The organism is Bacillus sp. 5RYD7K (assembly GCF_059831465.1).
This window is the reverse complement of record NZ_CP191200.1, coordinates 346,380-460,131: the sequence shown is the minus strand read 5'-3', so window position 1 is coordinate 460,131 and position 113,752 is coordinate 346,380. Positions and strand designations below refer to the sequence as shown.

Genomic DNA, 113,752 nt, shown 5'->3' with positions numbered 1-113,752 from the left:
CAAAAGCCGCGCGGTATAAACGACGACAATCCAAATGAGAGAAGTCGAGTCCGTCAGATTCATAAACGGCAGGGACGTGAGCAGGATGATAAAGAATCCGGTCATCGCAAGGCCCTTTCCGCCGATTTTGTCAAAAATCCGGCCGATAAACGGAGACATCATCCCCATCACAACCGCGCCCGGCAAAAGCATTAATCCGGTATCAAACGCGGATACGCCCCGGACCTTCTGCGTGTAGAGCGGGAGAATGGTTTCCGTTCCGATCAGCAGCGCGAAAACAAGCGTGCCGAGCAGGGTGGTCAGGCTGAAAATCCCGAAGGAAAACACGCGGAATTCCAGCATCGGTTTTTTGAGCTTCATCTGTCTTGCGATAAAGAAAATCAGCGCGACCGCTCCGACAAGCAGCGAGGTCAGCACTTCAGTACTGGTCCACCCTGATGAACCGGCGCTTGAGAAGCCGTAAAGCAGGCCGCCGAATCCGAGGGTCGATAAGATCACGGATAAAATATCAATCTGTGTTTCTCGTAATGTCGTGACATTTTTCATCAGAATAATCGCTAAAAGCAAATCGATGACCGCGATCGGAAAGATGATATAAAACAAAGAGCGCCAAGAGAATGCTTCGACCGCCCATCCGGAAAGCGTCGGGCCGATTGCCGGCGCGAACGAGATCACCAAGCCGACCATACCCATTGCGCGGCCGCGCTTTTCAATCGGGAAAATCGTGAGAAATACCGTCTGCATGAGCGGCAGCATAATTCCGGCGCCGGCCGCCTGGATAATCCGGGCCGTTAACAATACCGGAAAGTTCGGAGCGAATGCACCGACAATGGTTCCGGCCGTGAAAATACTCATGGCGGTAATCAAGAGGGTGCGGCTCGTAAATTTTTCTATTAAAAACGCGGTAATCGGGATTAAAATCCCGTTCGTCAGCATAAACGATGTTGTCAGCCATTGCGCTTTGTTGGCGTCTATATTGAAGTCATTCATAATGTGCGGCAGCGCCGTAATAAGCAGCGTCTGGTTCAAAATGGCGACGAACGCTCCCGCCAAAAGAATCCCGACAATGACAGAGCGGTTGTACGGTGCAGTTTTAATACTCTTATTCAAGCTGATTCCTTCTTTCTTTATAGTTTGAGCAATGTTTTAACGGCTGCAAGCGGCTGGTGCAGCGGTCCGGCCTGTTCCAAATAACCGATGAGCGCTTTTATGAGAAAATCCCGCGGCTGTTTGTCCGCAGATTCTTTCTCCAGCATGGCCGCCGCGGAAACGAGACCCGCGGCATCATATTTCTCCTCAGGAAGGACTGAGACGGCTTCTTTCAGCTCCTTCAGGCTTTCAGCCAGCAATACGGTTTTGTCTTTCGGCTCAAATGAGGAAGCCGAGGCGATATAAAGGTCAATCATCTCCTGCGGCAAAGCGGTTTCGGTTTTCCTGTTTTCGACGATGAGATTGAGATGGCGGATGATAAACTCCGTGAGAGGTTCCAGGTCGAGCGGTTCTTTTTCCAGCTTAATCAGCGTGATGCATTCTCTCAGGAGCCCCTGCAGGACAATCACCAGCTCCCATACATAAGGAATGATGTCTTCGCCGTACGTCTGAATCAGTGAATCGCGATGCCAGCAGATAAAAGTGGAACGGGCCCTGTGAATATGCCGTTTTACCCGGTCATTAATAGAGGAAGGGCTTCCGTACATCAGCATATTAAAAAACTGCTGATTGCGCCTGAAGCCTTCAAGCTCAGCCATCAGTTTTTTGGCAAACCGTTCCTCAGGGGACAGGCTTGTTTCTTCATTTAATAGTGAAGCGGCCGCTACCATCTGTTTCTGGTTAAAATCGAGCAGCTCCAGAAGCAGGTCTTCTTTCGATTCAAACAGCTTATATAAAGATGCTTTGGAGACTTTGCACTCCTCAGCAATCGCCTGCATCGATACCGACGAAAAGCTTCTCCTCGAAAAAAGCTTTCTTGCCGCCAGCAGAATATCCGTTTTCTTATCGTTCATAAGCCCAGATTCCTTCTTTCGTCACAATAGAAAACCCATCGGTTCACAGAAAACCAATGAGTATATGATGAAAATATTAACAAAAATTTTTGCGCAGTGTCAACGCTTTTGTTTGAGAAAAAGAAAAAACCTGCCGGAGCGTTTCCGGCAGGCTGATGCGCTTATTTATCCGTTTTAAACCCTTGTTTTTCAAGCATTTCACGAATGTGCGGATAATAAAGCTGCTTATAGTAGGAGGTGATGCCTTGTGACCAGTTTCTTGTTTCTTGTCCGCCTGTGCGGTTTTTCATGTATTCGGACATCTGCTTGTCATAGGCTTCGATATGTGTTCTTAAATCTTCCTCTTGATACGTTTCATGATGCAGAACGGCTGCTTGCGGCAGACGCGGTTTTTTCGCGGAGCGGTCTGCCGGATGGCCGATGACGAGACCGGAAACCGGGAAAACGTATTTCGGGAGTTTCAGCATTTCAATGAGTTCATCCGGCTTGCCGCGCACGGCTCCGATCGGCACAGTGCCGAGTCCCATTGATTCAGCCGCGGCAGTTGCCGTACCGAGCGCAATCCCGACGTCTACGGCGCCGACAAGAACGGACTCTAAACCGTTCGTGATCTCAAGCGGCGTATCATTGTATTCTTCAAGCGCAATTTTGGCGCGGTTAAAATCAGCGCAGAATAAAAGGAAAACCGGCGCTTGTTCAATCCACGGCTGGCCGCCCGCCAATTCGGATATTTTTTTCTTCCGTTCCTTATCTTTCACGGCAATAACGGTAAATTGCTGGCCGTTAATGGAAGTCGGCGCTGCCTGAGCGGCTTGAATGATAAGGTCCAGCTGTTCATCTGATACGGGCTCATCTGTGTAGCTGCGGATGGAACGGTGGTCTGTTAATAATTGAAGGACTTCGTTCATGTTATTCATCCTTTCGTTACTCTGACAGCTCTGTGCGGACAACGTCAAGCGGCGCACTCAGCACTTCTTTTGCTTTTGCCACGAATCCTTGGAAATGGTCAGTGGCGTTGTGGAATTTCATCGCTTCTTCATCTTTCCATTGTTCAAGCATGACGAACGTATTTTCTTCACCGATTTTTTCGAAAAGATCGTATTGCACATTTCCTTCTTCCGCACGTGAATGCTGAAGAAGTGATTGCGCTTCTCCTAAAAATTCCTCGCGTTTATCCGCTTTTACTTTCATGTAAGCCTGTAAGACGATCATTGTAATTCCTCCTGATTGGGTTTATTTGTTATAGTTCGAATATTATCGAACTAACTGTAACATGTTTCGCAGTGAATGGTAAAGAAAAAACCCTCACCGCCTAAATTGTCACCCGCCGATGATCTGTGTTACATTTGACTCATGAACATTCCAAATCATCCTGAAACCGACCGCTTACAGCTGACAAAGGTTCTTCATGCTCTGAGTGATCCGCTCCGCTTAGAGCTGGTCAAACAATTGGCGGAAACAACTGAAAAAACGTGCGGCACATGTGCGGATGTCCGGGTCGCCAAATCAACGCTGTCCCATCACTTTAAAGTGCTCCGGGAAGCGGGGATCGCCCAAGTGCGCATAGACGGGAAGCACCGTTATTATTCCCTGCGCAAAGATGATTTACAAGCGGCGTTTCCCGGCCTGCTGGAGGCGATTTTGCAGACAGAGCCGGACCGCTGGTAAATAGTCCCCGAATTCCGGGGGTTTTTTTATGCGCCGAAAACCGTCCGGTAAAGCCTTGTGACGCCTTCCTGAATATCGCTCTCCTTCAGGCGGGCGAAGCCGAGAATGAGCTGCGGCTTATTTGGATCGCCTCCCGTTTTCAGGCGGAACCGGCTCATCGCAAACAGATCGAGCTGTTCTGCATCTGCCCGCGCCAATATTTCTTTTTCTGAACGGGCGCAGTCAAACTCCGTGACAAAATGAAGCCCGGCATTGGCGCCCTTTACATGGATTCTTTCCCCGAAGGTTTCTTCCAAAGCCGAAATGAGGCGCTCCCGCATGTTCTTATAATGCTGCTTCATCTTTTTTATATGTTTCTGATATTCACCTGAATCGATAAATTCTTTAAGCGCCAGCTGGGCAAGCGTGCTGCACGTATTAAGGTCATACGTTCTCTCTTTAAACGTCCGCAAAAGCCCGGGCGGCAGAACCATGTAGCTGATGCGCAGGCCGGGGAAAAGGGACTTTGAAAAGGTCCCCATGTAGATGACATTTTGAAACCGGTCAAGGCTTTGAAGCGCTGGGATCGTGTCGGCGTCATATTTAAATTCACTGTCATAGTCATCCTCAATAATGAAGCGGCCGTTCTGTTCGGCGGCCCAGTTTAAAAGCTGAATCCGCCGGGAAGCGGGCATGATTACCCCTGAGGGAAATTGATGGGACGGCGTGGTGATCAATACACTGGGCCGGCGCTTTTCGATTTCGGCCATGGACATGCCTTTTTCATCGAGGCTGATCGTGGCCGTTTTTTTCCCGAGGTTTTGCAGCAGCCGGTACATCCTCATATATCCCGGGTTCTCCATCGCGTACAGCGCGTCTTTTGGCAGCAGTTCCGTCAGCAGCTGCATCAGCATTTGCGTGCCCGCCCCGAGCACGATTTGTTCCGGGCGGCATGTAACGCCCCTTGTCAGGGAAATAAGCCTCGAAATCGTTTCGCGGACTTCATATAAGCCTTGCGGATGGACGAGTTCTCCGAGTGTATGAAATGAACGGGCGGCTGCTTTATGCTCACAGCGGAACCAGCTTTTCAGGGGGAAATGCGCCGTATCCACGCTCATATGTGAAAATGAAATCCAGCCGCTTTTATCCGTCTCCCGCTCTTTTAAATCTTCAGGCAATAAGAGCGAAGGCGTTTCTTCATGATAAACCGTATCAATTTCCTCAACGAAAAAACCTTTTCTTTCGACTGCATATAAATAACCTTCCGAAAGCAGCTGCTGATAAGCCGAATTCACTGAATTCACGCTGACCTTCAGTGTCTCGGCAAGCTCCCGTTTAGACGGCACCTTTGTGTGGGGCAGCAGGCTGCGCTTCAAAACGGCCGCTTTTATGTGCTGGTAGATCTGCTGGTATATATAATCCGCCGTTTCCGAATGATCAATGGAAATTGTCAGCATAAAGACCATGACCCCCTTCCTGGTACCATAGATAAATTGATTTTGGTACTTTTCATCATACCAAAAAGAAGTCAGAATGATAAGAAAATAACGCAAGGGGATGAAATCTATGAGTCAAACAGCATCAACGGAAGTGACAACTGCCCAGTGGCAGCAAAAACGGGATCAATTCGTTTCCAAAGGGGTCGGCAACGGAAACCGCAGCATGGCGGTAAAAGGGGAAGGGGCGCTTTTATACGATTTGGACGGCAGACGATTCATTGATTTTGCCGGAGCGATCGGAACGCTGAATGTCGGCCATTCCCATCCGAAAGTGGTGGAGGCGGTGAAGAAACAGGCGGAGGATCTGATTCACCCGGGATTTAACGTCATGATGTATCCGTCTTATATTGAGCTTGCCGAAAAACTTTGCGCCCTTGCGCCGGGAGATCATGCGAAAAAAGCGATTTTTCTCAACTCCGGAGCGGAAGCGGTGGAAAATGCCGTGAAAATCGCCAGAAAATATACGAAGCGCCAGGCTGTCGTGTCATTTACAAGAGGGTTCCACGGCCGCACGAACATGACGATGAGCATGACGAGCAAGGTGAAACCTTATAAATACGGATTCGGCCCGTTTGCCCCGGAAGTGTATCAGGCGCCGTTTCCTTACTATTATCAAAAGCCGGCCGGCATGACTGACGAGCAGTATGACGACTTGATCATCAGCGCTTTTGATGATTTCTTTATCGCTGCAGTTGCGCCGGAAACGGTCGCCTGTGTCGTTATGGAACCGGTTCAGGGAGAAGGCGGTTTCATCATTCCTTCAAAACGTTTCGTGCAGCATGTCGCCGCTTTTTGTAAAAAACACGGCATCGTTTTCGTGGCGGATGAAATTCAGACCGGATTTGCGAGAACGGGAACGTATTTTGCAATCGAGCATTTCGAAGCCGTCCCTGATTTGATCACCGTGTCCAAATCACTTGCGGCCGGATTGCCTCTGAGCGGCGTCATCGGCCGGGCGGAAATGCTTGATGCCGCTGCGCCGGGGGAACTTGGAGGCACATATGCGGGAAGCCCTCTCGGCTGTGCGGCTGCGCTTGCCGTCCTGGATATTATTGAAGAAGAAGGACTTAATCAGCGTTCTGAAGAGATCGGCCGCATCATTGAGCATCAAGCGCTTGAATGGAAAAAAGAGCATGCGTGTATCGGAGAAGTGCGCAGACTCGGCGCGATGGCGGCCATCGAAATTGTCAAAGACCAGGACACGCGTGAACCGGACAAAGCAAAAGCCGCGGAGATCGCTAAAACGGCGAACGAGAACGGACTGCTGCTGCTGACGGCGGGGATTAACGGCAACATTATCCGATTTCTGACACCGCTTGTCGTGACGGATGAACAGCTCAAAGAAGGCCTTTCCATTATCGAAGCAGCTCTGTGAGTTCAATTATTGGTATGCCGGCGGATGTGTCTGCTATCATGAAAGTGTGAGATATATCAACAAGCATTCAATGGCTTTACTATAGGAAAGAAAGGAATGTTCAATATGCCAGAACAATTAACAGTGTACAACCCGGCAACGGGAGAGGCGATCGAAAGCATCCCCCAGCAGACGGCCGAAGAAGTTGAAAAAGCGATTGAACGTTCACATCAAGCGTTTCAATCATGGTCCAAAACGTCAGCGGGAGAACGTGCCTCACTTTTGAGAAAATGGTATGAGCTGATTGTTGAAAATAAAGAAGAACTTGCGGAATTAATTACGAAGGAAAACGGTAAACCGTACGAAGAAGCGGTCGGAGAAGTGTTATACGGCGCCGGCTATATTGAATGGTTTGCCGAGGAAGCAAAACGGATTTACGGCAGAACCGTCCCTGCGCCGACAACGGGCAAACGGATCGTCGTCACCCGCCAGGCGGTCGGCCCGGTAGCCGCGATCACGCCGTGGAATTTCCCGAATGCGATGATTACAAGAAAAGCCGCGCCCGCTTTGGCCGCAGGCTGTACGTTCATCATCAAACCCGCGGAGGATACGCCGCTTTCCGCTTACGCCCTTGCGCGTCTCGCGTATGAAGCGGGAATTCCGAAGGACGTGCTGCAAGTGGTGATCGGTGACGGAGCCGAAATCGGAAACGTCTTTACCAGCAGTCCGAAAATCCGCAAAATTACCTTTACCGGCTCAACGCCTGTCGGCAAAATCCTGATGAAAAACAGCGCCGACACCGTAAAACATATGTCAATGGAGCTTGGCGGACATGCGCCGCTGATCGTAGATGAAGACGCTGATCTTGATCTGGCGGTAGCCCAAACGATGGCCTCTAAATTCAGAAATGCCGGCCAAACCTGCGTCTGTGCGAACCGTCTGATCGTACACGAATCCGTGAAAGACGAGTTTGCGAAAAAACTGAGTGAAGAAGCTGCGAAACTCAAAGTCGGAAACGGTCTTGAAAAAGGCGTAAACGTCGGTCCTGTCATCAACAAAAAAGGGTTCGATAAAATCGTCGCTCAAATTAATGATGCCGTGGAAAAAGGCGCAGAAGTGCTGACAGGCGGAACATATGACCAAAACGATGAAAAAGGATGCTATTTCGTGACTCCGACCGTGCTGTCAAACGTAGATACATCCATGAACATCATGCATGAAGAAACATTCGGCCCGGTTGCGCCTATCGTTACGTTCTCAGATATCGATGAAGCGATCAAGCTTGCGAACGATACGCCGTTCGGGCTTGCGGCTTATTTCTTTACAGAAAACTACCGCCGCGGCATCTATATTTCTGAACAGCTTGAATACGGCATCATCGGCTGGAATGACGGCGGCCCGTCAGCGGTTCAAGCGCCGTTCGGCGGAATGAAAGAAAGCGGCATCGGCCGTGAAGGCGGTACGGAAGGCATTGAGCCGTATCTGGAAACCAAATACATGTCAATCGGACTTTAATAGCCAAAAAAAGAGCCCCTGCTTCTGGGGACTGACCCCCGTTTTTGAGACAGGGATCAAAACACCTTTAAGCAGCCAGCTGTCGGTATGTGACCGGCGGCTGGTTGTTTAGTTTCGTTTGAATACGAATGTTGTTATAATAGTGTATATAGGTTTCGACAGTTTGTTCTACGATGGTCGTCGTAGTGCTTTCCAACCTGTCGAGGTAGAACGTTTCAGACTTTAGTGAGGAATGAAACGATTCGATGGAGGCATTATCAGCGGGCGTCCCTTTGCGGGACATGCTCATGGTAATGCCTTTTGTTTTAACAGCTTTCTGATACTCATAAGATGTATAAACAGAACCTTGGTCACTATGTAACACGCAGTTCTCTGGCAGTGCGGGCAGCTGATCAAGTGTGTGTAAGACAAAGTCTGTGTCCTGTCTATCGCCAATCGTAAAAGCAATCACTTCTCCATTGTATAAATCCAATATACTGGAAAGATACAATTGTTTCTGCCCATAAGGCAAATATGTGATATCCGTTACTAGCTTTTCCAGAGGGCGATCAGACTGAAAGTTTCGATCCAATATATTCTCGGCCACGGCATATGGCTGCCCATTCTTCTTGCGCTTTTTCACCTTAACCCGGCATTGCCACTGATTCTTCTGCATAATGCGCTGAACCGTTTTATGATTCATACGCATTTCCTTTTTTAATATGGCTGTGATTTTCCGATAGCCATACCGATACTTGTGTTCTCGGCACAACGTGCCGATTTGTTTTTCTAAATGGTATTTAGGGTTATCTTTCATCAGATTCTTCTTCCAACGATAATAAGATGCTCGTGAGATACCTAAATGAATACAGATATCCTTTATGGTCATTGTGCCGCGCAATGCTTCTACAAGCTCGACTGGCGTTTCGCTATCAGCTTCCTTTCCAATTCGTTGTACTTTTTTAACACTTCATTCTGTTGTCTCAGATAACGATTTTCTGCCTGCAGTTTCTCTAATTCGGAAGAATACTCTGGACCTTTCCCATAAGAATATTGCTTTCCGACAGGTTGTTGGAATCGATGTGTATCCCCAGCTTTATACCACCTGACCCATGTCTGAATCTGCGTCTTATTCTTTATATTCAATTCCTGCATGATCTCCTTCACAGGCACGCCCGCCAATCTCATTTCTACAGCCTTCTGTTTGACTTCAACCGGATAACTCACTCTTGTCCTCATAGAAAAACACCTCCAAGTCTAATTTCGGATAACAACGATCCGTTTTCAAACTTGAAGGTGTTTTTTGTTTGTCTCATATTATGGGGTCAGTCCCTCTGAGCGGGGCTTTTTTTAATGGGCAGCCTGCCGGTAAAATCGCCGGCAGGCTTTTTTGTTCTGATTTGAGAATAATCGGATGAATTCCAGACAAAATAACAGCAAATACGATTGAAAGAAGGTCGCCATCATGGATATATTACTGGCTCTTCTCCCGGCTTTGTTTTGGGGGAGCATCGTGTTATTTAACGTCAAATTAGGCGGCGGGCCTTACAGCCAGACGCTTGGTACGACAATCGGGGCGCTCATCGTTTCGTTTGTACTGTATCTGTTTGTCCATCCGGTGCTGTCTGGGCGCATTTTTATTGTTGGCATCATATCGGGGCTGTTTTGGTCGCTCGGCCAAAGCAATCAGCTAAAAAGCATCCAGCTGATGGGCGTTTCAAAAACGATGCCGATATCAACGGGAATGCAGCTCGTCTCGACTTCTTTGTTCGGGGTGATTGTATTCAAAGAATGGTCAACCCCCATCGCGATTACGCTGGGTATTCTCGCCCTTATTTTAATCATCGTCGGTATAGTGCTCACATCTTTAGAAGATAAAAAAGGGCGGGCTGACGGAGAACCGGGAAACTTAAAAAAAGGCATTGTCATCCTGCTGATCTCTACGCTCGGTTATTTGGTCTATGTCGTCGTGGCCCGGCTGTTCGGCGTATCCGGCTGGTCAGCGCTTCTGCCGCAGGCGATCGGGATGGTTATCGGCGGGCTGCTCCTGACATACAAGCATAAACCGTTTAATAAGTACGCCCTCAAGAACATTCTGCCGGGAATCATCTGGGCGCTCGGGAATATGTTTCTGTTCATCTCACAGCCGCGCGTCGGTGTTGCGACAAGTTTTTCCCTGTCTCAAATGGGGATCGTCATCAGCACGCTCGGCGGAATCTTCATCCTCCGTGAGAGCAAAACGAAGCGCCAGCTGGTCGCCATTGCCATCGGGATTATCCTGATCATCGTGGCCGCAATATTCTTAGGCATTGCAAAATCAAATTCATAACAACATGCAGGAGGTTTGAACATGTACACGGATTTAAAAGGAAAAGTCGTAGCCATTACGGGAGCATCATCAGGATTAGGAAAAGCGATGGCGCTCCGCTTCGGACAGGAGCAGGCGAAAGTCGTCATTAACTACTACAGTAATGAAAAAGAGGCACAAACCGTAAAAGAAGAGGTTCAAAAAGCGGGCGGTGAAGCAGTCATCATTCAAGGTGACGTCACAAAAGAAGAAGATGTGAAAAACATCGTCCAGACCGCGGTGAAAGAATTCGGCACATTGGATATCATGATCAATAACGCCGGCATGGAAAACCCGGTTCAGTCGCATGAAATGCCGTTAAAAGACTGGAACAAAGTCATCAATACCAATCTGACCGGCGCTTTTCTGGGAAGCCGCGAAGCCATTAAATATTACGTAGAAAATGATATTCAAGGAAACGTCATTAACATGTCGAGCGTGCATGAAATGATTCCGTGGCCGCTGTTTGTCCACTACGCGGCAAGTAAAGGCGGCATTAAATTGATGACGGAAACGCTGGCGCTTGAGTACGCGCCGAAGCGCATCCGTGTTAACAATATCGGACCGGGCGCGATCAATACGCCGATCAATGCGGAAAAATTCGCGGATCCCGTCCAGAAAAAAGATGTGGAAAGCATGATTCCGATGGGATATATCGGTGAGCCGGAAGAAATCGCGGCCGTCGCCGTCTGGCTCGCTTCAAAGGAATCAAGCTACGTGACCGGCATTACACTGTTTGCTGACGGCGGAATGACCAAATATCCGTCATTCCAGGCAGGCCGGGGATAAGAAAAAAAGCGATCTCAGGCTCTTTAGAGCCGGATCGCTTTTTGCTTACGCGCGTTTTTTCTTTACAAGCGCTGCGATCGAAAGGATAATCGCCGCAGCTGACAGAACGATGGCCGCAATATCAAGCGCAGATACGCCGGATTTGCTTTCTTCATTTGACTGTTCAGCTCCGTGCGCATCCGTCACGTTCGCCGCTTTTGTGATTTTCGTAATTGAGTGAGGCGTGTCGGCGTTCTCATCACCCGTCCATTCTACAATGCTGCCGTCTTTGTAATATTGGTAGGCGTCCCAAGCGGCATCCGCGGTCTTTTCAGGGTTTTTCGCAACGAATGTGAACTGCTGGAATTGGCCGGGCTGAATGCCGCCGTCCTTTGCTTCCCAAGTGACGGAGACCGCCTTGTCATCATGCTTTGCTACGGACGTTTTCCAGCCCGGAATCGGCTGATACTGCTGGAACTCAACGCCCGCGGGCATTTTCAGCACGACTTTCGTTGTCGGCTCATTTTTTTCCACAGGCACTTTCATTGTGTACGTTTCCCAAGAACCCGCCGCGGATTCCGCGGGTTTGACGGAGACGTGGGCGCTTGCTGCAGCCGTAAAACCGGTGAGTGACAGGGTCACGGCAAATATGAATACGAAAGCCTTTTTTTTCAACATGAGATACACTCCTTAGTTTGTCGTTGAGAATACTTGGTTGATTTCATTGAAATCGCTTGTCAGTCCGTGGACTTTGATCTTCCAGTTTCCCTTTTCGGTGATGGACAGGTTGGCGGCTTCGAATGTGCCTTCCTTCGTCTTTTTCAAATCAAAGGTGCTTTCATGCTGTTTGCCGCTGAAGCCCGTCTGATAAACAGTCACCGTAAATTGCTGAATGTCTTTCACCAAGCCGCCGTTATGATCGGTGACAATGACTTGAAATTCATTTTTACCCGGCTGGTTCGGCGTAATATGCAGGGACAGGGTTTCCCCGTTTCCGATCATTTCTGAGCCGTTAAAAGGCAATGGCGCGGGCGGCGGCGGGCTGGGCAGGCTTGTGAAGACAGCGGTTGTAAATAACACCGCAATGCCGATTGCCCATTCGGCCTTTATCGTTGCGCTGATGCTCCTTTTTCTGCGGAACTTCGTCATCCATACGTGAATGGCGCCGAGCGCAAGCATGATGACAAACAGCCCGATTTTCAAAAGGAGCGTCTTGCCGTAAGCGGTGTGAAAGAGTGAATCAAACGAACGGATAATGAAAAATCCGTTCAGCACACCTGAAAATAAAAGCACGCCGACAGAGGCGAACGCCCAAGGAGAAAAGCGTCTGACCGTTTCCCAGGCGGCGGTTTTATCTGTTTTTCTCCACTCTGATGAAAGAAGGAGCACAAGCACGGCTATACCGCCGGTCCATACAGACGCGGCTGATAAATGGAGAAAATCCATCGCGATGCCGACCGCTTTTTCGTCAATAACCGCTGCATGTCCGGCGAATGCTTTTGCCAAAAGCGAAGCGAAAAAGAACAGCAGCGGCGCCGTCCAGTACGCAAATGACCGGAAAGCTTTCTTCTTCAGCAGCGGGATCATGGACAGGGCAAGCAGGATAAATAGGCTGATCTGGATCATCCAGACGCACCCGCCTGCCGTTTTCAGAAGCGTTTCTTTTACATAGTCCGGCTGAAACGCGGCGCTCCAAGCGCCGCCCGCGTTTTCTTTCGTCTGGATCGGGAGCTGGCAGACAAGCGCAAGCCCCGTTAAACATAAGGAAATCACGAGCAGCTTTACAGTTCGTTTTGCTTTTGATGAATCATTTTTTCTGTACCAAAACAGATGAAAAAACGCCGTGCCGATAAACAGGGAGAGAGCGGTATACAAAATACCGCGGTCGATGGCCGCTTCGGGATGAAGCGCCGCTTGTGATGATGTTTGCTCCTGAAGTTCACCGCCGGCTTTCCCGATACTGAAAGGAATGACGCCGGATACCGGGTGACCGTCGGCCGACACCGCGTTCCATTCCGCTCTGTAAATATCATGCGGCAGATTTTTTTTCAATGCCGCGGTCATGATGCGGGCATCACTTTTTTGAATCACCGTTTTGCCGGCATCGACCCGTTCGCCGGATGAATTATAGACCTTAATGGAGTGAAAGCCTTCTTCAATCTGTTCATTAAACTCAATTTCAATCTGCTTCGGCGCTTGTTTTAATTCGCTGTTCTCACCCGGGTTTGAGTTTGTGATGTAGGCGTGGGCGAAACTTGTTTTCGGAATCAAAACAAGGAACAGCAAAAAGATGAGCCAGCGTTTGTTCTGTCTCATGGCTTGTGACACCGCCTTCCGGTTGGTTGTTGTTATGTCTTGCTGCAGGTGCATCCCTTCTGCCTGTCGTGTAAGATGATGTCCGCCGCCTCGTCAAAGGTGCAAATGACCCCGCCGAATCCTTTTTGAAACCGTTCTGCGTAATCACGCGTTGAGAAGGGAATCGCCTGAGGCCGGCAGCAATGAAGGTCAATATCGGCATGGACTAAAAAGTAAGCAGAAGCGGCCGTCAGCGTTGTCTGGAGAAGAAAATCCTTACAAATGACATGAGACACTTCTTCCTTTTTATCCTCATACCGCAAAATCGCGCAATGAATGCAGCACATCTGCTCAACGGCTTGTGAAACAGTAATGAGCTGGACAGAATATGAATGCTGAATCGGCCGCAGGCAATAGCCGCATTGATTGGCGCTTTTTTCTGAAGCGGGCGGGAGCGTAATGCCGCCGGGTGTCCGGATAATCCGGTTTGCATCCGCCAGCTGATTGACGTCTCTGTACACGGTCATCTCGGAGACGCCGAATCTCTCGCTTATGTCAGAGATTTTCAGCGCGCCCTCCTCTTTCAGCCATTCAAGCAAGGTTTGCTGTCTGTTAATCGGAAGCAATTCTGCATCCTCCTTTTTATGCGAATGAGTGATGAACCTCCCTTTAAGAGTAGATGTTTTCACAAATGTGCACAAGAGCCTGATGATAAAATGTGTGAAAATATGTTGAACAATCACAAATGTAAAACGCGGAGACAGACTCTGTTATAATAGAAGAGTTGAATGGAGGAATAAACATGAAAGAAACGACCTGCCCGAACTGCGGCAAGCCGATTACAGGCGACATGGTCAGATCATCCATGATCCCGTGCCAGTTTCAGTGCGGACATTGCCATGTGAAATTGCGTGAATATAAAGTATCAGCTCCGATTATGGCTGTGGCCATTGCGATAACCGTGCTTTTGATTTATCTTGTGCAGATGGCCAGAACCGCCGTCATGCCGATGATTCCGGCCGCGCGGTATGTGCCGGCCGCCATTTTTGCGCTCGTATGTGCGTATCCGGTGTTTATTGTCAGTGAGCGGATCATTGCCAAACTCGTCGTTACAAAAGGACACATTATATACAGGAAGCGGTAAGACACCTTTGATGAGGTGTCTTTTTTTAGTTAAGGATTTGTCACAGTCTCTGTGCCAAACTCCTCTTTACTTTTCATTGAATGAGGATTGTAAGCGTTTTATGATGAAGGCACAGGGGCGAAAGAAAACCCCGTGTCTTATTTATTTTCATCTTAAGGCAGGCAAACAGGGAGGGAAATGATATGCAGCAAGAACAGCAAGCTGGCATGAAAGTAAAGATACAGCGGTTCGGCAGTTATTTAAGCGGTATGATCATGCCGAATATCGGCGCATTTATTGCATGGGGAATTATCACCGCGCTGTTTATTCCTGCGGGATGGTTTCCGAATCCGCAGCTGAATACATTGGTAAGCCCGATGATTACGTATCTTCTGCCGCTTTTAATCGCATATACGGGCGGAAAAATGATTTACGATCACCGCGGGGGAGTCGTCGGAGCGACAGCGGCCATCGGAGTCATTGTCGGAGCGGACATTCCGATGTTCTTAGGGGCAATGATTATGGGGCCTTTGGGCGGCTATCTCATTAAACAATTAGACCGTGTGTTTAAAGATAAAGTCAGACAGGGTTTTGAAATGCTGATCAACAACTTCACGGCGGGAATTATCGGCGCGGTGCTGACGATTATCGCGTTTTATGCGATCGGCCCGGTCGTCCTGTCTCTTAACAAATTGCTGGCGGCGGGTGTGGAAGTCATTGTCCACGCGAACTTGCTGCCGATTGCAAGCGTTTTCGTGGAACCGGCGAAAGTCCTGTTCCTGAATAACGCGATCAACCACGGCATTTTAAGTCCGATCGGAATTGAGCAGGCAGCCAAAGCGGGTAAATCCATTCTGTTCTTAGTGGAAGCGAACCCCGGGCCTGGACTCGGTATTTTACTGGCATACATGTTCTTTGGGAAAGGTTCTTCAAGATCGACGGCTCCGGGAGCGGCGATCATTCATTTCTTCGGGGGGATTCATGAAATCTATTTCCCTTACATTTTAATGAAACCGATGCTGATCCTCGCGGCGATCGCCGGGGGAGCGAGCGGACTGCTCACATTCTCGATTTTTAACGCGGGTCTTGTCGCCGCATCATCTCCGGGCAGCATCATCGCCATTTTGGCACTGACACCGAAAGGAAGCTATCTCGGCGTGCTGGCGGGCGTCATCGTTGCCGCGGCCGTATCGTTTATCATCTCGGCGCTTATTCTGAAATCGTCCAAAGCGGGAGAAGAAGATCTGACAGCCGCTGCGGAAAAAATGCAGGAAATGAAAGGCAGGAAAAGCGAAGCGGCGGCCGCATTGGCGGACAAAGAGGAAGAGCCGGAAAACAGCGCCGCTGATATGTCCGCTGACCAAGTCAGCCGCATTATCTTCGCATGCGACGCGGGTATGGGATCGAGCGCAATGGGCGCCTCCATTTTAAGAAACAAAGTGAAAAAAGCAGAGCTTGACATTGATGTGACAAATACATCAATCAATAATCTTCCGAATGACGCGGATATCGTCATTACGCATAAGGACCTGACTGACCGTGCGAAAGCGAAGCTGCCGCAGGCGGTGCACATTTCGGTTGATAATTTCTTGAACAGCCCGAAATACGATGAACTGATTGAAAAGCTTCAAAACTAATCAAACAGAAAGAGGGATTTTCATCATGGAAGTATTGGCTAAAGCGAACATCAAACTGAACCAGACAGTGAATTCAAAAGAGGATGCCATCCGCCTGGCGGGCCAGACGTTGATTGATAACGGTTACGTGAAAAACGGCTATGTGGAAAAAATGTTCGAACGTGAAGAAACATCATCCACTTTCATGGGGAATTTCATTGCGATCCCGCACGGCACGGAAGATGCGAAGGATGAGGTGCTTCATTCAGGCATTTCCGTCATCCAGATTCCGGACGGGGTGGAATACGGTGAAGGCAATACGGCAAAGGTCGTTTTCGGTATTGCCGGAAAAAACAATGAACACTTAGACATTCTGTCAAACATCGCCATCATCTGCTCAGAGGAAGAAAACATCGAGCGGCTGATCAGTGCAAAGACGGAAGAAGAACTGGCCGCGATTTTCAGCGAGGTGAACTGACATGATTGCCCTTCATTTCGGAGCGGGAAACATCGGGCGGGGCTTTATCGGCGCTTTGCTCCATCATTCCGGCTATGACGTAGTTTTCGCTGATGTGAATGAAACGATGGTCGGTCTTCTCAATGATAAGAAGGAATATACCGTGGAGCTTGCCGACGGCGGCCGGCAGACAGAAATTATCGGCCCCGTTTCAGCCATCAACAGCGCGGTGCAAGAACAAGAGCTGTACAGGCTGATCAATGACGCGGCGATCATTACGACGGCGGTGGGCCCAAACGTTCTCAGGCTCATCGCCCCGTCCATCGCGGAAGGGCTGAAGCGCAGAACGTCCTCTGAGCCTCTCAATATCATTGCCTGTGAAAATATGATCGGCGGCAGCCGTTTTCTGAAAAAAGAAGTTTTCGGACATTTGACGGAAGCGGAGCGGGAACTCGTGAACCGGACGGTCGGCTTCCCTGATTCTGCGGTGGACCGGATCGTGCCGATTCAGCACCATGAAGACCCGCTGAAAGTATCCGTAGAGCCGTTTTTTGAATGGGTCATAGACAGAACCTGCTTTGCCGGCGGTCAGCCGGCACTTAAAGGTGCGATATTTACGGATGATCTTACACCTTTCATCGAGAGAAAGCTGTTTACCGTCAATACCGGGCATGCCGTGACGGCGTACGTCGGCTATCAGCGCGGATTAAAAACCGTCAAAGAGGCCATCGACCATCCTGAAATCCGGCGTGTCGTGTACGATGCACTTTCAGAAACGGGCGAGTACTTGGTGAAAGCGTACGGCTTTAAGCAAGCTGAACACGAGCAGTACATGAAGAAAATCATCGGCCGTTTTGAAAATGAATACATCACGGATGATGTGACAAGAGTCGCCAGATCACCGCTCAGAAAACTCGGAGCGAATGATAGATTAGTAGGACCGGCCAAAAAAATAAAAGAACCGAACGCGCTGGCGGAAGGCATCGCCGCCGCCCTGCGCTTTGACTATCAGGATGATCCGGAAGCGGTTGAGCTGCAGAAGCTTATCGCGGAAAAAGGAACAAGCGGTGTTCTGCAAGACATTTGCGGTATTCAGCCGCATGAGCCGCTGCACGGCATCGTGCTCAAAAAACTGAATCAATAAGATGAACCCGCGTCGGAGGACGCGGCTTTTTTTTCTTCTGTTATAATGTGGGAGAAGGGAGGCTGTATGATGACTCAAAAGCTCTTACCCCACCGTTTTCCGTTTCTTTTGATTGACGGCACGACAAACAGCGAAGCCGGTAAATGGGCGGCTGCTTACAAAAACATCAGTGAAAATGACTGGTTTATAACCGAATCACAAAGAGAGATGCCGTTTTCACTCGTCATTGAAGCGATGGCCCAAACGGCGGCTTGCGCGGGAATTACCGGCGGTGACAGCCTCGGTCTTTTATCCGCGGTGAAGAAAGCGGAAAGATTAGGCGCCGCTTTGCCGGGAGACCGTCTGGATCTGCTGTTTGAAGTCACGCGAACAAGGCGCGGGTTTGTGTTCGGCCGGGCGAAAGCGTCCGTTGCCGGGAATCCGGTAGCGGAAGCTGAGATCAGCATATTTATCGCACCATCGTAAAAAAAGCCGCCTCCAGCGGCGGCTTTCGGACAAGCCTGTTATTTTGTATCATAATCTCTTTCACTCTGTGAATTGTCTCTTTGGTCGTGTTTGTGTTTTTCATCATTGGCGTTTTCCTTCAGCTCTTCCAGCGGAATCGGATCGGTTAAATCATGATGTTCAGGATTTTCATTCGGTTTGTTTTTCTGTTTTCTTTCTTTCATCCTCCATCACCTCAATATTTCTTTTCCTCAACGTGCTCCCCGCGAAACGTCAGGAGCGGTTTTTTGTTCCTGTGGGTCATATGTATTAAAATAGAGACGACTACAATATAAAAAGTGAGGTACATATATGCCGATACAAAGAGAAGACGCAGATATTAAACTGATCGCGATTGATATGGACGGAACCCTGCTCAATGACGAGCAGCTCATCCCGGAGGAAAACCGGCGGGCGATCAAGGAAGCGGAGGCGAAAGGAATTCACGTCGTCATCAGCACCGGACGCACGCTGATGACATGCCGCGAACTGGCTGAGTCTCTCGAGCTGTCATCCTTTTTAATTACGGCAAACGGCAGCGAAATCTGGGATTCCGACTTTGAGCTGGTTGAGCGCAAGCTTCTTCATACCGATCATATTCAAAAATTATGGGATCTGAGAAATAAGCACAATACGAATTTCTGGGCCTCTACCGTCGATAAAGTGTGGAGAGGGGAATTCCCGGAAACCATTACGGATCATCAGTGGCTCAAGTTCGGATTTGAAATCGAGGATGACGATGTGCGGAATGAGGTGCTGAAAGAGCTGAAAGAAAACAAGGAGCTCGAAGTCACAAACTCAAGCCCGATCAATATCGAAGTCAATGCCCTCGGCATCAATAAAGCAGCGGCGCTGGCGAAGGTATCGGAAAAACTCAGCTTTACGATGGAAAATGTGATGGCTATGGGTGACAGTCTGAATGACATTGCGATGATTGAAAAAGCGGGTGTCGGCGTCGCCATGGGAAATGCGCAGGATATCGTAAAAGAAACCGCTGACTGGGTGACTGATGTCAACACAGAAAACGGAGTCGCCAAAGCGATCCGCCACTGGGTATTATAATAGAAAAAAGAGAGCCTCTGGATGAGGCTCTCTTTTTTGTTTTGTCATATTTGTGACTAGGTCCATGGTAGGTTTTCTGACAAAGGGATGTTCAAACGTGTCAGAATTGATATAATTGAGTGAAATCCAACAATTCGGAATAGTCATTCCGAATAGCGGAATGATATTAAAATAAAACGTTTACAATACAGGAGGGAGCTTATGTTTCAGATTGACATCAATTGTGATTTAGGAGAAAGCTTCGGTGCATATAAGATCGGGATGGATGAAGAGATTTTGGATTACGTAACATCTGCAAACATCGCCTGCGGCTTTCATGCGGGTGATCCCAGCGTGATGCGCAAAACGGTTGCGCTTGCGGCGGAAAAGGGCGTGAAAATCGGCGCTCATCCCGGGCTGTTCGATCTTCAGGGATTCGGGCGGCGGCAGATCGCGATTACGCCCGCGGAAGCGTATGATCTGACACTGTACCAAATCGGCGCGCTGTCAGGTTTTTTAAAAGCAGAAGGTGTCACGATGAAGCATGTGAAGCCGCACGGCGCTTTATATAATATGGCCGCCGTCAACTGCGGCCTGTCAGAGGCCATCGCTCAGGCGGTCTTTCATTTTGATCCCGGACTCATTCTTTTCGGGCTAGCCGGAAGCGAGCTGATTAAAGCGGGAGATCGAATCGGACTGCAGACGGCAAGCGAAGTGTTTGCAGACCGCACCTATCAGGAAGACGGCACGCTGACGCCGCGTTCACAGCCGGATGCGCTGATTCAGGATGACAAAAAAGCGGTCGGGCAAGTGATTCAAATGGTGAAAGACAACACGGTGACATCACGTAAGGGACAAGCTGTAAGCCTGAAAGCGGACACCGTCTGCATTCACGGAGACGGCGCCCACGCGCTGACATTCGCAAAAACGATCAGAAACGAATTAAAAGCGGCTGACATTCAAATCAGTGCGCTTTCAAAAGACTGAGCAGCAGAGGGAGGAAGACAGCATGGAGCAAAAGAAAAAAACAGCCGGAAAGGCTTCCGGCAAATGGTCGCTGCTTTTAGGCGCGACATTTCTGATGGCGACATCATCAATCGGGCCCGGCTTTCTGACGCAAACGGCCACGTTTACCAATACATTGGCGGCAAGCTTCGGCTTTATCATTTTAATTTCTATTATTTTGGACATTTTCGCGCAAACCAATGTATGGCGGATTATCGCAGTTTCCGGAAAGCGCGGCCAAGAGATTGCAAATATGGTGCTTCCGGGCGCCGGTTATGCCATTGCTTTTCTGGTGGTGCTCGGCGGACTTGCATTTAATATCGGAAACATCGGCGGCGCGGGTCTCGGCCTGCAAGTATTATTCGGAATCAAACCGGAGATCGGCGCTTTAATCAGCGCTGCAATTGCGGTTCTGATTTTCGTCATAAAGGAAGCCGGAAAAGTCATGGACCGTTTTATGCAGATCGCCGGAATTGTCATGATCGTATTGACGGTGTATGTTGCCGTAACGACGGCTCCGCCGGTCGGACACGCCGTTGTGAAAACTTTTATGCCTGATCATATCAGTGTGCTGGCGATCGTGACGCTTGTCGGCGGCACGGTCGGCGGATACATTACATTTGCCGGCGGCCACCGTTTGCTTGATTCAGGCATTCAAGGGAAGGAAGTCATTCCTCAGGTCACGAAAAGCTCCGTCACAGGCGTATTGATTACATCTGTTATGCGGATTGCTCTGTTTCTCGCCGTGCTCGGCGTCGTCTCAAAGGGCCTGCGCATTGATCCTGATAATCCCGCGGCTTCTGTGTTCAAGCTTGCGGCGGGAAATGTCGGCTATAAAATTTTCGGTGTCATCATGTGGTCTGCGGCTATTACGTCTGTCATCGGCGCCGCATATACGTCAGTGTCTTTCTTCAAATCGTTCTCGGCAAGAATCGAAAAGCATTCGAACGGCGTCATTATCGCTTTTATCATCGTATCCACTCTCATTTTTGTCACGATCGGCCAGCCTGCCAAAATTCTGGTCGCGGTCGGTTCGCTTAACGGTTTAATTCTGCCGCTTGCATTAGCGATGATTTTGTTGGGCGCTTATAAGAAAAAAGTCGTCGGCGACTACAAGCATCCGATCTGGCTGACGATCGCGGGGGCAATCGTAGTCGTTGTCATGGCGGTTATGGGCATCTATACATTATTTTCGCAAATGCCGCAGCTATGGGGCTGATGGCATGAAAAAACATATGAGTGACATGAGCCCCGAAGAAGTCAGGCAGCTTATCAGAAAAGGGCGGATGACCGGACCGACAGCGGGGTTGGCCGCTTCTTACGCACAAGCCAATCTCGTCGTTTTGCAAAAGGATCTAGCCTTTGATTTTCTCTTATTCTGCCAGCGCAATCAAAAGCCTTGTCCGGTACTTGACGTGACGGATGCGGGTTCACCCGTTCCGGCAATAGCGGCGCCGGGAGCTGATATCCGGACGGACTTTCCGAAATACAGAATCTATCGGCATGGCGTGCTTACTGAAGAGGTAACGGATCTCACGCCATATTGGAAGGATGATTTTGTCGGCTTTTTGATCGGCTGCAGTTTTTCATTCGAGCAAGCCCTTATCAATCAGCACATTCCAATCAGGCATATTGATGAAGGCGTGAACGTTCCCATGTATAAAACAAATATTGACTGTGTTCCGGCGGGCCCGTTTTCAGGAAAGATGGTCGTCAGCATGAGGCCGATTCCGGAAAGACTGGCAGTCCGCGCGGCACAGGTCACGTCACGTTTTCCCGCTGTTCACGGCGCCCCCGTCCGCATCGGGAATCCGAAAAGCATCGGCATCAGCGATCTGAATCAGCCGGACTTCGGAGATGCCGTAACGGTGAAAGAAGGCGAAGTTCCCGTATTCTGGGCGTGCGGCGTTACACCGCAGGCGGTGATCATGGAAACAAAGCCCGATATCGTGATAACCCATTCACCGGGGCACATGCTGATCACTGATATACGGAACGAATCGCTTGCTGTTCTGTAAGTGAGAAAGAAAACAACGAGGTGATGACAATGAAGCAGTATAGCGGCAATACAGCGCTTGATATACAGCCGCACGGTGATTCCGCCGTTATCATCCGCTTTGGCGGGCACATCAGCGAAGAAGTCAACAGCCGGGTTCATGCGGCGGCCGCCTGTATTGAAGAACGGCCGTTTCCGGGCTTCGTTGAATGTATTCCGGCATTCACAAGTTTGACGATCTTTTATGATGTGTATGCCGTCTCACAAATAAAAAAAGGTGTCTCTCCTTTTGCTTTGGTCAAGAAAGAAGTGACAGAACGCCTCAGCCATATAAAGGCCGGCCGGCAGGAAGAGCGCCGGGTGATGGAAATCCCCGTTTGCTACGGCGGTGATTTCGGTCCTGATTTAGAAGACGTCGCTGAGATGAACGATCTGACGCCGGAAGACGTCATCCGCATTCATACCGAAGGCGAGTATCTCGTTTATATGCTCGGGTTTGCGCCGGGATTTCCGTTTTTAGGAGGAATGTCTGAGCGGATCAGAGCGCCGAGAAAGGCATCGCCAAGGCCGTCGATTCCGGCTGGTTCAGTAGGAATCGCAGGGATGCAGACCGGTGTGTATCCGATATCCACCCCCGGCGGCTGGCAGCTGATCGGCAGCACTCCGCTTCGGCTTTTCAGGCCTGGAGAACAACCGCCAAGCCTGTTGAGAGCGGGCGATACTGTGAAATTCGTCCGGATTTCAGCGGAAGAATACAGCCGCATCAAGGAGGGAGCCGAATGAGCATGAAAGTGGTGAAGCCCGGTCTTCTGACGACGATTCAGGATACGGGCCGAACAGGGTATCAGAAATACGGCGTACTGGGCAGCGGCGCAATGGATACAATTTCTCTGCGCATCGCCAATCTTCTTGCCGGAAATAAAGAAACAGAGGCGGGACTGGAAATTACGCTCATGGGGCCCGGGCCTTCCTTTGAGTTATCAGAACCGGCGGTCATTGCCGTCACGGGGGCCGATTTCGCTTTTCATATTAATGGAGAACCGGCTCCTCTGTGGAAACCGATTTTGATAAAGGAAACAAGCGTCGTCTCATTTGGGCCGTGCAAAATGGGGAGCCGCGCTTATCTCGCCGTCGCGGGGGGATTTGACGTGCCCGCCGTCATGGAAAGCAAAAGCACATATGTCAGAGCGGGGATCGGCGGCTTTTGCGGAAGAGCGCTGCAAAAAGATGATGAACTGCCGCTCGGCGGTATGACGCAGTGCTCGGAACTGATCGCTGCCCGTCTGAGCGAATCTCCCGGGCAGCATGGTTTCTCAGCGCCTGATTGGTCAGTCAGCAGCAGAGGATTTTTGCCGCTGAAAAGAAATCCGGTCATTCGCGTGCTTGAAGGCGCTCAATTTCATGCGTTTACAGAAGAAGCAAAACGGCGTTTTTACCAAGAATCGTATACGGTTACGCCGCAATCAGACCGAATGGGCTACCGCCTGAAGGGCGCCCCGCTTGAATTGCGGGAGCCGCTTGAAATGGTATCTGAGGCTGTGACATTCGGGACGGTGCAGGTGCCGCCGGACGGCAATCCGATTATACTGCTGGCTGACAGACAGACGACGGGGGGCTACCCGCGAATGGCGCATATCATATCCGCCGATCTTCCTCTTGCCGCCCAAACGATGCCGGGGGAACATATCACGTTCGCTGCTGTTTCGCTGGAGGAGGCGGAAATGCTGCTGTTGGAGAAGGAACAGCAGCTGAAGGAGCTGAAAGCAAGACTCAAAATGGAATGGCTGATCTGACAAAGGGGATGAAAGGTCATGGAGAACAAAAACAAAACCGTCATCAAATCAATGGAGCTGCTTCATTTATTCCTGACCGAACCGAGCCTGAGCTTAAATGAGCTGGTTTCTCTATCGGAAATGCCGAAGACCTCAGTTCACCGGATGGCAAGTTCACTGGAGGAAATGGGATTTCTCACCCGGACAGCGGACGGCCGTTATCAGCTTGGTCTGATCTTTTTACAATTCGGCCAGCTCGTCTCTGACCGTCTGGACATCAGGAAAATAGCCAAGCCGGTGATGGAAAAGCTGTGCGGTGAAGTGGATGAGGCCGTTCAGCTGATTATGAGGGACGGCGATGAAGCCATTTACGTCGATAAAATTGAGGGAACGCAAACCGTACGGCTGTATACTGCAATCGGCCGCCGGTCGCCGCTGTATGCGGGAGCGTGCGCCAGAAGCATTTTATCGTTTCTGCCGCGAGAGGAGATTGACACATACATTCAGAAAACAAAGCTTGCCGCAATCGCTTCAGGCACGATGACGAATCCGGCTGAACTGCTTCAATCCATTGAAACGTCATTACAATCAGGATATACGATCAGCTATTCGGAATTAGAGGATTACACGGCGGCGATCGGGGCGCCGATTTTCAATCACGAAGGTAAGGTGGTTGCGGGAATCAGCATCGCCGGCTTTGAAGCCAGGTTTTCAGAGGACAGACTGCCGTACTTAACCGAAAAAGTCAAAAACGCCGCTCAGCATATTTCTGAGAAATTGGGTTATTGACCGAGCCAATTTTTCTTCACTCGCGTACATTACAATATCGATAGTAACGAGTGGAGGAAAGAAAATGGGACTTGTTTATACGGCGCTTGGGGATTCTTTGACGACGGGAAGGGGATCCGGCCCGTTTTCCGCCGGTTTTGTTCAGCGGTTCGGACGTATGATGGCAGAAGATTTACAGACAAGAACCGACGTTTCCATCTTTGCCAAATCAGGCCTTGAGACGGGAGAAATTCTCGGGCTTATGTCTTGGCCGTACATTCAGAGGCGGATTCAGGCTGCTGATATGATTACCATTACAGGCTGCGGCAACGATTTGATCGATTCGGTTCGGGAATATCAGCAAACATCGGACGCTTCGGTGTTCACCAGTGTGTCCAGTCACTGTCACGAGAACTTTGAAAAGATGATAGCCAAGATCACAGCCTTAAAAGGGCTGCACCCGTCTCCTTATGAGATCCGCGTCTTCAATTTATACAACCCTTTCCCGGGTATTTCCATTGCAGAGAAATGGATATCTTCTTATAATGCGCACCTCAGCACACTCGCATCGGCGCCGCACGTCAAAATTGCCGATGTCCACAGCGCTTTCAAAGGAAAGCTGAACGAATATCTCTCTCATGACCGCGTACACCCCAACGGCAGAGGATATGAAGTCATGGCATGCGTTCTCAGGGGGCTCGGATACGGAAGCCTCGCCCGCTCATAAACCGCGCGCTCCTTTTCATCGGGAGCGCGCTTTTCGTTCTCCTTAAAACAAACTTAAAATTGTCCGACTTTCGTTCTATCCGCGCAAAAAGTACGCTAGAATAATGGGGGATAAAGACAGAAATAGAATTGTGTTCAAAAAATGATAACAGAAAGGATGGATTTTTTTGCTGCGCGTTTTAAAACTGTCACTCGCGATGCTGATTATTATACTTGCTGCTGCCGCATTTACGTATGCAGAACATACATCTGTCATACAGCCGATTATGCTCGTGTTTCTCGGTGCGGTCATGTTCATTCAGGGGCTGGAAGAAAAACGGAAAGAAAACGACGGCTCCGGGAAATTCAATATATATACCGCCGTTTTTGTATGGTCGATCTCTTTAATCGGTTTTACGCTTCACGTAATCTGAGTTTGATAGATCCTGAAAATGCTCCACAACGGGAAAAGGTGAATAAAAACGGTGCAGTAAGGCTTTCCATTCCTGATATTTCGGCGATCCGCGAAAGCCTATTGTATGATCCTCTAATGTTTCCCATTCCACCAGCAGCAAATATTTATGCGTTTCCTCCATACATTTGGACAAGGAATGGGACAGATAACCTTTCATACCCGCTATAATCGGCTCCGCCCGGCGAAATGCCGCTTCGAATTCTCCTTCAAGACCTTCTTTTACATGCAGCATGGCTGCTTCTCTGATCATTCGGAATCCCCCTTTTTATTAATAGATACATTGTATAAAAATATGGACAAAAATAGCTGAAAAAAATAAAAATTTAAAACACTATAAGTAAAAAATCCTTGCAAGCCTCATTTGGTTTAGGAGAAAATAACAATTGGAAGGCAGGGGAATAGACAGTGAAAAAAGGATTATACCTATTACTTTTACTCGCAGGAATCATAGGTTTAATCGGCTGCTCGAAATCGGAGTCAGCTGAAGACAGAATGAAAGATTTCGTAAAAGACTGGAATGGCGGTCATTACGATAAAATGTACCAAAGCCTCACCCAGGATGAAAAGAAAAAACTATCCAAAAAGGATTTTGTAAAACGATATGAAACCATTTATGAACAAGCAGGGGTCAAAAATCTGAAAGTCACTGCCGAAAAACAGGACGAAGACGATAAGAAAAAAGATGACCTTCAGCACATCGATTATAAAGTCAGCATGGATACAAAAGCAGGAAAGGTCGCCTTTGACAACACGGCCGTCCTGAAAAAAGAAAAAACAGACGATGGAGAATCATGGAACATCGACTGGAATCCTTCTTTTATTTTCAAACAGCTTTCCGATGACAAAACCGTGCAGATCGCAAATGAAGAACCGAAGCGCGGGCAAATCTACGACAAAGACGGCAAAGGCCTCGCCGTGAATACGGAGGTGCCGGAAATCGGCATTATCCCTGGAAAACTTGGCAAGGATAAAGACAGCGTGCTCAAAAAACTGTCTGAAAAACTGGACCTTTCTGAAGACGATATCAAAAGCAAACTGAATCAGGGCTGGGTAAAAGACGACTCCTATGTTCCGATTCAAAAAATCAGGCCGGATGATGAAAGCAAGGTCAAAAGCCTGCTCGCATTAGACGGCGTGACGAAAACGAAAGTCAGCTCCCGCTACTATCCGTACGGGGAAAAAGCGGCCCATCTGACCGGATATATTAAAACAATCACTGCGGAGCAGCTGAAAAAAGCGAAAGAAGGCCAATACAGCGACACCTCCAAAATCGGAACCGCCGGCCTTGAAAATGTATACGAAGACAAGCTTCGCGGCACGACCGGCTGGAAAATTTACGTCCCGCAAACGGGAGAGGTCATTGCTGAAAAGAAAGCCGAAAACGGGCAGGATATTCATGTGACGATTGATATGAAAACGCAGACGAAGCTGTATGATTCCATGAAAGATGACAGCGGAGCGGCAGTCGCCCTTGAACCGCAAACGGGAGAGACCCTCGCGCTTGTCAGCGCACCGTCTTATGATCCAAACGGCTTTATTTTCGGCTGGAGCGGCAAAGAATGGAAAAAGCTGAATGAAAATAAAGACAATCCGTTTTCAGCGAAATTCAACAAGCTGTATGCACCGGGATCAACGATTAAACCGATTGCCGCGGCAGTCGGCCTGACAAACGGCACATTGAAAGCGTCAGAAAAGAAAAAAATCACCGGAAAAGAGTGGCAGAAAGATTCAAGCTGGGGCGGATACCATGTCACACGCGTATCAGAGCGTCTGAATGAAGTAGATCTCGAAAACGCGCTGATTACATCGGACAACATCTACTTTGCGCAAAATGCCATAGACGCCGGAGCGGACGCGTTTACAAAAGGATTAAAAACATTTGGCTTTGACGAAGACATTCCGTATCAATTCCCGATTGAAAAGTCGTCAATCGCAAACGGCAAGCTTGATTCCGAAATTCTTCTCGGAGATACGGGCTACGGCCAAGGGCAGATGCTGATGTCTCCGCTGCACTTAGCGGCTGATTATACCGCATTTGTAACAGACGGAAATCTCGTCAAACCGACATTAATCAAAGACGGAGAAAAAACACCGCAAATCTGGCATAAGCAAGTGGTATCCAAAGCCAATGCCGAAGAAATCACAAAAGGGCTGAGAGGCGTCGTTGAAGATCCGCGCGGCTCTGCATATCAGCCGGCCGTAAGCGGCATTACCGTAGCCGGAAAAACCGGCACAGCCGAGCTGAAAACGTCAAAAGAAGATAAAGACGGCAAAGAAAACGGCTGGTTTGTCGGCTACGATTATAAAAAGAAAGACCTCTTGATCGCGATGATGATTCAAGACGTCAAAAAACGCGGCGGAAGCCATTACGTCGTTGAAAAAGCGAAAAAGCAGTTTCAGAATCATTAAATGACGATTTTTGCGGGCTGAAAGGAAAATCAGCCGCCGAAGCAGAATGAAACAGCATGGGCAATTCCTGAAAACAGAGATACAAGGGCTCACTAAGAAAAAGGGGGATTTCACATGCAGCGTATTCAATTGGCTGAAGACCTGGAATTTTCAAGAGTGATACACGGGCTTTGGCGTCTGAACGAATGGAATTATTCGGACACAGAGCTGCTGGATCTGATTGAATGGTGTATCAGCCAAGGCATTACCACCTTCGACCATGCCGATATATACGGCAGTTATACATGTGAAAAGCTGTTCGGCGGTGCTTTGTCCCTTTCACCTTCAATAAGGGAGCAAATCGAAATCGTCACAAAATGCGGGATCGTCATTGAGTCACCGGAACGGCCCGGCAACAAGATGCACCATTATAATACGTCGAAATCTCACATCTTAGCGTCGGCTGAGCAGTCGCTCTTGAATCTGAATACGGATTATCTCGATGTGCTGCTCATTCACAGACCGGACCCGCTTATGGACCCGGAAGCTGTGGCTGAAGCGTTTCATGCGCTGAAAAGCTCGGGCAAGGTCAGATATTTTGGAGTGTCAAACTTTAAAGCGCACCAGTACAGAATGCTCGAATCCTATTTGGATGATCCGCTCATCACGAACCAAATTGAAATTTCTGCTTACGAGCTGGAAAATATTCATGACGGCACGCTGGATTTCTGTCAGGAAAAACGCATCCCGCCGATGGCGTGGTCACCGCTTGCGGGCGGAAGCGTTTTTACAGGCCAATCAGATAAGGACGCCCGGATCCGCGCCGCGCTTCGTTCCGTACAGGAAGAAATCGGCGCCGCGTCCATTGACGAAGTCATGTATGCATGGCTGTTCACCCATCCGGCGGATATCATGCCGATTGTCGGCAGCGGAAAACAGAGCCGCATTTCCGCCGCGGTGCGTGCATTAGCTTACACACTCAGCCATGATCAATGGTTTCGGGTTTATACAAGTGTCCAAGGTTATGATATTCCATAAACAAAACAAACGCCCGGGAAGGTATCTTCCCGGGCGTTTGTTTATGTGGTGTGCAATGTCTAAAAACAAGTAAGGTCACTTTGAAGTATAGCTGTTCAGATGAAAGGAACCAAGCATCATGGCATATTATCTGACACATTTTTCTTATTCAATACTGTCACACGGACCAGTGCCAAATTGCCATTAGAAAATGGTTGAATAATCATTGAAAGCGTTTTATATTTTTAATTACAACACTTTCCCCGGAAGCACCCCCCATGTGCCGCATCCCTCACAACTAGAAAATCTGGAGGCGCGTTTCATGTATATGACAGCGAGAGAACAAAAATTAATGAAACATCTTTTACTGCAAAACCGGTACGAAACAGTGCATGAACTGGCGGAAGCTTTACAAGTCAGCACAAGAACCGTTCACCGCGAGTTAAAAACAATCAAACCGCTGATGGAATCATTCGGTCTGGCACTTGATAAACAGCCCGGCAAAGGACTGAAAGCGGTGGGAAACCCGGAGGATAAACAGAAGCTCCTGTCAGACCTGTCCTTTGAACAGCATGAATACAGCGCTGAGGAGCGGAAACTTTTAATCCTATGTTCACTATTAGAGTCTCAAGATCCGATCAAGCTCTACAGTCTGGCGAACGAACTCCAAGTGACAAACGCGACGATCAGTTATGATCTTGATGAGCTGGAGACTTGGATTGCGCCCTTCGGCTTGACGCTGATCCGAAAAAGAGGCTTCGGCATTCAGCTGACGGGACCGGAAAATGCGAAACGGAAAATCGTCGGCAACCTCATGGTCAACCGCCTTGATATTCAAAGCTTTTTGGAAGCGGTTGAATTGAATATTAAAGGAAAACCTGACGCTGCTGATAAAATGTTCGGTGTCGTAAATAAAGCGGAACTCTTGAAAATGGACCGGCTCTTGATTCAGCTCAAGGAAAAAATTTCGATCGCCTTATCTGACAGCTCCTATATGGCGCTGGCGGTTCATTTAACCTTTGCGATGGAGCGAATCAGACTCGGAGAAACCATCACGATGGAGGCTTCTGAACTAAAAGCGCTGCAGCAGACGAAGGAATACGGCTCCGCGCTCGAAATGGCAAAAGAGCTTGAAAAAGCCTTCGGTGTGTCGATACCGGAGGCTGAGATCGGCTATATCACCATCCATTTACGGAGCGCCAACCGCCAATACAAAACCGAATTCAAGCCCGAGAACATTGAAGTTGAAACGGCTTTGCAAACAAAGCAGCTGATCGGCTTCATTTCAGAAAAAATCAAAATGGATCTGACGGAAAACGGCTCTTTATACGACGGTTTAATCGCCCATCTCGAGCCTGCGATCAACCGGGTAAAAGAGAGTATCGACATGTACAACCCGATGACTCAGCAAATTAAACGCGACTACTTCCTGCTGTATATGGCAGTAGAAGAAGGAATGGAAAAATTCTTTCCGGGGCTTCATTTTCCTGATGATGAGATCGCTTTCATCGTTCTGCACTTCGGCTCCGCCCTGGAAATCAAACGGGAAGAAGCAAAAATCAAAGCGCTGATCGTCTGTTCAAGCGGCATCGGGTCGTCCAAAATGCTCGCATCCAGACTGAAAAAAGAGCTCCCGGAAATCCGTTCCTTTGATATGTCCTCGCTTATTGAACTGAAGGACCGTGATACCGCCGCGTACGACATGATCGTATCCACCGTGCCGATCCCGTATGAAAACATTGATTATGTCATGGTCAGTCCGCTTTTAAATGAAGAAGACGCCGATCAGGTCAAGCAGTACATCAAAAGAAAGATTCCGCTGATTCTTGACAAGAAAAGAAACGGCAGAAGAGAGGAGAACCAGCCGGAGACGCCTGATATGCTGGAAGCGGCCGGGCGTCTGGCGCATTATGCGGCGGTTATCCAAAGCGTGCTGGGGAACTTTTCGATCAAATCCATTGATTCAAACACGGCGTATGAGCTGTTTTTGAACCGTATGTTTGCCATGCTGGAGGAAGAAGGATTGGTTCATAATGCCCAAAAAACCGCACAGCGCCTTGCAGAGCGTGAAGAACAGGGCGGGCTCGGCATTCCGGGAACGGCAATGGCGTTGTACCATCTCAAAAATGAAGAAATTGTCACGCCTTTTTTCAAAATTTATGATTTGACAGTTCCATGCAGTGTCAAAGGCATGGACGGAAATTCCCTGACCGTCGGCCGCGCTTTAGTGATGATGGCGCCGGCTGATATGCCCGCTGAAGGATCGGAAATATTAAGTGCGGTCAGCTCGGCCATCATTGAATCCGAAGCCAGTATAAAAGCCTTCCAGACTGAGGATCAGGCCGATTTATACAAACGTTTAAACAGGCTGTTTTATCATTTTATTCAGGAGAAAGGACAGCGCTGAACAGATGGTGCACCCCTCATATGGGGTGTGTTTTTTTCTGCATGTATGAGGGTAATGGGAAGGGAAGAAACTAAAACATGGGACTATTGTATCATTCACGAATGGAATAGTTCTAAAACAAAATAGTTTTACAAGTTATATTTTTTGGTTTAAAATGGGTTGCGTGAGGAAGAAAATCTGACAGAGTTTTTTGTGATTTATGATTATGGGAGATGAAAATATGGAGACATTACAGCATCTGATTCTGCACGACATTTCAAATAGCGAAGAGATCGAAGCTGTAAAAAGCGGTGCGCATACCCTGACTTACGCGGAATATCGAAAACGAATCAACCAGCTTGCGCAATCGCTTCTTGATAAAGGAATAAAAAAAGACGACAGAGTGGCGATGCTTTGTAAAAACGGCCACGCGTCATCTATCGTCATGTTTGCGGCACTTGAAATCGGAGCGGTGGTTGTGCCGGTCAGCTGGCAATTAACACCGTATGAAATGACAGGCATTTTAGCGGCTTGTGAACCGAAAGCTGTTTTTTACGGCACTGAATTTAAAGAGATTATGGAAGAAGTGCTTCCTGCGCTTGCATCTTCTCTTAAACTGAAGGTCGTGACCGGAACAGCTGCGGAGACAACACCTGAGTTTGACGCTTTATTGACAGGCTCCGGCGATACACCGGACGTTGAAACGGTGTCCGAAAACGATACGGCATTGCTGATGTTTACCTCGGGTACTACTGGCAATCCGAAACGCTGCATGATCACTCACGGCGGCATATACAACTACGTAAAAGCGACATTGGCATACACGGGGAGAATGCAGAATGTCCGCTTCTTAGCATGCCATCCGAATTACCATACGAGCGCGATTATCTGCCAGATGGTCGGCACGATGAGCGGAACGACATTCATTATGACAGACAATCAGGACCCTGTAGAAAACTTGAAGCTCATCGAAAAAGAGAAAATTCAAACCATCATGGCGCTTCCTGTCTATTACACATACTTGCTGAAAGCCTGGGAAAAGCACCAGACTGACATGTCTTCTATCGTTTATTTGATGACTGGAGGAACAAAGGTGCCAAGCAGCCTGATCCAGCAGTATCGCGACATCGGCATTCCGCTCATGCACGGATACGGAAGCACTGAAGCGTGGGGCATCAGCTCTTGGAATCCGCAAATGGGAATGGATAAAGCCGCTTCTGCGGGTAAACCGATGGAAGAAGTGGACGTCCGCATTGAAGATCCGGAAACAGGCGAAGTCCTTCCGCAAGGCTCAATCGGAGAAGTCGTTGTGACAAATCCGTTTTTATTCAAAGGGTACGAAGGTAACGAAGAAGCGACACGAAAAGTGCTGAAAGACGGCTGGTTCCATACGGGCGATTCCGGATATGTGGATGAAGACGGATTTATCTTTATCACCGGACGTTATAAAGATGTCATCATCTACGGAGGCGACAATATTTATCCTGACCAGATTGAAGAGGTCATTCAGCAAGTGCCGGGAATTCTCGAAACGGCGGTTGTCGGTATCCCTGATCCGCTTTACGGTGAAAAACCGAAAGCGTTCATCGTGACAAACGGCAGAGAAGACCTGACAGAAGAAGAAGTGACCCGATTCCTTCAAGAACGTCTTGCTGCCTTTAAAATTCCGGAGATTGAGTTCGTCAGCGAACTTCCGAAAAACAACCTTGGAAAAGTGAGAAAAGACGTTCTCCGCAAACAAGCGGTACGTTCATAATTGAAATCAAAAACCCGGCTGCCAGCCGGGTTTTTTTCTTGCGTTTCATGTGAAACATTTTTCTCCGAAAACGTTTTGAACTGTCTCATTCATGTTTATCCAAAAGACAGCAGAGGTAGACAAGAAATATGACAACGAACAATAAGGAGGAACTTGACATGGAAAACTATCCGAAGGAATTCCCTGCAAAATCACAAAACCGCCAGCCGGGCATTGAAAACGAAATGAATCCGGAGCCTGTTTACGAATACAAAGAATATAAAGGCGCTGATAAACTAAAAGGGAAAACCGCGCTTATCACAGGGGGCGACAGCGGTATCGGACGCGCCGTAGCGGTCGCTTACGCAAAGGAAGGCGCAAATGTCGCGATCGTCTATTTTGATGAAAGCGGAGATGCGGAGGATACAAAAAAACGAGTGGAAGAAGAAGGCGTAAAATGTCTGTTAATCTCCGGCGATGTCGGTGAGGAAGACTTTTGCAATGAAGCCGTTGAAAAAACGGTTGAAGAATTCGGACGTCTTGATATTCTCGTGAATAACGCCGGGGAACAGCATCCGAAAGAAAGCATTAAAGACATTACAAGCGAGCAGCTTCACAGAACCTTTAAGACAAACTTTTACTCACAATTTTATTTGACTAAAAAAGCAATTGATTACATGAAGCCGGGCAGCGCGATCATCAATACGACATCCATTAATCCTTACACAGGCAATCCGCAGCTGATCGACTACACGGCTACGAAAGGCGCGATTAACGGTTTTACGAGATCCATGGCGCAAGCGCTCGTCAACGACGGTATCCGTGTCAACGCCGTGGCGCCGGGACCGATCTGGACACCGCTTATTCCGGCGACATTCTCAGAAGAAACCGTCGCTTCCTTCGGTCAGGATACGCCGATGGGCCGGGCAGGCCAGCCTGTTGAGCATGTCGGCTGCTATGTGCTTTTGGCCTCAGATGAATCATCTTATATGACCGGACAGACGCTGCATGTCAACGGCGGCAGATTTGTGACCACATAAGGAGGCTGAAGCATGACGAGATCGAAGCAAGACGTAAATGCATACTATCAAAAAGCGGGAATCGTTCTGACTGATGATGAAGTCGAAGATATTCAAATCATGGATTACGGCTTAGGCAAGCTTGAGGAAACCGGGCTTCAGCTGTTTATTTACGTGAATACCGACCGCTACTGTTCAAAAGAATTGGTGCTCTTCCCGCGCCAGACGTGTCCGGAACACCGTCATCCGCCGGTCGGCGGCGAAAAGGGAAAACAAGAGACATTCCGCTGCCGCTGGGGGAAGGTGTATCTCTACGTAGAAGGCGAAAAGGCAGAGAACCCAAGCGTCCTCCCGCCGGAAGAAGATAAGGAATACTACACCGTCTGGAATGAAATTGTGCTGGAACCGGGCGAACAATACACCATTCCGCCAGATACGAAACATTGGTTCCAAGCGGGAGAAGAAGGGGCGGTCGTTACGGAAATGTCATCGCCAAGCACGGATGATCACGACGTTTTTACCGACCCGCGTATTTAAAGATGAGGCTGCACGCCTCATCTTTTTTTGTATGGAAAAAAATGAATTTACCTGTATAATGGCTAATAAAGGAAAGAAGGTGTGATCGTGTTTTCCTGTCAAATCCGGGAACATCTGACGATCAGATTGCTTGCCAAAGAAGATACGGACGAATTGTATTCTGTTATGAAGCGAAATCAAAACCATCTCAGCGAATGGCTCAGCTGGGCGGAAGAACTGGCTGATATCGATACGTACCGCGATGTGATCATTCCGGAATGGCGCTATAAATACGCGGAAGAGAATGGTTTCGACGCCGGAATTTTTGTAAAGGGCCGGTTTTGCGGCATGATCAGCATCCATAATGTCGATACAGTCAATCAAAAAGCAGAGATCGGCTACTGGCTGGATCGGGAGCATGAAGGATTCGGCATCATCACCGCAAGCTGCCGGGCGGTTATCACCCATGCATTTCAGGACCTCGGGCTGAACCGTATCATGATCAGCGCCGCTGAAAAAAACACAAAAAGCAGGGCGGTGGCGGAACGGCTCGGATTTCAGAAAGAGGGACTGACGAGAGAAGGCATTTTCGTACAGGGCGCCTGCCATGACACGGTGAACTACAGCGTGCTGAAGCGGGAATGGAGCGAAGAACGGCAGAAGAGCACATTTCTTGGTTTAAATGTCTCCCCAATGTGGAAAAGTAACAGCGGAGACGTTAAAAAGGAGTGATTCTGCATGAATCAAAATGAAATCAAAGAAAAAGTGCTTGAAGTACTGGATCATCATAAAGTCGGTTCGCTTGCGACGGTAGAGCAAGGCAAGCCGCATTCACGCTACATGACATTTTTCCATGACGGCTTAACAATTTACACGCCGACGAGCAAAGACACTCATAAAGCGGAAGAAGTTGAAAACAATCCGAATGTTCATATCTTGTTAGGGTATGACGGTGACGGATTCGGTGACGCTTATGTGGAAGTGGCCGGAACCGCCAAATTGAACAACTCAGCAGATTTAAAAGAAAAGCTGTGGGATTCGAAACTGGAACGCTGGTTCGACGGAAAAGACGATCCGAACCTGGTGATTCTTGAAATTGAACCGAAGCAGATCAAGCTCATGAACGCGGGTGAAAAAACGCCGGCCGAGCTGGAACTTTAATAAATCATTTGATCATTCGGGGGCAATCTGTTATAATTAACTGCTAAGTGACAACATGCAAATAAAAAAGAAAGTAAACTTCTTTTTTCTGTTTTGATATAGAAGCTTCAGGCTTCAACAGACAGCTTGAAAAAAAGCTGAGCTTATTCTTTTCCTTCTGATATTCGCCCCTAACGAAGAGATGGAAAAAAGACTTTTTGTTTTACAATTCACACCGGCGCGGCTTCGGAGCCGCAGTGACGATTGAGAGGTAGGGCTTTCGTTGTCTTGTGTTCAAGAACTTCCATGGTGTTTACTTTCGAAGAATGATTCTCGGAACTGTAATTACGAATCACCCGCGGGCTAAGGCGGGAAACCATATATTATTTATTTGCGTAAGAAAAGAATAAGACAAAACCGCACCGGACATCGGGACTGACCCCCGTTTTTGAGACAGGGATCAAAACACCTTTAAGCAGCCAGCTGTCGGTATGTGACCGGCGGCTGGTTGTTTAGTTTCGTTTGAATACGAATGTTGTTATAATAGTGTATATAGGTTTCGACAGTTTGTTCTACGATGGTCGTCGTAGTGCTTTCCAACCTGTCGAGGTAGAACGTTTCAGACTTTAGTGAGGAATGAAACGATTCGATGGAGGCATTATCAGCGGGCGTCCCTTTGCGGGACATGCTCATGGTAATGCCTTTTGTTTTAACAGCTTTCTGATACTCATAAGATGTATAAACAGAACCTTGGTCACTATGTAACACGCAGTTCTCTGGCAGTGCGGGCAGCTGATCAAGTGTGTGTAAGACAAAGTCTGTGTCCTGTCTATCGCCAATCGTAAAAGCAATCACTTCTCCATTGTATAAATCCAATATACTGGAAAGATACAATTGTTTCTGCCCATAAGGCAAATATGTGATATCCGTTACTAGCTTTTCCAGAGGGCGATCAGACTGAAAGTTTCGATCCAATATATTCTCGGCCACGGCATATGGCTGCCCATTCTTCTTGCGCTTTTTCACCTTAACCCGGCATTGCCACTGATTCTTCTGCATAATGCGCTGAACTGTTTTATGATTCATACGCATTTCCTTTTTTAATATGGCTGTGATTTTCCGATAGCCATATCGATACTTGTGTTCTCGGCACAACGTGCCGATTTGTTTTTCTAAATGGTATTTAGGGTTATCTTTCATCAGATTCTTCTTCCAACGATAATAAGATGCTCGTGAGATACCTAAATGAATACAGATATCCTTTATGGTCATTGTGCCGCGCAATGCTTCTACAAGCTCGACTGGCGTTTCGCTATCAGCTTCCTTTCCAATTCGTTGTACTTTTTTAACACTTCATTCTGTTGTCTCAGATAACAATTTTCTGCCTGCAGTTTCTCTAATTCGGAAGAATACTCTGGACCTTTCCCATAAGAATATTGCTTTCCGACAGGTTGTTCGAATCGATGTGTATCCCCAGCTTTATACCACCTGACCCATGTCTGCACCTGCGTCTTATTCTTTATATTCAATTCCTGCATGATCTCCTTCACAGGCACGCCCGCCAATCTCATTTCTACAGCTTTCTGTTTGACTTCAACCGGATAACTCACTCTTGTCCTCATAGAAAAACACCTCCAAGTCTAATTTCGGATAACAACGATCCGTTTTCAAACTTGAAGGTGTTTTTTGTTTGTCTCATATTATGGGGTCAGTCCCCATCCGGGCGGTTTTTTTATTTGATCGGCCGAAACCTCGCCGCTTTCTGCAGAGTCTAATCAGTATGAAAAGATTTGGAGGAATCATACATTGCACGTTATTACTTCACAAGTACTGTTTATCTTCTGTTTTCTGCTGCTGATACATTCGGTTGAAACGCTTGCTTATGCAACACGGCTTTCCGGCGCGAGAGTCGGATTTATCGCGTCCGCGCTGTCATTATTTAATGTCATGGTCATCGTGTCGCGCATGTCAAACATGGTCCAGCAGCCGTTTACCGGACATCTGATTGATGCCGCCGGATCAAACGCCCTATCTGTTGTGGGCGCTCAGTTTCGGTTTTTAATATTCGGCTCCACGGTCGGAACGATACTCGGCATCTGTCTTTTGCCGACATTCGTCGCGTTATTCACCAGGGCGATTATACACTTGGCGGACGGAGGAGGCTCCGTCATGCAGGTATTTAAAAAAGGGTTTTCACTGAACGGTCTGAAGCATGCGCGTTCTTATATCAGACTGCCGTCCGTCTCCTATTTAAAAGGGCTTCAATTCCGAATGATCCCGAAACGCTTGTTTGTCATTAATATGGTCATCACGTCCATTTACACGATCGGCGTCCTGTCCGCACTGTACGCCGGCCTTCTGGCGCCTGAGCACAGCACGACGGCGGTGATGGCATCAGGTTTAATCAACGGGGTTGCGACCATGCTGTTGGCCGTGTTTGTTGATCCGAAAGTATCCGTACTGGCAGACGATGTGGCGAAGGGCAAGCGCAGCTATGTCTCCTTAAAATGGACATCGTTGACGATGGTGACCTCAAGGGTCGCGGGCACGCTTCTCGCCCAGCTCGTATTCCTCCCCGGCGCTTATTATATCGCCTGGGTGACGAAATGGATGTAACGCATAAAAAAAGCTCCTCTGCGAAAAAGAGGAGCTTTTCATTTATAATTTCTCAGGCCGCGATCATAAATAAAATTGCCGAATGGGATAAAGGCCGCGATAAAACCGGCGGCTGACCATTTCACGTGCCATTTGACGGTAAACGCCGCATACGCCAGCACTGCCAAATAAATGATAAACAAACCGCCGTGAATGGAGCCGGCAATGGTGACGGCGAGCGGATGATGAGCCCAATACTTCAGCGGCATCGCGATAAACAGCAGCACCAAAAGCGACATGCCTTCAATAAAACCCATCGTGCGAAGCCTGCCGATCGGCGTGTGTAACATACAATTCCCTCCTGTCAGACATCTTTTTTCCTCTATACTATAAGCAATGGGCAGTCCTAATATGACCATTTCGCGTCTGTTCCTGAAAAAACCTTCCTCATTTCAGATTGTTATTCTTGTCATTTTTCGGATTTCTCTTGATAATATAGCCAAAAAGGTAAGGAAGGACTACAGTCATGAAACTAGATAATGTTGATCTGAGCATCATAAAAGAGCTGCAGCGGGACAGCCGCCTGTCCATGCGGGAGCTGGGCAGAAAAATCAAATTGTCAGCCCCGTCGGTCACAGAGCGTGTCAGGCAGCTTGAATCCTTCGGCGTCATTAAGGGCTATACGTTGAACATTGATCAAAAAAAGATCGGGCTTCCCGTTTCCTGTATTGTCGAAGCGACAGTGAAAAACGGAAAATACGATCAATTTAAAACCTACATTCAATCCATTCCCAACATTGAATTTTGTTTTCGGATTGCCGGCGCGGCGTGTTATATGCTGAAGATGAACGCGGACAGCCTGGAAACGATCGAACACTTCATCGACCGCACCTCTCCGTATGCCCAAACCGTGACCCACGTCATTTTCTCAGAAATTGACACAAAAAACGTCCTCGATTAGAGAGAGCGTGAGGAAGTCTGTTATAATAACAGGATGAGTGTGAAAGAAAGAGAAGTGAAAAAGTATGTCAAAAACAGTTGTATTAGCTGAAAAACCTTCAGTCGGCCGGGACTTGGCCCGCGTTCTGAAGTGTCATAAAAAAGGAAACGGATATCTTGAAGGCGACCGCTACATCGTCACATGGGCGCTCGGGCATTTGGTAACGCTCGCTGATCCTGAAGGGTACGGCAAAGAATATCAATCATGGCGGCTTGAGGATCTGCCGATTATTCCGGAGCCTTTGAAGCTCGTCGTCATCAAAAAAACAGGAAAGCAGTTCAATGCGGTCAAAGCCCAGCTTGTCCGGAAAGACGTCAGCCAGATCGTAATCGCAACAGACGCAGGGCGGGAAGGGGAGCTTGTGGCCCGCTGGATTATCGAAAAGGCAAACGTCCGCAAACCGATTCAGCGGCTGTGGATTTCCTCTGTGACAGACAAGGCGATTAAAGAAGGATTCCAAAAGCTTCGCAGCGGCAAAGAGTACGAAAATCTGTATCATTCCGCCGTCGCCAGAGCGGAAGCAGATTGGATCGTCGGCATCAACGCGACCCGCGCCCTGACGACAAAATTTAACGCGCAGCTGTCATGCGGACGCGTCCAGACTCCGACACTGGCGATGATCGCCAAGCGTGAAGCGGACATTCAGGCGTTCACACCTGTCCCATATTATGGTCTCCGCGCGGCTGCTGATCAGTTGACGCTGACATGGCAGGATAAAAAAACAAAGCAGACAAGAACGTTCGACCAGACGGTGACCGGCCGTTTGGCAAAAGATCTCCAAGGAAAGGCGGCAGTCATTTCAGAATTGAAAAAAACGGCGAAGAAAAGCTTCGCTCCCGGTCTTTACGACTTGACGGAATTGCAGCGGGACGCTCATAAGCGCTTCGGTTTTTCCGCAAAAGAGACGCTGTCCGTGCTTCAAAAGCTGTATGAACAGCACAAGCTTGTCACTTACCCGCGGACGGATTCCAGATTCCTTTCCGCCGACATCGTGCCGACTTTAAAAGACCGTTTAAACGGCATGGAAGTCAAGCCGTACGCACAATACGTCAATCAAATACTGAAGCGCGGCGTCAAAGCGCATAAAGGATTCGTCAATGATGCGAAAGTATCGGATCACCATGCCATCATTCCGACAGAGGAGCCGCTGATTCTTTCAAGCCTCAGCGACAAAGAACGCAAGCTTTACGATCTGATCGCTAAACGTTTTCTCGCTGTGTTAATGCCGGCGTTCGAATACGAAGAAACAAAGGTCACAGCCGATATCGGCGGCGAAACATTTACCGCAAAAGGGAAAACCGTTCAATCGCCGGGCTGGAAAGCCGTGTACGATATGTACGAGGATGACGACGATCATGAGGAAGACAAAGATCAGACGCTCCCGGCCCTTCAGCAGGGTCAGCGCCTGTCCGTCTCGTCGCTGAAAGAAACGAGCGGACAGACGAAACCGCCGGCGCGTTTTAATGAAGGCACGCTGTTATCCGCGATGGAGAACCCAAGCGCCTTTATGCAGGGAGAAGAGAAGAACCTTGTGAAAACATTGGGTGAAACCGGAGGACTCGGAACAGTCGCCACCCGCGCTGATATTATTGAAAAACTGTTCAACAGTTTCTTAATCGAGAAAAAAGAAAAAGATATTTTCATCACGTCAAAAGGGAAGCAGCTCTTACAGCTCGTCCCGGAAGATTTAAAATCGCCGGCGTTAACCGCCGAGTGGGAGCAAAAGCTCTCCGCTATCGCAGCGGGCAAACTGAAATCCGCCGTGTTTATTAAAGACATGAAAACATATGCGGACAAAACGGTGAAGGAAATCAAAAACAGCAGCCAAACCTTCAGACATGACAACATTTCAGGCACCGCCTGCCCTGATTGCGGCAAGATGATGCTTAAAGTCAACGGCAAACGCGGCACGATGCTCGTGTGTCAGGATCGGGAATGCGGCAGCCGAAAAACGGTGGCGAGAAAAACCAACGCCCGCTGTCCGAACTGCCATAAGAAAATGGAGCTTCGCGGCCAGGGTGAAGGCCAAACCTTCGCATGTGTATGCGGCCACCGGGAGAAACTGTCCGTCTTTGAAAAGCGCAAGGCGAAAGATAAATCCGGACGCGCATCCAAGCGGGACATCAACTCTTATATGAAAACCCAAAATAAAGAGGAGCCGATGAACAACGCGCTGGCAGAACAGCTGAAAAAACTCGGCCTGGATAAATAAATCAGAGAAAGGCAGCATTTGTAAAGAAATGCTGCCTTTTGTCGTGTTTTCACTGTATTGGGAATGAAATCCAAACAAAAAGGGAAAAGGTGAATCGGCGGCACCCCTATTTTAAAATTTCCCAATGTGAAAATATGCTAGTATTCTTTTATCGTTTCTTATATAGTAAAAATTGCTTTGTGAAAAATAAGATATAGGTATAAAAAAGGAATTACAAAATAGGAGGATGGTATGTGAAGCGATTCGGTTTTAGTCTGATGTTCCTTTTGATTTCAATCGTGCTGACGGCGGGATGCGCGGAGGCCGGCACCGAAAAACAGACGGCTGCTGAACCGTCCGGACCGCTTCAGCCCGCAGAGCATTTTATTTATCATAAATTGATGAACGGGCGGGGGATGATCCGGACGAACATATCCGGTGAGCCGGAATATTTATCTGAGTCTCTCGGACTATGGATGGAATTTTTGCTCGGCAGGAAAGATGAACGGCAATTTCAAGCCCAATATCAGCTTCTTACCGATTCATTTTTGACGGACAACGGGCTTGTGTCGTGGAAAATTGCAGGGAATAAAGCGAGCGGCACCAATGCCTTGATTGACGATTTCAGAATCATGAACTGTCTGAATGAGGCCGGAACCCTGTGGGGAAACAGTGAATACGGGAAAACAGCGGTGCAGATCGGGAAGGCGCTGGAAAAATACAATATGAATGAAGGGTATTTTACGGATTATTACGATGCCGCTTCAAATGCCGCATCAAAGACCGTGACGTTGTCCTATGTCGGCCCCGGCGCCTTACAGATGCTCAGAGAGCAGGGGATTATCGATGAGAAAACGGAAAACCGGAACCTTGATGTTCTCAATCTTGCGCCCCTGAAAAATGGTTTTCTGCCGAAATCGTTCAATACCGAAACTAAGGAATACAAATATGACAGCGAGGTCAATGTCATCGATCAGCTGTATGCCGCCGTGAATCTGAAGCGGGGCGATGACAAAGCCGCGCTGTCAAAGTGGATCATAGAAGAATGGAAGTCGCGCGGACAGCTGTACGGACGGTACATCGCAGACACGAAGGAGCCGGCGGTTCAATACGAGTCACCGTCCGTTTACGCTCTAGCCGTTCTTTTTTTAACAGAGCAAAAAGCTGATCCGGCTGTCATCAGATCGCTTTATGAAAGAATGACTTCATTTGAAACGCTGGACACGCTGAAACCTGATTACGGCGGCTATATGAGCGGGAGCGATACACATTCTTTCGATAACCTGCTGCCGCTTTTGGCTGAAAGGAAATTGTTTAATGAACATATCATTCAATGAATCACAAAAACTGTGCAGCTACACAGCAGTTATGTTAGCGCTGCTGTCTTTTTTTATTTACTATGTGTCACAGCAATCCGCAGGGCTTCTGATAACCTGCATCACATTGCTTGTCGCGGGAGCCGGCTTATGGTTCGGGGCGATCTACGCGCTCGTTATCACCTTACTCGTCTTATTTGTTCTCGGCAGCCTGCTCCTGTGGTTTCAGACCGGAAGCTTTATGGCGTCTGCCGGTGCCGAAGGTCTGCAGATGCTGGCCGTTTGGGGGATTGCGCTGCTCGTCTTTTCCTACATATCGGGAAGAATACACGATTTGGCCAAGGGGCTTGAGCGCTCAGTGAAGCAGCTGCGGGAAGAGATCACGAGCTTTGTCGCCGTCGACAGGGTGACGGGCTTTGACAACCATCTCCGGATGAAGCTGGAACTGTCTGAGGAAATCAAGCGGGCGGAACGCTACGGCAATTCCTTTGTTTTTTTGCTGCTGCACATGCATTATTTCAAGGAATTCAAATCTCTCTACGGAGAAAAAGAGACCGACCGCCTGCTGGCATTTATCAGCCGTCAAATCCGGTCAAGCGTACGGGAAACAGATAAAAAATTCAGGCCTTCCGCCGAACGGTTCGGCATCGTGCTGACCCATACGCCTGAAGAAAACATGCCGGCCGTTCTGGCGAAGCTGAAAAAGGAATTGGATACGTACCGGCTGCAAAACGGTAAATACGTCTCCATCACCTTCCGTGTATGTTACTTGGCGTACCGAAAGGATTTACAGACGGCCGAGCAATTTTTAAATGAACTGGAAAACGAGATGATGATGAATGAACTCTAAATGGATACGTCTCTTACTCTCGGCGCTCTTCATGATTTCGGCGATTTATATTCCCCGTACGGCGGGAGCAATAGACAAAAAGGACGGCATTCTCATTATTTATACAAGCGCGGACGGCGAAGAAACCGCTGAAGTCAAAATGCTTGATTTGATCGCGGGCCATTTCTCATCCGCCGTGACCGTGAAAAGCGACGGAGATATCACAGCCGCCGACCTCAAAAAGAATCGGCGCGTCATCTATTACGGCGTCACGAAGAAAAAGCTCAGCAAACCATTTGTGTCGCTGATCGGCAGCATGCCGCAGCAGCTTATCAGCATCGGCTATAACGCCGGCCAGTTCAACCGATTTGCGGGGTTGTCCCTCACAGAAAAAGAAACGGTATACCGCATTTACAGTAAGAAAGAAAAAACAGACATGCCGCTTGAAAAAGGAATGTCCGTGCTCGGTGCAGCGGGAGTAAAAGGGGAGCCCCTTTATACATACCGGTCCGGTGACGGCAGCACCCGCCCTTTTATGTGGAAAACGGCGCGCTCTGACTATTATTTCGGTGTGACCAGTCTGTTAAATGATTCGTTCCTGACGGCGAAAGAACTGCGCAAGGCGTTTGGAGAATCAGAGGGCGGCACCCTCCTTTATTTGCGGCTTGAAGACATCAGCCCGATGTCCGATGAAACATTGCTTTACGAAGCGGGCGCTTACCTGCATAAACGACACATACCGTTTATTCTGGCGGTGATTCCCGTCTACCTCAATCCGGAAAACGGAGAAAAAGTATATCTGGCGGACAAGCCGAAAATGGTCAGCGTCCTGAAAAAACTTCAGCAAATGGGCGGCAGCATCATTATCCACGGCTATACGCACGCATACCGGTACAGCGAAACGGGAGAAGGCTTTGAATTTTGGGATGCCAAAGCGGATCAGCCGATTACGTCAGAAAATGCGGACGATGCTCCGGTCAAACTTGAAAAGGAACAGGATTTTCCGAATGAAAAAGCGTACCGGGCGTATGTGAAGCCTTTCCGTGAAAAAGAGAAAATCTACACGAGAACGAAGCTGGAGCAGGCGATTGATGACCTGACAGAGCTCGGTCTTTATCCGCTGTCATTCGAAGCGCCGCACTATACCATGTCTGAAGAAGGGTACAAAATCGCATCTTCTTATTTCTCCAGCATTTTCGGCCAAGTGCAGCTCAGCGGCACGACGTGGAAAACCTCGGGCGCCCCTCCGTTCGTCTCAAAGCCGGCTATGCTGGACGGGATGACGCTGTACCCTGAAACCATCGGTTATGCCGATAACTCAAAGGAAAATCCGCTTGGGGATATGGAGGATCATATCTCGCAGATGATTGACTTCGGCGGCGGAGTGGCGGGAGGTTTCTACCATCCGTATCTCGGCATGAAATATCTCCCCGAGCTCGTCAATCAGATGGAAAGAATCCCCGGCGGAGAGTGGCTCGATCTGAAGAAAACGAAGCAGACGGTAACGTCGGACAGCGTCAGAATCAAAACGGACGGAGACGGAACCATTCATGTGGAAAACAAGATTCACCCGATAACATCCTTTTTCAATCAACACCAACAGACGCCTCTGGAAAAAGCGCTTTGGATTCTCTCCGGCGTGGTGTTATTGTTTATCATCATGTTCGCATGCTACGTCCTTTATTTGCGCGCCACATTAAAAAAACGAATCTTTAAGGAGAGAAGAACCCTTGAGTAACATTCTGTTTTTTATCTCATTAAGTTTAATATGGGTGATGCTTCTCTATCACATGTTTCTGATGCAGGGCGGATTCAGGCATTATATGACCTTCGAACAAAACATTCCCAAATGGCGCGCAAAGGCGGGGGAGCTCCCGAAGGTCAGCGTCCTGATTCCCGCGCATAATGAGGAAGTCGTCATCAGGCAGACGCTGAAGGCGATGGTGAATCTGTATTATCCGAAAGACAGGCTTGAGATCATCGTCGTTAACGATAATTCCTCCGATCGGACGGGGGACATCGTCAATGAATTTTCCCGTCAGTATGATTTCATTAAAATGGTTGTCACAAAGCCCCCGAACGCCGGAAAAGGAAAATCCTCGGCGCTGAACTCAGGGTTTGCCGAATCGAACGGAGACGTGATCTGCGTATATGATGCGGACAATACGCCGGAAAAAATGGCGGTGTACTACCTGGTTCTCGGTCTGATGAATGATGAGAAAGCGGGAGCGGTTGTCGGGAAATTCCGTGTCATCAACGCGGCCAAAACGCTCCTGACGAAGTTTATCAATATTGAAACCATCTGCTTTCAATGGATGGCGCAGGGCGGCAGATGGAAATGGTTCAAAATCGCCACCATCCCGGGAACGAACTTCGCCATCAGGCGGAGCATTATCGAACGGCTCGGCGGCTGGGATGATAAGGCGCTGGCGGAGGATACAGAGCTGACGATCCGCGTCTATAATCTCGGGTACCATATCCGCTTTTTCCCGGCGGCTGTGACATGGGAGCAGGAGCCTGAGACATGGAAGGTCTGGTGGCGCCAGCGGACAAGATGGGCGCGCGGCAATCAATACGTCGTTCTCAAGTTTTTATCCCAATTTTTTAAGCTGAAACGCAAGCGGATCATCTTCGATCTGTTTTATTTCTTTTTTACGTATTTTTTGTTTTTCTTCGGTGTGATCATGTCAAACATGATTTTTATTATCAATCTTTTTTACGACCTGCATCTGGCAGTCGGATTTTTGGCGATGATTTTATGGATACTGGCCTTTTTCCTGTTTATGACCGAGGTCATGATTACCTTAAGCATTGAAAAAACAGAAATGAACAAACAAAACTTCTTTATCGTATTTCTCATGTACTTCACATACTCCCAGGCTTGGATCGTGCTCGTCATCTGGTCATTATTCACAGAGATCAAGCACCGCTTGTTCAAGCAGGAAGTCAAGTGGTACAAAACGGAGAGATACAATCAAAATAAAAGCGGGTGACCTTTTTGAAAAAAGCGATCATATTGATAACCGGCCTATTGCTGCTGATATATAACGGGCAGACGGCCGCGGCCCAGGAACTGAAAACGGACGGTTCCGCCCTCAGAACAAGCGCCGGCGCAAAAGAGCAGCAGGCGCTGACGGGCGATCTGATTACTCTTTACGGGGCGAAAGACAGCTCGGAATTGACTTATCAGATTCCTGCGGGAGCTTCGAATGCCAATCAGTCGCTTCTGATTGATTACGAGGCGTCAAACTTATTAATAGCTCCGTCTTCTTTAACGATTGCCATTGATAATGAACCCGTCAAATCCATAAAGCTTGACGGCAGCTCCAAGCGGAAAACAGTAAAGCTCAATCTCAGCAAAAGCCAAGCCGCTCAAGGCTATCACAACGTATCATTGCAATTTTACGGTGTATTAAAAGAGGGCGTCTGCGTCAGGCAGGATACGTCAGGGAACTGGATAAAGATTTATCCCGACAGCCGCCTCGTGCTTTCAGAAGCAAGCAAGTCAAAGGGAGCGGATCTGAGCCATTTCCCGTATCCGTTTGCTCAATCAGGCAATACGGGTGAAGAAACCGATATTATCCTTCCTGACAAACCGACCTCTGCGGAAGCTGAAGCCGCAGTCAAAACAGAAGGATTTCTGAAAACGGCTGACAGCAGGCTGAAAGTGTCATACGTAAAAGAATCCGCCGTCGGCAAAATCAGCAATCCGTCAATTGTCATCGGCGCCGGGCAGCATTGGAACGGCAAAATAAAAGAGCTTTTCGATCGCGGGAACATCAAAGCAGAACACAACAAACTCCTTCTCGCTGAACGGGTGCTGACCGCCGGAGATAAACGGCAGCCCGTCCTGTTTGTCACGGCACAATCAGACAAAACACTGGCAGAAAAAATCCGCGTCATGACAGACAGCGCTTATTCAGGCCAGCTGAGCGGCGACTCACTGATGATCGGCCGTCTTCAGCCCGCTGCTGAAAAGACAGGCAATAAACTGACTTTAGACGATTTCGGCGCGGGAAATGTAACGGTCGGATCAAACAAAACGGCGTCAGAGCACTTCTTTTACCCTGCGGCGGCCGCTGTTGATAAAGACGGGAAGGTCAAGTTTTCACTTACATTAAAGACGTCGGAATCTGTCCGGACGAAGGCGGATTCTGGTGATGACGCCGAGAGAGCGGAACTGAACGTCATGGTCAACGGACAGCCGAATGCGGTGCGTCTTGATGATCTCGGCAATAAGGATAAAGACGGCTTTTACCACGTCTCCATCCCGATCGATCCGAAGCTTTTGCGCAGCAGCAGATACATTGATCTGCAATTTGTCACCTCAGGTTTGAAACATAACAATCCGTGTATCGACCGTGACGAAAACAAATGGGTCTATATTGATAAAAGCAGCACGCTGACGTATCCGGTAAGCGATGCGGCGCAGAAAGCGGATTTCGGGCAATGGCCGCTCCCGTTTGCGGGTAGCGTGAATAAGAAAACTGTGATCGTCATCCCGGATGACGTGACTATGCAGACACTTAAAGAGCTTTCTTTAGTGGCCGATTCATTCGGAAACGGCGCCCGGCAGTCATTTACCGTGAAGACGGCATCAGACATGAAGGAAGCGGACGCCAAAGGCCGGAATGTTGTGTTTATCGGAAGTCTGGCGCAAATTCCGCTTTTAAAGTCAAACGCTTCTAAGCTTCTCGTGCCGTCAGACCGCAGCGGCGCTTACGATGTTTCGTCGTTTCAGATGCTGAATGAGACGACGAAACAAGTCGCGTTTACACAGAAATCACCTTGGGACTCAGACAGCAGTATTGCTGTTTTTGCTCCGTTATCAGGAAGCGGCGTGTCTGTCACAAAAGAGCTGATCAGCTTTTTAGACAGCACAAGCGACGCCGCAACCGTCGTCAACGAAACGGCCGGCCGGCAGCTGTTTTCAAACCATCAGCAAATCAAGTCCGATGACAGCAGTCCATCGGCTGATACGAAAAGCCGTTCCGCAGCACTGAACGTCACGTATATCGCTGTTTTCGCAGCGCTTATGATCATTGCGGCCGGCCTGATCTGGCTGACGGCAAGAAGGAAAAAAAGAAAAGCGGATAATGAAAAAAGTGAAGAGTAATGAAAGCAAAAGAGGCCGTTAACAGGCCTCTTTTTTTGTATTTTTATTTCCATTTTTGGCGGTAATTTTTTTATTTTTGAAACAGCATAAAAGCCCCTTTACAACCGGACGGGACGGGAGTATGATCTCTTTTATAATCTATATCGCTTAATCTGTATCCAGAGCGGGGGAACCAATTTGCGGCGCGTCATGCCGCTTGGGGTGAATCCTTTTTCAGGTAGGGCCAACTCTCATAAGCCCGAATCCGACAGCTAACCTCGTAAGCGTTCATGAGAGGAGATGAATGAAACCTGTGCACGATTATGGCGCAGGGGCATCCGTTTGCCTCTGTGTCTTTTTGCTGTCCTGAAATAAGGCATGCAATCAGCATTCGGAGACATCATAGCAGTAAGGGCTTGTAAATCAAACGGAAAATGAAAAAAAGGGGAAGACAACAAATGTATCATTCAATCAAAAGATTTTTGATTGGGAAACCGCTGAAATCACAGGCTGCCGGAGAGCAGAAACTGACGAAACTCAAGGCGCTTGCCATGCTTTCTTCAGACGCGCTTTCATCAGTTGCTTACGGAACGGAACAGATTCTGATCATTTTGGCTGCGGTAAGCGCGGCCGCGTTTTGGTATTCCATTCCGATCGCAGCCGGCGTTCTTATTTTGCTGCTAGCTTTGATTCTGTCCTACAGACAGATTATTTACGCTTATCCGCAAGGCGGAGGGGCTTATATGGTTTCTAAAGAAAATCTTGGTGAGAAGCCCGGACTGATTGCGGGCGGCTCATTGCTTGTTGATTATATTCTGACGGTGGCGGTAAGCATTTCTGCCGGAACTGACGCCATTACATCGGCATTTCCGGCTTTGCACCCGCATCATTTGCTCATTGCTGTTTTGCTTGTGATTCTGATTATGATTTTAAATTTGAGAGGGCTGTCAGAGTCGGCGTCCATTTTGGCGTATCCCGTCTATCTGTTTGTGGCGGCGCTTGTCCTTTTGATCGTCGTCGGGCTGTTTAAGCTCATGACGGGCCAGGTTCATCCGGCCGAGCATACACCGATCGGCACGCCCGTAGCGGGCATCACGCTGTTTTTGCTGCTGAAGGCCTTTTCTTCCGGGTGTTCGGCGCTGACCGGTGTTGAAGCCATTTCAAACGCGATCCCGGCCTTTAAAAATCCTCCGGCGAAAAATGCGGCCCGCACTCTGGCCATGATGGGGATTCTGCTGGCGATCTTATTTACGGGGATTACGGTGCTGGCGTACGGCTACGGCACGGGTCCGAAGCCTAACGAGACCGTTATTTCGCAAATCGCCGCGGAAACCTTCGGACGCCATACGGTGTATTATTTCATTCAAGGCGTTACATCACTGATTCTCGTGCTTGCGGCGAATACGGGCTTTTCCGCATTTCCGCAGCTGGCGTTTAATTTAGCGCGCGATCAGTATATGCCGAGAATGTTTACGGTTCGCGGCGACCGGTTAGGTTTTTCAAACGGAATTATCTTTCTCGGTATCGCGTCCATCCTGCTTATTCTTTTATTCGGCGGCCGCACGGAACATCTCATTCCGCTTTATGCCGTCGGCGTGTTCATTCCGTTTACGCTGTCGCAGACGGGAATGTGCATCAAGTGGATCAGGCAGAAGCCGAAGGGCTGGGCTGTAAAAATGCTGATCAACTCATGCGGCGCCGCCATTTCATTTATGGTGCTGTGCATTTTATTCGCGACAAAATTCAATCTTGTCTGGCCCGTGCTGTTATTCATGCCGGCTGTCGTCTTTTTGTTTTTCGTTATTAAAAATCACTACACCGCGGTCGGCGAACAGCTGCGGGTCGTTGATCAGCAGCCTGAGGAAATCAAGGGAACCGTCGTCATCGTGCCTGTCGCCGGTGTCACCACGGTCGTCCAAAAATCGATTCAGTATGCGAAATCATTATCGGATCAGGTCATTGCGGTTCATGTTTCCTTTGACAGGGAAAACGAAAAGAAGGTGGAAAAGCGCTGGGAAGAGCTTCATAACGGCGTCCGCCTCGTCACCCTGCATTCCTCATACCGCAGTCTGGTTCACCCGTTTGATAAGTTTTTAGAAACGGTCGAACAAAAAGCGAAAAAAGAACAGTTCTCCGTGATGGTGCTGTTTCCGCAATTCATTACAAAAAAACGCTGGCAGACCATCCTTCACAACCAATCAGCCTTCTTGCTCCGCGTCCGGCTGTTTTGGAAGAAGGACATAATCGTCGCCACACTGCCGTATCATTTTAAAAAGTAACGGTAAAGACCGCAGGCCTTAGTGCCGCGGTCTTTTTTGTAAAGGAGGACGACATGGCTCAAGGCGCTTTTGTCATCATTCAAAATGACGGGCGGGACATATTGCTCGTAAAACGAAAAGACGTTCCCTTATGGGATTTGCCCGGCGGCGGGATCGCAGAAGGTGAAACACCTGAAGCTGCAGCCATCAGAGAGGCCTTCGAAGAAACCGGTTATAACGTGACCATCCGGCAAAAATCCGGTGAGTATGAAAGGCCTGCATTTGAAGATACACAGCACGTGTTCATCGGAGCCGTTACTGGCGGAACCCCGCTGATGAACGGGCCGGAAACCGCCGCATTACGCTGGTTTTCCCCAAACCGGCTGCCGCTGTTCATGGTGCCGAACAGGAAACGCCAAGTAAAAGACGGAATCAATGGTGCGGCAAATATGAAGGTAACGCTGAAAGGCCGGCATCTGTTATCCATCCTTGATCTGCTGAGAAAAAAGTCAGGCAGATAGCCCCGTGTTTCAACCCGTTTTAAAAAGGGGATGAATACAGGTAAAAGGAGGATGCAGTATGCCAAGTAAAACAGCAGGACACGTAATGACAGAGCTGCTTGAACAATGGGGAGTCGGACATATATACGGCATTCCCGGAGACAGCATTAATGAATTTATCGAAGAATTGAGACATGAACGAAACAACCTGACATTCATCCAAACCAGGCACGAGGAAGTCGCAGCCCTGGCCGCCGCGGCTGAGGCAAAACTGACCGGGCAGATCGGTGTCTGCCTTTCAATCGCAGGGCCGGGAGCCGTTCATCTGCTGAACGGTTTGTACGACGCCAAAGCGGACGGTGTTCCGGTTTTGGCGATTGCGGGACAGGTTGCCTCAGATGAAATCGGCCGTGACAGCTTTCAGGAAATTAAATTAGAGCAAATGTTTGAGGACGTGGCGGTGTTCAACCAGCAAGTACATACAGCAGAAGCGCTGCCCGATCTTCTGAACCAGGCGATCCGTACGGCTTACAGCAAAAAAGGCGTTGCCGTCTTAACCGTATCTGATGATTTATTCGCGCAAAAAATCAAACGGGAGCCGGTCTACACGTCGCCGATATACTTAAAAGCCGATATCGAGCCGAAAAAAGAACATCTCGTGACGTGCGCACAATATATTAACAACGCAAAAAAACCGGTCATTCTCGCCGGCCAAGGGTTAAAGTCAGCAAAAGAGGAGCTGCTCGCATTCGCCGATAAAGCGGCCGCTCCGATTGTCATTACTCTGCCGGCAAAAGGCGTCATACCTGACAGCCATCCCCATTTTCTCGGAAATCTCGGGCAAATCGGCACAAAGCCCGCCTACGAAGCGATGGAGGAATGCGATCTGCTGATCATGCTCGGCACATCGTTCCCATACAGGGATTATCTCCCGGAGGATACGCCTGCCATCCAGCTTGATTCGGATCCTGCCAAAATCGGCAAGCGCTATCCCGTCAATGCGGGAATCGTCAGTGATGCGGCTCTGGGCCTGAAAGAGCTGACGGATTACATTGAATATAAAGAAGACAGAAGATTTTTAGACGCCTGCACCGAGCACATGAAGCATTGGTGGAAGGAAATCGAAAAAGATGAAACCGAGGCGACTCATCCGCTCAAGCCGCAGCAGGTCATCGCCAGGCTCCAGGATGCGGCCGCAGAGGATGCCGTCCTGTCAGTGGATGTCGGAACAGTTACGGTATGGATGGCCCGCCATTTTAAAATGAAAAAGCAGGACTTTATCGTCTCAAGCTGGCTCGCCACGATGGGATGCGGGCTTCCGGGAGCGATTGCCGCAAGCCTTGCCGAACCTGAGCGGCAGTCCATCGCCATTTGCGGAGACGGCGGATTTTCAATGGTCATGCAGGATCTGCCGACGGCTGTTAAATATAAACTGCCGATTACAGTTGTCATTTTAAACAACGAAAATTTAGGCATGATTGAATATGAACAGCGAGTCAAAGGCAACATTGACTACGTCACCCAGCTGCAAAATGTGGATTATGCCGCTTTTGCAAAAAGCTGCGGGGCAAAAGGGATCAAAGTGACGAAACACGAAGAATTGGCTCCCGCTTTTCATGAAGCGCTCAACTCAAATGAACCGGTCGTCATTGACGCCGTCATCGGCGACGAGCCGCCGCTTCCGGGAAAAATCACTTACGGCCAAGCGAAAGGCTTCAGCAAATACATGCTGAAAAACTTCTTTGAAAACCAAAAAATCGAAATGCCGTCGCTCAAGAAAAGCTTGAAACGGCTGTTTTAAAAAGCGGCGCTTATAAAAAATAAACAGGCAGCATGCCTGTTTATTTTTATTTGCCGTGCAGCTTGTTTGCATATAGGCTCTCCTATTGATTTTCTCAGATGAGCCGTATGATCATTTTTCTTAAAAAAGGTCATCCCGGGTTAAATGGAATAGGTCAGCCAATTTCCAAGGGAACCGCCCATCTTATCATAGAATTTTTGTGCACGGTAATTATCGGATGCAGTTATCCACGACATATGTGCATACCCGTTTTCTTTTGTAAACGCCTCACAACTTTTAAACAGTTCTTGGGCTGCTCCTGTGCCTCTTGCTTTTTCTGCCACGAATAAATCATTCATTATTGTTATTTTATCTGCTTTCGTCGTGCTAAAACTAAAATATAATGTTGCAAAGCCAATAAGTTCCCCATCTTGTTCAGCAACGAATTGAATACCTCTGTCCTTTTCAAATAGCATTTCAATCAAACGATGTATATGTTCAATCGGTGGTTTAGGTCTTTGATAAAAATCCACGATATACAGGTACATTAAGCCGGTCAATTGGTTTACATCATAAGGTTCCGCGCTCCTGATGATCATATGTTTCCCTCCTCACTCTTTTTTTAATTTTTGTTATACAAAACTTACACAAATATTCCAAATAATGCAATACTTTGAACCAGTTTGTTGTTTAAGAAAAAATAAGAAGGCGGAATCATTCTCATGAATCGCTTAACTCAAATGAGCCGACCGTCATTGACGCCAACATCGGCAACGAACCGCCGCTTCCGGGAAAAATCACTTACGGCAGCAAAGGCTTTAGCCAGTATTCGCTGCCTGCCTTGATTGATTCAGATGATTAGTTCTTATCAGTTTTACTGACCTCTTCCATAGTAAGGACGTGCTCAGCGGATCGAGCCCGCTTGGACACAGGAAGTCTATCGTATTCAAATTTTCTCAAACGGTTGGCAGCTCTCTATTATTACCCGGACAAGGAGGCAAAGAACAACGGAATAGACGGTTATTACAGACCGAAAATGAAAGCGAAGCTGAAGGAATGTTAAAATAAAAAAGCAGGCTCTATTTTGCCCGCTTTTCTTTAAAAATGTGATCCAAGATGAACATAAAGAGAGTGAATAAAAAGGACATTGTCATCATATCTATTAGAGATATATTAGAGGTTTCTTTTATTAGCAGCAGCCATACCACCTGCAAAACGAAAGAAATAGAAAAATAAGATATATATTTAATGCTCTTCATACCCATTTCCCCCTTTATTAGCCTAATTTCTCTTTTGTGATCTTATCCAAATGAGTAAAAAGGATATCCAAGCCCGAAAATAAGAAAGTTATGAACAATGAAAGAAGAATTTCTCCACCTTGAAATATAGCTATGTTCTCAATGATATGATTGGAAATGTATTTAATTGAGAAGTAAACAGCTGCCCATGCAAAAATGAATTCAAGGATATAGGCTGACCAAGCAGGTAGTTTAAAAACATGAGTCATTCCTTTTACAATTACCATTAGGATTAGCATATAAATGAAAGCTAAAATACTGACGACGACAGAAAATATGTATAAGTCTGAAAGTGAACCATATAGGATATATTCTCCGAAAAAATGATTTACAGTTATAGCTGCAAAATAAATAACTAGGCTGGGAACAGTTACAGCGAAGCACAGGGAGAATCCAACAAGCCCTATGAATGCTGCATGCGCTAAGTGATTGGGTGGTGTATCCACAATCTCCTTTTTTAATAGCATCATAAAAATAAGAGATGAAATAACAAGACAGCATAAGAGAGTGAGCAAAACAGTAAAAAAGACAGTCATGTGAAATCTCCAATGAAAAAGTGCTATTAGAGTGAATCTAACAGCACTTTGCATGATCATTTATGAATCAGTTTAAAATGTTTTCATTGCTAAAGTTGTCAAATGAGCGAGGTTTTTAGCCTGGCTGTCAGAAAGTCCGGACTTTTTAAGTGAAAGATAAAGATTCTTTTCCACGTCAGTCCAGCTTAAGGCGACATACTCGTTCAGCATTTTCTTTAAAACCGGTTCTATGTGTTCATTGAAAACAGATTCAAGTTCATTTCTTATTTTCTTTCCTGCTAATTTTTCAACAAGATTAAATAATTTTGTTTTATTTTTCAGCACCTCTCTGATTGCATCTTTAACTGGTTTTGACACAGATGCATCGCTTTGTGCTTTTAGTCCGTAGGAAAATTGTGTATCAGTCTGATAAAAAAATGATTTGGTCGTTCCAGTGGCATTGGCAGTATTATTATGATTTTCTTTAGCTAAGGATGCGGGGACAAAAGAAGTAGTTACAAGGGCTAAAGATGCGGCAAACAGAATGCCTTTAGCTGCGTGTCTAATGGGAAATCCTCCTTTAGAAATGTAGTGTAGAGAGAAATGAAAGACTATGTATTTAGGCGGGACCTATATTATCCGCTTTGAACATTTTTCCCCCTCAGATACCATTCTATCAATAGGTATTTTTTGGGTAAATAGGATTTTTATACAGTATTTTTCTCATCATCCAAAATCTTCTTTAGCAGAATTCATTTTAGCTGCAGTTTCGTGAAATAGAACATGGGCTGGAGCCTATATAACACATGTACAGGCTGATTGATGCGGAACGACATGATCGGAGCGGTTTTATCATTTAGGGTTAATTAAAAAAAATAAACAGGCATGCTGCCTGTTTATTTTTTTTTGCGTGAAAGAGCGAAGAAAAACGGGAAGGCGGAACCGGCCAATAACGTACCGAATAAAAACATGCCCCCGATGAACACGTGATAGTTCACTCCGCCGATCCAAAGCCCCGTGATTAAGGAAACGATGCTCAATGCGACCATCACAAAGCCGGGAATCAGGCGTTTCTTGCCCGTTGTCCGATAAGCAATAAGAGAACAGAAGATGCCGATGACAATCGGCACGATCCACAGATAAAAAAGGATAAATACTGACATAAGCAAAACTCCGATTTTTTCTTCTATCATACCAAAAACCCCCGGAAAAAGATACGAACGAGAGCCGGCGCCAAAAGAAAAAAACCGGCCCATATCGGCCGGTTTTTCTAACGGAAAGAATCGTAAATCACAAACAGATTAAGCGCGATCACCAAAACCGCAATCAGCCAGGCGAGAGCCGTCACCCATTTACGGTTCGTCAGGGCGCCCATCAGGCGTCTGTTGCTCGTAAACATAATCAGCGGCACGAGCGCAAAGGAGATGCCGAATGAAAGAACGACCTGGCTCCATACAAGCGCTTCTGTGGCGTTGACCCCTGAGATAATGATGGCCATCGGCGGAATAATGGTAATGAAACGCCGCAAATAAAGCGGGATACGGTAACGGATGAATCCCTGCATGATAATGTCGCCTGACAATGTGCCGACAGAAGAGCTCGAAAGCCCTGCGGCCAGCAGCCCGATTCCGAAGAGAGCGGCTGATGCCGGTCCGATATAGTGCCCGAATTGCTGATAAGCCACGTCTAAATCTTTTACATACAGCCCGTTCTTGAAGAAAAGCGCCGCCGCTACAATCAGCATGCTTGCGTTAATCGCCCCTGCGATCACCATCGCGATGAGAATGTCAATCGTCTCGAATTTAAAAATCTTTTTCCGCTCGCTATCCGTTTTTCCGACGACACGGCGCTGTGTCAGTGCGGAATGTAAGTAAATGGCGTGCGGCATCACGGTTGCGCCGAGTATCCCTGTTGCCAGAAGCACACTGTCCATTCCGTCAATTTTCGGGATAAACAGCCCTTCGAGAACGGAAGCGGCGTCAGGCTTGGCGAAGAAGGTTTGCAGAGCGAAGGCGATCACCACCACAAACAGAAGTCCGGCAATGCCCGCTTCCAGCGCCCGGTAACCGCGGCGCTGCAGCTCTAAAATCGCGAATGAGCCGATCGCCGCGATAATGGCCGCTTCCATCATCGGTATGCCGAACAGCAGATTGAGCCCGAGGGCCGCTCCGATAAACTCAGCCAGATCAGTCGCCATAATCACCAATTCACCCTGTATCCACAACCCGGCGGATACCCATTTCGGATACCGGTCTCTGGCGATTTCCGGCAGGTTTTTACCCGTGGCGATGCCGAGCTTCGCGGAAAGGACTTGAATTAAAAAAGCCATCAAGTTTGAAAAGAGGATGACCCACAACAGCATATACCCGAATTTCGAACCAGCTGAGATATTCGTAGCGAAGTTTCCCGGATCAATGTAGGCAATCGCCGCGATAAATGCGGGACCTAAAAAAGGCAGAAGCCGCTTGAATCCCTTGCTTTTGCCGTCAAGTGCATCCTGAATGGCTTTTGCTTGCAATGATTGTGCTGAGATGTCTTTGCTCATTATGTCTCACCTAAATTCCGATAGATTTTTAGCTAAATAACAAAAAGTTTCCTAGATGCAAATTATTTTATCTACATCATAAATCCGCTAATATGAGATGTCAAGCTCTTTATGTTCAATAAACCAGTACATGTATGCCCTGTTTTATCTATGATATGTATCCCGCCCGAGAAAGGTCATAAAATGAAAAAGACATCGTATTCGGAAAGAAACGAGGCCGTTCTCAACGATGTTTCCGCACGGGTTCTCCATTTTAAAAAGGGTGAAAGAGTACACTGTCCCATAAATCGTCAGAACCTTCCGTCCGCCAGCACAGATTTGAAAAAAGACGGCACATTTCCTCCATTTTGCCGGGTAAATGGAATAATAATGAATCTTTCCATCGGAAGATAAAACCTTTCTGTACCAATCAAATGACCTCCGGCAAAACGCCGGACGCTCTGAATAAATGTTTGAATCAACGATATATCAGTGATTCCAGTCCAATAAAGCGCTGTTATTTATCAAAAAAAGAATCGGCATGGTCACTTGCGAAGAAAAGAAGTTGGAGCATTAGACTTATTTCAGTCTTCCGGGCGAAAACGTATAATAACCTCAGGAAAGCTTTCCAGACATATGATAAAAGAGGGGGAATTTTCTTGGTGCGTCGTTTGTCGGTCTTTTCTTTCGCCATGATGTTTGTTGTTTCTTTATTCGCTTTTGGCGGCTCTGCATCAGCTGCAACTTTTACACCTAAAGCTGAACCGGACGTTTCCATTTTAGCCAGCGGGGGCACAGTAGGAATTTACGGAGCTAATATGCGCTCATGCTCTAAGGTCAGCTGTTCAACAATTACAACATTCTCAAACGGTAAAAAAATTACAGGTTCTTGGGTGACTGGAGAATATGTTCAGGGCCACTACACCAACTCTGATAAATGGCTGAAAGTCACGTATGCAGGAGCGACAGGCTACGTGTCAGTCACCACTCTTTCTTATTATTACGGTCTATAATCAGAAAACCCCGTTCTCTTTAGAGCGGGGTTTTTTCATGTATTCCGGATCAATTTCCGCGCTTCGTTTCATCATCGTGTTTCATCAGCTGATCGATTTCTTCCTTAGAGGCATTTTCTTTCCACTCTTTCGCCTGACTTGTCGCAATGGGAATGGCCCGTCCTTCTTCATAACCCTCATCCACCATCGCATTCGCGATTTCGATCGCTTTTTTCTTCACAGGTTCCTCGAGATTCTTCAATGATTGCGGATAATCCTTCATTGACCAAGGCATGTCTATCACTCCTTTATAAAAAGTGTTTCCCGCCTGAAGAAAAAGAAAACCGCCTCATCAAAAAGAATGACAGCCATTTTTACGAGAGACCAGCAATTTCCGAATAAAATATAAAGGATAAAGAAGCAAGTACAGATTGAATGCCCACCACATAAGATCAAAATCACCGATAAATACCCAAAAGGCAATCGCTTGCAGGCCTGAACAAAAGGTCAGCACAAGTGATATTAATGCGAAAGGGCGCCATAACGCATGTTTCCGTTTATAAAGAAACAAGCTGTACAGCCCAGTTATCGATATGAAAATATCTAAGGGAAAGAATGACCAGTTCCAGGCCATGATCATGGCGTTATCATAATCTTTAAACACCATGTTTTTTGGAATCCACTCAAAAAAAGTAACAATCCAATAAATGATAAATCCAATATCTGTAATGAGGAAGAGAACCTTTAAGCCTTTCATCATCTGTTTCTGTCCGTATGAACGCTGATGCCGTTTGATGACGTTTCACTTTCAGAAATAAAGTTTAAGGAAACGACACCGATGATGATCAGAAGAACAGAGACAGCTTTTATGACAGAGAACTGTTCATGGAAGAAAAAAATTCCGATCAAGGAAATCAGTACGATCCCCATTCCCGACCAGACCGCATACGCGATGGAGACACTTATATATTTCAAAGTCAAAGTAAGAAAACATAGGCTGCCGATATAAAACAATAATAATAAAATACTGGGGACAAGTTTTGTAAAACCATTTGATAATTTCATGCTGACCGTACCCATTACTTCAAAAATGATCGCTAAGCTCAAATAAATCCAATGCATTCAACATTCTCCTTCATTCGTATTATTCAAAATTATACAATATATAGAATTTAAAGAAAATTAAACAACGGAATGTTTTCCGGATAAAAAACCCGGTCGGGTAAGAAAACACCATAAAGGTATACTATGAAGAAAGAAGTCGGAAAGGACGTGCAGGACGGGTGACAGAAGAGCGGACAGACCTGGAAAGACAATTGAGAGACATTCAAAAATGGGAAAAGGCGCAGCAGAGGGTGATGTTCTGGCAAACATTCACCCGCTTGCCGTTTCAGCTTTTGGACAAGCTGACACCGCAATTTATTCAGCGGAAAATCGGACGCATACTCGATGAAACGGGAACGTTTATTCAGTCAGGCGGACAGTATCTCACATCAGAAAAGCGCATCATGAAAAAGTTTCAGAAACAGCTGCCGCACGGTACATGTCAAACGCTTCACGACATTCGCAATGCGCCGCTTGCCGTCATGGACGAAATCGCAGAAGCCATGGCGCGCACAAGTGTAAAGGCCGCGACGGTGCAGGGAGCCGCAACGGGAGTCGGCGGCGTGTTTACGCTTGCGGCAGACATCCCGGCGATGCTCGGTCTGTCTTTAAAGACACTGCAGGATATCGCGATTGCCTACGGCTTTGACCCAAAAGACAAAAAAGAACGCGTGTTTATCGTCAAATTGCTTCAGCTGGTATCGAGTGACGTCATCGGAAAAAAAGCGATCCTTCAGGATTTACGGCAATATGATCAAAACGACCGCACCTATCAGCGCGTTGCCTCGCAGATACAGGGCTGGCGGGAAGTCGTTTACAGCTACCGCGATACGTTCGCCGCGAAAAAACTGCTGCAAATGGTTCCGGCCGCAGGCATCATCTTCGGCGCATCCGCCAACCGTTCAGCTTTAGAAAGCATCGCGGAAACAGGCATCATGCTTTATAAAAAGCGCCGGATTCTAAGCCGCCTGAAGGATGCAGAATGATAAAAAACCACCCGAAAACACATTCAATGTGTTTTCTTTGTTTAGCAGTTCTGAAATCGGGAAACCAACAACCAACACCAATTAAAGGAGGAATTCAAAAATGGCACAAGATAATAACAAAATGAGCAGAGAAGAAGCAGGTAAAAAAGGCGGAGAAGCTACAAGCAACAACCATGACAAAGAATTCTATCAGGAAATTGGTCAAAAAGGCGGAGAAGCCACAAGCAAAAATCACGACAAAGAATTCTATCAGGAAATCGGTGAAAAAGGCGGAGAAGCTACAAGCAATAACCATGACAAAGAATTCTATCAGGAAATTGGTGAAAAAGGCGGAGAAGCCACAAGCAATAACCATGACAAGGAATTCTATCAAGAAATCGGCCAAAAAGGCGGAGAAGCTACAAGCAAAAATCATGACAAAGAGTTTTATAAAGAAATCGGCCAAAAAGGCGGAAACAGACGAAGCAGCTAATAAAAGCATAAAAGGCAGACAACTTGCAGATCAAGAGCGATCCGGCGTATCAGCTGGATCGCTTTTTGTTTTGGAAAAATCTTGATCCGGGGCGGCGTTGCGGTACAATAAATGAAAAAAGGAGTTTTCACTCGTGTCTGAAATGCAAAATTTACTCGCCATCGCCAATAAAGTCAAAGAAAAACACGACAATTTTTCAATCGCGGAGATCAATGACCACTGTGTGCGCCTTGCAGTGTTTACGGGAGAATATGACTGGCACCATCACCCTGATTCAGATGAATGGTTCATTGTTCTTGAAGGTGAGCTGCTGATCGATTTTAAGGACAAAGAAACTGCAGTGCTCAAAGCAAATGACAGCCTGCTCATCCCGAAAGGCACGATTCACCGTACACGTTCATACGTCAGAACCGTGAATCTTTGTGTCGAGCATACGCATGCGAAAACAGTCATCACAGAGGAACTGCCATACTGATCAAAAAGATTGTATGTGAAACAGACGCTGCAAACGCTGAAGCATTTGCGCAAGCACAGTCACGATGGGGAGCATTATCACGTGTAAATGGCTTCGTCAAACAGGCCGGCGGCTGGCGGAAAAACGCAGACGGTCTGTTCATCGCAGAGATCATCAGCGTTTGGGAGAACAGACAGGCCTATGATCATTTTATGGAGAACGAACATGACCGCATATACGAAGAAAACGAGCAGAAGGCTGCGATTCTTTCAATAGAAGTGATGCTGTACGAAGAGAATGAACTTTCATTCACGAGCTGTTACATCACCCGGACATCCGATACGAACCGGATTGGACAGTTGTGCGCACATAAAAAAAGCCCATTTAGAGGGCTTTTTTATTTTCGTCCGGGAAGCGTGTTGTGGACATAAGGCGGGACGGGATCCAGCTTCGCTATTTCGCCGTGCGCTTTCGGTTCCTTTTCGTATTCAAAAGGTTCGCCGTCCGGCGCTTTGTCTTTCAGCCAATTTTGTTCAGCGCTTTCTGCTCCATCTGAGAAATGGATAAGTTTATGCGAGAATGACTGCTTTTCCAGCGCCTTCGGGAAAGTGGAAGGAACGATCGGGCCTTCCTGTGCTTCTAATTCTTTAATTGCCGCAAGCCATTGGTTTTGATGCATGGTGTCGCGGGCCAATAAAAAGCTGAGCATATCTTTCACGCCTTTATCATCGGTCATTTCATACAGGCGTGCGACTTGAAGCCTTCCTTGTGATTCGGCGTTCAAATTGGCGCGGAAGTCTGCCAGAAGGTTTCCGCTTGCGACGATATAGCCTGCGCTCCACGGAACGCCCGTGCTGCTCTCCGGCATGGCGCCCAGTCCTGAGACGATCGCATGATGCGGATTCATGCCGCCTAAAATGGACCCGATGACCGGATCATCAGCCGCTTTTTCCTGCTCCGCCAGCGGGGCATCTTCTAACAGTCTCGCAATCATTGTCGCGATCATTTCGACATGGCCGATTTCTTCTGTCGCGGTATCCATCAGGAGATCCTTATATTTTTCATTGCCCCGTGTATTCCAGCTTTGGAACAAATACTGCATGGCGACCGATATTTCCCCGTATTGTCCGCCCAAGATTTCCTGCATCTTTTTTGCGAACAGCGGGTCAGGACGATCCGGTTTAGCCGGATGCTGCAGTTTTTTCGTATGTGTAAACATGTCTCCATCTCCTTTTTTATTTGTCCCTATTTACTTCCCCATCAGGAAAAGGGATGAAACGGAGATGGGCGTATTGGTCCTGCTAAGGATCGCGCCGCAAAGATAACAAATCTTGCACAAGCCCGCGGCCGATCACCTGCTCATATTGTCCGTAAACCGGATCGAGGCGTTTCATCCATTTTTTCTTTTCCGCTTTCGTCAGCACGTGAATATTGATGGATGAATTCTTCTTGATTTCTTCAAGCTGGTCTTTATTCATTTTCTCAGCGGAGGCTTCGTTCCATTCCGTTGTTTCTTTCATCGCCTCCGTTAAGATGGTGCGCGTTTTTTCCGTCTGTGAATTCCAGAAATGTTCGTCGGTCATCACGGCATAACCGAGGTATCCGTGATTGCTGATTGTCAAATAATCTTGAACATTATAAAATTTTTTAGAATAGATATTTGAAATCGTATTTTCCTCTCCGTCTACGAGATGGCTTTCCAAGAGCTGAAACGTGGAATTAAAGGAATCCTGGCGCGGGTGCGCGCCGAGCAGGCGGAATTGGTCTTCGATCACGCTGCTCGGCATGATCCTGAGCGCCTGTCCTTTCAAGTCATCCGGAGTGAAGATCGGCCCTTTATTTGACGTGAGCTGCTTAAATCCGTTCGTCCAGTATGCCAGACCTTTCAAATGATGCTTTTCTAAAGAAGCGAACAGGCGAGTCCCGATTTTGCCGTTTAGGCCTTCTTGTACGGCTTTATAGTTTGTAAATGCGTACGGCAGATCCAAAACACCCCATTCGGGCGACAGTGATCCGAGTTTTGAGGTGGAGGGAGCGATGAATTGCACGTCCCCGTTTTGGAGGGCGTTTATTTCTTCATTATCTGAATAGAGGCTCCCGTTTGGAAACACCTCTACTTTAATGGTCCCGCCTGACTTTTGATAGACCAGATCGGCGAATTTATTCGCCGCCCGCCCTTTAGGCGTGTTTTCAGCAACGACATGGCTGAATTTGAACACCATTTGATCTTTCAGGCCTTCCTGTTCGTCATCATAATACGGTTCATCCGTTGGGAAACGATCATGAAAGCCGATGAATAAAGCGGTTCCGATACCGAGTACCATCAGGCTGAGACACATCAGCAAGCTTTTCATCGAAAACCTCCTCCGCCATTTTCTATAACAAGCATAATCGGGCGGGCCGTTTTCGTAAAGAGATGGAAAGGAAGAGGCCAATGACGAAAAAAAAGCTCACCATCCGCTGGAAAATCACCATACTTTCTTATATCGTCGTGCTTTTTACCTTTTTGATCGTCGGCATCGTGCTGATCGGAAATATTCAGCATACAGAGGAGCGCGAGCTGAAAAAACGGCTGATGAATACGGCGCGGACGGTATCTGAGATGACCGATGTCAAACGTGCCCTGGAGCAGAAAAAGCAGAGGGAAGACGTGCGCCATGCGGTCGAAGAAATAAGGATCATCAATGAAGCGGACTACATCGTCGTCATGGATATGGACCATATCCGTTATTCACATCCCGTCAGCACGCTGATCGGAAAGCGTTCAAGGGGTGAAGACGAAGCTGCGGCGTTTGCCGAGCACATTTATTTTTCCGAAGCAAAGGGAGAAATCGGCACCGCCGTCCGCGCTTTTTATCCGATAAAAGACCGGGATCTGAATCAGATCGGTGTCGTCCTTGCCGGTAAAACGCTGCCCGGCTTTGGTGAAATCCTTCTTCAGCTGAAACATGACATTCTCTTTATCGTGCTGCTGGCGCTCGGTTTCGGACTGGCTGGTTCCTTTTTGCTGGCACGCCACATCAAAAAACAGATGTTTTGGCTGGAGCCCCATGAGATCGTAAGAATGTATGAAGAACGGACCGCTACGTTTCACTCGATGAATGAAGGTGTCATCGCCATTGATAACCAGCATCACATCACCATTTTTAATGAAAAAGCGAAGCAGATATTCAATGTCAGACAAGAGACCGATGGCAGGCTGATCTGGGACGTGTTAAAAGATTCGCGGCTCCCGGAGATCGTCGAGCGGAACCGGGCTGTATATAATGAAGAAATCCAAGTCAGCGGAAAGGTGATCATGAGCAGCAGAATTCCGATCGTCATGAAAAAGAAGGTCATCGGCGCCGTCGCTATATTCCAGGACAGGACGGAAGCAGCGAAAATGGCTGAAGAGCTGACGGGCGTGAAAAATTTTGTCGATGCGCTCAGAGTCCAAAACCATGAACACATGAACAAGCTTCACACCATCGCGGGACTGATTCAGCTCGGAAAATCAGAAAAAGCGCTCCAGCTTGCTTTCAAGGCATCATCAGAACAGGAAAGCGTCACGGAATTCCTTCATCAGGCCATTCAGAATGACGCCGCGGCGGGGCTTCTGTTAAGCAAAATCAAAAGAGGCAAAGAGCTCGGCATTTCTGTGAAAATTGATGAAAACAGCAGCTTTTCCCACTTTCCGGTGCATGTGGACCAGCATGACATCGTCGTCCTGCTCGGCAATTTAATCGAAAACGCGTTCGGTGCATTCGAAACAGCCGACACGGAGGACAAACACATTGACATCAGTATTGAGCAAAATGAAGAAGTGCTTGCGATATTAATAGAAGATAATGGAAGCGGGATTTCCGATGAGCATATTCCGCACATTTATGAAAAAGGGTTTACCGTCAATAAAACGGGCGGCACGGGATACGGCTTGTACCTCGTCAAACAGATCGTCGACAAAGGGATGGGCATCATTGAAGTCGACACACGGCAGGGACAGGGAACGGCATTTTCTATTTTATTTCCGATGAAGGGGGAGGAATCGATAGATGGACATCAAGGTGCTGCTTATTGAAGATGATCCGATGGTGCAGGAGGTGAATAAAGAATTTATCACCGGCGTTTCAGGTTTCAGCGTCATCGCCACGGCGGCTGACGGAGACGAGGGAATCAGGCTTATAAAAGATCTTCGGCCCGAACTCGTGGTATTAGACGTGTACATGCCGAAAAAAGACGGAATTAAAACGCTTCAGGAAATCAGAAAACAAAAGCTCGAAGTGGACATCATCATCGTCTCGGCTGCAAAAGACAAAGAAACGATCCAGCTTATGCTGCAAAACGGCGCGGCCGACTATATTTTGAAGCCGTTTAAGCTGGAGCGGATGAGACAGGCGCTCGAAAACTTTAAACAATATAAACGGAAAATGGAACAGCATGACACCATGTCGCAAGACCAGCTTGACGCGCTGCTTAAAATTCCGCAAAATCCGTCCCGGGATCTGCCGAAGGGGTTAAATCATTTTACGATGAATGAAATTATAACCTATATGAAACGGCAGACGGAGCCGCTTTCAGCTGAAGAAGCTGCGAAAGCGCTCGGAATCGCCAGAGTGACGGCGCGGCGCTATCTTGATTTTCTTGAGAAAGACGGTCAGATTAAGCTCGACATTCAGTACGGGGGAGTGGGCCGGCCGGTTAACCGCTATAAATTCGTCCGTTAGCCGAGACCAAAAAGACCAAAATGTCCGTTATGATCATAAGCTTCCCCTCTTTGTTTGAAAACGCTATCATTTCAGCATAGACACAGCAAGAGGCAAGGGGGAGCAGGGATGAAAATATTCAAAAATCTCACGGTGCAAGTCATCACGGCGGTCATCATCGGCGTCATCGTCGGACTTGTATGGCCTGAGGCCGGGAAACAGATGAAACCGCTCGGCGATACATTTATCAATGCGGTAAAAATGATAATCGCACCGATCATATTCCTGACGATCGTGCTTGGCATCGCCAAGATGGGAGATATGAAAAAAGTCGGCAAAGTCGGGGGAAAAGCATTTATTTATTTTGAAGTCGTGACCACCATCGCCCTTATTATCGGACTTCTGGTCGTCAATATCATGAAACCCGGTGAGGGGCTTGATTACAGCAAGCTTGAAAAAGGGGATGTCTCTCAGTATACGCAAAACGGGGGACAGGGAATTGATTGGATTGAATTTATCACTCACATCGTTCCGTCAAACATGGTTGACGCTTTTGCGAAAGGTGACATTCTGCAGGTCCTATTCTTTTCTGTTTTATTCGGAGTCGGCTTGGCGGCGCTCGGTGAAAGAGGCAAAAGCATTATTGATTTCTTCGATAAACTATCGCATGTCTTTTTCAAGATCATCGGCTACATCATGCGTGCGGCGCCGATCGGCGCATTTGGGGCCATGGCCTATACGATCGGGCACTTCGGACTTGATTCCATCAAGCCGCTGGCGAGTCTGATGCTGTCTGTATACGTTACAATGTTCCTGTTTGTATTTGTCGCTTTGAATATCATTTGCAAGCTTTTCGGTTTCAGTTTGTGGAACTATCTCCGGTTTATTAAAGATGAACTGCTCATCGTTCTCGGCACAAGCTCTTCTGAGTCCGTCCTGCCGCGGATGATGGATAAAATGGAGCGCTACGGCTGCTCCAAATCGGTTGTCGGTCTTGTCATTCCGACGGGGTATTCCTTTAATCTGGACGGCACCTCGATTTATCTTTCCATGGCTACGGTTTTTCTGGCGCAGGTGTTCGGCGTTGACCTTACCATCGGTCAGCAGGTTACGATCATTCTCGTGTTAATGCTGACATCAAAAGGCGCGGCGGGCGTAACCGGAAGCGGATTTATCGTGCTCGCCTCCACTTTGTCGGCGCTCCAGGTGATCCCGCTGGAGGGGCTTGCGCTGCTCCTCGGTGTAGACCGCTTTATGAGTGAAGGAAGGGCGATCGTCAATCTGATCGGAAACGGAATCGCCACTATCATCGTAGCCAAGAGCGAAAATGAGTTTGACGAAGCAAAAAGCACACAGGCCGTAAAAGAAATGAAAACGGCGGTATAAAATGGGAGAACGGCATGCATCCGGCATGCCGTTCTTTTTTTTCGTCTGCCATGAGTAAAAAAGATAAATTTGTTTAATTTTATTAGGAGGTGGACAAAGACCTTAGCGTCATTTTGTTATATAATTTACAATTAGAGAGTGAAAGATGAAATCTAAGGGCTTTTTGTCCTAGCAGGAGTGTATAAATGGCGGCTATTTTTAAATTTTTTCAGCATCCGGGTGTCAGACGTTTTTCCGTTTTTCTTGTTTTGACTGGGGTGTTAGTTGTATTCCGAAGTATGATTAATTTGATTTTGCTTACGTTTATTTTTACTTTTCTGATGGATCGGCTGGAGACTGTCATCCGGCACGTGTTGAACCATTTTTTCCGTATCAGTCAGAGGGTGGTCATCACCATTTTATATATTGCGCTGGCTGTCGGGGCGACTGTGGGGGGCTTTGTCTTTTACCCGATTGTTGCCAAGCAGATTGAACAGCTGATTAAGCAGATCAAGCACATCGCGTATCATCCCGATGTCATCCCGTTTTATGATGAAATATCGAGCGTGTTCGGTGACATTAATATCGGTTCTTATGTAAAAGAAGGATTTAATGTACTGTATACATACTTGGCCGATATCAGCACTTTCGGTTTGCAGGTCGTGATGTCACTGATTCTCAGCATGTTTTTCCTGTTCGAGAAAAAGCGGCTCACGGAATTCATGAAAAAATTTCAGCACAGCAAGCTGTCTGTCTTTTACTATGAACTTGCTTTTTTCGGCAGCAAGTTTGCGAGAACATTCGGAAAAGTGATTGAAGCCCAATTTATTATCGCGCTGGTGAACTGTATTCTCACCTTCATCGCATTGGCCATTCTGCATTTTCCGCAGCTGTTCGGCCTGTCCATCATGGTCTTTTTCCTCGGGCTCATTCCCGTGGCGGGTGTGGTGATTTCGCTCATCCCGCTTAGTATCATCGCGTATACGACAGGCGGCGCTGCGTACGTCATCTACATCGTATTGGTCATTTTCGTTATTCATGCGATTGAGACGTACTTCCTCAATCCGAAACTGATGTCAGCGAAAACGGAACTTCCGATCTTTTTTACCTTTACGGTTTTGATTTTCTCGGAACATTTCTTCGGCATTTGGGGCCTGATTATCGGGATTCCGATTTTTGTGTTCCTGCTGGATATTCTGGATGTCGTCAATAATGAAGAGAAAGAAAAATCCGGACCGGGGCCGGAAAAGACGTAACAGCCCCGGCGCTTCACGAATAAATGACAAATGTTATAATGCAGACAGTGCCTTATGTACGGGCACTGTTTATTTTTTTTGAAAAAGGAGGAAGGCTGTATGACTGAGCCGATTTTACATATTGAAGGCCTTGACAAAACAATAGGCAAAAAGCACATTTTGAAAAACATCAGCATGGATGTAAGGCAGGGCGAGATCATCGGTTTGCTCGGTCCGAACGGGTCGGGAAAAACCACGCTGATCCGAATCATCGTCGGTCTTTTAAAGAAAAACAGCGGCACGATTACAATTAACGGCTTTCAGCACGATACTGAGTTCGAAAAAGCGTTGGAATCCGTCGGAGCGATCGTGGAAAACCCTGAATTCTACCCGTATCTGACGGGATGGGAAAACCTGAAGCACTTTGCCAACATGCACAAAAACATCAAAGAGGACAGGCTTCAGGAAGTCATCGAGCGGGTCGGGCTCGCAAATGCCGTTCACGACAAAGTTAAAACGTATTCCCTCGGCATGCGTCAGCGTCTCGGGATTGCACAGGCCATTCTTCACCGTCCGAATCTGCTCATTTTAGATGAACCGACAAACGGGCTTGATCCCGGCGGAATGAAGGATTTTCGCGATCACTTAAAAGAGCTCGCGGAGCTTGAAGGGACGAGCATCCTTTTTGCGACGCATTTATTGCGTGAAGTAGAGGACCTTTGCGACCGTGTCATCATCATTCAAAAAGGTGAAATTAAAACAGAGGTCGTTCTGCGAGGCGCAGCGGAAAAAGAAGAAAAAGCCGTCCTCGACATACAGCCTGCTGACGAAGCATTCGAATGGCTGTCCCAACAGCAATTTGCTCCGGAGAAAAATGGCGGGTGCATTACCGTCACCGTAGCGAAGAAGGACATCCCGGAATTAAACCGGGCGCTCGTCGGACAAGACTTTCTCGTGTATTCCATCATGCCGTATGCGGAATCGCTTGAGGATGAATTCATGAAAGTGACGGCGGCGCTTCAAGAGGAGGGGGAGACGAATGTTTAAATTGACAGCGAATGAGCATATGAAACTTTTTAATCGTAAAGTCTCATTAGTGGCGCTGATTTTAATGGCCGTTCTTCAGTTTATGATGGCGCTCGTCATTAAACGGCTTGTCATCAGCTCCGGAACGGACGAGAACTTCATCGGCTATATGGCGTACGCACCCGGGCTCAATATTCTGCTTGAAGCATTAACGATCGTCATTGCGGCGACGATCATTTCAGCTGAATTTGATAAGAAAACGATTAAATTTTTGTTAATCCGTCCGGTAAAGCGGGAGCGGATTTTTATATCTAAACTCATTACCGTATTTTTGGTCAGCTTGTACCTGTATGCGGCGTACTATATTCTGTCTCTGCTGTTCGGCATGGCTTTCTTCGGAGTGTCGGTGACATCTGAATCAGGGACGCTTCTTGTGAACACACTGAAAGTAATCGGCACGAACTGGGTCGAGGCATTCGCAATGGCATGCTTCGGATTGCTGTGTTCTTCCTTATTCCGTAACAGCGCCACGGCCGTCATTCTGTCATTTATCGTCCTGTACGGCGCAAAATCACTCGTGACGATTATGTCGCTCTTTCAAAACAAATGGGGAAGCTTCCTGCTGTTCGCGAATACGGACCTGACGCAATACATGAGCGGGGCGAAACCGCTGTTTGCGGGAATGACGCCGTTATTTTCGACAGGCATTATCATTATCCATATCGTCTTCTTCTTAGCCGTCGCTTGGTGGAGCTTTTGCAAACGCGATGTTCGGGTGTAAAGTAAAGGAATGACATTTTTGTGAAAAAGATCACGATAAATCAATAATTTATGCTATTTTGATTTATAATAAAGGTAATGACGGAGGTGCTCACTTGAGAAATTTTATTACCGCATTACCGATTGTGTTATTGCTTGGTTTTTCCTTTGTGTCATTCATGTTCCAATTCGAACATCTTGTTTATTTCAGGCTTGCGCTGGGATTGTTTTCTACAGTGGGTCTGTTTCTCTTATATAAAATGAAGACGGGATTCCGTTATTTCATCATCTACCTGTATGCAAGCTGGATCGTGCTTGCGGCGGTTACCGCGTTTGAAGAGCCGATTTTCTCAAGCTTTTTCTTTGGCGGACTTGTGATGACGATGGGTTACCTCACATATATGCTGATTTATCTCGGGCTCAAGCAGGACCGCGGCCCGGAAGCAGTCTGAGCACGCTATTCTATGGAATAGCGTGTTTTTTCGTACAGCCTTACAGTTGCGAAACGGGACTTGAATCTCTATAATACTTATTAACTTTATCGGAATTATAATGGGGGGATTCCAGTGTCTTTATGGATACAGAACGAACGGCAGAGAGAATGGATGGAAAAAATCAGCCTGCTTGCAGACGAATTTCAAAAAACAGCCGCGCTCGATGACGAAGAGGGCCGTTTTCCCGCGGAGAAAATTGAAAGACTGCGGGATGCGGGATATACAGCGTTAACGGTACCTGAGGCCTTCGGCGGTGCAGGCATTTCCGTTTATGATATGGTGCTGTTTCAGGAACGGCTGGCGCGGGGAGACGCGGCCGTTGCTCTCGGAATCGGCTGGCATTTATCTGTCATGGGAGAGCTCGGAGAAGAAAACAGCTGGAATGAAGATGTCTTTTCATTTATCACTGAAGAGGTGAAAAAGGGAGCCGTCCTGAACAGGGCAGCGACTGAACGGCAGACCGGCAGTCCGACGAGAGGGGGAAGACCCGGCACCTCTGCTGTCAAAAAGAACGGACAATGGGTGCTGAGCGGCCGAAAAACCTTTACAACCCTTTCGCTGACTTTGGATTATATGCTTGTGACGGCATGGATTGAAGAAAAACAAACGACCGGTGTTTTTCTCATTCATAAAGATCAGGCAGGCGTTTCGGTCGAAGAAACATGGGATATGATTGCCATGAAGGCGACCGGAAGCCATGATCTCCTTTTAGACCATGTCACGGTCAGTGACGAGCGGCTTGTGGAGCTTATCAGCGGGCCGAGAGCGGCGAAAGTGAATGGCTGGCTGCTTCACATTCCCGCTGCTTATTTGGGTATCGCTCAAGCAGCAAGGGACTATGCCGTCCGCTTTGCATCCGAATATTCACCGAACAGCCTGAACGGACCGATTAAAGACGTGCCGTCCGTTTTGCAGCGGGTCGGAGAAATGGAGCTTGAATTGTTAAAAGCGAGACAGTTTCTTTTCACGGCGGCGCAAATGTATGATGACCCGAAACGCCGCCCTTTCATCAAAAGCGAGCTTGGCGCGGCAAAACATATTGTGACAAATGCCGTCCTTTCCGTTGTTGATAAAGCCATGAGAATCACCGGCGCGAAAAGCCTGGAGCGAAACAACCCGCTTCAGCGGTATTACCGGGACGCCCGCGCCGGCCTTCACAACCCGCCGATGGACGATGCGGTTATCAGCAAATTAGCGGCGGAAGCCTTTGAGCAATAAAAAAAAGAGCCTGAAATAGGCTCTTTTTATGTATGGCTGTTGTGCCGGAGCAATTTTTGATGCTTGCGGTCGATTCTGTCATAAATTACATTCATCAGCTTTTGATTATTCATAATGGCCGCCTTGTTTTCTTTTATCAGCTGTTCGTATGTTTTTATTTTTCGTTTCGCCATGAGCCCGCACCTTCCTTACATATTTGATATTCGCTTTCTAACTCTCCAAGCGATAATTCATATAAGTGCCGTTCCGACTTTTTGTATATTCCGTTACTGATCAGCAAATGGATCAGATGTTTTTTACGTCCTTCGACTGATGATCTGAGTTGAGGAGAAGATCTCATGATTACCCTCCTAATCAAATGATATTGAGAATCATTATCATTTAATGAAAGTATACAATGAGCCTATTCATATGTAAAGAGAAAATACCGCCAATTTTTCGACAAAAAGTTTCCCGGGGAATAATGCTGTCGAATTGATTGCATTTCCGCCATATCAAAACTGCTATTTTTCTGCTTTTCCATCCATACTATGAATGAGAATGGAGGAGTCCTTACATGAATGATCAAACGGCAAACTTAAAACGGGGCGAAAAAGGCGCGATTCTGAATATCGCCGCGTACCTCATCCTTGCCGCAGTCAAATTGGCGATCGGTCTTATTTATCATTCCGAAGCGCTCAGAGCGGACGGGTTAAATAATGCCACGGATATTGTCGCATCTCTTGCTGTGCTGATCGGGCTCCGGATTTCCCAGCGCCCCGCGGACAGCGATCATGCCTACGGACATTATCGGGCTGAAACAATTTCTTCACTAATTGCGTCTTTTATTATGATGGCGGTCGGGATTGAAGTGCTGGTCGGGGGAGCGAAGGCGGTTGTCAGCGGAACGGGTGCCGAGCCGAGCTACATTGCGGCATGGACGGCGCTCGGAAGCGCGATCGTCATGTACGGCATGTATGTATATAACAGCCGTCTTGCAAATCGGATCAAAAGTTCGGCGCTTCATGCGGCGGCGAAAGACAGCCGATCTGACGCATATGTCAGTATTGGGGCGTTTATAGGTGTCATAACGGCCCGCTTTCATCTGCCGTGGGTTGATCCGGTCATTGCTTTTCTGATCGGGATCATCATCTGTAAGACGGCATGGGACATCTTCAAAGATGCTTCCCACTCATTGACGGACGGATTTGACTTGAAAGATTTGGAACCGTACAAACATACGGTGAAAGAAATAAAAGAAGTCAGCAGGCTGAAGGATGTGAAGGCAAGGTATTTGGGAAGCACTGTTCATGTGGAAATGGTCATTACGGTAGATCCGGGACTGTCTGTGAAAGAAGGCCATAAAGTAGCCGATGAGGTCGAATGTGCAATAAAACATGAACATGATGTGACTCATGTCCATGTTCATGTAGAGCCAGAAGTCATAAACAAAGATCACGAAACGAATTAAATATGCTGTGATAAAAACTCTGTGACTTCTTCCGGAGTTTTCGCGTTTGCGCTGTGCAGATGCGCTTTCTTTTCACCGTCTTTAAAGACCAGAAGGCTCGGGATGCCCATCACCTGATATTTGTCGGCAAGCTCAGGGAGTTCGTCTCTGTTCAGCTCATACCAATCATTTTGATTATATTCTTCCAAAATATCGTCGATGAACATATTCATGCGCGTGCAGTCAGGGCACCAGTCAGCGAAAAATTTCACGATGATTTCCTTGTCGGATTGAATAAGTTCATTAAATTGTTCTGTTGTACTGATTTTTTTCATATGACACATCTCCTTTTCCATGCCATTTTAATATAAAATAAAAAGGAATTACATACAAATGCTTTCATATTCAGAATGCCCAAAAATAATTAGATCATTTTCTGATGAAAATGATAAGATAGTAAAGATGAATTGCTGTGGGGGGAATATCCATTGAAAACAAGTCTAGGATTGGTGTACGGCGGAAAGTCAGCCGAACACAATGTATCGCTGCAGACAGCACTGGCTGTAACAAAAGCGCTTAATACTGATAAGTTTGATATACATCCGATTTACATCACTGAAAAAGGAGAGTGGCAAAGAGGCCCGCTTCTGACTGAACCGGTTTCCAACGTGAAAATGCTTCAGCTGGAACAAAACGGTGAAAGTTTCGCTCTTTCAGCATTGAACCGGGAAATGTTTCCTGAAGCGTCGGCTGACGAGAAGGCGCCGATTGACGTCGTATTTCCGCTTCTCCACGGACCGAACGGTGAAGACGGCACGATTCAAGGGCTGCTGGAGCTGCTGAATGTTCCTTATGTCGGCAACGGAGTGCTTGCATCATCAGCCGGCATGGATAAAGTCATCATGAAGCATTTGTTCGCTCAAGCGGGGCTTCCGCAGGCGAAGTATGCCGCTTTTTTAAAAAAGGATTGGAAACAGACGCCCGACAGCTGCTTACAGCAGGTTGAAGAGGAACTGGGGTATCCGTGCTTTGTCAAACCGGCGAACCTCGGGTCAAGTGTCGGAATCAGCAAATGCCGAAACCGTGAAGAGCTTGAAAAAGCTTTCGAACTGGCTTTTGAGTATGACCGGAAAATTGTTGTGGAAGAAGGAATCGCCGGCAGAGAAATCGAAATCGGCGTGCTCGGAAATGACGAACCGAAATGTTCCGCCGTCGGTGAAATCGCTCCGAAGACCGACTTTTACGACTATAAAGCGAAATATGAAGACGGCGACACGGATTTAATGATTCCCGCGCAAGTGACGGATGAACAATACGCGGAAATCAGCGAGATGGCGATTAAAGCCTTCAAAGCGATTGACGGCTCAGGCCTTGTCCGCGCCGATTTCTTCCTGACCAATGACGGTCAAGTGCTCATTAACGAAGTGAACACAATGCCGGGCTTTACGCCATTCAGCATGTTCCCGCTGCTGTGGAAAGAAGCCGGCGTAGATTACAGCGATCTGATCGAGCAGCTGGTTGAGCTGGCAAAAGAACGCCATGCCGAAAAACAGCTGATTAAACATACATTTTAATGAAAACGGACACTGCCTGAAGGGGGCAGTGTCTTTTCCCGTAACAGACAACATTTTCAGAAAGCGAGGTGCCACCTTTGATAAAGCGAACTGTAAAACGAATCGCAGACATGGTCAAAGGCACACTGACAAATCCTGTATTTGAACAAACGATGATTGAGGGCGCCGCAACCGATACGCGGACTTTGGAAAAAAATCAGCTGTTCATTCCTTTAAAAGGAGAGCATTTTAACGGCCATACCTTTGTGCCGCAAGCATTCGAAAAAGGCGTCTCCGCGGTATTGTGGGACCGCTCTGAGCCGAATCCGCCCGAAGAGCGTGCCGTGATCCTTGTCGATGACACGCTGGAGGCGCTGCAAATATTGGCAAAAGCTTACTTAAAAGAGCTCGGCACACGGGTCATCGGGGTGACCGGAAGCAACGGAAAAACGACAACAAAAGACATGCTTCACGCCGTCCTCGGCACTCAATACCGCGTTCACAAAACCGCAGGCAATTTCAACAACCATATCGGCCTGCCGCTGACGGTGCTCGCCATGCCTGAAGATACAGAAATCGCCGTTTTAGAAATGGGGATGAGCGCGAGAGGCGAAATTGATTTTCTGAGCCGTCTCGCCGAACCGGAAGCTGCCGTCATTACCAATATCGGCGAATCCCATATGCAGGATTTAGGCTCAAGAGAAGGAATTGCGGAGGCGAAACTAGAAATTATAAACGGACTTCGGGAAGACGGCGTTCTGTTTTATTTCGGGGATGAGCCGCTGCTTCGCGAAAAGGCGTACACTTGCCGGACAACGACATACGGCGCAGGTGCGGACAATGATCTCCGCCTGAAAGAAATGAAACAGGCGGAAGAAGGCACTTATTTCAGTATCGACGGTATTGATCGTTCTTTCTTTGTGCCCGTTCTCGGCAGACATAATGTCATGAATGCCATGGCCGCATACGCCGCGGGCATCTATTTCGGCATTACGCCCGAAAATGCCGCTCTTGGACTGAGCCGCCTGAAAGTGACGGGAATGAGATTGGAATTGGTCAAAACGGAAAACGGCATCTCAATCGTTAACGACGCGTATAATGCGAGTCCGACGTCAATGAAAGCGGCGGTCGAATTAATCGAAACGATGAAAGGCTACCGGAAGAAAATGCTCGTGCTCGGTGATATGCTTGAACTCGGTGATCATGAAAAGGCATTCCACGAAGAATGCGGAGCTGCGATCAATCCGGAGGAGATCGACCATGTATTTACGTACGGCACTCTCGGTGCGTTCATCGCTGACGGAGCACGCCGGCATTTTGAAGAAGGCCGCGTCAGCCATTATCTCGACAAAAAAGAACTGCTTCACGCCATACAGGAAAAGGCCGCTTCCGGCGATCTCCTTCTGTTTAAAGCATCAAGAGGTATGAAGCTTGAAGAAATCGTTAAAGATTTATTAGAGAAGAACTGAAGAAATACTGATCATCGTCATAAAAATTTATAAAAATGAAGAAACTAAATCCGGGTGAAATAATTCTGTCCGTATGAAAAAGAAATACCGCCGGCTGGAAAATCCCGCCCGGCGCGGGGGCCGGCGTCATTTGCAGGAAGAATCCGGTCAGGCCGCTTCCGGCAGCTTGACCATCTCGCCTTATTGAAAAACACATAGTGTAATGGTAAGATTAAACGTAAAGTAATTCGGGCTTTGTATACGTATGATCCTGTCCTTTGTATGAGAGGGCAGTTTTTAGTGGTAAATCACGACATTACTGAAACAGCAATCAGAAGGAGTTTGAATAATTTGACTATAACGTTTCAAGATTTCCAATTAAGTTCTGATCTCATGAAGTCAATCAATCGTATGGGATTTGAAGAAGCAACACCGATTCAGGCACAAACGATTCCGCTCGGACTTTTAAATAAAGATGTCATCGGACAAGCGCAAACAGGTACAGGTAAAACAGCTGCGTTCGGTATACCCCTTGTTGAAAAAATGAACCCCGAGTCTCCTGATATTCAAGCAATCGTAATCGCGCCAACCCGTGAATTAGCCATTCAAGTATCTGAAGAGTTATATAAAATCGGACAAGATAAGCGTGCGAAAGTGCTGCCTATTTACGGCGGCCAGGATATCGGGCGTCAGATCCGCGCATTGAAGAAAAACCCGCATATCATCGTAGGTACGCCGGGACGTCTTCTTGACCATATCAACCGCCGCACGATCCGTCTGAACAACGTGAATACGGTTGTCATGGATGAGGCCGATGAAATGCTGAACATGGGATTCATTGATGATATCGAATCAATTCTCTCAAACGTGCCGAGCGAGCACCAAACGCTTCTATTCTCAGCAACAATGCCTGCTCCGATCAAACGGATCGCAGAGCGTTTCATGACTGAGCCTGAGCATGTAAAAGTAAAAGCGAAAGAAATGACTGTTTCCAATATTCAACAGTTCTACTTGGAAGTGCAGGAGCGTAAAAAGTTCGACACGCTGACTCGTCTTCTTGACATTCAGTCTCCGGAACTTGCGATCGTATTCGGACGTACAAAACGCCGTGTCGATGAGCTGGCTGAAGCCTTGAACCTGCGCGGATATGCAGCTGAAGGAATTCACGGCGACTTAACGCAGGCGAAACGTATGGTTGCGCTTCGTAAATTTAAAGAAGGTGCAATCGAAGTGCTTGTAGCGACTGATGTTGCCGCCCGCGGACTTGATATCTCAGGCGTAACACACGTGTATAACTTTGACGTGCCTCAAGACCCTGAAAGCTACGTTCACCGTATCGGAAGAACGGGCCGTGCAGGAAAAACGGGTATGGCGATGACGTTTATCACACCGCGTGAGAAAAGCATGCTTCGCGCGATTGAACAAACGACAAAACGCAAAATGGACCGCATGAAAGAGCCGACGCTTGACGAAGCATTAGAAGGTCAGCAGCAGATGACGGTTGATCGTCTGCGCACGGCGATCAGCGAAAACAACCTGAACTTCTACATGACGGCAGCTGCGGAATTGTTAGAAGATCATGATGCAGTGACAGTTGTGGCTGCAGCCATCAAAATGGCGACAAAAGAGCCGGACAGCACGCCTGTACGCCTCACTGATGAAGCGCCGATGGTCAGCAAACGCTATAAAAACCAGCGTACTTCTAAGCGCAGAGACGGCCAAGGCGGCGGCTACCGCGGCGGCAAAGGGAAAAACAACAGCCGTTCTTCCTACGATAAAAAACGTTCAACTGACCGCCGTTCATCTTCAAGTGACAGACGCCAGAAAAAATCATACTAAAACACAGGAAGCGGACCCTTTTACAGGGTCCGCTTTTTTTCGATATGCCGGAAAGTGAATCTTTTTTGCAAATCAGCCGTATTTGTATGTATGATAAAAAATGGGAGGTAGGTATGTTGAGAGCACAGCCAAAAAATCGAATCAGTCCAAGCGGCTTAAAAGTCTGGCGTCTTCAGGAAATCATCCTGTCCGCCGTTTGTCTTCTGGCCGTTATAGCAACAGCTGTTTTAAGCCATTTTTTCCATTGGCCGTATTGGATCACCGGAGTCCTCGGCATCATTTGGATCATCGGCTCAGTGATATCCATCTATGCCATACCGAAAATCAGGCACAGGATCTGGCGCTATGAAGTTCATGAAAATGAAATAGATATTCAATCCGGCATTTTTATTGTCAAACGGGTCATTGTGCCGATGGTGAGGGTGCAGCACGTAGATACTTCACAAGGCCCGCTTCTCAGAAGATACCGCCTGGCCTCAGTCAAAATCTCCACGGCGGCGACCGTTCATTCCATTCCGGCGCTTGATATGGAGGAAGCTGACCGGCTGAGGGATTCCATTTCCCGTCTGGCAAGGGTGACGGAAGATGATGTCTGAACCGAAACGTCTGCACCCGGCGGCCGTGATTTTGAACTTATTCCATATTATTATCGAAACCATTAAAAATATCATTCTTCCGTTTTTTCTCGTCTATATCGTCAATTCCAACCACTTCATCCGCTTTTATGGCGGCATTGCGCTCGCCGTTTTGCTTATCTGGCTGATTGCAGCAAGCGTGATCGAATGGAGAAAGTTTACATATCGCATTGAAGACGGGGAATTCAGAATAGAAGAAGGCTTATTTTTCACGAAAAAAAGATACATCTCCATTGATCGGATTCAATCAATGAATACGAGTGCAGGCGTCATTCAGCAGCTTTTTAAGCTGGTTAAGCTGCAAATCGAAACGGCCGGCGACGGAAAAAATGCCGAGGCCGTCTTATCCGCCATTACTGCGGAAGAGGCGGAACGGATCAGAGCGGCGGTTTTTAAGCAAAAAGCTGAGCTGGAAGAACACCGGGAGACAGCGGCGGAGCAGGAGCCGATGCACAGGGGTGATGAGCAATCCGTCTACAGGCTGTCTTTAAGCGAGCTGCTCATGGCGGCTTCAACATCCGGGGGAATCGGTGTCATCATCTCAGCGGTATTCGCCCTCTTTTCTCAGATTGATGAAGTATTTCCGATGGACTGGCTCTATGACAGGTTCTCTTTTCTCAAGCATGCGAGCATCGGCATTTACGCCGTGATCATTTTCATAGGATTGTTCATCGCCTGGCTGTTAAGCATCGCCGGTATGATGATCAAGCATGCCAACTTCAAAATAGAGAAAAAGGAACATGAATTGGTCATTACACGCGGAATTATTGAAAAGCATCAAGTGACGATCCCGCTCCGTAAAATTCAGGCCATTAAAATTAAAGAAAATGTCATCAGACAGCTATTCGGATACGCGACGGTTGCGATTGTCAGTGCAGGCAGGGCGGGGAATGAGAAAGAAGGCGCTCAGACGATTCTGTTTCCGATCATCCGCAGATCAAAGCTCGGTGTGATGCTGAACGATTTCACACCGGATTACGTGCTGGAAGAAAACCGGAATCATTTGCCGAAAAGGGCGCTGCGCCGGTATTTATTCCGATCCGTTATTTTTTCGGTTTTCGTAATCATCCCGCTTTGTATTCTGTTTAAACCGTGGGGATATGCCTCGCTGCTTGTGCTTCCTGCTGAACTGGTGCTTGGATATGCCTCGTTTAGGACAGCGTCATGGTGCATAAACGGCGGCAGGCTTCAGATCACCACGAGGCTGATCGGGAAGACGACCACGATTATGCTGAGAAGAAGAATGCAGATGCTGGAAGTCAGCCGGTCTATTCTGCAAAAAAGAAGACGGCTCGCATCCGTGGCTACCGCAGTGAAATCAGCTCACCACATGGAGCATGTCATGCTGAAGGATGTCAGTGAGGAAGATGCCGAACGCATCGGGCGCTGGTATTCATATGAAAAAGCGGACGGTTAATACCGCCGCTTTTTTTGCTGCACGCATAAAAAAGAAAGCAAAAATCCGCCTGCCAGTCCGAACAAATGCGCCATAATGTTAATATTAGAATTGATAAAGGTCGACAGCACCGCGATGACAAGCAGCGTCATAATCATTTTTGACTGGTCCCGGCCGATCAGCTCTTTCCGGAATACAGTCAGAAACACATACACGCCGAAAAGTCCGAAGATCGCCCCTGATGCGCCGACATGCACATAATCAAGCGGCTCGACAAGATACGTGCCGATATTGCCGATGATGCCTGATGCGATGTACACAATCAGAAAACGGACTTTTCCGAGCATCTGCTCAAGCGGGGGCGCGAATAAAAACAGAGACATGGAGTTAAACAGGAGATGGGTGAAATTCGCGTGTAAAAACATTGGTGTCACCAGCCGCCACCATTCTCCCTCGAAAACGCCGTAATTATAGCCGGTCACTGCATCTGACCACATCATGACGGAATGAAGCGGCAGGCTGAAAAACAGCCATAAAAACGCCTGAAGCGCCAGAATACAGCTGACGGCGGGATAACGTCTGATAAAAGTCTGGAAATTTTCCGTTCGTATAAACATCGCAAGCCCCTTTGCACTTGATTTGTTACATATATAGTAACACGTTTATGACACAAACCGTTTTTTAGTACGGACTTTTAGGAGGAATTCACATGATTTTCGGAATCGGAATCGACATCGTTGAACTGCACAGAATTGAAAACATGCTCAGCCGGCAGACGAGATTTCCGCAAAGAATATTGACGGACGGTGAATACGTCCGTTTTACACAGCTGTCGGACAAAAGGAAAATTGAATTTCTTGCTGGAAGATTCGCGGCAAAAGAAGCCTTTTCGAAAGCGTACGGCACGGGGATCGGCAAAGAGCTCAGCTTTCAGGATATTGAAACCGGAAAGGACCCGGCCGGAAAGCCAGTGCTGACGTGCGCCAAGCTTGACGGCGCGGCAATTCACGTCTCCATTACCCACACAAAAGAATACGCCGCGGCGCAGGTCGTGATTGAAAGGTTGTCACGCTAGTCTGCATATTAGCCGAAACCCCTTCATATATTTGATAGTGCATTAAGGGAGACAAGTTGTTTGAGGCTTTTATGGTACGCGTCCGGCCGTTCAGGGCGTACCGTTAAAGTCAAACAAGCGATTTCTTCCCTTTACATCAATTGAGAAGAAGGGGTTGGAAAAAGGTGAGAAAAAGCTTTGTTTTGCTTTTAACGGGACTGCTTGCCGTCCTTATTCTTTCGGCCTGCGGCCAAAAATCACAGGAAGATATCGTGACCGGTTTAGATAAGAAGGCGAAAGAATACACCTCGTACAAAGCAAAAGCCAAAATGACCATTGAAACGGGGAGTGATCCGCAAGTATACAATGTGGAAATCTGGCATAAAAAACCTTCCCTGTACCGGGTCTATCTGGAAAATCCGAAAAAAGACCAAAATCAAGTCATTTTACGGAACGCCAACGGAGTCTTTGTCCTCACGCCGTCTTTAAATAAGAGCTTCCGCTTCCAAAGCGACTGGCCGAATAACAGCAGCCAAGTATATTTGTTTGAGTCACTTGTAAAAGACGTGCAAAATGACAAAGACGCCGTCTATTCCGCCAAAGATAAAAAGTACACGTTTGAAACAAAAACAAACTATCAGCATAACAAAATGCTGCCGACGCAAGAAATCACTTTCAACAAAAAGGACATGAGCCCGTCGCTCGTCAAAGTCATGGATACAGACCGGAAAGTGATGGTAAAAGTCGAATTCAAAAGCTTTGAATTCAACAAACCGTTTGACAAAGACTCTTTTGACGAGAAGAAAAATATGACGCTTTCCCAGATGGACGTCGCCACAAGCGCCAAGCCGTCTGATTCATTTGCCGTCAAAACACCGCTTCAAGTGCCGGCCGGCGTCAAAAAGCTTGAAGAGAAAGATATTTCAACCGCGGACGGCAAACGGGTCGTCATGACATACGGCGGGGAAAAATCATTCACGCTCATTCAAGAAAAAGCCCAAATCGCAAAAGCAGCCTCTGCCGTCACGCTGAAAGGCGAACCGGTTAATCTCGGCTTCACGGTCGCCGCACTATCCGATACGTCTTTAACGTGGACATATGACGGAGTGGATTATCTCCTGTCATCGAAGGATCTTACCAAAGACGAAATGGTGGCCGCCGCCAAAAGCATGCAGGGACAGTCGTCAAAATAACGTCAAAAAGAGGCCGCCGCTGCCGGCCTCTTTTTTTGATTCCATTTCACTTTGCAGCATAATTTTAGTATGATAATAACAATATGGTTTGAAAATAATGCTAGGAAGTGTATCGAGTGAACACAGCATCCTTTTACAGAGAAACGTGGGCGGAAATCAACCTGTCTGCGATTAAAGAAAATGTCACACATATGAAAAAACACATCGGCGAAAACGTCCATCTCATGGCGGTTGTAAAGGCGAACGCTTACGGCCACGGAGATTTGGAAGTCGGGAAAGCCGCGCTTGAAGCGGGTGCCTCGTGTCTTGCCGTAGCCATACTGGATGAGGCGATCTCCTTGAGAAAACGGGGCATTACAGCGCCGATTCTCGTGCTTGGCGCCGTGCCCCCTGAATATGTACAAGTTGCTGCCGAATATGACGTCACACTGACGGGATATTCTGTTGAATGGCTTCAGGAAGCTGCGCGCCACCTCGGAAGTGAAACAGTGCCGTTTCACCTGAAAGTCGATACCGGCATGAACAGACTCGGAGTCAAAACGGAGGAAGAGATCCAAAGCGTGTTAAAAATCCTCGGCCAAAATCCCGGTTTAGTCTGTAAAGGCGTATTCACCCATTTTGCAACCGCGGATGAAAAAAACAGAGATTATTTCCTCTTCCAATTTGAACGCTTTAAAAAATTGATCGCTCCGCTTCCTTTAAAAGAATTGATGGTTCACTGCGCGAACAGCGCTGCCGGACTTCGTCTTAAAAAAGGCTTCTTTAACGCGGTTCGTTTTGGCATCAGTATGTACGGGCTCCGTCCTTCCGCTGACATCCAAAACGAAATTCCGTTTCAATTAAATCCGGCTTTTGCACTGCACTCTGTTTTATCCCATGTGAAAAAAATCCGCAAAGGAGAAAGCGTCAGCTACGGTGCAACATATACGGCAGAGAAGGATCAATGGATCGGAACCGTTCCCATCGGCTATGCAGACGGATGGCTCCGCAAGCTGAGCGGTACGGCTGTGCTGATCGGCGGCAGACGGATGAACATTGCCGGAAGGATCTGCATGGACCAATTGATGGTCGAATTAGACCAATCTTATCCGCCGGGCACCAAAGTCACCCTGATCGGCAGCCAGAGAGAAGAAACGATCACGATGGACGAAATCGCCGGGCGGCTTGAGACGATTAATTACGAGGTCCCTTGTACCATTAGTTCCCGCGTTCCCCGTATGTTTTTGGAAAATGAGAGTATAATGGAAGTAAGAAATCCTTTACTGCAAGAAAATACAAGCAAGTAGCCGTCATCCGGAAAAAGAGAATTTATAAAACAGCTTTGCTTGACGTTTGAATAATGGTATCATTATGTCTGGATGGATGAATTGGTCGTATCCGTAAGTTTGGTGGAGGTGTATGTTTTTTGTCTGAATCCAGCGCAAGAACCGAAATGAAAATCAGCTTGCCTGAAAACTTAGTAGCTGAATTGGATGGTGTAGCGATGCGGGAGAAACGAAGCAGAAACGAACTGATATCACAAGCAGTGAGAGCGTATGTCAGCGAACGGACAACTCGCCACAACCGTGATTTGATGAGACGCGGGTATATGGAAATGGCGAAAATCAACTTGAACATTTCTTCTGAGGCTCACTATGCTGAGTGCGAAGCAGAAACGACCGTTGAGCGCTTAGTCAGCGGAGGATAATCATTTTGATTGTAAAGCGCGGCGATGTTTATTTTGCTGATTTATCTCCTGTTGTTGGCTCAGAGCAAGGCGGCGTACGCCCGGTTTTAGTGATCCAGAATGATATCGGAAATCGCTTTAGCCCGACTGCTATTGTTGCAGCCATAACAGCCCAAATACAGAAAGCGAAATTACCAACCCACGTCGAAATTGATGCAAAACGCTACGGTTTTGAAAGAGATTCCGTTATTTTGCTGGAGCAAATTCGGACGATTGACAAGCAAAGATTAACGGATAAAATAACTCATCTGGATGATGAAATGATGGATAAGGTTGATGAAGCCCTGCAAATCAGTTTGGCACTCATTGATTTTTAGTCATATTTTTCTGGTTGCTCATATAGAGCAACTTTTTTTGTTTTCGAAAAACATAAGCGCTATAATAAAGAGATAATCAAACAAAATTTGTTGTTTTGTGTCGGGAGGTCAGTGAAACCCATGTCGAATCAGAAAGTGTATCAGTTCATTATTGATCAGCATGATGAACTGCTTGATACTTGGACAGCCAAACTAAAAGAAGTAGGCAATCAGGAAGACTATCAGCTTACGAATCACATATGTGAAAATATTTGTAAAGATTATATAGACATTCTTTTATTATCGACTAAAAATGACGAGGCTACCGAAGAGCAGATCAGTGAACTCGCACTGCGCGCCGTTCAGCTCGGCCTGTCACTGAAACTTCTTTCAGCCACCCTGTCAGAGTTTTGGAAACTGCTTTACGAAACGATGGTCGACCTTAATATGGCCGATCAGGACAGAGCGGATTTGATTTTGGAAATAGACAGCTTTTTCAATCCGATCAACACGGAAATCTTAAATCAGTATTCTATCTCCTGGGAAAAAACGGTTACTTTGCAAAAAATCGCGCTTCAGGAACTGTCGGCTCCGCTGATCCCGGTATTTGAGCATGTAACGGTCATGCCGCTTGTCGGGACGATTGATACGGAGCGTGCAAAGCATATTATGGAAAATCTGTTAAACGGCGTCGTAAAGCACCGTTCACAGGTTGTATTGATTGACATTACGGGCGTGCCGGTCGTTGATACGATGGTGGCGCACCATATTATCCAGGCATCGGAAGCGGTGCGGCTTGTCGGCGCGAAATGCCTGCTCGTCGGAATCCGTCCGGAAATCGCGCAGACGATCGTTAATCTGGGAATTGATTTGTCACAGGTTATTACGAAGAATACCCTTCAAAAAGGAATTCAAACAGCGCTTGAAATGACAAATCGAAAAATCGTTTCATTGGGGGAATAACATTGTGAGACATCCAAAAATCCCGATCTTGAAACTGTATAACTGCTTATTGGTATCCATTCAATGGGAACTTGACGACCAGACTGCTTTGCATTTTCAAGAAGACCTGCTGAACAAAATCTATGAAACCGGCGCAAACGGGGTCGTCATCGACCTGACATCCGTTGACATGATCGATTCATTTATCGCGAAAGTGCTCGGCGATGTCATTACCATGTCAAAATTAATGGGCGCAAAAGTCGTGTTGACGGGAATTCAGCCGGCTGTGGCGGTCACATTGATTGAACTCGGAATCTCACTTGAGGAAATCGAAACAGCGCTCGACTTAGAGCAAGGGCTTGAGACATTGAAGCGGGAATTGGGGGAATAGCGATGAACGACCAATCCTGTGTGAAAATCATGACAGAATGGGATATCGTAGCCGCCAGACAGCTTGGCCGCAACGTTGCGAAGGAATTAGGCTTTGGCACGGTGGACCAGGCCAGAATCACGACGGCTATCTCAGAATTGGCCAGAAATATCTACTTATATGCCGGCAAGGGCCAGGTCAGCATAGAACAAGTAAACGACAGAGGTAAAAAAGGCCTTAAAATCATAGCAGAAGACAAAGGACCCGGAATCCCCGACATCCGTAAAGTGATGGAAGACGGCTTTTCAACGTCAGGCGGACTGGGAGCGGGGCTTCCGGGTGTCAAAAGGCTGATGGATGAATTCAGCCTGCAATCTGTTGCAGAGGAAGGAACAGAGATTCAAGCCGTGAAATGGCTTCGGTAGGAGGTTAGAACGTGGATTTCAGGGAGGTTATAGAGCAGCGGTACCATCAGCTGCTTAGCCGATATATAGCCGAATTAACAGAAACATCTTTATATCAAGCCCAAAAATTCAGCCGAAAAACGATTGAACATCAGGTTCCTCCGGAGGAAATTATCAGCATCCACCGAAAAGTAATAAAGGAACTGTATCCGGATCTGCCGGAAGATGTTTTTCATTCGCTGGATTTTTTAATAGAAGTCATGATTGGCTACGGGATGGCTTATCAGGAACATCAAAGTCTGAGAGATATCCAGCAGGAGCTTCGTTCAGAAATTGAAATTGCCGCAAATGTCCAGCAGACGCTGCTGGGCACAAAAATTCCTGAAGAAGAAGAGCTGGATATCGGGGCGATCAGCGTTCCCGCCAAGCAGATGAGCGGGGACTATTATCACTTTGTCAAAGACAAGGAATCGATTAACATCGCGATAGCCGATGTCATCGGAAAAGGAATACCCGCCGCATTGTGCATGTCGATGATCAAGTATGCCATGGACTCTCTTCCAGAGATCGGCATTCACCCCTCCCAAGTGTTGAAAAACCTTAACCGCGTTGTAGAACAGAATGTGGACTCAAGCATGTTTATCACCATGTTTTACGCAAACTACAATACGAAAAATCACCAATTTACCTATGCTTCTGCGGGGCATGAACCGGGCTTCTACTACTCTGAAAAAGAAAAAAAGTTTTATGATCTGGAGGCAAAAGGATTGGTGCTGGGAATTTCTCAGGATTTTGATTACAGCCAATACGAACAGCACATGGACGAAGGAGACATGATCGTTCTTTTTTCTGACGGCGTCACCGAATGCCGTACCGAAAACGGTTTCTTGGAGCGCAGCGACATTCAGCGCATGCTGGAAGAACATATGGAATGCTCGGCGCAGGATATGGTCAAAAATATTTACGACAGCCTGCTGAGACTCCAGGACTTTCAGCTTCATGACGATTTTACGTTAATAGTTTTGAAAAGAAAGGTTTAACAAAACAGCAGCACGGGTAAAAAGCCATTAGCACGAGTAAGGATAACTTTCAGAGGTGATACGATGAATTTAACGGTAGATATGAAGGAGAATCTTTCAGATATACAAATCAATATCGCTGGAGAAATCGATGTATACTCAGCTCCGGTGGTTCGTGAAAAGCTGATGCCCTTGGCAAACGAGGGGAAAAACATGAGAATCTGCTTAAAAGATGTAAACTATATGGACAGTACGGGTTTAGGCGTTTTTGTAGGCGTATTTAAAACGGTGAGCAAGGAAGGCGGTTCTTTGAAGCTTGAGAATCTTTCCGATCGGCTTGTCCGTCTGTTTGAAATTACAGGGCTTAAGGACATCATCGACATTTCGGCAAAGTCAGAAGGTGGCGTGCAATGAGTACATCAGTTGATTATATTGAGATGAAAATTCCGGCGGAACCGGAATACGTAGGGATCGTCAGGCTTACATTATCAGGTGTCGCCAGCAGAATGGGCTATACCTACGATGACATTGAAGATTTGAAAATCGCTGTCAGCGAAGCTTGTACAAACGCTGTCCAGCATGCATACAAAGATGAAAACAAGGGAGAAGTATCCGTGCGGTTCGGTGTGTTTGAGGACCGGCTGGAGGTCATTGTCGCCGATCAGGGAGACAGCTTTGATTTTGATCAGAAGCAGCAGGATCTCGGGCCGTACACACCTTCGCACACAGTCGATCAATTGTCAGAAGGAGGACTCGGTCTATATTTAATGGAAACGCTCATGGATGAAGTCAAAGTTCAAAGCAACTCTGGCGTAACCGTGGCGATGACAAAGTATTTAAATGGGGAGCGAGTTGATCATGGCACAACCATCAAAAACTACGAAACTAACTAAAGATGAAGTTGATCGGCTCATACGCGACTTTCAAATACATGATAATAAAAAAGCCCAGGAGACACTCGTCGAGGTGTATACCAATCTCGTCGAAATGCTGGCAAAGAAATATTCAAAAGGAAAAAGCTTTCACGAGGATCTCCGCCAGGTCGGGATGATCGGGCTTCTCGGCGCCATTAAACGCTATGATCCGGAGGTCGGCAAATCCTTTGAAGCATTTGCGATTCCGACCATCATCGGAGAGATCAAACGCTTCCTCCGAGATAAAACATGGAGCGTACACGTCCCGAGACGGATTAAAGAACTCGGGCCGCGCATTAAAATGGCGGTGGATCAGCTGACGACAGAGACACAGCGGTCGCCGAAAGTCGAAGAAATCGCAGCCTTTCTCGATGTGTCAGAAGAGGAAGTGCTTGAAACGATGGAGATGGGAAAAAGCTATCAGGCGCTGTCTGTCGATCACAGCATCGAAGCGGATGCAGACGGAAGCACCGTCACGATCCTTGATATCGTCGGTTCGCACGAGGAAGGATACGAACGCGTCAACCAGCAGATGATGATCCAAAGCGTGCTTCATGTGCTGTCTGACCGCGAAAAACAAATTATCGATCTAACATTTGTGCAAAATAAAAGCCAAAAAGAAACAGGGGACATTCTCGGAATATCTCAAATGCACGTCTCGCGCCTTCAGCGGAAAGCGGTGAAAAAACTGAGAGAGGCCTTGATTGGAGATCCCTCCATGGAGCTAATGTAATGATTCAGGTTGAAGAAAACGAACATGTTCAAACTCTTGTATACCAATTAAATAAAGAAGGCAAGTCCATATGCGGGGACAGCTTTTTTATGAAGGCGGATGAAGAGGAATTGGTTTGCGCGGTAGCCGACGGTCTCGGCAGCGGATCCCTTGCCAACGAATCCTCCTCAGCCATTAAAGACATCGTGGAAACATATGCGGATGAGGATGTGGAAAGCATCATTGAGCGCTGTAACCAAGCGATGAAAAACAAAAGAGGGGCGACTGCCTCCATCTTAAAAATCAATTTCACCAAAAGAGAACTGACATACTGTTCGATCGGGAATGTCCGTTTCTTTCTGCACTCCCCATCAGGCGAAGTCTTTCATCCGCTCCCGATTTCGGGTTACCTCTCAGGCAAACCGCAAAAATACAAAACGTATACGTCATCATACGAAAAAGGGGCGACATTCATCATCTACACGGATGGGCTGGAGGTTCCGCATATCCGCACCTGCTTAAAGCAGGGACACTCAATAGAAGATATATCAAAATCAATTCATCCGTACACAACATCCAGACGTGATGATTTGACCTATATTCTCGGGCAGCTTTTATCGTAAGGCTGCTTTTTTATGTTCCGCCGTTTTTTGATACACTAGAGAAAGAATGAAGAGATGGAGGCTTTGGTGAGATGGAAACATTAGCCCTTTTGAAAAAACAAATTGCTGAAGAAACAGCATTATCCCAAAAACATGTCGAAAGTGTCATCCGCCTGCTTGAAGACGGCAATACTGTTCCGTTTATTGCGCGGTACCGAAAAGAGCAGACCGGCTCAATGGACGAGGTGCAGATTCAGGCAATCTCCGAGCGGTGGCAGTACATACAAAACCTGACGCAGCGAAAAGAAGAAGTCATCAGATTGATCGCCGAACAGGACAAGCTGACGGACGGACTGAAGCAAAAAATCGAACAAGCGGCCAAGCTTCAGGAAGTCGAGGATTTATACCGTCCCTTTAAACAAAAACGGAAAACAAAAGCGACCGTCGCCAAAAGCAAAGGGCTTGAACGGCTTGCGGACTATATTCTTTCACTCCCGAAAGAAAACCGTCTTCACGAAACCGCTGATCAATATATCAATGCAGAAAAAGAAGTCGCCACAAGGGAAGAAGCCATTGAAGGCGCGAAGCACATCATAGCCGAACAAATCTCGGATGATCCTCATTTCAGAAAATGGATCCGCCAGGAAACGTATAAAAAAGGAATTCTCACTTCCACAGCAGGCAAGTCAGCCGCAGACGACGAGAAAAACGTCTATGAAATGTACTACGAGTACGAAGAGCCGATTCAAAAGGTCGTTCCTCACAGAGTGCTCGCGATGAACCGCGGTGAAAAAGAAGGCATTTTAAAGATTGCGATCGAACCGCCCGCCGATCAGATAAAAGCTTATTTAGAAAAGCAAATCATCAAACACCGTGAAACGACTGTGAAAGAAACGCTGAAAGAAGCCATTGAGGACAGTTACAAACGCCTGATCCAGCCGGCTATTGAGCGTGACATCCGCAAAGAGCTGTCAGAAAAAGCAGACGCGCAGGCGATCCATATTTTCGCCGAAAACCTGCGTAAGCTCCTGCTGCAGCCGCCGATGAAGGGAAAAGTCGTGCTCGGCGTCGATCCGGCCTTCCGTACGGGATGCAAACTGGCAGTCGTTGACGAGACGGGAAAAGTGCTGAAAATCGACGTCATTTATCCGCACGCTCCCGTCAAAAAGACAGCGGAAGCCCGGAAAAAAATCAAAGAATTGCTGGACCGGTACGAAGTCGAGGTTGTGGCGATCGGAAACGGCACGGCATCAAGGGAGACAGAGCAATTCGTCGTTGATGTGTTAAAAGAAACAGAGCGGGACATTTATTACGTCATCGTCAATGAGGCCGGAGCAAGCGTGTATTCCGCGTCAGAAATCGCCCGTGAGGAATTTCCGGATTTTCAGGTCGAAGAGCGCAGCGCCGTCTCCATCGCACGGAGATTGCAGGACCCGCTGGCCGAGCTCGTAAAAATTGATCCTAAATCCGTCGGTGTCGGGCAATACCAGCATGATGTCAGCCAAAAGCAATTAAACGAATCTCTCCGTTTTGTGGTAGAAACCGTCGTCAACCAAGTCGGGGTAAATGTCAACACAGCATCCGCCGCGCTGCTTCAATATGTAGCCGGATTATCCAAAACCGTCGCCGGCAATATCGTCAAAAAAAGGGAAGAACTCGGCAAATTTACAAATCGTAAAGAGCTGAAAGAAATCCCGCGCCTCGGCGCAAAAACATATGAACAATGCATCGGCTTCTTGAGAGTGCCCGGAGGCCAGGAGCCGCTTGACCGCACCGGGATACACCCGGAAAGCTATAAAGAGACAAAGGCGCTGCTCAAAAAACTGCAGCTCACTGCAGATCAGATCGGAAGCGCGGACGTAAAAGAGAAAATCAGTGCACTGCCGCTGTCTGAGACGGCTGAGGAGCTCGGTATAGGGGAAATTACGCTTGCAGATATTTGCGGACAGCTGACAAGGCCGGAACGCGACCCCCGTGACGAAGTGCCGAAGCCTTTGCTGAAAAAAGACGTTCTGCAGCTTGAGGATTTAAAAGAAGGAATGGAATTGCAGGGCACCGTCCGCAATGTTGTAGATTTCGGCGCTTTCGTCGATATCGGCGTCAAGCAAGACGGGCTTGTGCACATCTCAAAACTGAGCAATCAGTTCGTCAAACATCCTCTCGACATCGTATCAGTCGGAGACATTGTCACCGTATGGGTCGAAGGGGTGGACGCGCAAAAAGGCAGAGTGTCGCTATCTATGGTAAAATAAAAGCACTGCTTACGAGCAGTGTTTTTTTCTGTAGAAATACCAGCACTGGTTCAGCAGTTTGATTTGGTAATTGTCCTTTTCTAAAAACGCTTTTTGCATTTGTTTCATCAGCCAATTCGGCATGGCTCATTCCTCCTCAGCTTTTAGTTAGAGGGCGGTTTTAACACATTGTATGCGAACGGTGAATTGTCCCGTTCGATGTTTTTAAAGCGGGGTGCACATATGGATAACGAACAACTTCAAAAGCTGACGGAAGACATCTCTGCACAGGATTTCGGGAAGCCGTTCCGTCACCGGGCCTTTTTCAATGACCGGCTGAAAACGACAGGCGGCCGGTACATGCTGTCTTCCCATAACATCGAATTAAACCGCAAATATCTGCTCGAACACGGCCGGAGCGAGCTGGTAGGCATCATCAAACACGAGCTTTGCCATTATCACCTTCACCTTGAAGGAAAAGGGTACAAGCACAGAGACAAAGACTTCAGAGACCTGCTTCAGAAAGTCGGAGCGCCGAGATTCTGCACGCCGCTCCAAACAAAAAAGACACAAAAGAAAACATATATGTATAGATGCACGGCCTGCGGCCAACAGTATATAAAGAAGCGGGCAATGAATCCGGAAAGATATGCCTGCGGAAAGTGCAGAGGAAAAATCAAAAGAATTTTTTAAAAAGGCTTGACTCATTTTAATGTTCTATGTTAAATTATAAAAGTCGTTGAGAGACAACGACACTTTCTCCAAAAAATAAATGTTGCTTCTTGACACAATATGTCGCATCATTTATAATGAAGAAAGTCTGATTATTCCACAGTAGCTCAGTGGTAGAGCTATCGGCTGTTAACCGATCGGTCGCAGGTTCGAATCCTGCCTGTGGAGCCATATGGAGAAGTACTCAAGTGGCTGAAGAGGCGCCCCTGCTAAGGGTGTAGGTCGCGTAAGCGGCGCGAGGGTTCAAATCCCTCCTTCTCCGCCAGATAAGTTCTCAACCAGACGGCCCGTTGGTCAAGCGGTTAAGACACCGCCCTTTCACGGCGGTAACACGGGTTCGAATCCCGTACGGGTCACCATTTACCTTCGTTGGGCTATAGCCAAGCGGTAAGGCAACGGACTTTGACTCCGTCATGCGTTGGTTCGAATCCAGCTAGCCCAGCCATTTTATTTTAAAATGTTGAATCACTTTTAGAGCGAGCCATTAGCTCAGTTGGTAGAGCATCTGACTTTTAATCAGAGGGTCGAAGGTTCGAGTCCTTCATGGCTCACCACTTGTCACGCGGGTGTGGCGGAATTGGCAGACGCGCTAGACTTAGGATCTAGTGTCTTACGACGTGGGGGTTCGAGTCCCTTCACCCGCACTTTCTTTTTAAAGTGCTGATCACTAGCTTACATGCTTAGTGGAAAAACAGCTTCATAGCACGCGGTCGTGGCGGAATGGCAGACGCGCTAGGTTGAGGGCCTAGTGGGTGAATAACCCGTGGAGGTTCAAGTCCTCTCGGCCGCATCTCAATGATACCAAGGGTTTAGATACCCTTGGTATTTTTTATTTATAGAAATTTGTCTGTTACTGCCCACTTATTTAGAGTAGGTCAGTAATGGTGTTAAGTAGCTTTTTAGCATTTTCCCACTTTGTGTGTGGGTGATGAGGCTTTAAACGAAGGATTTAAAATAGCGGCCGACCGAGTTGGAGCATAAAAAAACGGAGGATTCCCTTCGTTTTTTTTTTTGCTTATCTTCGTGAGGGGGTCAAGGTTTCTTTACTCCCATTTACTGTCCAGAAAATATGAAAAAACATCAAAAAAGGTGTAAATAATGATAATGAGCGCTGTATAACCCTTAAATATAGGACATGTTAATATTTCATAAGATTGAGGGAAAAGAACAGGAAAAGCAGGAGCAGGGAGAAAAGTAATTACTAATGGGTTTGATTTGCATCATATAGGATTTAATACAAAAACCTTTTATTTCTAGAAAAAGAGAAGATGAAAAGCCTGGAGTGAATTTATCTCCAAAGTATAGAAAGTAAGGAATCTTTTAAAAAACTAAAAAAATGATGAAATTACGGAAAGGTAATGAGTGATTACCTTTCCGTAATTCGTTAATTATTTCTTTGAGCAATTTTATATTCCATCTTAACAGTACCACCTTGAGCCGTTGGTGAAGCTGTAAATGTGTAATTGTATGTCCAACCAAACCAACCATTTTTAACCTCGGCAGAAATGTTGCCTTGCTTGCCTGGTGCGATGGTTCTTGAAACTTTTCCATCAATTGATATTTTTATGTCATTACTTCCGTTGTTTGAAATCCAGAAGTTTACTTGTGCTCCGTCATTCTCATCTAATTCGAACTCCCGACTCCAGCTTGATTGATCAACAGAGCCCTCTGAAACCTCCCTGTCTAGAGCTTTGAATACTCCACTTGTAACTGCATAATTTTTCGACGATACACTTGTAGTCGACTCCGCAAAAGCAGGCATAGTATAAGTTCCAACAATTACACCAGCTATCAGAGTCGATGATACTCCTTTGAAAATGGACTTAAGATTCACGATCAAGCACTCCTTTTAATTTCATTTATTATATATACATATTTCGTATTCATAATACAAATAATACCATGTAAAATAATTACAGTAAACATTCTTTTGGATGATAATGTTTGTAACTCAACTTTTGTACCCCAAACATCCCAAATCAGACATGTAAGTCTTATAGCTAGGTAAGTGGAAATTGCGATCTTCTTATTGAGGTACTGCTACTAGCAAAGATTTTCCGATACCCGCAAAACGAAAAAACACTATCCTTTCTCTAAAGTAACGAAAAGGGTAGTATTTTTTGTGCTATTCAAGATTAATACGTATTCTTTTTTACTCTGTCTATCTACACTGAATTACAAAATCGGACAAGTCAAGATACTACCAAAAGAAAAAACTATCACACCCATTGGGCGAGACCACATTACGCTTGTTTTGAAACCAATGATCAAAAGTATTCCTAAGATGGTTTCAAAAATAGTTGCTATCCATCCTGCTACCGGTACAAGAGCATCTGGTATAAAAGGAGTTAAGGCAGCAACATAATCCTTGTAATTTTCAATATTTCCCCATACGACACTAGGCTTGCCAGGTGTCCCCCATATTCCGAATCGATCGGCTGCAGAAGATAATAAGCTAATTCCTCAAGCGAGCCTAAGATACAGTGTTATTCATGCTTTCATTTTACATTTCTCCTTCCTTTTTTGAAATTAGTCTGTTAAATAAGAAGATTGTTATTCTTGTTTATAAGAGACTATATAAACCGACGATTAATGCAGTCTTTAATACAAGTAAAACATTTGCGCTTTCTTATGCAAGAGAAGCACCAATAGGTACGGCATTGTTTTTACAAATTCAAACGTCGAGATGAAAAACGAAAAAACATAATATGACTTGTAATTTAAAGGCATCTTTAAGCACAAAAAAGCTCTGACTCATTAATTTAGTCAGAGCTTTTTTTTATGAAGTATTCCCGAGTATCTATCCTAGTTTTTTTAGGCAATACTACGTCCAATTCTTTATTTAACCATGCGAGCGTTTTATTACGAAGATACTTACGCATGTGTTCTTCTGCTTCAAGCATTACCAAGTTAATTGTACAAGAGGAATTGCTGGATTCACAGGAGTTGCATTTGTCTCGATAAAGCAGACCATTGCTTACAATATTTTTACATTGAAAAATGGGTTTTGGTCCTTCAACAGCCTCTATTACATCCCAAAAGGAAATATCTTCTGGGGTTTTTGCTAACCTATATCCTCCCTTTACACCAGGGACAGAATTTACAATACCAGCTTTAGATAATTTACCGAAAACTTTTGAAAGAAATGTTTCTGAAAGTCCTTGGAACTCTGCAAGGTCCCGAATCCCGACACTTTCCTTGGAGGGAACATCTATTAAATAAACCAGGCAATGTAAAGCATATTCAACCCCAACACTATACTGCATATAAACTCACCTGCTTTTGATTTTAAGGGTTATCACATTGTATCTTAGGAGTATTTTTGGTGATAGTCAATCATAAAACCCTTGTTTAGGTATATTATTTGTTCCGTTTGACAAAAAAAAATACAGGGTTTATATTAGAGACCGATTTAATCGTCGATTAACTTAATCTTTAATATGAATTAAAAGGAGAGTTTCAAATGAGCAAAACACTTATCATTAACGCACATCCAAAAGTAGATGATACATCGTCATACAGTTTAGGGGTAATGAACCACTTTTTAGAGGCTTACAAAGAATTAATTCCAGAGAGTGAAGAGCTTGAGCAAATTAACTTATATAGTGATGAAGTGCCTATGATTGATAAAACAGTTTTAAGCGCATGGGAAAAGGCAGGAAAGGGCGAAGAACTGACAAGCAAGGAACAAAAAGTAACAGAACGCATGACAGAAGTATTGGAACAATTCAAAAGTGCAAAAACATATGTCATCGTTTTACCTTTGCATAATTTCAATATTCCATCAAAATTAAAAGACTATATGGACAATATCATGATCGCACGTGAAACATTTAAATATACTGACACTGGCTCAGTGGGTCTGCTTAAAGACGGACGAAGAATGCTTGTCATCCAAGCAAGTGGAGGAATCTATACAAATAATGATTGGTATACAGAAGTTGAATACTCTCATAAATACCTGAAATCAATGTTCAATTTCTTAGGTATTGAGGATTATCAAACTATCCGAGTGCAAGGAACAGATGTACTAAATCCGGAGGGTGTATTACAAAAAGCAAATAAAGAAGTTGAAGAAGCTGCTTCAAGATTAGCAGGTAAATAAGAAATAGTATGAAGATCATTGTTGCTTGGGAGGACTGGAGTAATTGGCCGAGCCCTCCTTCCTAAATTAATACAAAAAGGAAATTTAATGCTCTCTAATGAATATTATCGTATGAGTATTGAAGCAAGACGAAAAATTAAACAAGGGGAGATTATTAATAAAAATCAGGCGGATTCTTTTGACAGCGGAGATTTTAAGTAGTGTATTTTCAATAACTTATTTGCAAGATGATCAAAGTACAGAAGTCAAAGTGGCTGCTGATAGGGTAGGCGCACGAGGGTACTAAAAAGGCTTAATCTTTTTAAAAGGGCAGGCCTTTTTTTGACTATAATTGCTGCCCAATTAGTTGCCCTGAATTTATGAAAAGGGATAAAATGGGTGTAATAAAGTTGCTATTTAAAATTAGAATCAATTCATTATCGCAAAAGCAATAATAACTAATCGGCGAAGAAAGGATAATCAGTCAAATGAAAACATTGGTTATCGTTATACACCCTAATTTGGAAACGTCCGCTGTCAACAAAACCTGGATGAATCGTTTAAAGCAAGAGAATGTCATTACGGTTCATGACCTGTACGGTGAATACCCTAATTTTATCATTGATGTAGAAAAAGAGCAGCAGCTCCTGTTAGATCATGAGCGTATCGTTTTTCAGTTCCCAATGTATTGGTACAGCAGTCCCGCGTTACTCAAACAATGGGAAGATGATGTGTTAACACATGGCTGGGCTTATGGAACTGGAGGAACTAAATTGCATGGAAAAGAACTACTCTTAGCTATCTCCTTAGGCGCACCGGAATCTGATTATCAAGCAGGCGGAGAATATAATATCACGATCAGCGAGCTTATCAGACCGTTTCAAGTCACTGCTAACTATATAGGAATGCGTTTTCTTCCTGCTTTTACACAATATGGGACACTTCACCTTTCAAAAGAAGATGTTAAGAACAGTGCGGAGAAATTGGTTGACTATCTTAAAGCTGAGCATTGATCCGGTATTCGCAAGGGAGGCTGAAACAAATTATGTGTTGTGAAAATAAGGGTTTGTGATAGATTTTAATAAACTTAATTTCAAAGTTACATCGAATACTGAATGCAGGGGGCATAGAGCGAGGGCTTAAAACTAATTACAACAGGGCAATGAGTACATATTTCTTGATGAAATGTAGAGTTCCTTGGTCTCTAATCAGTGCCCAATTTGTGCTCAGAATTCATGAAAAATGATGAAAATAGCTGTCAATAAAATAAACAGATGCTTTGAATAGAGGCTTTTGTAAATGACGACATGTTTTTATTAGGTTAAGGGCCCAGCGAGTGAATAACCCGTGGAGGTTCAAGTCCTCTCGGCCGCATCCCTTGTTCGGTTCCGCTTCAACGCTGCCTCAGTAACTGTAATTCCTGGGTTCTCTTCAATAACAGTGAGAGTGTGTACTTCAACCATATGAATGATCTCACCGGTACTATAATCACGTGCTGTTTTTATATAATCATTGTATGAATAAATATACGATCCACCCAATTATTTGAGTGGATCTGTTTGTTTTTTATTTTTTTGCAGCGGCCTCTATGTGACGGAACAATAGATGAATTAAAACCCTTTACGCAACCAGGCTGTGGCAAGATCAATTGCTCCGCGCGCAGCTTCAGTTTTAGCTAAGGCGTTGAGCATCACGAAATCGTGAATGATACCTTGGAAACGTACGGCAGTGACCGGAACACCAGCTTCACGAAGTTTATTGGCATATGCTTCTCCCTCGTCACGAAGTACATCAGCTTCAGCTGTGATAATCAATGCAGGCGGAAGCCCTTGAAGCTGCTCAGTAGTTGCACGTAGAGGTGATGCTGTAATTTCAGCACGCTCATTCGAATTGGTTGTGTACTGATCCCAAAACCACATCATCGCGTCCTTGCGTAAAAAGTAACCCGTAGCAAACTGGTGATAGGATTCCGTATCGAAAGAAGCGTCTGTTACCGGATAGAAAAGTAATTGTTGTCGGATATTCAAGTCACCTCGTGCTTTGGCCATTAGCGTGACAGCAGCAGTCATATTGCCTCCAACACTATCACCTGCAATTGTTAGACTCTCGGGAATCATGCCGTTCTCACGGCCATTTTCAGCTGCCCATTTCACTACTGCATAGATTTCTTCAATGGCTGTCGGATATTTTGCTTCTGGGGATAAGGTGTAATTTGGAAAGACAATAGCAGCTTGTGCTCCAACTGCTAGCTCACGGATGAGCCGATCATGTGTATGCTCATTACCAAATACCCAGCCGGCCCCATGAATGTACACGATGACAGGAAGGTTCGCAGGCGCATTCTGTGGGCGCATTATTCTTACTGATACCTGTCCGCTCGGTCCTCCTGAAATCATAATATCTTCAATATCAACTGGCAGTTTATCAATTGGGTCAGATTGGACCTCATCTACAGCTTCTCGTCCTTTCTCAGGTCCAAGGTCGAATAGATAGGGTGGGTTCGCGGTTGCTTCTGCAAATTCTTGAGCTGCTTTTTCTAATTGTACTTTTTTTAACATAGATCTCTCTCCTTATTTGAAGGTTGGTAACTTTTATTCCATTACCTATTGATCTTGGCATCTTTCGTCTTACATTGCTGTTGTAATGATTTGTACATCAATATTTCCGCGAGTAGCTTTAGAATATGGACATACTTGATGAGCTGCACGTGTTAATTCTTCTGCTTGCTCTTGAGATACCCCTTGAATTTCCACCTCCAAAACAACTCCGAGTTTATAACCATTATCACTTTCATCTTTTAATAAACTTACTTTACCAGTAACAGCTGATTCGATTTTTAATCGTTTTCTTTGGGCTGCTAAATGAAGAGCACTGTCATAACAAGCTGAATAGCCTGCCGCAAATAATTGTTCTGGATTTGTCGCCGTGGATACTTGATTTGGTTTTGGCATAGCTAAATCCAAATCAATCATAAGATCATTAGATTTTACATGTCCTTCTCTTCCGCCTTTTGTTGTAGCTTCTGCTGTAAAATATACTGTCATCATCAAACACTCCTATAAATTAAATTTAACACAATTGAATTTTAATCAATATAACTAGCGTTGTCAATTAAATTTTTAAAAATTTAATTGTTCTCAATTTAAATTCGTAATTAAATGGCAGTTTAAAGTTAGTGTACATAATAACCATATTGAGAAAATAGGAGATCATAGTATAAGTTATGATTAATTAAATTGTTAGTCATTCAATTTTACTTAATGTAATTCTTGTGCTATTATGTGTAATAATGAATATAAATATTGTGAGGGATTTAACATGAAGAAGGATGATAAATTACTGTTAAGTAATCATCTGTGTTTTGCGATTTATGCAGCTTCCCGTGAAATGATAAAGTTATACCATCCTCTCTTAAAAGAATTAGGAATTACTTATCCGCAGTATTTGGTTCTTCTTGTTTTATGGGAGAAGGAAAAAATATCTGTTAAAGGTTTAGGCGAAGAATTATATCTAGACTCCGGAACATTAACTCCAGTTTTAAAACGACTTGAGGAGCGAGGTCTTATTATAAGAGAGCGTTCAAAAGAGGATGAACGAAGTGTAATTATTACGTTAACAACTGAAGGGAATGAGTTTAAAGAAAAAGTCACATTGATTCCTAATGCAGTATTTGATAAAACCGGTTGTAATGAAGAAGAAATTAAAAGTTATAACAAGGAAATTCGTAATTTACTTAACATGCTGACAACTGAGCAATAGTTTTATGAATATAGATGGTGGGCCTAGCGGGTGAATAACCCGCGGAGGTTCAAGTCCTCTCGGCCGCAGCAATGATACCAAGGGTTTTGATATCCTTGGTATTTTTTGTTTATAAAAATTTATCTGTTACTGTCCACTTACTTATAGTAGGTCGTATGATTTGTCAGTCACCTTCATCCTTCTGCTGACTGCGTGCGGCGGTAGTAAATATGATAATGATTAATGAAGTGATGAAGCAGGAGAAGAAAGTCAGAAAAGGAATGCGAGCAGATTCAGATGAGCACAAAAGAGATAACGCCATAATTCGTGTATATGATGACGGGAAATATATTCAACTTGCGTTTCATCAGCCAGAAGAAAGTTCTCGTAGGCTGACTGCTTATTCTTATTATGAGAAGCTTGGAGATTCTTATGAGGAAATGGCACATATGCCGGGTGATGGTGATGGCGACCGCCTTGGTCTTTATAAGAAAACACCTGATTATAAAGAGGTTAAAGGCAAGGAAACAAAAACAATGTGCTTGTTCATTCCTGATAGGGGAACAATTGTTTCACCGTTAAGTTGTTGTGTGAGAGCCAGTATGTTAAAATGCTACGTAGATTTAATAATAAAGTTTAGATTCTAGGAGATTTATTTATGAAGTTGGATGAATTCACCATCGGGCAGGTTTTTCAAACTAAATCTTTTGAATTAACAAAAGAGAATATAATGAATTTTGCAGAAGTGTATGACCCACAATACATGCATTTAAATGAAGAAAAAGCAAAAATGGGCAGATTTAATGGAATTATTGCTTCTGGAATACAAACGTTATCTATTACTTTTAAGCTTTGGATTGAAGAAGGGTGTCATGAAGACGATATTATTGCTGGGACAGGAATGAATAATATAAAATTCCTAGCACCCGTTTACCCTAATGATAAATTGAACACTATTGTTAAGGTTATTGATAAAAAACCAAATAAAAGCCAGACGGGGATACTTACTGTATTGTTATCTACCTATAATCAGAAAGAGGAAAAAGTGTTTGAAGGTGAGTTATCAGTATTAATTAAACGCTAAATGACCTTTGTGGTGGCATATCATCGTCACCTTTCATTTTTTATAGGTGTCTGGATGAATTGAGCAATCATCTTAATTAATTGAGTGGACTCTGAGTCTGCTCTTTTTTATTTGTTCAACCTATGTCAAGAAACAAAGGACTAACAATAACGAAAAAATCATCTCGTAAATACGAATTTAAAAATTGCTGCCTTGAAGTTTTTTGCATATTCCTCTGTACCATTGCACCGGATGAATATCTATAATGAGCGTTCTATCCTTCAATGTTATGTTTCCTTTTTACTTTTTGGTTTTGTCAGTTCAAAGCTGTACTTTACCATGTCATGGATTTGGTGCTCTGGGAGTCCCTCATCTAAGGTAAGAGTATTCCAATGCTCCTTGTTCATATGGTATCCGGGCTTGATTTCTTCAAAAAGACCACGTAGAAAATCAGCCCTTTCAGGTTCGCATTTAAGGTTGACACATAAGTGTTCGTCGCGAGTGAAGATAAGTGCAAATATTTTCTTATTCCCTTTGTGCCGAATTGCAGTCCAACCATCTCCAAAAGGATGGTCTTCATAAGAGTTTGGAAAGGTTAGGCAGTAATCTTTAATTTCATCATAATTCATTATCAATTCACTCCATACCTCATTATTTTTATATACAGAACATATTCATTCAAACTAAGATTTGCGGTTTCTTTTATATTAATCCGAGATTTCCTCAAGTCTTTGTTTGACCTTAGCTTCTGAACCTTGAGTTGTTGGATAGTAATACTCAACGCCCTATTAAAGAATCTGGCATCGTCTGCATTGTCGTTAATTTTTCCTCTGTATCATGAGCATATTTATATCCCTTACCGTAATCTAAATCTTTCATCAAAAGGAGCAGACTTTATGTCTGCTCTTTTTTTGTTCATGAAAAGCCATTTTTTTCAATCAAAAAATCAATATCAATACGGGGCTGGATTCAATATGATCCAGTCCCTTTTTGTTTTATTGATTTTTCTCATCCCAAGTCTGATAAAAGATTTTCTGTGAAATTATTTAACAATTATTAGTCAATTTCTCCTTTTCAATAATATCCTTTACCACATCCTCAATTGTGATATGTCCAAGAGCTTTTTCCAAGGCAGATTGGGCGATTTCAAATATTGGACCAATTGTACTTTGAATGTTCCGGCCTACAGGACATTGAGGATTGGGATTTTCATGTATACTAAACAATTCTTTATCTTGAACAACGTTAACTGCTCTATAAACATCAAGTAAGGTGATCTCAGTTAAATCCTTCGCTAATTCGGCTCCTGCAATACCTGGCCGTACATTTACTAAACCTGCTTTTTTCAGCATCCCCATAATTTTTCTTATTAAGGCGGGATTTGTATTTACACTCCCAGCTAAAAATTCAGAAGTGCTAATTCCGTCTGCATTTATTTCAATAAGAGCCAATATATGAATTCCTACAGCAAAACGGCTGCTAATAGACATGATTTCTTCACCATCCTCATTACTTTACACTCTTTATAGTACACTTGTAACCGAATGTATTACAAGTTTATTTTACTCTAATATGCTTCAAGATGATAAAAGTATTGACAAATAAATAAGTTGTAACTAAAATTATTACATGTAATCAATATGGTTACATTTTAAATTTCGAATTATTAGGAGGACTGGAAATTGAAAATTGGAATCATTGGTGCAACCGGAAAAGCTGGAAGTCTTATCTTGAAAGAAGCGGTAAGCAGGGGACATGAAGTAACTGCAATTGTAAGAGATGCTACAAAACTTAAAGAGGAAAAGATCGCAATCATTGAAAAAAATATAATTGATCTTACATCGGATGATCTAAAAAAGTTAGATGTAGCAGTTAATGCGTTCGGTGCTCCATTAGGAGAAGAACAGGCACATGTAGATGCTGGCCGGGCATTAATTAGGGCATTAAAAGGAATGGATACAAGAGCCGTAATTGTAGGCGGAGCAGGGAGTCTTTATGTAGACGAAAATAAAACTGTCAGTGTAATGGATACACCTGATTTCCCGGAGATTTTTATTCCAACAGCTAAAGGGCAAGGTCGTAACTTGCAAGAGCTAAAGGAAACTTCTGATATTAACTGGACATTTATCAGTCCTTCAGCGGTATTTGACCCAGACGGGAAAAGAACTGGATTTTATCAGTCAGGAAAAGATCATCTTCTTGTGAATTCGAAAGGCGAAAGTTATATCAGCTATGCAGACTATGCAATTGCAGTATTGGATGAAATCGAAAATCCAAAACATATAAATGAACGCTTTACAGTTGTTGGAGAAGCTGAATAAGTTATTGAGCAGAAACAAAGGCTCTCAGCCGCATCTCAATGATACCAAGGGTTTTGACACCCTTGGTATTTTTTGTTGTAAGTGCATTTGGCATTTGCGCGAGTCTGCACTTTTATTCTGCAAGATACACTGCCCTTTATCATCGATTATGGGAGTGTTTTTAATCCGTTCTTAGCCGAGCTGATACATGGCTTTTAGAAGTTTTTTTAAGTGGTTAAAACCAACAAATTTTTTGCCTTCTTCATCCCATAGGCGGAACTTTAACGACTTAATACTTGTTGCCAGTGTTGTTGCCTTTGAAGTCCCAGCTGTCATACTCCATGTATAATAAGTATCTTTCCTAATCCTATGTAAAATGATTGAAGGTCAGAAAACTGATCTCCATCCCGATTAAATCTTTAGCCGGGATACAAAAAGCGTATGAAGATTATACCCGGCTCTTTATCGGGACAAACTCTCTCCACGCTGTTATTTAGACCGTAAACATTGATTGTTTGAAGAACAAACATTACAGTATACCTGAGTGATCGTTTGGAAACATCTTCAGAAACCAAAGCTATACCAGTGAACAGCCCTGCTTTTAAAAGAATATCTTGCTTGAACAAGAAACAGCTGAGCTTTTTTGAAGACACTCGTGATCCATTTTCACGGTGTTTTCAAACCATCGTTATTAATTGGCATCCTTATTTTTCACTGGTATCGACATGTTTCAAATAGCACCATGAATGAAACATAATATTAATTTGCAGTTATTTCCGTTTCGTGTTATGATAAAGGGGAATTATTTTTGTTCGTGTAAAGGATAGTATGAATATCGACTTTTCGTCTTGATGATACTTTGGGCAAGGATAGTAATACAATGTGTAACACACTAGGAGGCAACAAAAATGGAACAAGGTACAGTTAAATGGTTTAATGCAGAAAAAGGTTTTGGATTTATCGAACGTGAAAATGGAGACGATGTATTCGTACACTTTTCTGCAATCCAAAGTGACGGATTCAAATCTTTAGACGAAGGTCAAAAAGTAACGTTTGACGTTGAGCAAGGTGCTCGTGGAGCTCAAGCTGCTAACGTTCAAAAAACTGCTTAATCTTCAATCGTTTATACAAACAGGCTCTTTATATAGGGCCTGTTTTTTTATGTTCTCTGAATAAAAAACCCTACTCAACGTTCGAGTAGGGACAGATGCTACAAGGTAAAAAAAAGGTTTAAAACCTCAAAGGATTGTTTACAGTATAACATACCGGATTGACGATATGTGGAATATATATAAATGATTTGTTTTTATGTTCTCAATATAACTGTATGTTATTCTTTGTTACAATTCGCATATCTCTATTATGAAAAGAAGATAAACAATTGCTATTCACTGTGGAAGGAGTTGTAAGAAATTCTTAAAGGTAAAGAGGAGAGTGGTTGTTTTTTCTTCTGGAAATAATCACTTAGACCTAAAACAATGAAAGCCCTGCCTCTCTTCCATCCTTACGGCTCCTTGTCCGTGCCAGTGTGAATCAGGATTACAAAAATCAAGTGACTATTCCATCGAGTTTTTGGTAAAAATTCAAATGTTCGTTGAAGAAATTTAAAAATAAAACAGATTAGATTGCAGGAGTAATAAAAGAGGTTAATGTTCTAAAAGTAAGTTGAAGAAGTTAAACGTCTAATCGTAATTTTCCGAAAACTTAAGGGTGTTTTGGAATGCAAAACATTATCTTACATTAGCCTTAACAGAAACTTTTTATTTGATTTTCAGTGATCCCTTTAATGACTTCCAGTTCACTAATCAAAAATTCATATGCACTATCCAACATTTTTTTTTCGCTTGCATTAAGTGCTTTTTCTTTCTTCATACGCATTAAATCACGTACAACTTCAGCACCTTCTTGGATTTTACCCGTTTTTATTTTGTCTGTGTTTACTTTATATCTTTGTTTCCACGGCAGTAACTTATCTGATTCTCCATGCTGAAAAATGTGCATAATGTGTTTTAATGCAAGTATATCAGTAACTGGTCGTATATTTAAACTCAATATTTTACGCGTTGGAATCATAACTGTCATATGACTGATTGACATTTTTATGACATAATAATGTTCTTTTTCCTCTAAGAATTCTTTTTCTTCTATGGCTTCAATTATACCTGCTCCGTGCATTGGATAAACGATGTTATCGCCAATTTGAAACATATCATCCACCTCCATATATGGTAACTCAACTTAAGGTTACCATATATAGAGTGAGATATCAAATTTATAATAATAACATGATATTTTTTTGTTGTCAATAACTTTTTTTAAAAAAACAACACCAAAACAAAAGGGAACCATCGAGAATCCAAAAAAAGGAAGTTTGATTAGTCCGTGTATGATGATTCAGTTCTCGATGATGCTTATTTTACCTCTTTACTTTCAAACAGCTGCCGGCTTGACACCAGTAGAAACGGGATTTCTTATGCTGCCTGGCGGGATCACGCTGACACTTACAGCGATGATTGGCGGGAGATTGTTTGATAAAGTTGGTTTTAAACCGCTGATCATCAGTGGTTTAATTCTTTTAATGATCGTTTTAAGTTTATTCACTCAGATTTCAAATGAAACGACTACGACAACAGCTGCCATTCTTTATGCAGCATTTACAATTGGAGTAGGGTTGAGTATAGGGCCTGTGATGACTCTTGGGATAAATCAAGTTCCTAAACAGCTGCATGCTCATGGATCAGCAATCTCTAATACCATTAACCAAGTATCTGGTGCAATCGGTCCGGCTCTTTATACAAGTATTATGGCTGCGGCTTCGCAGCATTATATTCAACATACAAATGAAGTCAACAAAACTGTGTTGAACATACAAAGTATGACCCAAGGTGTTCATACAGCTTATCGTGCAGCGATTGTCTTTGCAATTGTCTCTTTCATTTTAGCCCTTACTTTAAAGAAAAAAGACCAGCACCTTGAAACAGATAATGATGATTTATCTTAAGATTAAAACAAAAAAGAAAGGTCGTTTTCTTCTAAAATATGAATCGGATTAGATGGCATGTTCCAGCACATCGGAGATGCTAATAAGGAAAACGATCTTCATATCAATGAAATCAATCCATTGATCGGCGACATAACTAAATATTACCATAGATAAGTTATGAGCTTCCTAAAAAATTGTTGAAGGATAGGTAATAAATTGAACGTAATGGGAATAGAAGTTGGAAAGTAAGGGTGGTTTTTGTTAACCAATTGTTATTAACCCAACTTATCCAAACATATAGAAATGATGAATGTGGAGTTAGAAAGTGCAATGCAACAAACCTTCATTACAAGTGATATGGATTTACAATTTTGAGTGCCTTTTTGAAACACACCTGAATTTTTGGTGTGTTTTTGAACGTATCCATACGTGTCACCTAAAGGAAATGGATAAGATGTGGAATTTTATAAAAAATTTTTATATACTGGAATTAAATCATCAGGGGATTGAAATGAAAAAGATTTAATCATTTATAATATGAAGCGAGTTCAAGAAATGGGGGGCCAACTTATGCAGTGATTGGCTCCTCTTTAAAAGCTCCTCATCATATGAAAAACTTGTTTTGAGGACACTGTACTCCTTCTGCAGTCAAACGCCTCAAAAACTTACAGAAAGAATCCTAACTAGTTATTTGAAAAAAACTCTAGAGGGAATTCCCAGTATATAATTAAAATACAGATAAAGGTTGAATTTTGCAGCTGATAAGTAAAATACTTTTAGTTAAATTCTGAATATTAACATACTTATTTACCATTATGGGGAGGATTTTGTAAGTGGAGGATATTAATTTTTATACACTATTAATAGTAGTATGTTTCGGATTTCTTGCTTCTTTTATTGATTCAGTAGTGGGAGGAGGAGGACTAATCTCTATACCAGCTTTGTTATTTTCAGGTCTCCCGCCTTCAGTTGCTATCGCTACTAATAAGTTAGCCAGTACAATGGGTACATTAACGAGTACGATTTCCTTTATAAGATCAGGAAAAGTTAATTTTCAGTTAGTATCTAAATTGTTTCCGATTGTTTTTATAGGGTCCTTATTGGGTGCTTTAGTTGTCAATTTTATTTCATCTGAATTATTAAAACCATTAATATTAATTCTTTTAGTAGGTGTAGCTATTTACACTATTTTGAAGAAAAACTGGGGTAATGAATCTACTTATAAAAAACTGACTTGGAAAAAAGCCATTCTTTTTTCTTTTGTAATATTCGCTATTGGTTTTTATGATGGATTTTTAGGTGCAGGAACGGGTTCATTTATTTTATTTGCTTTTTTGATAATAGGCTTCGATTTTTTACAATCTGCAGGAAATGCAAAATTTCTTAATTTCGGCAGTAACATTGCAGCTCTAATTATGTTTCTTTTTCTTCATAAAATTAATTTTTTATATGGTGTACCAATGGGTATATCAATGATATTAGGAGCACTTGTGGGATCGAACTTCGCAATTAAAAAAGGTGTTACCTATGTGAGAATGTTATTTATTTTAGTTACTGTTATCTTAATAGGAAAAAATATCTTTGATTTTATAATGCATTATTGAAGATGGCGGTATGAAAAAAGAAAAAAGTTAATGTATCGAGGTATACGAAATTCATCATACATATGAAAGTTTTGAATGAAAGAGCAGGATGACTCCTGCTCTTTTTCCTTTTAATTGGCTAGATTAAACGCAGACGGTTATTCCTTGGGAAAAACAAAAAAAAATTCTTCTATCCATTGATTAGCTTGGCTTTAGCCGGGTTTTTATCACCCTGTTGGGCTTGTCAGGTTTTAAAAAGGTATGCTACGTTTATAATGTTTTGTTTCACCTGATTGCGGGGTAATAAAGATAGGATCAGTAAATAATACTTAGGAATCACCTCAATCTATCTGCAACACATAATAAACATATTGGAAGACGTAATGGAAGAACTAAAATAAAGGTTTAGGATACTTTGAAGAAATAAAAGTTTTTTTTCGATTGTGATAATATTCACAATAGAGCTGTATGAAGGGGAATCATTTCTCTAAATAGTCTGCAGAAAATACCAACCACAGCCCAAGGATATATCACTAACCACTTTGGCTGGTATGATCTGTTGGTAGTTTCTCTTTTTGTTGCTTTTTGTATTATTTTTAGTCCAATCGGCAAAAATAAGTGAAGAAAACCATCGGAAAAGCTGAATTTCATCCTTCTTTCTTGGTTTACAATGATATTTGGCGCTGATATGGATATTGGTCTAGTCTTTTAAGGTCCAGTTGAACCAATCAGCCACTATGCCATTAGCTCTCCATCAGGTGAAACAGAAACCCCCAGACTTTTAGAGAAGCATTACGCTATACATTCTGGGATTGCACGCTTGGACCGTTTATCCGCTTGTATCATGTGGATTTGATCATTAAGGAGTTGATATTATTAAATGAAGTTCAACAAGAAAAAAATTAACGTTGTAGACATTCAAAAAGCGAAGAAAAGCGTGTTTGCTACAGGGATAGGAAACGCGATGGAATGGTTTGATTTTGCTTTATATTCTTATTTGGCAGTTATTATTAGTAAAAACTTTTTCAGTCCGGTTCAAAACGATGAATTAAAGTTAATATTTACTTTTGCTACATTTGCAATTGCCTTTTTACTTAGACCGGTAGGCGGAATTATTTTTGGTAAAATGGGTGATAAATTTGGCCGGAAAATGGTATTAACAATTACTATTTTAATGATGGCTTTATCTACTTTAATAATTGGTGTACTTCCTACCTATGATCAGATTGGTGTATGGGCCCCTATATTATTACTCTTAGCTCGTATTCTGCAAGGTTTTTCTGTGGGTGGAGAGTACGCTGGTGCAATGGTATATATCGCTGAATCTTCTCCAGATAATAAACGTATAAGGTTAGGCAGTGGTTTAGAAATCGGCACATTATCTGGTTATATCGTAGCTTCTGTTTTAGTTACAGTACTTTTCTGGGCTTTATCTGATGTTCAAATGAATAGTTGGGGATGGAGGATTCCTTTCTTCTTAAGTATTCCAATCGGATTATTTGGTTTGTATTTGAGAAGTCATTTAGATGAATCACCAATCTTTGAAAATGACATCTCTGAAAACCAAGAACAACAACCAGGTTTATTAGAAGTAATTAAAACATATAAAAAAGATATCTTTTTATGTATCGTATTTGTGGCGTTTTTCAATATAACCAATTACCTATTGTTAGGTTATATGCCTTCTTATTTAGATGAGAACCTTGGTATAAGTGATAATATAAGTACACCGGTTACAGCAATTGTATTGATTATTATGGTACCGTTCGCTTTAACTTTTGGTAAACTGGGAGATAAAATAGGAAATAAAAAAGTTATAACAATTGGATTAGTATTAGGAATTGTATTTTCGATTATCTCTTTCCAATTTCTTAATATGGGGAGTATAACATTCTTATTTATAGGACTTTTATTGTTAGGTATTGTATTATCTGTATACGAAGGTACTATGCCAGGATCTTTACCTACGTTGTTCCATACTGACATTAGATATCGTACTTTATCCTGGACATTCAACTTATCGGTTTCTATTTTTGGCGGAACAACACCTTTAGTTGCTTCTTGGTTAACCCATGTGACAAGAAACAATTTGGCGCCAGGCTTCTATTTATTGGCAGTTAGTTTAATTGGCTTAATCGTTGTGTTAACCTTATTTAAAGATACTTCAGGTAAATCTTTAAAAGGTTCTTACCCAACAGTTGCTTCTAAAGCTGAGTTTCAAGAAGCTGTTGAAAATCCAAAAGATTCACTGTGGTGGAAAATGGAGCAAACAGAAAAGGAATGAAAAAAGCATCCATTTAATTGACCGACTACTCGACATACAGACTTAGAATAAGCCGGGATTTTCCGAGCAGCAATGACTGCAGCTCTTTTATATTCTGGAGGGCTTACTGCTTTGCAAAAGCAGCGTTGCTATTCTCGATCGTCATTATTTAATTAGTTGTATCCTAATAATAAAACATTGACGCAAGAACGAAGAGAAATTAAAAGGTCCGAGCAATACAGCAAAATAAGAAGCAAGAAGCCTTGTTATGCCAGTTCTTCTCCCGGAGGAGAGCTGGCTTTTTATTTATCTATATGGGGAACTTGTACGCTAATCAATTAAAGGTTTTTTGGATATGAAGAGGGTGAAGTGGTGAAAAAATGGAGTTTGTTGTGGAGTCAGCTTTTCAATTAGGGACATCTCAACAACAAAATAATAACCAGCCCGATTAAAAAGCTGGTATTATACACTTTTACGACTCACAATACATCATCACTTTATTGAGGGCCCAGCGGGTGAATAAGCGGTGGAGGTTCAAAAGATGTAATATGTGTCCGTTGTAAAGGCAACTGAACCGTGTCCAAGACGTTCCATTATCAATAGGTAATCTTCCCCTTGGGTGATAAGCAGAGCAACGTATGAATGTCTAAAATCATGTAAACGTATAGGAGTAAGATCGCTGCCTTTGCGAAGATCATTTACGTTCCAGCTGAAAATATCCTTTGATGACGGTTTATTTTTCTATTGAAATAAATAAGTATTCACTGAATGTGGATTTATTCGAGTGCCAGTTTAAATGCAGGTAGCGACGCTCATTTAATGTTTTTTGAGGACTGCCTGTTTTTCGATCGATGGAATGCCAATTTAAAAGTCAATATGATCAATATGATTTTTCCGAGACATTGCAGGGTTTATAAATAAAAAGGTTTCAAAAACATCAAGTTTTTGAAACCGAATACGAAATATTGTTATACCCTAAATCAACAATATGAAAAAATGCTAATTCCCGAGATATTGTGATAAGTGCACCATTACATCATCATTTTGTTTTGAAGTGCCAACGGTAATTCTGATACTCGTCGGAAATTCTGGATTATTCCCCGAGCGAATAATAAATCCCTCAGATAATAAATGATCAGTAATCTTTTCTGGCGGTTTTCCTATATCGATAAAAATAAAATTTCCTTGAGAAGGAAAATAATTTAAACCGTACCGCCAGCAAAATCTATAAAAATGCTCTAATTCTTTTCGGTTTTTTGGTGACATTCTTTTATAAAATTCTGATCTTCTACCGCTGCTGCAGCTGCTGCCTGAGCTAATCTCGATGTATTGAATGTTTCTCTGGCTGCTTCCAAAAGTTTAATGATTTCACTATGTGCAATGCCATAACCAATGCGTAATGCTGCTAAACCATAGGCTTTGGAAAAGGTACGTGTGCTGATTAGATTCGGATAATCCTTCATTAAATGAATAGAGTTCGGGAAATCCCTTGCCTCAACATATTCATAATAAGCCTCGTCACATACTACAAGAACATTTTGGTTAACTGAATTTAGTAAATGGATAAGTTCTTGCTGGCGTACATATTCCCCTGTCGGATTGTTAGGATTACAGATCCAAATAACCCGTGTATTGTCATCAACCGCATCAATCATTTTTTCTATATGATGCCGTCCATTTACATGTGGAACTTCATGATATCGGCACCTTCCATAACTGCATTCCTTTTATATTGAGGAAAAGAAAGGCTTGATAAAACAGCATTTGTCCCTGTCCCTAGAAAGGCCCTGCATATGATACGAATTAATTCATCTGTTCCATTACTAAATACTAGGTTCTCTCGTTGAGAAGTGTAAGAATCTAAAATGGTTTACAGATCTTCATACCTCTTCCTTGGAGCAGCTTACACTTGCAAACTTTATTGAGGATCGTTATCTAGAACACCATATTAGTAAAATGAAAAAAGTGTATAAGAAACGTCGTGAGGCTTTAAAACAAAGTCTGAATCGTGAATTTGGAGATGAGGTCAAGATATTTGGGGATTCGACAGGTCTCCATTTAATAGCCAGTTTTGAAAATGTCATTTTTTCTGAACAGGTGCTGAAAAAGTTAGATCAGCATAAAATTAAAATTTACCCGGTTGAACGCCATACGATCCAGAAAGGGGTTCATAAAAACAAAATTATTTTAGGTTACGGAAATTTAGCTGAGAAAGAAATAGAAGAAGGGATACGAAGGCTGAAAGCTGCTTTGTCTGCAAATGCATTAACAATATAAAGCGCTGTACTTCAATAGCTAATTATCTGAAAATTTAAATTAAAAATCAGTCTAACATGCAACATTCTATGATATATTTCCAAAA

At 45.5% G+C, this 113,752-nt stretch carries 118 protein-coding genes, 7 tRNA genes, 12 pseudogenes and 1 riboswitch (1 of these 138 running past the window's edge); of the genes and pseudogenes, 95 read left to right on the top strand and 42 right to left on the bottom strand.

The annotated features are described in order from the left end of the window. From ACQE26_RS02330 to ACQE26_RS02315, 4 genes are all read right to left on the bottom strand, one after another. Positions 1-1,110: the 5' portion of an MDR family MFS transporter gene (locus ACQE26_RS02330; protein ID WP_500470551.1), read on the bottom strand. 312 nt of this gene lie to the left of the window's left edge; only the first 1,110 of its 1,422 coding nucleotides appear in the window; its start codon is at positions 1,108-1,110; its stop codon lies off the left edge, out of view. Between the two features lie 17 nt (positions 1,111-1,127). After that, positions 1,128-2,003: a TetR family transcriptional regulator gene (locus tag ACQE26_RS02325; RefSeq protein WP_500470550.1), complete on the bottom strand. Its 876-nt coding sequence runs from the start codon at positions 2,001-2,003 to the stop codon at positions 1,128-1,130. 161 nt (positions 2,004-2,164) lie between these two features. After that, the gene (gene nfsA, locus ACQE26_RS02320) at positions 2,165-2,911 is read right to left on the bottom strand and encodes an oxygen-insensitive NADPH nitroreductase (RefSeq protein ID WP_500470549.1); all 747 of its coding nucleotides are present in this window, start codon (positions 2,909-2,911) and stop codon (positions 2,165-2,167) included. Between the two features lie 16 nt (positions 2,912-2,927). Then, positions 2,928-3,215: a putative quinol monooxygenase gene (locus ACQE26_RS02315; protein ID WP_060963601.1), complete on the bottom strand. Its 288-nt coding sequence runs from the start codon at positions 3,213-3,215 to the stop codon at positions 2,928-2,930. A gap of 141 nt (positions 3,216-3,356) precedes the next feature. On the opposite strand from ACQE26_RS02315, the gene ACQE26_RS02310 reads away from it, so the two are divergent. Beyond that, positions 3,357-3,671: an ArsR/SmtB family transcription factor gene (locus ACQE26_RS02310; RefSeq protein ID WP_003156322.1), complete on the top strand. Its 315-nt coding sequence runs from the start codon at positions 3,357-3,359 to the stop codon at positions 3,669-3,671. A 26-nt stretch (positions 3,672-3,697) separates the two neighbouring features. On the opposite strand, the gene gabR is transcribed toward ACQE26_RS02310, so the two are convergent. Then, positions 3,698-5,107: a MocR-like transcriptional regulator GabR gene (gene gabR / locus ACQE26_RS02305; RefSeq protein WP_500470547.1), complete on the bottom strand. Its 1,410-nt coding sequence runs from the start codon at positions 5,105-5,107 to the stop codon at positions 3,698-3,700. Between the two features lie 109 nt (positions 5,108-5,216). Here gabR and gabT point away from each other — a divergent pair, with 109 nt between their 5' ends. Together gabT and gabD are read left to right on the top strand one after the other, a co-directional pair. Further along, on the top strand, positions 5,217-6,524 hold the full coding sequence (gene gabT / locus ACQE26_RS02300; protein ID WP_500470546.1) for a 4-aminobutyrate--2-oxoglutarate transaminase: 1,308 nt from the start codon (positions 5,217-5,219) through the stop codon (positions 6,522-6,524). 105 nt (positions 6,525-6,629) lie between these two features. Further along, positions 6,630-8,018 (top strand): succinate-semialdehyde dehydrogenase, encoded by a 1,389-nt coding sequence (gene gabD, locus ACQE26_RS02295; RefSeq protein WP_045926242.1) that lies wholly within the window; start codon positions 6,630-6,632, stop codon positions 8,016-8,018. A 67-nt stretch (positions 8,019-8,085) separates the two neighbouring features. On the opposite strand, the gene ACQE26_RS02290 is transcribed toward gabD, so the two are convergent. After that, positions 8,086-9,236, bottom strand: a protein-coding gene (locus ACQE26_RS02290) for an IS3 family transposase (RefSeq protein ID WP_500469265.1) whose coding sequence is annotated in 2 segments (ribosomal slippage) — positions 8,086-8,963 and positions 8,963-9,236 — 1,152 coding nt in all. Because the reading frame shifts where the segments join, the coding sequence is not laid out codon by codon here. Positions 9,237-9,462: 226 nt separating this feature from the next. Here ACQE26_RS02290 and ACQE26_RS02285 point away from each other — a divergent pair. Together ACQE26_RS02285 and gdh are read left to right on the top strand one after the other, a co-directional pair. Next, positions 9,463-10,326 (top strand): RhaT/GlcU family sugar-proton symporter, encoded by an 864-nt coding sequence (locus ACQE26_RS02285; protein WP_016937246.1) that lies wholly within the window; start codon positions 9,463-9,465, stop codon positions 10,324-10,326. A gap of 21 nt (positions 10,327-10,347) precedes the next feature. Next, positions 10,348-11,133 carry a glucose 1-dehydrogenase gene (gene gdh, locus ACQE26_RS02280; RefSeq protein ID WP_016937245.1) on the top strand — a complete coding sequence of 262 codons (786 nt, stop codon included), beginning with the start codon at positions 10,348-10,350 and terminating at the stop codon, positions 11,131-11,133. A gap of 45 nt (positions 11,134-11,178) precedes the next feature. Here the strand turns inward: gdh and ACQE26_RS02275 are convergent, their stop codons facing one another. The 3 genes from ACQE26_RS02275 to ACQE26_RS02265 are packed head-to-tail and all read right to left on the bottom strand — an operon-like array spanning position 11,179 to position 14,033. Then, positions 11,179-11,790 carry a YcnI family copper-binding membrane protein gene (locus ACQE26_RS02275; protein ID WP_045926241.1) on the bottom strand — a complete coding sequence of 204 codons (612 nt, stop codon included), beginning with the start codon at positions 11,788-11,790 and terminating at the stop codon, positions 11,179-11,181. 12 nt (positions 11,791-11,802) lie between these two features. Next, the gene (locus ACQE26_RS02270) at positions 11,803-13,428 is read right to left on the bottom strand and encodes a copper resistance CopC/CopD family protein (RefSeq protein WP_060965074.1); all 1,626 of its coding nucleotides are present in this window, start codon (positions 13,426-13,428) and stop codon (positions 11,803-11,805) included. Positions 13,429-13,460: 32 nt separating this feature from the next. Next, on the bottom strand, positions 13,461-14,033 hold the full coding sequence (locus ACQE26_RS02265) for a DeoR family transcriptional regulator (protein WP_047476249.1): 573 nt from the start codon (positions 14,031-14,033) through the stop codon (positions 13,461-13,463). A gap of 176 nt (positions 14,034-14,209) precedes the next feature. Here ACQE26_RS02265 and ACQE26_RS02260 point away from each other — a divergent pair, with 176 nt between their 5' ends. The 5 genes from ACQE26_RS02260 (at position 14,210) to ACQE26_RS02240 (ending at position 18,212) form a co-directional block, all read left to right on the top strand. Further along, complete coding sequence (locus ACQE26_RS02260) at positions 14,210-14,551, top strand: YcnL family membrane protein (protein WP_060963596.1); 342 nt, start codon at positions 14,210-14,212, stop codon at positions 14,549-14,551. A gap of 182 nt (positions 14,552-14,733) precedes the next feature. After that, on the top strand, positions 14,734-16,167 hold the full coding sequence (locus ACQE26_RS02255) for a PTS mannitol transporter subunit IIBC (protein ID WP_500470545.1): 1,434 nt from the start codon (positions 14,734-14,736) through the stop codon (positions 16,165-16,167). Positions 16,168-16,192: 25 nt separating this feature from the next. Next, entirely contained in the window at positions 16,193-16,624 is a 432-nt protein-coding gene (locus tag ACQE26_RS02250; RefSeq protein ID WP_012116817.1) for a PTS mannitol transporter subunit IIA, read from the top strand. A 1-nt stretch (position 16,625) separates the two neighbouring features. Beyond that, positions 16,626-17,747, top strand: coding sequence for a mannitol-1-phosphate 5-dehydrogenase (locus ACQE26_RS02245; protein ID WP_500470543.1), 1,122 nt, complete (start codon positions 16,626-16,628; stop codon positions 17,745-17,747). A 69-nt stretch (positions 17,748-17,816) separates the two neighbouring features. Beyond that, complete coding sequence (locus tag ACQE26_RS02240; RefSeq protein ID WP_016937238.1) at positions 17,817-18,212, top strand: 3-hydroxyacyl-ACP dehydratase FabZ family protein; 396 nt, start codon at positions 17,817-17,819, stop codon at positions 18,210-18,212. Positions 18,213-18,250: 38 nt separating this feature from the next. Here the strand turns inward: ACQE26_RS02240 and ACQE26_RS02235 are convergent, their stop codons facing one another. After that, on the bottom strand, positions 18,251-18,415 hold the full coding sequence (locus ACQE26_RS02235; protein ID WP_003156294.1) for a YczO family protein: 165 nt from the start codon (positions 18,413-18,415) through the stop codon (positions 18,251-18,253). 127 nt (positions 18,416-18,542) lie between these two features. Between ACQE26_RS02235 and ACQE26_RS02230 the strand changes: the two genes are divergently transcribed. The 9 genes from ACQE26_RS02230 (at position 18,543) to ACQE26_RS02190 (ending at position 25,951) form a co-directional block, all read left to right on the top strand. Next, the gene (locus ACQE26_RS02230) at positions 18,543-19,292 is read left to right on the top strand and encodes a Cof-type HAD-IIB family hydrolase (protein WP_500470542.1); all 750 of its coding nucleotides are present in this window, start codon (positions 18,543-18,545) and stop codon (positions 19,290-19,292) included. A 201-nt stretch (positions 19,293-19,493) separates the two neighbouring features. Next, the gene (gene pxpA, locus ACQE26_RS02225) at positions 19,494-20,258 is read left to right on the top strand and encodes a 5-oxoprolinase subunit PpxA (RefSeq protein WP_500470541.1); all 765 of its coding nucleotides are present in this window, start codon (positions 19,494-19,496) and stop codon (positions 20,256-20,258) included. A gap of 22 nt (positions 20,259-20,280) precedes the next feature. Next, the gene (locus ACQE26_RS02220) at positions 20,281-21,495 is read left to right on the top strand and encodes an NRAMP family divalent metal transporter (protein WP_500470540.1); all 1,215 of its coding nucleotides are present in this window, start codon (positions 20,281-20,283) and stop codon (positions 21,493-21,495) included. Positions 21,496-21,499: 4 nt separating this feature from the next. Next, positions 21,500-22,294, top strand: a complete 795-nt coding sequence (locus ACQE26_RS02215) for a putative hydro-lyase (RefSeq protein WP_049627897.1) — start codon at positions 21,500-21,502, stop codon at positions 22,292-22,294. A 29-nt stretch (positions 22,295-22,323) separates the two neighbouring features. After that, the gene (gene pxpB, locus ACQE26_RS02210) at positions 22,324-23,055 is read left to right on the top strand and encodes a 5-oxoprolinase subunit PxpB (RefSeq protein ID WP_500470539.1); all 732 of its coding nucleotides are present in this window, start codon (positions 22,324-22,326) and stop codon (positions 23,053-23,055) included. Further along, on the top strand, positions 23,052-24,065 hold the full coding sequence (locus tag ACQE26_RS02205; RefSeq protein ID WP_500470537.1) for a 5-oxoprolinase subunit C family protein: 1,014 nt from the start codon (positions 23,052-23,054) through the stop codon (positions 24,063-24,065). Before pxpB ends, ACQE26_RS02205 begins: the two co-directional genes overlap by 4 nt. A gap of 18 nt (positions 24,066-24,083) precedes the next feature. Continuing rightward, complete coding sequence (locus ACQE26_RS02200) at positions 24,084-24,833, top strand: IclR family transcriptional regulator (RefSeq protein ID WP_500470536.1); 750 nt, start codon at positions 24,084-24,086, stop codon at positions 24,831-24,833. A gap of 64 nt (positions 24,834-24,897) precedes the next feature. After that, on the top strand, positions 24,898-25,539 hold the full coding sequence (locus ACQE26_RS02195; protein WP_060963585.1) for a GDSL-type esterase/lipase family protein: 642 nt from the start codon (positions 24,898-24,900) through the stop codon (positions 25,537-25,539). 196 nt (positions 25,540-25,735) lie between these two features. After that, complete coding sequence (locus tag ACQE26_RS02190; RefSeq protein WP_406795068.1) at positions 25,736-25,951, top strand: YczI family protein; 216 nt, start codon at positions 25,736-25,738, stop codon at positions 25,949-25,951. On the opposite strand, the gene ACQE26_RS02185 is transcribed toward ACQE26_RS02190, so the two are convergent. Further along, positions 25,922-26,242, bottom strand: coding sequence for an antibiotic biosynthesis monooxygenase family protein (locus tag ACQE26_RS02185; protein ID WP_060963584.1), 321 nt, complete (start codon positions 26,240-26,242; stop codon positions 25,922-25,924). The two genes, ACQE26_RS02190 and ACQE26_RS02185, sit on opposite strands and share 30 nt — an antisense overlap. 155 nt (positions 26,243-26,397) lie before the next feature. Here ACQE26_RS02185 and ACQE26_RS02180 point away from each other — a divergent pair, with 155 nt between their 5' ends. The 8 genes from ACQE26_RS02180 to ACQE26_RS02145 all read left to right on the top strand — a co-directional run bounded on the left by ACQE26_RS02180 (position 26,398) and on the right by ACQE26_RS02145 (position 36,214). Further along, entirely contained in the window at positions 26,398-28,401 is a 2,004-nt protein-coding gene (locus tag ACQE26_RS02180) for a penicillin-binding transpeptidase domain-containing protein (protein ID WP_500470534.1), read from the top strand. 114 nt (positions 28,402-28,515) lie between these two features. Continuing rightward, complete coding sequence (locus ACQE26_RS02175; RefSeq protein ID WP_500470533.1) at positions 28,516-29,418, top strand: aldo/keto reductase; 903 nt, start codon at positions 28,516-28,518, stop codon at positions 29,416-29,418. A gap of 301 nt (positions 29,419-29,719) precedes the next feature. Then, complete coding sequence (locus ACQE26_RS02170) at positions 29,720-31,804, top strand: BglG family transcription antiterminator (RefSeq protein ID WP_500470532.1); 2,085 nt, start codon at positions 29,720-29,722, stop codon at positions 31,802-31,804. Positions 31,805-32,024: 220 nt separating this feature from the next. Beyond that, entirely contained in the window at positions 32,025-33,539 is a 1,515-nt protein-coding gene (locus tag ACQE26_RS02165) for a class I adenylate-forming enzyme family protein (protein WP_500470531.1), read from the top strand. 158 nt (positions 33,540-33,697) lie between these two features. Next, a complete protein-coding gene (locus ACQE26_RS02160) occupies positions 33,698-34,558 on the top strand; it encodes an SDR family oxidoreductase (RefSeq protein WP_047476271.1) in 861 nt (286 codons plus the stop codon). Between the two features lie 12 nt (positions 34,559-34,570). Next, a complete protein-coding gene (locus ACQE26_RS02155; RefSeq protein WP_500470530.1) occupies positions 34,571-35,074 on the top strand; it encodes a D-lyxose/D-mannose family sugar isomerase in 504 nt (167 codons plus the stop codon). An 87-nt stretch (positions 35,075-35,161) separates the two neighbouring features. Further along, a complete protein-coding gene (locus ACQE26_RS02150) occupies positions 35,162-35,785 on the top strand; it encodes a GNAT family N-acetyltransferase (protein WP_500470529.1) in 624 nt (207 codons plus the stop codon). A gap of 6 nt (positions 35,786-35,791) precedes the next feature. After that, positions 35,792-36,214, top strand: a complete 423-nt coding sequence (locus tag ACQE26_RS02145) for a pyridoxamine 5'-phosphate oxidase family protein (RefSeq protein WP_060963578.1) — start codon at positions 35,792-35,794, stop codon at positions 36,212-36,214. A 450-nt stretch (positions 36,215-36,664) separates the two neighbouring features. On the opposite strand, the gene ACQE26_RS02140 is transcribed toward ACQE26_RS02145, so the two are convergent. Next, positions 36,665-37,815 (bottom strand): IS3 family transposase gene (locus tag ACQE26_RS02140; RefSeq protein WP_438420396.1). Its coding sequence is split into 2 segments (ribosomal slippage): positions 36,665-37,542 and positions 37,542-37,815, totalling 1,152 coding nucleotides; the frame shifts between segments, so codons are not numbered across the junction. A gap of 184 nt (positions 37,816-37,999) precedes the next feature. Between ACQE26_RS02140 and amj the strand changes: the two genes are divergently transcribed. Then, positions 38,000-38,809, top strand: a complete 810-nt coding sequence (gene amj, locus ACQE26_RS02135; RefSeq protein WP_060963577.1) for a lipid II flippase Amj — start codon at positions 38,000-38,002, stop codon at positions 38,807-38,809. 38 nt (positions 38,810-38,847) lie between these two features. Here the strand turns inward: amj and ACQE26_RS02130 are convergent, their stop codons facing one another. Further along, a complete protein-coding gene (locus ACQE26_RS02130) occupies positions 38,848-39,138 on the bottom strand; it encodes a DUF3817 domain-containing protein (RefSeq protein WP_013351048.1) in 291 nt (96 codons plus the stop codon). A gap of 176 nt (positions 39,139-39,314) precedes the next feature. On the opposite strand from ACQE26_RS02130, the gene lrpC reads away from it, so the two are divergent. From lrpC to ACQE26_RS02080, 10 genes are all read left to right on the top strand, one after another. Beyond that, complete coding sequence (lrpC, locus tag ACQE26_RS02125) at positions 39,315-39,749, top strand: transcriptional regulator LrpC (RefSeq protein WP_500470528.1); 435 nt, start codon at positions 39,315-39,317, stop codon at positions 39,747-39,749. A gap of 64 nt (positions 39,750-39,813) precedes the next feature. Next, positions 39,814-42,000 carry a DNA topoisomerase III gene (locus ACQE26_RS02120; protein WP_500470527.1) on the top strand — a complete coding sequence of 729 codons (2,187 nt, stop codon included), beginning with the start codon at positions 39,814-39,816 and terminating at the stop codon, positions 41,998-42,000. A gap of 233 nt (positions 42,001-42,233) precedes the next feature. Beyond that, positions 42,234-43,316: a lipoprotein YdaJ gene (locus ACQE26_RS02115; protein ID WP_500470526.1), complete on the top strand. Its 1,083-nt coding sequence runs from the start codon at positions 42,234-42,236 to the stop codon at positions 43,314-43,316. Beyond that, the gene (locus tag ACQE26_RS02110) at positions 43,297-44,145 is read left to right on the top strand and encodes a diguanylate cyclase domain-containing protein (RefSeq protein ID WP_064778191.1); all 849 of its coding nucleotides are present in this window, start codon (positions 43,297-43,299) and stop codon (positions 44,143-44,145) included. Before ACQE26_RS02115 ends, ACQE26_RS02110 begins: the two co-directional genes overlap by 20 nt. After that, positions 44,135-45,862 (top strand): DUF2334 domain-containing protein, encoded by a 1,728-nt coding sequence (locus ACQE26_RS02105; RefSeq protein ID WP_500470524.1) that lies wholly within the window; start codon positions 44,135-44,137, stop codon positions 45,860-45,862. Before ACQE26_RS02110 ends, ACQE26_RS02105 begins: the two co-directional genes overlap by 11 nt. Continuing rightward, the gene (locus ACQE26_RS02100) at positions 45,855-47,117 is read left to right on the top strand and encodes a glycosyltransferase family 2 protein (protein WP_500470523.1); all 1,263 of its coding nucleotides are present in this window, start codon (positions 45,855-45,857) and stop codon (positions 47,115-47,117) included. Before ACQE26_RS02105 ends, ACQE26_RS02100 begins: the two co-directional genes overlap by 8 nt. A gap of 5 nt (positions 47,118-47,122) precedes the next feature. Then, positions 47,123-49,240 (top strand): cellulose biosynthesis cyclic di-GMP-binding regulatory protein BcsB, encoded by a 2,118-nt coding sequence (locus ACQE26_RS02095; RefSeq protein WP_500470522.1) that lies wholly within the window; start codon positions 47,123-47,125, stop codon positions 49,238-49,240. A 134-nt stretch (positions 49,241-49,374) separates the two neighbouring features. After that, positions 49,375-49,521: riboswitch (cyclic di-AMP (ydaO/yuaA leader) on the top strand. A gap of 156 nt (positions 49,522-49,677) precedes the next feature. Next, a complete protein-coding gene (gene kimA / locus ACQE26_RS02090; protein ID WP_049627912.1) occupies positions 49,678-51,498 on the top strand; it encodes a potassium transporter KimA in 1,821 nt (606 codons plus the stop codon). Positions 51,499-51,551: 53 nt separating this feature from the next. After that, on the top strand, positions 51,552-51,998 hold the full coding sequence (locus tag ACQE26_RS02085; protein ID WP_500470521.1) for an NUDIX hydrolase: 447 nt from the start codon (positions 51,552-51,554) through the stop codon (positions 51,996-51,998). 58 nt (positions 51,999-52,056) lie between these two features. Next, on the top strand, positions 52,057-53,778 hold the full coding sequence (locus tag ACQE26_RS02080; protein ID WP_060963569.1) for a pyruvate oxidase: 1,722 nt from the start codon (positions 52,057-52,059) through the stop codon (positions 53,776-53,778). Between the two features lie 140 nt (positions 53,779-53,918). Here ACQE26_RS02080 and ACQE26_RS02075 read toward each other — a convergent pair whose 3' ends face one another. Beyond that, the gene (locus ACQE26_RS02075) at positions 53,919-54,356 is read right to left on the bottom strand and encodes a GNAT family N-acetyltransferase (protein ID WP_500470520.1); all 438 of its coding nucleotides are present in this window, start codon (positions 54,354-54,356) and stop codon (positions 53,919-53,921) included. A gap of 122 nt (positions 54,357-54,478) precedes the next feature. On the opposite strand from ACQE26_RS02075, the pseudogene ACQE26_RS02070 reads away from it, so the two are divergent. Both ACQE26_RS02070 and ACQE26_RS02065 read left to right on the top strand, forming a co-directional pair. After that, positions 54,479-54,592, top strand: a pseudogene (locus ACQE26_RS02070) (hypothetical protein); the annotation flags it as partial. A 123-nt stretch (positions 54,593-54,715) separates the two neighbouring features. After that, positions 54,716-54,820, top strand: a pseudogene (locus tag ACQE26_RS02065) (N-acetylmuramoyl-L-alanine amidase); the annotation flags it as partial. 16 nt (positions 54,821-54,836) lie between these two features. On the opposite strand, the gene ACQE26_RS02060 reads toward ACQE26_RS02065, so the two are convergent. From ACQE26_RS02060 to ACQE26_RS02040, 5 genes are all read right to left on the bottom strand, one after another. Then, on the bottom strand, positions 54,837-55,016 hold the full coding sequence (locus tag ACQE26_RS02060) for a hypothetical protein (RefSeq protein WP_438421231.1): 180 nt from the start codon (positions 55,014-55,016) through the stop codon (positions 54,837-54,839). Positions 55,017-55,033: 17 nt separating this feature from the next. Further along, entirely contained in the window at positions 55,034-55,591 is a 558-nt protein-coding gene (locus ACQE26_RS02055) for a hypothetical protein (RefSeq protein ID WP_500470519.1), read from the bottom strand. A 72-nt stretch (positions 55,592-55,663) separates the two neighbouring features. Further along, positions 55,664-55,948 carry a hypothetical protein gene (locus tag ACQE26_RS02050; protein WP_060963565.1) on the bottom strand — a complete coding sequence of 95 codons (285 nt, stop codon included), beginning with the start codon at positions 55,946-55,948 and terminating at the stop codon, positions 55,664-55,666. 518 nt (positions 55,949-56,466) lie between these two features. Continuing rightward, the gene (locus ACQE26_RS02045) at positions 56,467-56,733 is read right to left on the bottom strand and encodes a hypothetical protein (RefSeq protein WP_029575267.1); all 267 of its coding nucleotides are present in this window, start codon (positions 56,731-56,733) and stop codon (positions 56,467-56,469) included. Positions 56,734-56,840: 107 nt separating this feature from the next. After that, positions 56,841-58,118, bottom strand: coding sequence for an Nramp family divalent metal transporter (locus ACQE26_RS02040; protein ID WP_500471439.1), 1,278 nt, complete (start codon positions 58,116-58,118; stop codon positions 56,841-56,843). Between the two features lie 635 nt (positions 58,119-58,753). On the opposite strand from ACQE26_RS02040, the gene ACQE26_RS02035 reads away from it, so the two are divergent. Next, positions 58,754-59,107, top strand: a complete 354-nt coding sequence (locus tag ACQE26_RS02035) for an SH3 domain-containing protein (protein ID WP_500470517.1) — start codon at positions 58,754-58,756, stop codon at positions 59,105-59,107. A gap of 58 nt (positions 59,108-59,165) precedes the next feature. Here the strand turns inward: ACQE26_RS02035 and ACQE26_RS02030 are convergent. The 3 genes and pseudogenes from ACQE26_RS02030 to ACQE26_RS02020 form a co-directional block, all read right to left on the bottom strand. Then, positions 59,166-59,381, bottom strand: a pseudogene (locus ACQE26_RS02030) (DUF2188 domain-containing protein); the annotation flags it as partial. Positions 59,382-59,438: 57 nt separating this feature from the next. Further along, positions 59,439-59,846: a DUF5360 family protein gene (locus ACQE26_RS02025; protein WP_500470516.1), complete on the bottom strand. Its 408-nt coding sequence runs from the start codon at positions 59,844-59,846 to the stop codon at positions 59,439-59,441. Beyond that, entirely contained in the window at positions 59,843-60,208 is a 366-nt protein-coding gene (locus tag ACQE26_RS02020; protein WP_060963561.1) for a DMT family transporter, read from the bottom strand. The genes ACQE26_RS02025 and ACQE26_RS02020 overlap by 4 nt, the downstream gene beginning before the upstream one ends. Positions 60,209-60,369: 161 nt before the next feature. Here ACQE26_RS02020 and ACQE26_RS02015 point away from each other — a divergent pair, with 161 nt between their 5' ends. The 4 genes and pseudogenes from ACQE26_RS02015 (at position 60,370) to ACQE26_RS02000 (ending at position 62,475) form a co-directional block, all read left to right on the top strand. Next, complete coding sequence (locus ACQE26_RS02015) at positions 60,370-61,176, top strand: EcsC family protein (RefSeq protein WP_438421236.1); 807 nt, start codon at positions 60,370-60,372, stop codon at positions 61,174-61,176. 100 nt (positions 61,177-61,276) lie between these two features. Then, positions 61,277-61,648 carry a glucose starvation-inducible protein GsiB gene (gene gsiB, locus ACQE26_RS02010; protein ID WP_500470515.1) on the top strand — a complete coding sequence of 124 codons (372 nt, stop codon included), beginning with the start codon at positions 61,277-61,279 and terminating at the stop codon, positions 61,646-61,648. A 133-nt stretch (positions 61,649-61,781) separates the two neighbouring features. Further along, the gene (locus tag ACQE26_RS02005) at positions 61,782-62,123 is read left to right on the top strand and encodes a cupin domain-containing protein (protein ID WP_500470513.1); all 342 of its coding nucleotides are present in this window, start codon (positions 61,782-61,784) and stop codon (positions 62,121-62,123) included. Beyond that, a pseudogene (locus ACQE26_RS02000) lies at positions 62,117-62,475 on the top strand (DUF4937 domain-containing protein). Before ACQE26_RS02005 ends, ACQE26_RS02000 begins: the two are co-directional and overlap by 7 nt. Before the next feature lie 24 nt (positions 62,476-62,499). On the opposite strand, the gene ACQE26_RS01995 reads toward ACQE26_RS02000, so the two are convergent. Together ACQE26_RS01995 and ACQE26_RS01990 are read right to left on the bottom strand one after the other, a co-directional pair. After that, positions 62,500-63,321 (bottom strand): manganese catalase, encoded by an 822-nt coding sequence (locus tag ACQE26_RS01995; RefSeq protein WP_500470511.1) that lies wholly within the window; start codon positions 63,319-63,321, stop codon positions 62,500-62,502. Between the two features lie 82 nt (positions 63,322-63,403). After that, the gene (locus tag ACQE26_RS01990; protein WP_500470509.1) at positions 63,404-64,456 is read right to left on the bottom strand and encodes a TRAP transporter substrate-binding protein; all 1,053 of its coding nucleotides are present in this window, start codon (positions 64,454-64,456) and stop codon (positions 63,404-63,406) included. Positions 64,457-64,536: 80 nt separating this feature from the next. Between ACQE26_RS01990 and dctS the strand changes: the two genes are divergently transcribed. The 8 genes from dctS to ACQE26_RS01950 all read left to right on the top strand — a co-directional run bounded on the left by dctS (position 64,537) and on the right by ACQE26_RS01950 (position 72,881). Beyond that, positions 64,537-66,159: a two-component system sensor histidine kinase DctS gene (dctS, locus tag ACQE26_RS01985; RefSeq protein WP_500470508.1), complete on the top strand. Its 1,623-nt coding sequence runs from the start codon at positions 64,537-64,539 to the stop codon at positions 66,157-66,159. Then, complete coding sequence (locus ACQE26_RS01980; protein ID WP_500470507.1) at positions 66,134-66,805, top strand: response regulator; 672 nt, start codon at positions 66,134-66,136, stop codon at positions 66,803-66,805. Before dctS ends, ACQE26_RS01980 begins: the two co-directional genes overlap by 26 nt. A 108-nt stretch (positions 66,806-66,913) precedes the next feature. Further along, complete coding sequence (gene dctP / locus ACQE26_RS01975) at positions 66,914-68,170, top strand: C4-dicarboxylate transporter DctP (protein WP_012116859.1); 1,257 nt, start codon at positions 66,914-66,916, stop codon at positions 68,168-68,170. 185 nt (positions 68,171-68,355) lie between these two features. Continuing rightward, on the top strand, positions 68,356-69,405 hold the full coding sequence (locus ACQE26_RS01970; protein ID WP_016937187.1) for an AI-2E family transporter: 1,050 nt from the start codon (positions 68,356-68,358) through the stop codon (positions 69,403-69,405). 99 nt (positions 69,406-69,504) lie between these two features. Then, entirely contained in the window at positions 69,505-70,431 is a 927-nt protein-coding gene (locus tag ACQE26_RS01965) for an ABC transporter ATP-binding protein (RefSeq protein WP_500470505.1), read from the top strand. A gap of 19 nt (positions 70,432-70,450) precedes the next feature. Then, the gene (locus ACQE26_RS01960; protein ID WP_101605620.1) at positions 70,451-71,191 is read left to right on the top strand and encodes a DUF2705 family protein; all 741 of its coding nucleotides are present in this window, start codon (positions 70,451-70,453) and stop codon (positions 71,189-71,191) included. Between the two features lie 94 nt (positions 71,192-71,285). After that, positions 71,286-71,621 (top strand): hypothetical protein, encoded by a 336-nt coding sequence (locus ACQE26_RS01955; protein ID WP_003156210.1) that lies wholly within the window; start codon positions 71,286-71,288, stop codon positions 71,619-71,621. 114 nt (positions 71,622-71,735) lie between these two features. After that, on the top strand, positions 71,736-72,881 hold the full coding sequence (locus ACQE26_RS01950) for an acyl-CoA dehydrogenase family protein (protein ID WP_500470504.1): 1,146 nt from the start codon (positions 71,736-71,738) through the stop codon (positions 72,879-72,881). A 26-nt stretch (positions 72,882-72,907) separates the two neighbouring features. Here ACQE26_RS01950 and fbpB read toward each other — a convergent pair whose 3' ends face one another. Continuing rightward, positions 72,908-73,054, bottom strand: coding sequence for a Fur-regulated basic protein FbpB (gene fbpB, locus ACQE26_RS01945; RefSeq protein WP_003156206.1), 147 nt, complete (start codon positions 73,052-73,054; stop codon positions 72,908-72,910). Then, positions 73,047-73,221: pseudogene (locus ACQE26_RS01940) on the bottom strand (Fur-regulated basic protein FbpA); the annotation flags it as partial. The pseudogene ACQE26_RS01940 and the gene fbpB, both read right to left, overlap by 8 nt. A 216-nt stretch (positions 73,222-73,437) precedes the next feature. On the opposite strand from ACQE26_RS01940, the gene ACQE26_RS01935 reads away from it, so the two are divergent. Continuing rightward, positions 73,438-74,331, top strand: coding sequence for a cation diffusion facilitator family transporter (locus ACQE26_RS01935; RefSeq protein WP_500470502.1), 894 nt, complete (start codon positions 73,438-73,440; stop codon positions 74,329-74,331). Here ACQE26_RS01935 and ACQE26_RS01930 read toward each other — a convergent pair. After that, positions 74,328-74,645: a thioredoxin family protein gene (locus tag ACQE26_RS01930; RefSeq protein ID WP_500470500.1), complete on the bottom strand. Its 318-nt coding sequence runs from the start codon at positions 74,643-74,645 to the stop codon at positions 74,328-74,330. The two genes, ACQE26_RS01935 and ACQE26_RS01930, sit on opposite strands and share 4 nt — an antisense overlap. Before the next feature lie 153 nt (positions 74,646-74,798). Between ACQE26_RS01930 and ACQE26_RS01925 the strand changes: the two genes are divergently transcribed. The 5 genes from ACQE26_RS01925 to ACQE26_RS01905 all read left to right on the top strand — a co-directional run bounded on the left by ACQE26_RS01925 (position 74,799) and on the right by ACQE26_RS01905 (position 81,202). Then, entirely contained in the window at positions 74,799-75,884 is a 1,086-nt protein-coding gene (locus ACQE26_RS01925) for a D-alanine--D-alanine ligase (protein ID WP_013351087.1), read from the top strand. A 77-nt stretch (positions 75,885-75,961) separates the two neighbouring features. Next, the gene (locus ACQE26_RS01920; protein ID WP_500470498.1) at positions 75,962-77,332 is read left to right on the top strand and encodes a UDP-N-acetylmuramoyl-tripeptide--D-alanyl-D-alanine ligase; all 1,371 of its coding nucleotides are present in this window, start codon (positions 75,962-75,964) and stop codon (positions 77,330-77,332) included. Positions 77,333-77,662: 330 nt separating this feature from the next. After that, entirely contained in the window at positions 77,663-79,150 is a 1,488-nt protein-coding gene (cshA, locus tag ACQE26_RS01915) for a degradosome RNA helicase CshA (protein ID WP_438421249.1), read from the top strand. Between the two features lie 116 nt (positions 79,151-79,266). Continuing rightward, entirely contained in the window at positions 79,267-79,746 is a 480-nt protein-coding gene (locus ACQE26_RS01910; RefSeq protein ID WP_500470497.1) for a PH domain-containing protein, read from the top strand. Next, complete coding sequence (locus ACQE26_RS01905) at positions 79,736-81,202, top strand: PH domain-containing protein (RefSeq protein ID WP_500470496.1); 1,467 nt, start codon at positions 79,736-79,738, stop codon at positions 81,200-81,202. The genes ACQE26_RS01910 and ACQE26_RS01905 overlap by 11 nt, the downstream gene beginning before the upstream one ends. Here ACQE26_RS01905 and ACQE26_RS01900 read toward each other — a convergent pair. Then, a complete protein-coding gene (locus ACQE26_RS01900; protein WP_016937174.1) occupies positions 81,199-81,798 on the bottom strand; it encodes a rhomboid family intramembrane serine protease in 600 nt (199 codons plus the stop codon). The genes ACQE26_RS01905 and ACQE26_RS01900 overlap by 4 nt on opposite strands. 92 nt (positions 81,799-81,890) lie before the next feature. Between ACQE26_RS01900 and acpS the strand changes: the two genes are divergently transcribed. The 14 genes from acpS (at position 81,891) to ACQE26_RS01830 (ending at position 92,665) form a co-directional block, all read left to right on the top strand. Next, positions 81,891-82,256, top strand: a complete 366-nt coding sequence (gene acpS, locus ACQE26_RS01895) for a holo-ACP synthase (protein WP_060963545.1) — start codon at positions 81,891-81,893, stop codon at positions 82,254-82,256. Positions 82,257-82,420: 164 nt separating this feature from the next. Beyond that, a complete protein-coding gene (locus ACQE26_RS01890) occupies positions 82,421-83,428 on the top strand; it encodes a LolA family protein (RefSeq protein ID WP_016937172.1) in 1,008 nt (335 codons plus the stop codon). Between the two features lie 116 nt (positions 83,429-83,544). Continuing rightward, on the top strand, positions 83,545-84,714 hold the full coding sequence (gene alr, locus ACQE26_RS01885) for an alanine racemase (RefSeq protein ID WP_500470495.1): 1,170 nt from the start codon (positions 83,545-83,547) through the stop codon (positions 84,712-84,714). Between the two features lie 119 nt (positions 84,715-84,833). Further along, the gene (endB, locus tag ACQE26_RS01880; RefSeq protein ID WP_003156188.1) at positions 84,834-85,115 is read left to right on the top strand and encodes a type II toxin-antitoxin system antitoxin EndoAI; all 282 of its coding nucleotides are present in this window, start codon (positions 84,834-84,836) and stop codon (positions 85,113-85,115) included. A 5-nt stretch (positions 85,116-85,120) separates the two neighbouring features. After that, a complete protein-coding gene (gene ndoA / locus ACQE26_RS01875; RefSeq protein ID WP_003156187.1) occupies positions 85,121-85,471 on the top strand; it encodes a type II toxin-antitoxin system endoribonuclease NdoA in 351 nt (116 codons plus the stop codon). Between the two features lie 120 nt (positions 85,472-85,591). Beyond that, complete coding sequence (gene rsbRA, locus ACQE26_RS01870) at positions 85,592-86,413, top strand: RsbT co-antagonist protein RsbRA (RefSeq protein ID WP_003156182.1); 822 nt, start codon at positions 85,592-85,594, stop codon at positions 86,411-86,413. A gap of 4 nt (positions 86,414-86,417) precedes the next feature. Then, entirely contained in the window at positions 86,418-86,783 is a 366-nt protein-coding gene (gene rsbS / locus ACQE26_RS01865) for an RsbT antagonist protein RsbS (RefSeq protein WP_003156180.1), read from the top strand. Between the two features lie 2 nt (positions 86,784-86,785). Then, the gene (locus ACQE26_RS01860; RefSeq protein WP_003156178.1) at positions 86,786-87,187 is read left to right on the top strand and encodes an anti-sigma regulatory factor; all 402 of its coding nucleotides are present in this window, start codon (positions 86,786-86,788) and stop codon (positions 87,185-87,187) included. Between the two features lie 11 nt (positions 87,188-87,198). Then, positions 87,199-88,206: a PP2C family protein-serine/threonine phosphatase gene (locus ACQE26_RS01855; protein ID WP_016937170.1), complete on the top strand. Its 1,008-nt coding sequence runs from the start codon at positions 87,199-87,201 to the stop codon at positions 88,204-88,206. Between the two features lie 63 nt (positions 88,207-88,269). Continuing rightward, positions 88,270-88,599, top strand: coding sequence for an anti-sigma factor antagonist (locus tag ACQE26_RS01850; protein WP_016937169.1), 330 nt, complete (start codon positions 88,270-88,272; stop codon positions 88,597-88,599). Next, positions 88,596-89,078 (top strand): anti-sigma B factor RsbW, encoded by a 483-nt coding sequence (rsbW, locus tag ACQE26_RS01845; protein ID WP_003156173.1) that lies wholly within the window; start codon positions 88,596-88,598, stop codon positions 89,076-89,078. Before ACQE26_RS01850 ends, rsbW begins: the two co-directional genes overlap by 4 nt. Beyond that, a complete protein-coding gene (gene sigB / locus ACQE26_RS01840) occupies positions 89,044-89,832 on the top strand; it encodes an RNA polymerase sigma factor SigB (RefSeq protein WP_016937168.1) in 789 nt (262 codons plus the stop codon). The genes rsbW and sigB overlap by 35 nt, the downstream gene beginning before the upstream one ends. Next, entirely contained in the window at positions 89,832-90,434 is a 603-nt protein-coding gene (gene rsbX / locus ACQE26_RS01835; protein WP_049627930.1) for a phosphoserine phosphatase RsbX, read from the top strand. The genes sigB and rsbX overlap by 1 nt, the downstream gene beginning before the upstream one ends. A gap of 71 nt (positions 90,435-90,505) precedes the next feature. Beyond that, positions 90,506-92,665, top strand: a complete 2,160-nt coding sequence (locus tag ACQE26_RS01830) for a Tex family protein (protein WP_500470491.1) — start codon at positions 90,506-90,508, stop codon at positions 92,663-92,665. Positions 92,666-92,674: 9 nt separating this feature from the next. On the opposite strand, the gene cmpA is transcribed toward ACQE26_RS01830, so the two are convergent. After that, positions 92,675-92,788: a cortex morphogenetic protein CmpA gene (gene cmpA, locus ACQE26_RS01825; protein ID WP_003156164.1), complete on the bottom strand. Its 114-nt coding sequence runs from the start codon at positions 92,786-92,788 to the stop codon at positions 92,675-92,677. A gap of 99 nt (positions 92,789-92,887) precedes the next feature. On the opposite strand from cmpA, the gene ACQE26_RS01820 reads away from it, so the two are divergent. The 8 genes from ACQE26_RS01820 (at position 92,888) to ACQE26_RS01785 (ending at position 94,166) form a co-directional block, all read left to right on the top strand. Continuing rightward, the gene (locus ACQE26_RS01820; RefSeq protein ID WP_049627932.1) at positions 92,888-93,337 is read left to right on the top strand and encodes a SprT family protein; all 450 of its coding nucleotides are present in this window, start codon (positions 92,888-92,890) and stop codon (positions 93,335-93,337) included. 135 nt (positions 93,338-93,472) lie between these two features. Further along, positions 93,473-93,547: transfer RNA gene (locus ACQE26_RS01815), tRNA-Asn, on the top strand. Between the two features lie 3 nt (positions 93,548-93,550). After that, a tRNA-Ser gene (locus ACQE26_RS01810) sits at positions 93,551-93,641 on the top strand. A gap of 19 nt (positions 93,642-93,660) precedes the next feature. Then, a tRNA-Glu gene (locus tag ACQE26_RS01805) sits at positions 93,661-93,735 on the top strand. Between the two features lie 11 nt (positions 93,736-93,746). Then, positions 93,747-93,821 (top strand) — tRNA-Gln (locus tag ACQE26_RS01800). A 33-nt stretch (positions 93,822-93,854) separates the two neighbouring features. Further along, a tRNA-Lys gene (locus tag ACQE26_RS01795) sits at positions 93,855-93,930 on the top strand. An 8-nt stretch (positions 93,931-93,938) separates the two neighbouring features. Then, a tRNA-Leu gene (locus ACQE26_RS01790) sits at positions 93,939-94,020 on the top strand. A gap of 62 nt (positions 94,021-94,082) precedes the next feature. Next, positions 94,083-94,166 (top strand) — tRNA-Leu (locus ACQE26_RS01785). A 594-nt stretch (positions 94,167-94,760) separates the two neighbouring features. On the opposite strand, the gene ACQE26_RS01780 is transcribed toward ACQE26_RS01785, so the two are convergent. Next, positions 94,761-95,210, bottom strand: a complete 450-nt coding sequence (locus ACQE26_RS01780) for a hypothetical protein (RefSeq protein WP_198698396.1) — start codon at positions 95,208-95,210, stop codon at positions 94,761-94,763. Positions 95,211-96,138: 928 nt separating this feature from the next. Continuing rightward, positions 96,139-96,642, bottom strand: coding sequence for an RrF2 family transcriptional regulator (locus ACQE26_RS01775; RefSeq protein ID WP_045925214.1), 504 nt, complete (start codon positions 96,640-96,642; stop codon positions 96,139-96,141). 197 nt (positions 96,643-96,839) lie between these two features. Between ACQE26_RS01775 and ACQE26_RS01770 the strand changes: the two genes are divergently transcribed. From ACQE26_RS01770 to ACQE26_RS01755, 4 genes and pseudogenes are all read left to right on the top strand, one after another. Beyond that, positions 96,840-97,481: an FMN-dependent NADH-azoreductase gene (locus ACQE26_RS01770; RefSeq protein WP_060963517.1), complete on the top strand. Its 642-nt coding sequence runs from the start codon at positions 96,840-96,842 to the stop codon at positions 97,479-97,481. 72 nt (positions 97,482-97,553) lie between these two features. Further along, a pseudogene (locus ACQE26_RS01765) lies at positions 97,554-97,682 on the top strand (tetratricopeptide repeat protein); the annotation flags it as partial. Further along, the gene (locus tag ACQE26_RS01760) at positions 97,639-97,767 is read left to right on the top strand and encodes a phosphatase (RefSeq protein WP_076983039.1); all 129 of its coding nucleotides are present in this window, start codon (positions 97,639-97,641) and stop codon (positions 97,765-97,767) included. The pseudogene ACQE26_RS01765 and the gene ACQE26_RS01760, both read left to right, overlap by 44 nt. A gap of 181 nt (positions 97,768-97,948) precedes the next feature. Continuing rightward, the gene (locus ACQE26_RS01755; protein ID WP_500470490.1) at positions 97,949-98,473 is read left to right on the top strand and encodes an NAD(P)H-dependent oxidoreductase; all 525 of its coding nucleotides are present in this window, start codon (positions 97,949-97,951) and stop codon (positions 98,471-98,473) included. 597 nt (positions 98,474-99,070) lie between these two features. On the opposite strand, the gene ACQE26_RS01750 is transcribed toward ACQE26_RS01755, so the two are convergent. Together ACQE26_RS01750 and ACQE26_RS01745 are read right to left on the bottom strand one after the other, a co-directional pair. Then, positions 99,071-100,018: an alpha/beta hydrolase gene (locus ACQE26_RS01750; protein WP_500470489.1), complete on the bottom strand. Its 948-nt coding sequence runs from the start codon at positions 100,016-100,018 to the stop codon at positions 99,071-99,073. 69 nt (positions 100,019-100,087) lie between these two features. Then, positions 100,088-100,507, bottom strand: a complete 420-nt coding sequence (locus tag ACQE26_RS01745; RefSeq protein ID WP_500470487.1) for an organic hydroperoxide resistance protein — start codon at positions 100,505-100,507, stop codon at positions 100,088-100,090. A 271-nt stretch (positions 100,508-100,778) separates the two neighbouring features. Here ACQE26_RS01745 and ACQE26_RS01740 point away from each other — a divergent pair, with 271 nt between their 5' ends. From ACQE26_RS01740 to ACQE26_RS01730, 3 genes and pseudogenes are all read left to right on the top strand, one after another. Then, a complete protein-coding gene (locus ACQE26_RS01740; RefSeq protein WP_060963512.1) occupies positions 100,779-101,219 on the top strand; it encodes a MarR family winged helix-turn-helix transcriptional regulator in 441 nt (146 codons plus the stop codon). A 160-nt stretch (positions 101,220-101,379) separates the two neighbouring features. Further along, positions 101,380-101,731, top strand: a pseudogene (locus ACQE26_RS01735) (cystatin-like fold lipoprotein); the annotation flags it as partial. A 125-nt stretch (positions 101,732-101,856) separates the two neighbouring features. Then, the gene (locus ACQE26_RS01730; RefSeq protein ID WP_003156152.1) at positions 101,857-102,282 is read left to right on the top strand and encodes a MaoC family dehydratase; all 426 of its coding nucleotides are present in this window, start codon (positions 101,857-101,859) and stop codon (positions 102,280-102,282) included. 266 nt (positions 102,283-102,548) lie between these two features. Here the strand turns inward: ACQE26_RS01730 and ACQE26_RS01725 are convergent, their stop codons facing one another. From ACQE26_RS01725 to ACQE26_RS01715, 3 genes are all read right to left on the bottom strand, one after another. Further along, entirely contained in the window at positions 102,549-102,890 is a 342-nt protein-coding gene (locus ACQE26_RS01725) for an MmcQ/YjbR family DNA-binding protein (RefSeq protein ID WP_015239219.1), read from the bottom strand. 148 nt (positions 102,891-103,038) lie between these two features. Next, positions 103,039-103,140: a hypothetical protein gene (locus ACQE26_RS01720; protein WP_225307344.1), complete on the bottom strand. Its 102-nt coding sequence runs from the start codon at positions 103,138-103,140 to the stop codon at positions 103,039-103,041. 167 nt (positions 103,141-103,307) lie between these two features. Then, the gene (locus ACQE26_RS01715) at positions 103,308-103,751 is read right to left on the bottom strand and encodes an Rrf2 family transcriptional regulator (RefSeq protein WP_060963509.1); all 444 of its coding nucleotides are present in this window, start codon (positions 103,749-103,751) and stop codon (positions 103,308-103,310) included. A gap of 192 nt (positions 103,752-103,943) precedes the next feature. Between ACQE26_RS01715 and ACQE26_RS01710 the strand changes: the two genes are divergently transcribed. Beyond that, positions 103,944-104,582 carry an NAD(P)-dependent oxidoreductase gene (locus ACQE26_RS01710; protein ID WP_489201697.1) on the top strand — a complete coding sequence of 213 codons (639 nt, stop codon included), beginning with the start codon at positions 103,944-103,946 and terminating at the stop codon, positions 104,580-104,582. 160 nt (positions 104,583-104,742) lie between these two features. On the opposite strand, the pseudogene ACQE26_RS01705 reads toward ACQE26_RS01710, so the two are convergent. Next, positions 104,743-104,870, bottom strand: a pseudogene (locus ACQE26_RS01705) (fatty acid desaturase); the annotation flags it as partial. A 599-nt stretch (positions 104,871-105,469) separates the two neighbouring features. Here ACQE26_RS01705 and cspC point away from each other — a divergent pair. Beyond that, positions 105,470-105,673 carry a cold shock protein CspC gene (gene cspC / locus ACQE26_RS01700; RefSeq protein WP_003156143.1) on the top strand — a complete coding sequence of 68 codons (204 nt, stop codon included), beginning with the start codon at positions 105,470-105,472 and terminating at the stop codon, positions 105,671-105,673. Positions 105,674-106,307: 634 nt separating this feature from the next. Here cspC and ACQE26_RS01695 read toward each other — a convergent pair. Beyond that, positions 106,308-106,769: a CarD family transcriptional regulator gene (locus ACQE26_RS01695; protein ID WP_438421261.1), complete on the bottom strand. Its 462-nt coding sequence runs from the start codon at positions 106,767-106,769 to the stop codon at positions 106,308-106,310. Between the two features lie 91 nt (positions 106,770-106,860). Between ACQE26_RS01695 and ACQE26_RS01690 the strand changes: the two genes are divergently transcribed. Beyond that, a complete protein-coding gene (locus ACQE26_RS01690) occupies positions 106,861-107,562 on the top strand; it encodes an MFS transporter (RefSeq protein WP_500470485.1) in 702 nt (233 codons plus the stop codon). A gap of 54 nt (positions 107,563-107,616) precedes the next feature. On the opposite strand, the pseudogene ACQE26_RS01685 reads toward ACQE26_RS01690, so the two are convergent. Beyond that, positions 107,617-107,694, bottom strand: a pseudogene (locus ACQE26_RS01685) (hypothetical protein); the annotation flags it as partial. 683 nt (positions 107,695-108,377) lie between these two features. On the opposite strand from ACQE26_RS01685, the gene ACQE26_RS01680 reads away from it, so the two are divergent. The 3 genes and pseudogenes from ACQE26_RS01680 (at position 108,378) to ACQE26_RS01670 (ending at position 111,411) form a co-directional block, all read left to right on the top strand. Continuing rightward, positions 108,378-109,148: a TSUP family transporter gene (locus ACQE26_RS01680; protein ID WP_016937142.1), complete on the top strand. Its 771-nt coding sequence runs from the start codon at positions 108,378-108,380 to the stop codon at positions 109,146-109,148. A 454-nt stretch (positions 109,149-109,602) separates the two neighbouring features. Beyond that, a pseudogene (locus ACQE26_RS01675) lies at positions 109,603-109,972 on the top strand (BCCT family transporter); the annotation flags it as partial. 35 nt (positions 109,973-110,007) lie between these two features. After that, a complete protein-coding gene (locus ACQE26_RS01670) occupies positions 110,008-111,411 on the top strand; it encodes an MFS transporter (protein ID WP_438421262.1) in 1,404 nt (467 codons plus the stop codon). 513 nt (positions 111,412-111,924) lie between these two features. Here ACQE26_RS01670 and ACQE26_RS01665 read toward each other — a convergent pair. The 3 genes and pseudogenes from ACQE26_RS01665 to ACQE26_RS01655 form a co-directional block, all read right to left on the bottom strand. Beyond that, a pseudogene (locus tag ACQE26_RS01665) lies at positions 111,925-112,116 on the bottom strand (tyrosine-type recombinase/integrase); the annotation flags it as partial. 273 nt (positions 112,117-112,389) lie between these two features. Beyond that, positions 112,390-113,045 (bottom strand): annotated as a pseudogene (locus ACQE26_RS01660) (pyridoxal phosphate-dependent aminotransferase). A 23-nt stretch (positions 113,046-113,068) separates the two neighbouring features. Beyond that, positions 113,069-113,185 (bottom strand): hypothetical protein, encoded by a 117-nt coding sequence (locus ACQE26_RS01655; protein WP_500471438.1) that lies wholly within the window; start codon positions 113,183-113,185, stop codon positions 113,069-113,071. 98 nt (positions 113,186-113,283) lie between these two features. On the opposite strand from ACQE26_RS01655, the gene ACQE26_RS01650 reads away from it, so the two are divergent. Then, positions 113,284-113,667 carry an aminotransferase-like domain-containing protein gene (locus ACQE26_RS01650; protein ID WP_438421263.1) on the top strand — a complete coding sequence of 128 codons (384 nt, stop codon included), beginning with the start codon at positions 113,284-113,286 and terminating at the stop codon, positions 113,665-113,667. Positions 113,668-113,752 lie beyond the last annotated feature (85 nt).

Bases quoted from the DNA above. Each gene is read 5' to 3' on its own strand.
- nfsA (WP_500470549.1), bottom strand. From the start codon at position 2,911: ATGAACGAAGTCCTTCAATTATTAACAGACCACCGTTCCATCCGCAGC.
- cmpA (WP_003156164.1), bottom strand. From the start codon at position 92,788: ATGCCGAATTGGCTGATGAAACAAATGCAAAAAGCGTTTTTAGAAAAG.
- ACQE26_RS01965 (WP_500470505.1), top strand. From the start codon at position 69,505: ATGACTGAGCCGATTTTACATATTGAAGGCCTTGACAAAACAATAGGC.
- ACQE26_RS02155 (WP_500470530.1), top strand. From the start codon at position 34,571: ATGACGAGATCGAAGCAAGACGTAAATGCATACTATCAAAAAGCGGGA.
- gabD (WP_045926242.1), top strand. From the start codon at position 6,630: ATGCCAGAACAATTAACAGTGTACAACCCGGCAACGGGAGAGGCGATC.
- ACQE26_RS02025 (WP_500470516.1), bottom strand. From the start codon at position 59,846: ATGATGAAAGGCTTAAAGGTTCTCTTCCTCATTACAGATATTGGATTT.
- ACQE26_RS02315 (WP_060963601.1), bottom strand. From the start codon at position 3,215: ATGATCGTCTTACAGGCTTACATGAAAGTAAAAGCGGATAAACGCGAG.
- ACQE26_RS02170 (WP_500470532.1), top strand. From the start codon at position 29,720: ATGTATATGACAGCGAGAGAACAAAAATTAATGAAACATCTTTTACTG.
- lrpC (WP_500470528.1), top strand. From the start codon at position 39,315: ATGAAACTAGATAATGTTGATCTGAGCATCATAAAAGAGCTGCAGCGG.
- ACQE26_RS01960 (WP_101605620.1), top strand. From the start codon at position 70,451: ATGAAACTTTTTAATCGTAAAGTCTCATTAGTGGCGCTGATTTTAATG.
- ACQE26_RS01770 (WP_060963517.1), top strand. From the start codon at position 96,840: ATGAGCAAAACACTTATCATTAACGCACATCCAAAAGTAGATGATACA.
- ACQE26_RS01755 (WP_500470490.1), top strand. From the start codon at position 97,949: ATGAAAACATTGGTTATCGTTATACACCCTAATTTGGAAACGTCCGCT.
- ACQE26_RS02060 (WP_438421231.1), bottom strand. From the start codon at position 55,016: ATGAAGAGCATTAAATATATATCTTATTTTTCTATTTCTTTCGTTTTG.
- ACQE26_RS02270 (WP_060965074.1), bottom strand. From the start codon at position 13,428: ATGAGACAGAACAAACGCTGGCTCATCTTTTTGCTGTTCCTTGTTTTG.
- ACQE26_RS02240 (WP_016937238.1), top strand. From the start codon at position 17,817: ATGACTCAAAAGCTCTTACCCCACCGTTTTCCGTTTCTTTTGATTGAC.
- ACQE26_RS02105 (WP_500470524.1), top strand. From the start codon at position 44,135: ATGAACTCTAAATGGATACGTCTCTTACTCTCGGCGCTCTTCATGATT.
- ACQE26_RS01820 (WP_049627932.1), top strand. From the start codon at position 92,888: ATGGATAACGAACAACTTCAAAAGCTGACGGAAGACATCTCTGCACAG.
- ACQE26_RS02130 (WP_013351048.1), bottom strand. From the start codon at position 39,138: ATGTTACACACGCCGATCGGCAGGCTTCGCACGATGGGTTTTATTGAA.
- ACQE26_RS02255 (WP_500470545.1), top strand. From the start codon at position 14,734: ATGCAGCAAGAACAGCAAGCTGGCATGAAAGTAAAGATACAGCGGTTC.
- ACQE26_RS01775 (WP_045925214.1), bottom strand. From the start codon at position 96,642: ATGCAGTATAGTGTTGGGGTTGAATATGCTTTACATTGCCTGGTTTAT.
- pxpB (WP_500470539.1), top strand. From the start codon at position 22,324: ATGAAGCAGTATAGCGGCAATACAGCGCTTGATATACAGCCGCACGGT.
- ACQE26_RS01745 (WP_500470487.1), bottom strand. From the start codon at position 100,507: ATGATGACAGTATATTTTACAGCAGAAGCTACAACAAAAGGCGGAAGA.
- ACQE26_RS02200 (WP_500470536.1), top strand. From the start codon at position 24,084: ATGGAGAACAAAAACAAAACCGTCATCAAATCAATGGAGCTGCTTCAT.
- fbpB (WP_003156206.1), bottom strand. From the start codon at position 73,054: ATGGCGAAACGAAAAATAAAAACATACGAACAGCTGATAAAAGAAAAC.
- ACQE26_RS02215 (WP_049627897.1), top strand. From the start codon at position 21,500: ATGAAAAAACATATGAGTGACATGAGCCCCGAAGAAGTCAGGCAGCTT.
- ACQE26_RS02260 (WP_060963596.1), top strand. From the start codon at position 14,210: ATGAAAGAAACGACCTGCCCGAACTGCGGCAAGCCGATTACAGGCGAC.
- ACQE26_RS02045 (WP_029575267.1), bottom strand. From the start codon at position 56,733: ATGTCAGTATTTATCCTTTTTTATCTGTGGATCGTGCCGATTGTCATC.
- ACQE26_RS02190 (WP_406795068.1), top strand. From the start codon at position 25,736: ATGCTGATTATTATACTTGCTGCTGCCGCATTTACGTATGCAGAACAT.
- ACQE26_RS02110 (WP_064778191.1), top strand. From the start codon at position 43,297: ATGAACATATCATTCAATGAATCACAAAAACTGTGCAGCTACACAGCA.
- ACQE26_RS01990 (WP_500470509.1), bottom strand. From the start codon at position 64,456: ATGAAAAGCTTGCTGATGTGTCTCAGCCTGATGGTACTCGGTATCGGA.
- ACQE26_RS01860 (WP_003156178.1), top strand. From the start codon at position 86,786: ATGAACGACCAATCCTGTGTGAAAATCATGACAGAATGGGATATCGTA.
- ACQE26_RS01725 (WP_015239219.1), bottom strand. From the start codon at position 102,890: ATGAATTATGATGAAATTAAAGATTACTGCCTAACCTTTCCAAACTCT.
- dctS (WP_500470508.1), top strand. From the start codon at position 64,537: ATGACGAAAAAAAAGCTCACCATCCGCTGGAAAATCACCATACTTTCT.
- ACQE26_RS02195 (WP_060963585.1), top strand. From the start codon at position 24,898: ATGGGACTTGTTTATACGGCGCTTGGGGATTCTTTGACGACGGGAAGG.
- ACQE26_RS02020 (WP_060963561.1), bottom strand. From the start codon at position 60,208: ATGCATTGGATTTATTTGAGCTTAGCGATCATTTTTGAAGTAATGGGT.
- sigB (WP_016937168.1), top strand. From the start codon at position 89,044: ATGGCACAACCATCAAAAACTACGAAACTAACTAAAGATGAAGTTGAT.
- ACQE26_RS01900 (WP_016937174.1), bottom strand. From the start codon at position 81,798: ATGTTTATACGAACGGAAAATTTCCAGACTTTTATCAGACGTTATCCC.
- dctP (WP_012116859.1), top strand. From the start codon at position 66,914: ATGAAAATATTCAAAAATCTCACGGTGCAAGTCATCACGGCGGTCATC.
- ACQE26_RS02275 (WP_045926241.1), bottom strand. From the start codon at position 11,790: ATGTTGAAAAAAAAGGCTTTCGTATTCATATTTGCCGTGACCCTGTCA.
- ACQE26_RS02055 (WP_500470519.1), bottom strand. From the start codon at position 55,591: ATGACTGTCTTTTTTACTGTTTTGCTCACTCTCTTATGCTGTCTTGTT.
- rsbX (WP_049627930.1), top strand. From the start codon at position 89,832: ATGATTCAGGTTGAAGAAAACGAACATGTTCAAACTCTTGTATACCAA.
- ACQE26_RS01670 (WP_438421262.1), top strand. From the start codon at position 110,008: ATGAAGTTCAACAAGAAAAAAATTAACGTTGTAGACATTCAAAAAGCG.
- cspC (WP_003156143.1), top strand. From the start codon at position 105,470: ATGGAACAAGGTACAGTTAAATGGTTTAATGCAGAAAAAGGTTTTGGA.
- ACQE26_RS01830 (WP_500470491.1), top strand. From the start codon at position 90,506: ATGGAAACATTAGCCCTTTTGAAAAAACAAATTGCTGAAGAAACAGCA.
- ACQE26_RS02075 (WP_500470520.1), bottom strand. From the start codon at position 54,356: ATGATCATCAGGAGCGCGGAACCTTATGATGTAAACCAATTGACCGGC.
- ACQE26_RS02250 (WP_012116817.1), top strand. From the start codon at position 16,193: ATGGAAGTATTGGCTAAAGCGAACATCAAACTGAACCAGACAGTGAAT.
- ACQE26_RS01695 (WP_438421261.1), bottom strand. From the start codon at position 106,769: ATGTTTCAAATTGGCGATAACATCGTTTATCCAATGCACGGAGCAGGT.
- ACQE26_RS02285 (WP_016937246.1), top strand. From the start codon at position 9,463: ATGGATATATTACTGGCTCTTCTCCCGGCTTTGTTTTGGGGGAGCATC.
- ACQE26_RS02145 (WP_060963578.1), top strand. From the start codon at position 35,792: ATGAATCAAAATGAAATCAAAGAAAAAGTGCTTGAAGTACTGGATCAT.
- ACQE26_RS02205 (WP_500470537.1), top strand. From the start codon at position 23,052: ATGAGCATGAAAGTGGTGAAGCCCGGTCTTCTGACGACGATTCAGGAT.
- ACQE26_RS01740 (WP_060963512.1), top strand. From the start codon at position 100,779: ATGAAGAAGGATGATAAATTACTGTTAAGTAATCATCTGTGTTTTGCG.
- ACQE26_RS02220 (WP_500470540.1), top strand. From the start codon at position 20,281: ATGGAGCAAAAGAAAAAAACAGCCGGAAAGGCTTCCGGCAAATGGTCG.
- ACQE26_RS01905 (WP_500470496.1), top strand. From the start codon at position 79,736: ATGATGTCTGAACCGAAACGTCTGCACCCGGCGGCCGTGATTTTGAAC.
- ACQE26_RS02230 (WP_500470542.1), top strand. From the start codon at position 18,543: ATGCCGATACAAAGAGAAGACGCAGATATTAAACTGATCGCGATTGAT.
- ACQE26_RS02185 (WP_060963584.1), bottom strand. From the start codon at position 26,242: ATGATCAGAGAAGCAGCCATGCTGCATGTAAAAGAAGGTCTTGAAGGA.
- rsbW (WP_003156173.1), top strand. From the start codon at position 88,596: ATGAGTACATCAGTTGATTATATTGAGATGAAAATTCCGGCGGAACCG.
- ACQE26_RS02310 (WP_003156322.1), top strand. From the start codon at position 3,357: ATGAACATTCCAAATCATCCTGAAACCGACCGCTTACAGCTGACAAAG.
- ACQE26_RS01720 (WP_225307344.1), bottom strand. From the start codon at position 103,140: ATGAAAGATTTAGATTACGGTAAGGGATATAAATATGCTCATGATACA.
- ACQE26_RS02165 (WP_500470531.1), top strand. From the start codon at position 32,025: ATGGAGACATTACAGCATCTGATTCTGCACGACATTTCAAATAGCGAA.
- ACQE26_RS01995 (WP_500470511.1), bottom strand. From the start codon at position 63,321: ATGTTTACACATACGAAAAAACTGCAGCATCCGGCTAAACCGGATCGT.
- ACQE26_RS02245 (WP_500470543.1), top strand. From the start codon at position 16,626: ATGATTGCCCTTCATTTCGGAGCGGGAAACATCGGGCGGGGCTTTATC.
- ACQE26_RS02120 (WP_500470527.1), top strand. From the start codon at position 39,814: ATGTCAAAAACAGTTGTATTAGCTGAAAAACCTTCAGTCGGCCGGGAC.
- ACQE26_RS02175 (WP_500470533.1), top strand. From the start codon at position 28,516: ATGCAGCGTATTCAATTGGCTGAAGACCTGGAATTTTCAAGAGTGATA.
- ACQE26_RS01935 (WP_500470502.1), top strand. From the start codon at position 73,438: ATGAATGATCAAACGGCAAACTTAAAACGGGGCGAAAAAGGCGCGATT.
- ACQE26_RS01750 (WP_500470489.1), bottom strand. From the start codon at position 100,018: ATGTTAAAAAAAGTACAATTAGAAAAAGCAGCTCAAGAATTTGCAGAA.
- pxpA (WP_500470541.1), top strand. From the start codon at position 19,494: ATGTTTCAGATTGACATCAATTGTGATTTAGGAGAAAGCTTCGGTGCA.
- ACQE26_RS01850 (WP_016937169.1), top strand. From the start codon at position 88,270: ATGAATTTAACGGTAGATATGAAGGAGAATCTTTCAGATATACAAATC.
- ACQE26_RS01930 (WP_500470500.1), bottom strand. From the start codon at position 74,645: ATGAAAAAAATCAGTACAACAGAACAATTTAATGAACTTATTCAATCC.
- ACQE26_RS01730 (WP_003156152.1), top strand. From the start codon at position 101,857: ATGAAGTTGGATGAATTCACCATCGGGCAGGTTTTTCAAACTAAATCT.
- gabT (WP_500470546.1), top strand. From the start codon at position 5,217: ATGAGTCAAACAGCATCAACGGAAGTGACAACTGCCCAGTGGCAGCAA.
- gabR (WP_500470547.1), bottom strand. From the start codon at position 5,107: ATGCTGACAATTTCCATTGATCATTCGGAAACGGCGGATTATATATAC.
- ACQE26_RS02085 (WP_500470521.1), top strand. From the start codon at position 51,552: ATGGCTCAAGGCGCTTTTGTCATCATTCAAAATGACGGGCGGGACATA.
- gdh (WP_016937245.1), top strand. From the start codon at position 10,348: ATGTACACGGATTTAAAAGGAAAAGTCGTAGCCATTACGGGAGCATCA.
- ACQE26_RS02235 (WP_003156294.1), bottom strand. From the start codon at position 18,415: ATGAAAGAAAGAAAACAGAAAAACAAACCGAATGAAAATCCTGAACAT.
- ACQE26_RS02080 (WP_060963569.1), top strand. From the start codon at position 52,057: ATGCCAAGTAAAACAGCAGGACACGTAATGACAGAGCTGCTTGAACAA.
- gsiB (WP_500470515.1), top strand. From the start codon at position 61,277: ATGGCACAAGATAATAACAAAATGAGCAGAGAAGAAGCAGGTAAAAAA.
- ACQE26_RS02160 (WP_047476271.1), top strand. From the start codon at position 33,698: ATGGAAAACTATCCGAAGGAATTCCCTGCAAAATCACAAAACCGCCAG.
- ACQE26_RS02325 (WP_500470550.1), bottom strand. From the start codon at position 2,003: ATGAACGATAAGAAAACGGATATTCTGCTGGCGGCAAGAAAGCTTTTT.
- ACQE26_RS01980 (WP_500470507.1), top strand. From the start codon at position 66,134: ATGGACATCAAGGTGCTGCTTATTGAAGATGATCCGATGGTGCAGGAG.
- ACQE26_RS01970 (WP_016937187.1), top strand. From the start codon at position 68,356: ATGGCGGCTATTTTTAAATTTTTTCAGCATCCGGGTGTCAGACGTTTT.
- rsbRA (WP_003156182.1), top strand. From the start codon at position 85,592: ATGTCGAATCAGAAAGTGTATCAGTTCATTATTGATCAGCATGATGAA.
- kimA (WP_049627912.1), top strand. From the start codon at position 49,678: ATGTATCATTCAATCAAAAGATTTTTGATTGGGAAACCGCTGAAATCA.
- ACQE26_RS01715 (WP_060963509.1), bottom strand. From the start codon at position 103,751: ATGTCTATTAGCAGCCGTTTTGCTGTAGGAATTCATATATTGGCTCTT.
- acpS (WP_060963545.1), top strand. From the start codon at position 81,891: ATGATTTTCGGAATCGGAATCGACATCGTTGAACTGCACAGAATTGAA.